At 65.5% G+C, this 115,343-nt stretch carries 94 protein-coding genes (1 of these 94 only partly in view); 71 read left to right on the forward strand and 23 right to left on the reverse strand.

The genetic code is table 11. The annotated features are described in order from the left end of the window. The 4 genes from tal to AVKW3434_RS05595 all read left to right on the forward strand — a co-directional run. On the forward strand, nt 1-831 hold the 3' portion of the coding sequence (tal, locus tag AVKW3434_RS05580) for a transaldolase (RefSeq protein WP_284405058.1). Its footprint begins 117 nt before the window's first position; the window shows 831 of its 948 coding nt (coding positions 118-948); its start codon lies off the left edge, out of view; its stop codon occupies nt 829-831. A 3-nt stretch (nt 832-834) separates the two neighbouring features. Beyond that, nucleotides 835-2,430, forward strand: a complete 1,596-nt coding sequence (gene pgi / locus AVKW3434_RS05585; RefSeq protein WP_284405059.1) for a glucose-6-phosphate isomerase — start codon at nt 835-837, stop codon at nt 2,428-2,430. A 153-nt stretch (nt 2,431-2,583) separates the two neighbouring features. After that, nucleotides 2,584-4,494, forward strand: a complete 1,911-nt coding sequence (locus AVKW3434_RS05590; protein ID WP_284405060.1) for a methyl-accepting chemotaxis protein — start codon at nt 2,584-2,586, stop codon at nt 4,492-4,494. Between the two features lie 233 nt (nt 4,495-4,727). Continuing rightward, nucleotides 4,728-6,818 (forward strand): TonB-dependent siderophore receptor, encoded by a 2,091-nt coding sequence (locus tag AVKW3434_RS05595; protein ID WP_284405061.1) that lies wholly within the window; start codon nt 4,728-4,730, stop codon nt 6,816-6,818. A 128-nt stretch (nt 6,819-6,946) separates the two neighbouring features. On the opposite strand, the gene groL is transcribed toward AVKW3434_RS05595, so the two are convergent. Then, a complete protein-coding gene (gene groL / locus AVKW3434_RS05600) occupies nt 6,947-8,599 on the reverse strand; it encodes a chaperonin GroEL (protein ID WP_284405062.1) in 1,653 nt (550 codons plus the stop codon). Between the two features lie 52 nt (nt 8,600-8,651). Then, nucleotides 8,652-8,942, reverse strand: a complete 291-nt coding sequence (locus AVKW3434_RS05605) for a co-chaperone GroES (RefSeq protein WP_011804151.1) — start codon at nt 8,940-8,942, stop codon at nt 8,652-8,654. 200 nt (nt 8,943-9,142) lie between these two features. Here AVKW3434_RS05605 and AVKW3434_RS05610 point away from each other — a divergent pair, with 200 nt between their 5' ends. From AVKW3434_RS05610 to AVKW3434_RS05635, 6 genes are all read left to right on the forward strand, one after another. Then, the gene (locus AVKW3434_RS05610; protein ID WP_284405063.1) at nt 9,143-9,529 is read left to right on the forward strand and encodes a hypothetical protein; all 387 of its coding nucleotides are present in this window, start codon (nt 9,143-9,145) and stop codon (nt 9,527-9,529) included. 110 nt (nt 9,530-9,639) lie between these two features. After that, nucleotides 9,640-10,287: a hypothetical protein gene (locus AVKW3434_RS05615; RefSeq protein WP_284405064.1), complete on the forward strand. Its 648-nt coding sequence runs from the start codon at nt 9,640-9,642 to the stop codon at nt 10,285-10,287. Continuing rightward, the gene (locus AVKW3434_RS05620) at nt 10,284-11,411 is read left to right on the forward strand and encodes a helix-turn-helix domain-containing protein (RefSeq protein WP_284405065.1); all 1,128 of its coding nucleotides are present in this window, start codon (nt 10,284-10,286) and stop codon (nt 11,409-11,411) included. Before AVKW3434_RS05615 ends, AVKW3434_RS05620 begins: the two co-directional genes overlap by 4 nt. Then, the gene (locus AVKW3434_RS05625) at nt 11,408-11,641 is read left to right on the forward strand and encodes a DUF2188 domain-containing protein (RefSeq protein WP_284405066.1); all 234 of its coding nucleotides are present in this window, start codon (nt 11,408-11,410) and stop codon (nt 11,639-11,641) included. Before AVKW3434_RS05620 ends, AVKW3434_RS05625 begins: the two co-directional genes overlap by 4 nt. Before the next feature lie 4 nt (nt 11,642-11,645). Next, nucleotides 11,646-13,358, forward strand: a complete 1,713-nt coding sequence (locus AVKW3434_RS05630) for an Eco57I restriction-modification methylase domain-containing protein (RefSeq protein ID WP_284405067.1) — start codon at nt 11,646-11,648, stop codon at nt 13,356-13,358. Next, complete coding sequence (locus AVKW3434_RS05635) at nt 13,358-14,149, forward strand: PaeR7I family type II restriction endonuclease (RefSeq protein ID WP_284405068.1); 792 nt, start codon at nt 13,358-13,360, stop codon at nt 14,147-14,149. The genes AVKW3434_RS05630 and AVKW3434_RS05635 overlap by 1 nt, the downstream gene beginning before the upstream one ends. 141 nt (nt 14,150-14,290) lie before the next feature. Here AVKW3434_RS05635 and AVKW3434_RS05640 read toward each other — a convergent pair whose 3' ends face one another. Then, on the reverse strand, nt 14,291-15,655 hold the full coding sequence (locus tag AVKW3434_RS05640; RefSeq protein WP_284405069.1) for a deoxyguanosinetriphosphate triphosphohydrolase: 1,365 nt from the start codon (nt 15,653-15,655) through the stop codon (nt 14,291-14,293). A 635-nt stretch (nt 15,656-16,290) separates the two neighbouring features. On the opposite strand from AVKW3434_RS05640, the gene AVKW3434_RS05645 reads away from it, so the two are divergent. The 17 genes from AVKW3434_RS05645 to AVKW3434_RS05725 all read left to right on the forward strand — a co-directional run bounded on the left by AVKW3434_RS05645 (nt 16,291) and on the right by AVKW3434_RS05725 (nt 39,226). Beyond that, nucleotides 16,291-16,662, forward strand: coding sequence for a DUF2304 domain-containing protein (locus AVKW3434_RS05645; protein WP_272567478.1), 372 nt, complete (start codon nt 16,291-16,293; stop codon nt 16,660-16,662). Beyond that, nucleotides 16,659-18,143, forward strand: a complete 1,485-nt coding sequence (locus tag AVKW3434_RS05650) for a mannose-1-phosphate guanylyltransferase/mannose-6-phosphate isomerase (RefSeq protein ID WP_284405070.1) — start codon at nt 16,659-16,661, stop codon at nt 18,141-18,143. The genes AVKW3434_RS05645 and AVKW3434_RS05650 overlap by 4 nt, the downstream gene beginning before the upstream one ends. Nucleotides 18,144-18,263: 120 nt before the next feature. Continuing rightward, on the forward strand, nt 18,264-19,559 hold the full coding sequence (locus AVKW3434_RS05655) for a nucleotide sugar dehydrogenase (protein WP_284405071.1): 1,296 nt from the start codon (nt 18,264-18,266) through the stop codon (nt 19,557-19,559). Between the two features lie 20 nt (nt 19,560-19,579). Beyond that, complete coding sequence (locus tag AVKW3434_RS05660) at nt 19,580-20,530, forward strand: Gfo/Idh/MocA family oxidoreductase (RefSeq protein WP_284405072.1); 951 nt, start codon at nt 19,580-19,582, stop codon at nt 20,528-20,530. After that, entirely contained in the window at nt 20,527-21,111 is a 585-nt protein-coding gene (locus AVKW3434_RS05665) for an acyltransferase (protein ID WP_284405073.1), read from the forward strand. The genes AVKW3434_RS05660 and AVKW3434_RS05665 overlap by 4 nt, the downstream gene beginning before the upstream one ends. Nucleotides 21,112-21,150: 39 nt before the next feature. Then, entirely contained in the window at nt 21,151-22,242 is a 1,092-nt protein-coding gene (locus AVKW3434_RS05670; RefSeq protein WP_284405074.1) for a DegT/DnrJ/EryC1/StrS family aminotransferase, read from the forward strand. Nucleotides 22,243-22,254: 12 nt separating this feature from the next. Further along, nucleotides 22,255-23,250, forward strand: coding sequence for a glycosyltransferase family 2 protein (locus AVKW3434_RS05675; RefSeq protein WP_284405075.1), 996 nt, complete (start codon nt 22,255-22,257; stop codon nt 23,248-23,250). Nucleotides 23,251-23,280: 30 nt separating this feature from the next. Continuing rightward, on the forward strand, nt 23,281-24,573 hold the full coding sequence (locus AVKW3434_RS05680; RefSeq protein ID WP_284405076.1) for an oligosaccharide flippase family protein: 1,293 nt from the start codon (nt 23,281-23,283) through the stop codon (nt 24,571-24,573). A 6-nt stretch (nt 24,574-24,579) separates the two neighbouring features. Further along, nucleotides 24,580-26,655: a hypothetical protein gene (locus tag AVKW3434_RS05685; RefSeq protein WP_284405077.1), complete on the forward strand. Its 2,076-nt coding sequence runs from the start codon at nt 24,580-24,582 to the stop codon at nt 26,653-26,655. Further along, a complete protein-coding gene (locus tag AVKW3434_RS05690) occupies nt 26,652-29,732 on the forward strand; it encodes a hypothetical protein (protein WP_284405078.1) in 3,081 nt (1,026 codons plus the stop codon). Before AVKW3434_RS05685 ends, AVKW3434_RS05690 begins: the two co-directional genes overlap by 4 nt. 49 nt (nt 29,733-29,781) lie before the next feature. Next, nucleotides 29,782-32,346 (forward strand): ArnT family glycosyltransferase, encoded by a 2,565-nt coding sequence (locus tag AVKW3434_RS05695; protein WP_284405079.1) that lies wholly within the window; start codon nt 29,782-29,784, stop codon nt 32,344-32,346. A 15-nt stretch (nt 32,347-32,361) separates the two neighbouring features. Then, nucleotides 32,362-33,153, forward strand: a complete 792-nt coding sequence (locus tag AVKW3434_RS05700) for an ABC transporter permease (RefSeq protein ID WP_284405080.1) — start codon at nt 32,362-32,364, stop codon at nt 33,151-33,153. 6 nt (nt 33,154-33,159) lie between these two features. Further along, nucleotides 33,160-33,939 (forward strand): ABC transporter ATP-binding protein, encoded by a 780-nt coding sequence (locus AVKW3434_RS05705; RefSeq protein ID WP_284405081.1) that lies wholly within the window; start codon nt 33,160-33,162, stop codon nt 33,937-33,939. Between the two features lie 10 nt (nt 33,940-33,949). Then, nucleotides 33,950-35,842: an asparagine synthase (glutamine-hydrolyzing) gene (gene asnB / locus AVKW3434_RS05710; RefSeq protein ID WP_284405082.1), complete on the forward strand. Its 1,893-nt coding sequence runs from the start codon at nt 33,950-33,952 to the stop codon at nt 35,840-35,842. Nucleotides 35,843-35,848: 6 nt separating this feature from the next. Next, a complete protein-coding gene (locus AVKW3434_RS05715) occupies nt 35,849-37,003 on the forward strand; it encodes a glycosyltransferase (protein ID WP_284405083.1) in 1,155 nt (384 codons plus the stop codon). A 4-nt stretch (nt 37,004-37,007) separates the two neighbouring features. Then, complete coding sequence (locus tag AVKW3434_RS05720) at nt 37,008-38,150, forward strand: glycosyltransferase family protein (protein WP_284405084.1); 1,143 nt, start codon at nt 37,008-37,010, stop codon at nt 38,148-38,150. Then, nucleotides 38,147-39,226 carry a glycosyltransferase gene (locus AVKW3434_RS05725; RefSeq protein ID WP_284405085.1) on the forward strand — a complete coding sequence of 360 codons (1,080 nt, stop codon included), beginning with the start codon at nt 38,147-38,149 and terminating at the stop codon, nt 39,224-39,226. Before AVKW3434_RS05720 ends, AVKW3434_RS05725 begins: the two co-directional genes overlap by 4 nt. Nucleotides 39,227-39,235: 9 nt before the next feature. On the opposite strand, the gene AVKW3434_RS05730 is transcribed toward AVKW3434_RS05725, so the two are convergent. The 3 genes from AVKW3434_RS05730 to AVKW3434_RS05740 form a co-directional block, all read right to left on the reverse strand. After that, a complete protein-coding gene (locus tag AVKW3434_RS05730; RefSeq protein WP_284405200.1) occupies nt 39,236-41,023 on the reverse strand; it encodes a glycosyltransferase in 1,788 nt (595 codons plus the stop codon). A 74-nt stretch (nt 41,024-41,097) separates the two neighbouring features. Next, nucleotides 41,098-43,095, reverse strand: a complete 1,998-nt coding sequence (locus AVKW3434_RS05735; RefSeq protein WP_284405086.1) for a tetratricopeptide repeat protein — start codon at nt 43,093-43,095, stop codon at nt 41,098-41,100. A 169-nt stretch (nt 43,096-43,264) separates the two neighbouring features. Then, on the reverse strand, nt 43,265-44,002 hold the full coding sequence (locus AVKW3434_RS05740; protein WP_284405087.1) for a TetR/AcrR family transcriptional regulator: 738 nt from the start codon (nt 44,000-44,002) through the stop codon (nt 43,265-43,267). Between the two features lie 307 nt (nt 44,003-44,309). Here AVKW3434_RS05740 and AVKW3434_RS05745 point away from each other — a divergent pair, with 307 nt between their 5' ends. The 6 genes from AVKW3434_RS05745 to AVKW3434_RS05770 all read left to right on the forward strand — a co-directional run bounded on the left by AVKW3434_RS05745 (nt 44,310) and on the right by AVKW3434_RS05770 (nt 52,630). Next, complete coding sequence (locus AVKW3434_RS05745) at nt 44,310-45,659, forward strand: NAD(P)-dependent oxidoreductase (protein WP_284405088.1); 1,350 nt, start codon at nt 44,310-44,312, stop codon at nt 45,657-45,659. A gap of 49 nt (nt 45,660-45,708) precedes the next feature. Next, on the forward strand, nt 45,709-47,016 hold the full coding sequence (gene preA / locus AVKW3434_RS05750; protein WP_284405089.1) for an NAD-dependent dihydropyrimidine dehydrogenase subunit PreA: 1,308 nt from the start codon (nt 45,709-45,711) through the stop codon (nt 47,014-47,016). Between the two features lie 94 nt (nt 47,017-47,110). Then, complete coding sequence (locus AVKW3434_RS05755; RefSeq protein WP_284405090.1) at nt 47,111-48,601, forward strand: NCS1 family nucleobase:cation symporter-1; 1,491 nt, start codon at nt 47,111-47,113, stop codon at nt 48,599-48,601. Nucleotides 48,602-48,639: 38 nt separating this feature from the next. Continuing rightward, nucleotides 48,640-50,109, forward strand: a complete 1,470-nt coding sequence (gene hydA / locus AVKW3434_RS05760) for a dihydropyrimidinase (protein ID WP_284405091.1) — start codon at nt 48,640-48,642, stop codon at nt 50,107-50,109. 27 nt (nt 50,110-50,136) lie between these two features. Next, nucleotides 50,137-51,393: a Zn-dependent hydrolase gene (locus tag AVKW3434_RS05765; RefSeq protein WP_284405092.1), complete on the forward strand. Its 1,257-nt coding sequence runs from the start codon at nt 50,137-50,139 to the stop codon at nt 51,391-51,393. Nucleotides 51,394-51,511: 118 nt separating this feature from the next. After that, entirely contained in the window at nt 51,512-52,630 is a 1,119-nt protein-coding gene (locus tag AVKW3434_RS05770) for a peptidoglycan-binding domain-containing protein (protein ID WP_284405093.1), read from the forward strand. Between the two features lie 55 nt (nt 52,631-52,685). Here the strand turns inward: AVKW3434_RS05770 and AVKW3434_RS05775 are convergent, their stop codons facing one another. The 4 genes from AVKW3434_RS05775 to AVKW3434_RS05790 form a co-directional block, all read right to left on the reverse strand. Beyond that, nucleotides 52,686-53,732, reverse strand: a complete 1,047-nt coding sequence (locus AVKW3434_RS05775) for a bifunctional nicotinamide-nucleotide adenylyltransferase/Nudix hydroxylase (RefSeq protein ID WP_284405094.1) — start codon at nt 53,730-53,732, stop codon at nt 52,686-52,688. A 232-nt stretch (nt 53,733-53,964) separates the two neighbouring features. Further along, nucleotides 53,965-55,668, reverse strand: a complete 1,704-nt coding sequence (locus tag AVKW3434_RS05780; RefSeq protein WP_284405095.1) for an NAD+ synthase — start codon at nt 55,666-55,668, stop codon at nt 53,965-53,967. Between the two features lie 74 nt (nt 55,669-55,742). Beyond that, entirely contained in the window at nt 55,743-56,933 is a 1,191-nt protein-coding gene (gene pncB / locus AVKW3434_RS05785; RefSeq protein ID WP_284405096.1) for a nicotinate phosphoribosyltransferase, read from the reverse strand. A gap of 46 nt (nt 56,934-56,979) precedes the next feature. Then, nucleotides 56,980-57,855: a cysteine hydrolase family protein gene (locus tag AVKW3434_RS05790; protein ID WP_284405097.1), complete on the reverse strand. Its 876-nt coding sequence runs from the start codon at nt 57,853-57,855 to the stop codon at nt 56,980-56,982. Nucleotides 57,856-58,034: 179 nt separating this feature from the next. Between AVKW3434_RS05790 and AVKW3434_RS05795 the strand changes: the two genes are divergently transcribed. Next, entirely contained in the window at nt 58,035-58,715 is a 681-nt protein-coding gene (locus AVKW3434_RS05795) for an NUDIX hydrolase (RefSeq protein WP_284405098.1), read from the forward strand. A gap of 51 nt (nt 58,716-58,766) precedes the next feature. Here the strand turns inward: AVKW3434_RS05795 and AVKW3434_RS05800 are convergent, their stop codons facing one another. The 3 genes from AVKW3434_RS05800 to metK all read right to left on the reverse strand — a co-directional run bounded on the left by AVKW3434_RS05800 (nt 58,767) and on the right by metK (nt 60,919). Continuing rightward, nucleotides 58,767-59,213, reverse strand: a complete 447-nt coding sequence (locus AVKW3434_RS05800; RefSeq protein WP_272567531.1) for a hemerythrin domain-containing protein — start codon at nt 59,211-59,213, stop codon at nt 58,767-58,769. Nucleotides 59,214-59,225: 12 nt separating this feature from the next. Beyond that, nucleotides 59,226-59,411 carry a DUF1328 family protein gene (locus AVKW3434_RS05805; RefSeq protein ID WP_272567532.1) on the reverse strand — a complete coding sequence of 62 codons (186 nt, stop codon included), beginning with the start codon at nt 59,409-59,411 and terminating at the stop codon, nt 59,226-59,228. 326 nt (nt 59,412-59,737) lie between these two features. Then, on the reverse strand, nt 59,738-60,919 hold the full coding sequence (gene metK / locus AVKW3434_RS05810) for a methionine adenosyltransferase (protein WP_272567533.1): 1,182 nt from the start codon (nt 60,917-60,919) through the stop codon (nt 59,738-59,740). Nucleotides 60,920-61,050: 131 nt separating this feature from the next. On the opposite strand from metK, the gene AVKW3434_RS05815 reads away from it, so the two are divergent. Continuing rightward, on the forward strand, nt 61,051-61,902 hold the full coding sequence (locus tag AVKW3434_RS05815; RefSeq protein ID WP_284405099.1) for a lysophospholipid acyltransferase family protein: 852 nt from the start codon (nt 61,051-61,053) through the stop codon (nt 61,900-61,902). Next, nucleotides 61,899-62,771, forward strand: coding sequence for a lysophospholipid acyltransferase family protein (locus AVKW3434_RS05820; protein ID WP_284405100.1), 873 nt, complete (start codon nt 61,899-61,901; stop codon nt 62,769-62,771). Before AVKW3434_RS05815 ends, AVKW3434_RS05820 begins: the two co-directional genes overlap by 4 nt. 53 nt (nt 62,772-62,824) lie before the next feature. On the opposite strand, the gene AVKW3434_RS05825 is transcribed toward AVKW3434_RS05820, so the two are convergent. Then, a complete protein-coding gene (locus tag AVKW3434_RS05825; RefSeq protein ID WP_284405101.1) occupies nt 62,825-63,748 on the reverse strand; it encodes an alpha/beta fold hydrolase in 924 nt (307 codons plus the stop codon). 50 nt (nt 63,749-63,798) lie between these two features. Next, the gene (gene yihA, locus AVKW3434_RS05830; RefSeq protein ID WP_284405102.1) at nt 63,799-64,539 is read right to left on the reverse strand and encodes a ribosome biogenesis GTP-binding protein YihA/YsxC; all 741 of its coding nucleotides are present in this window, start codon (nt 64,537-64,539) and stop codon (nt 63,799-63,801) included. 84 nt (nt 64,540-64,623) lie between these two features. Between yihA and AVKW3434_RS05835 the strand changes: the two genes are divergently transcribed. From AVKW3434_RS05835 to msrQ, 5 genes are all read left to right on the forward strand, one after another. Beyond that, on the forward strand, nt 64,624-65,271 hold the full coding sequence (locus tag AVKW3434_RS05835) for a c-type cytochrome (RefSeq protein WP_272567540.1): 648 nt from the start codon (nt 64,624-64,626) through the stop codon (nt 65,269-65,271). Between the two features lie 117 nt (nt 65,272-65,388). Then, entirely contained in the window at nt 65,389-67,563 is a 2,175-nt protein-coding gene (locus AVKW3434_RS05840) for a cytochrome c biogenesis protein ResB (RefSeq protein ID WP_284405103.1), read from the forward strand. Beyond that, entirely contained in the window at nt 67,560-68,930 is a 1,371-nt protein-coding gene (ccsB, locus tag AVKW3434_RS05845; protein ID WP_272567542.1) for a c-type cytochrome biogenesis protein CcsB, read from the forward strand. Before AVKW3434_RS05840 ends, ccsB begins: the two co-directional genes overlap by 4 nt. Nucleotides 68,931-69,001: 71 nt before the next feature. Continuing rightward, a complete protein-coding gene (gene msrP / locus AVKW3434_RS05850; protein WP_272567544.1) occupies nt 69,002-69,997 on the forward strand; it encodes a protein-methionine-sulfoxide reductase catalytic subunit MsrP in 996 nt (331 codons plus the stop codon). A 50-nt stretch (nt 69,998-70,047) separates the two neighbouring features. Beyond that, on the forward strand, nt 70,048-70,668 hold the full coding sequence (msrQ, locus tag AVKW3434_RS05855) for a protein-methionine-sulfoxide reductase heme-binding subunit MsrQ (protein WP_284405104.1): 621 nt from the start codon (nt 70,048-70,050) through the stop codon (nt 70,666-70,668). 57 nt (nt 70,669-70,725) lie between these two features. Here the strand turns inward: msrQ and AVKW3434_RS05860 are convergent, their stop codons facing one another. From AVKW3434_RS05860 to lptM, 3 genes are all read right to left on the reverse strand, one after another. Next, nucleotides 70,726-71,568, reverse strand: a complete 843-nt coding sequence (locus AVKW3434_RS05860) for an oxygen-binding di-iron domain-containing protein (RefSeq protein ID WP_272567546.1) — start codon at nt 71,566-71,568, stop codon at nt 70,726-70,728. 79 nt (nt 71,569-71,647) lie between these two features. Then, the gene (lysA, locus tag AVKW3434_RS05865; RefSeq protein WP_284405105.1) at nt 71,648-72,931 is read right to left on the reverse strand and encodes a diaminopimelate decarboxylase; all 1,284 of its coding nucleotides are present in this window, start codon (nt 72,929-72,931) and stop codon (nt 71,648-71,650) included. After that, the gene (gene lptM, locus AVKW3434_RS05870) at nt 72,928-73,152 is read right to left on the reverse strand and encodes an LPS translocon maturation chaperone LptM (RefSeq protein WP_272567549.1); all 225 of its coding nucleotides are present in this window, start codon (nt 73,150-73,152) and stop codon (nt 72,928-72,930) included. Before lptM ends, lysA begins: the two co-directional genes overlap by 4 nt. Before the next feature lie 12 nt (nt 73,153-73,164). On the opposite strand from lptM, the gene cyaY reads away from it, so the two are divergent. After that, entirely contained in the window at nt 73,165-73,494 is a 330-nt protein-coding gene (gene cyaY / locus AVKW3434_RS05875) for an iron donor protein CyaY (protein WP_272567550.1), read from the forward strand. An 88-nt stretch (nt 73,495-73,582) separates the two neighbouring features. On the opposite strand, the gene AVKW3434_RS05880 is transcribed toward cyaY, so the two are convergent. Next, complete coding sequence (locus tag AVKW3434_RS05880; protein WP_284405106.1) at nt 73,583-75,970, reverse strand: penicillin-binding protein 1A; 2,388 nt, start codon at nt 75,968-75,970, stop codon at nt 73,583-73,585. 261 nt (nt 75,971-76,231) lie between these two features. Here AVKW3434_RS05880 and AVKW3434_RS05885 point away from each other — a divergent pair, with 261 nt between their 5' ends. The 14 genes from AVKW3434_RS05885 to AVKW3434_RS05950 all read left to right on the forward strand — a co-directional run bounded on the left by AVKW3434_RS05885 (nt 76,232) and on the right by AVKW3434_RS05950 (nt 95,297). After that, nucleotides 76,232-77,311, forward strand: a complete 1,080-nt coding sequence (locus AVKW3434_RS05885; RefSeq protein WP_272567553.1) for a pilus assembly protein PilM — start codon at nt 76,232-76,234, stop codon at nt 77,309-77,311. Beyond that, nucleotides 77,308-77,934 carry a PilN domain-containing protein gene (locus AVKW3434_RS05890; RefSeq protein ID WP_284396661.1) on the forward strand — a complete coding sequence of 209 codons (627 nt, stop codon included), beginning with the start codon at nt 77,308-77,310 and terminating at the stop codon, nt 77,932-77,934. Before AVKW3434_RS05885 ends, AVKW3434_RS05890 begins: the two co-directional genes overlap by 4 nt. A gap of 2 nt (nt 77,935-77,936) precedes the next feature. After that, complete coding sequence (locus tag AVKW3434_RS05895; protein ID WP_284396664.1) at nt 77,937-78,611, forward strand: type IV pilus inner membrane component PilO; 675 nt, start codon at nt 77,937-77,939, stop codon at nt 78,609-78,611. Beyond that, the gene (locus tag AVKW3434_RS05900) at nt 78,608-79,147 is read left to right on the forward strand and encodes a pilus assembly protein PilP (RefSeq protein ID WP_272567557.1); all 540 of its coding nucleotides are present in this window, start codon (nt 78,608-78,610) and stop codon (nt 79,145-79,147) included. Before AVKW3434_RS05895 ends, AVKW3434_RS05900 begins: the two co-directional genes overlap by 4 nt. Then, entirely contained in the window at nt 79,144-81,285 is a 2,142-nt protein-coding gene (locus AVKW3434_RS05905) for a type IV pilus secretin PilQ (protein ID WP_272567558.1), read from the forward strand. Before AVKW3434_RS05900 ends, AVKW3434_RS05905 begins: the two co-directional genes overlap by 4 nt. Nucleotides 81,286-81,298: 13 nt before the next feature. Next, nucleotides 81,299-83,137, forward strand: a complete 1,839-nt coding sequence (locus AVKW3434_RS05910; protein WP_284405107.1) for an Ig-like domain-containing protein — start codon at nt 81,299-81,301, stop codon at nt 83,135-83,137. After that, complete coding sequence (locus AVKW3434_RS05915) at nt 83,119-83,664, forward strand: shikimate kinase (protein ID WP_284405108.1); 546 nt, start codon at nt 83,119-83,121, stop codon at nt 83,662-83,664. The genes AVKW3434_RS05910 and AVKW3434_RS05915 overlap by 19 nt, the downstream gene beginning before the upstream one ends. Before the next feature lie 242 nt (nt 83,665-83,906). Continuing rightward, the gene (gene aroB / locus AVKW3434_RS05920; RefSeq protein ID WP_284405109.1) at nt 83,907-85,070 is read left to right on the forward strand and encodes a 3-dehydroquinate synthase; all 1,164 of its coding nucleotides are present in this window, start codon (nt 83,907-83,909) and stop codon (nt 85,068-85,070) included. Between the two features lie 57 nt (nt 85,071-85,127). Next, nucleotides 85,128-86,297, forward strand: a complete 1,170-nt coding sequence (locus AVKW3434_RS05925) for a deoxyguanosinetriphosphate triphosphohydrolase (protein WP_284405110.1) — start codon at nt 85,128-85,130, stop codon at nt 86,295-86,297. A 106-nt stretch (nt 86,298-86,403) separates the two neighbouring features. Next, the gene (locus AVKW3434_RS05930) at nt 86,404-87,039 is read left to right on the forward strand and encodes a DUF1415 domain-containing protein (protein WP_284405111.1); all 636 of its coding nucleotides are present in this window, start codon (nt 86,404-86,406) and stop codon (nt 87,037-87,039) included. Next, nucleotides 87,036-87,989, forward strand: a complete 954-nt coding sequence (locus AVKW3434_RS05935; protein ID WP_284405112.1) for a class I SAM-dependent methyltransferase — start codon at nt 87,036-87,038, stop codon at nt 87,987-87,989. The genes AVKW3434_RS05930 and AVKW3434_RS05935 overlap by 4 nt, the downstream gene beginning before the upstream one ends. Before the next feature lie 139 nt (nt 87,990-88,128). Next, complete coding sequence (locus AVKW3434_RS05940) at nt 88,129-88,833, forward strand: transposase (protein WP_284405113.1); 705 nt, start codon at nt 88,129-88,131, stop codon at nt 88,831-88,833. Nucleotides 88,834-89,013: 180 nt separating this feature from the next. Then, on the forward strand, nt 89,014-93,768 hold the full coding sequence (locus AVKW3434_RS05945; protein WP_284405114.1) for a glutamate synthase-related protein: 4,755 nt from the start codon (nt 89,014-89,016) through the stop codon (nt 93,766-93,768). A 50-nt stretch (nt 93,769-93,818) separates the two neighbouring features. Next, nucleotides 93,819-95,297 carry a glutamate synthase subunit beta gene (locus tag AVKW3434_RS05950; protein ID WP_284405115.1) on the forward strand — a complete coding sequence of 493 codons (1,479 nt, stop codon included), beginning with the start codon at nt 93,819-93,821 and terminating at the stop codon, nt 95,295-95,297. 491 nt (nt 95,298-95,788) lie between these two features. Here the strand turns inward: AVKW3434_RS05950 and AVKW3434_RS05955 are convergent, their stop codons facing one another. Then, nucleotides 95,789-97,978, reverse strand: coding sequence for a TonB-dependent siderophore receptor (locus tag AVKW3434_RS05955; protein WP_284405116.1), 2,190 nt, complete (start codon nt 97,976-97,978; stop codon nt 95,789-95,791). A gap of 204 nt (nt 97,979-98,182) precedes the next feature. Here AVKW3434_RS05955 and AVKW3434_RS05960 point away from each other — a divergent pair, with 204 nt between their 5' ends. Continuing rightward, nucleotides 98,183-100,114: a DUF3592 domain-containing protein gene (locus AVKW3434_RS05960; RefSeq protein WP_284405117.1), complete on the forward strand. Its 1,932-nt coding sequence runs from the start codon at nt 98,183-98,185 to the stop codon at nt 100,112-100,114. Nucleotides 100,115-100,121: 7 nt separating this feature from the next. On the opposite strand, the gene AVKW3434_RS05965 is transcribed toward AVKW3434_RS05960, so the two are convergent. From AVKW3434_RS05965 to AVKW3434_RS05975, 3 genes are read right to left on the reverse strand one after another with little or no spacing between them, the layout of a single operon-like run. Further along, nucleotides 100,122-102,545, reverse strand: a complete 2,424-nt coding sequence (locus tag AVKW3434_RS05965) for a TonB-dependent siderophore receptor (RefSeq protein ID WP_284405118.1) — start codon at nt 102,543-102,545, stop codon at nt 100,122-100,124. A gap of 11 nt (nt 102,546-102,556) precedes the next feature. After that, complete coding sequence (locus tag AVKW3434_RS05970) at nt 102,557-103,534, reverse strand: FecR domain-containing protein (RefSeq protein WP_284405119.1); 978 nt, start codon at nt 103,532-103,534, stop codon at nt 102,557-102,559. Further along, the gene (locus AVKW3434_RS05975) at nt 103,531-104,088 is read right to left on the reverse strand and encodes a sigma-70 family RNA polymerase sigma factor (protein ID WP_284405120.1); all 558 of its coding nucleotides are present in this window, start codon (nt 104,086-104,088) and stop codon (nt 103,531-103,533) included. Before AVKW3434_RS05975 ends, AVKW3434_RS05970 begins: the two co-directional genes overlap by 4 nt. A gap of 360 nt (nt 104,089-104,448) precedes the next feature. On the opposite strand from AVKW3434_RS05975, the gene AVKW3434_RS05980 reads away from it, so the two are divergent. The 14 genes from AVKW3434_RS05980 to hisG all read left to right on the forward strand — a co-directional run bounded on the left by AVKW3434_RS05980 (nt 104,449) and on the right by hisG (nt 115,336). Then, entirely contained in the window at nt 104,449-105,249 is an 801-nt protein-coding gene (locus tag AVKW3434_RS05980) for an amino acid ABC transporter substrate-binding protein (protein WP_284405121.1), read from the forward strand. Between the two features lie 191 nt (nt 105,250-105,440). Next, on the forward strand, nt 105,441-106,094 hold the full coding sequence (locus tag AVKW3434_RS05985) for an amino acid ABC transporter permease (protein WP_284405122.1): 654 nt from the start codon (nt 105,441-105,443) through the stop codon (nt 106,092-106,094). Next, complete coding sequence (locus tag AVKW3434_RS05990; RefSeq protein WP_284405123.1) at nt 106,075-106,866, forward strand: amino acid ABC transporter ATP-binding protein; 792 nt, start codon at nt 106,075-106,077, stop codon at nt 106,864-106,866. The genes AVKW3434_RS05985 and AVKW3434_RS05990 overlap by 20 nt, the downstream gene beginning before the upstream one ends. 206 nt (nt 106,867-107,072) lie before the next feature. Then, complete coding sequence (locus tag AVKW3434_RS05995; RefSeq protein WP_284396723.1) at nt 107,073-107,891, forward strand: ABC transporter ATP-binding protein; 819 nt, start codon at nt 107,073-107,075, stop codon at nt 107,889-107,891. Beyond that, on the forward strand, nt 107,888-108,670 hold the full coding sequence (gene mlaE, locus AVKW3434_RS06000; RefSeq protein WP_272567584.1) for a lipid asymmetry maintenance ABC transporter permease subunit MlaE: 783 nt from the start codon (nt 107,888-107,890) through the stop codon (nt 108,668-108,670). The genes AVKW3434_RS05995 and mlaE overlap by 4 nt, the downstream gene beginning before the upstream one ends. Before the next feature lie 37 nt (nt 108,671-108,707). Beyond that, on the forward strand, nt 108,708-109,208 hold the full coding sequence (gene mlaD, locus AVKW3434_RS06005) for an outer membrane lipid asymmetry maintenance protein MlaD (RefSeq protein ID WP_272567587.1): 501 nt from the start codon (nt 108,708-108,710) through the stop codon (nt 109,206-109,208). Continuing rightward, nucleotides 109,205-109,969 carry an MlaA family lipoprotein gene (locus tag AVKW3434_RS06010; RefSeq protein ID WP_272567588.1) on the forward strand — a complete coding sequence of 255 codons (765 nt, stop codon included), beginning with the start codon at nt 109,205-109,207 and terminating at the stop codon, nt 109,967-109,969. The genes mlaD and AVKW3434_RS06010 overlap by 4 nt, the downstream gene beginning before the upstream one ends. 140 nt (nt 109,970-110,109) lie before the next feature. Beyond that, on the forward strand, nt 110,110-110,754 hold the full coding sequence (locus AVKW3434_RS06015; protein ID WP_284396725.1) for an MlaC/ttg2D family ABC transporter substrate-binding protein: 645 nt from the start codon (nt 110,110-110,112) through the stop codon (nt 110,752-110,754). Between the two features lie 22 nt (nt 110,755-110,776). Next, on the forward strand, nt 110,777-111,046 hold the full coding sequence (locus AVKW3434_RS06020; protein WP_284405124.1) for an STAS domain-containing protein: 270 nt from the start codon (nt 110,777-110,779) through the stop codon (nt 111,044-111,046). Nucleotides 111,047-111,221: 175 nt separating this feature from the next. Further along, nucleotides 111,222-112,211 (forward strand): ABC transporter ATP-binding protein, encoded by a 990-nt coding sequence (locus tag AVKW3434_RS06025; RefSeq protein WP_284405125.1) that lies wholly within the window; start codon nt 111,222-111,224, stop codon nt 112,209-112,211. Next, nucleotides 112,208-112,963, forward strand: coding sequence for an ABC transporter permease (locus AVKW3434_RS06030; RefSeq protein WP_272567593.1), 756 nt, complete (start codon nt 112,208-112,210; stop codon nt 112,961-112,963). Before AVKW3434_RS06025 ends, AVKW3434_RS06030 begins: the two co-directional genes overlap by 4 nt. 37 nt (nt 112,964-113,000) lie before the next feature. Then, on the forward strand, nt 113,001-113,243 hold the full coding sequence (locus AVKW3434_RS06035) for a BolA family protein (protein ID WP_272567594.1): 243 nt from the start codon (nt 113,001-113,003) through the stop codon (nt 113,241-113,243). A 94-nt stretch (nt 113,244-113,337) separates the two neighbouring features. Next, nucleotides 113,338-114,621 (forward strand): UDP-N-acetylglucosamine 1-carboxyvinyltransferase, encoded by a 1,284-nt coding sequence (gene murA, locus AVKW3434_RS06040; RefSeq protein ID WP_284405126.1) that lies wholly within the window; start codon nt 113,338-113,340, stop codon nt 114,619-114,621. Nucleotides 114,622-114,691: 70 nt separating this feature from the next. Beyond that, on the forward strand, nt 114,692-115,336 hold the full coding sequence (hisG, locus tag AVKW3434_RS06045) for an ATP phosphoribosyltransferase (RefSeq protein WP_442867359.1): 645 nt from the start codon (nt 114,692-114,694) through the stop codon (nt 115,334-115,336). The last annotated feature ends 7 nt before the right edge of the window (nt 115,337-115,343 follow it).

Genomic DNA, 115,343 nt, shown 5'->3' on the forward strand with positions numbered 1-115,343 from the left:
AAGGCGGTGCAAAAGCCCGACTACGCCCCGCTACTGCAAGAAGCCGTGACCCGCTGGAAGGGCCATCCGGTCGAAGAAATCATGGACCGGCTGATCGTGCGGTTCGGCTGCGAAATCCTCTCCCTCATTCCCGGCCGCGTCTCCACCGAAGTGGATGCGCGCCTGTCGTTCGACACCATGGCCACCGTCACGCGGGGCGAACGCATCATCGAGCTGTACCAGGCCGAGGGTGTGGACACCGCCCGCGTGCTCATCAAGATCGCCGCCACGTGGGAGGGTATCGAAGCCGCCCGCATCCTGGAAGAGCGCGGCATCCACACCAACCTCACGCTGCTGTTCTCGCCCGTGCAGGCCGTGGCCTGCGGCCGCGCCAAGGTGAAGCTGATCTCGCCCTTCGTCGGCCGCATCTACGACTGGTACAAGAAGCAGGCCGGCGCCCAGTGGGACGAGGCGGCCATGGCCGGCCCCAACGACCCCGGCGTGCAGTCGGTGCGCCAGATCTACCAGTACTACAAGCACTTTGGCATCGCCACCGAGGTCATGGGGGCGAGCTTTCGCAACGTGGGGCAGATCACCGCGCTGGCCGGCTGCGACCTGCTGACCATCGCCCCCGACCTGCTCGCGCAACTGGCGGCCAGCGATGCGCCGCTGACCCGCGCGCTCGACCCCGAGGCGGCGCGCGCGCTGGACCTGCCGGCCGTCGAATACGACGAGCCCGCCTTCCGCTACGCGTTCAATGCCGACGCCATGGCGACCGAGAAGCTCGCCGAAGGCATCCGCGCCTTCGCGGCCGATGCGGCCAAGCTCGAACACATGATGCAGGCCGCCTGACCCATGACCATGCCCCAACGCATCCGCTGCGACCACACCACCGCCTGGGCGGCGCTGCAGGCCCGCTACGACGACAGCGGCCGCACCTTCGACGTGCGCCAGGCGTTCGCCACCGACCCGCTGCGCTTCGAGGACTTCAGCCAGGAGGCGCCGCACCTGTTCGCCGACCTGTCCAAGAACCGCATCGACCGGCCGACCGAGGCGCTGCTCATGCAGCTGGCGCGCGAATGCGGTCTGGAGGCCTATCGCGACGCCATGTTCGCCGGCGAGGCGATCAACCACACCGAGCAGCGCGCGGTGATGCACTGGTTGTTGCGAAATCCGGCCGATGCCCTAGAAAACCATGCCCTTGGTGCTACTGATTTCGTAGCAAACAGCCTGCGCGACGTGCACACCACGCTCGATGCGATGCTGGCGCTGGCCGAGCGCGTGCGTGCCGACACCGCCATCACCGACATCGTGAACATCGGCATCGGCGGGTCGGACCTCGGGCCTTCCATGGTGGTGAAGGCGCTGGACGACCTGCGCCAGAGCGACAAGCGCCTGCACTTCGTCTCCAACGTCGACGGGCAGGAACTGGGGGCGCTGCTGCACACGCTGCGGCCCGAGAGCACGCTGTTCCTCATCGCCTCCAAGACGTTCACCACCGCCGAGACCATGTCCAACGCCCATGCGGCGCGCGACTGGTTCCTGTCGCACGGCGGCAGCCCACGGCAGGCCGGGCGCGTGTCGGTGTCGCGCCATTTCGTCGCGCTGACGACCAACGTCGAAGCCGCGGCGGAGTTCGGCATCGACACCACGCTTGGCTTCTGGGACTGGGTGGGCGGGCGCTATTCGCTGTGGTCGGCCATCGGCCTGCCGATCGCCATCGCCATCGGCGCGGCGCATTTCCGCGACCTGCTGGCCGGCGCCCACGCGATGGACGAGCACTTTCGCCACGCGCCGCTGGAGCGCAACCTGCCGGTGCGCCTCGGCCTGCTGGACGTGTGGTACCGCAACTTCCACCGGTTCGCGAGCCGCTGCGTGGCGCCTTACAGCCACGGTCTTCGCCGGCTGCCGGCCTACCTGCAGCAGCTGGAGATGGAGAGCAACGGCAAGGGCGTGGACTGGGAAGGCCGGCCGCTGGCGGTGCAGACCTCGCCCGTGGTGTGGGGAGAACCCGGCACCAACGGCCAGCACGCGTTCTTCCAGATGGTCCACCAGGGCCCCGACGTGATTCCGGTGGAGTTCATCGCGCTGCGCAAGGGCGCGCGCGACCTGCCGCACCACCACTCGCGCCTCGTGGCCAATGCCCTGGCCCAGGCCAAGGCGCTGATGCTGGGCCGGCCGCAGGAGTCCGGGCACCGGCACTTCACCGGCAACCGCCCCAGCACGTTCCTGGTGCTGGACCAGTTGGCACCCGCGTCGCTGGGCGCGCTCATCGCGCTCTACGAGCACCGCGTGTTCGTGAGTGGCGCGGTCTGGGGCATCAACAGCTTCGACCAGTGGGGGGTGGAACTGGGCAAGGTGCTGGCCCGGGAGCTGGAGCCCCGCCTGTCCTCGGGCGACACCGACGGACTGGACGCATCGACCGCCGGCCTGCTGCGCCAGCTGCGGTGACCTGAACATCTGGCGCTCCGGGAGGGCGCGATGGGTGTCGAGGGGCAAACGGGGTTGTAACGGCGGGCCGGCGGGCCTCAACGCCGCCGGACGGTTGCCGATAACGAAGGGAGACCGCGTGTCTCCCTTTGTTATCCCATCACCGGACTGCCCATGATCCGCACTGCTTCCACCCAAACCCGTTTCACCCTCCTGATCTGCGGCTTCTTCCTGCTCCTGCTGCTGGGAACGTTCGCCGTCATCCAACTGTCCGTCACGCCGGACCTGTCCACGCTGGAAGGCAAGGTCGTCTCCGCCAACGTGGAGCAGATCTCGGTGCGCATCAGCGAGCAGCTTCGCCAGGTCGAGGCCCAGTCCCGCAGCATCACCCAGACCGTGGCCTTGCTGGCCAGCGACCAGATCGACGTGCTGCAGCCCGGCCTGGTGGACCAGTACGGTGATCCCAACGTGTTCGGCGGCGGCATCTGGCCCCTGCCCAACAAGCGGGAGCCGGGCCGCGACAAGTTCAGCACCTTCTTCGCGCGGGACGGCAGCAACAAGCTGGTGGTCAACACCCACTGGAATTCCCCCGAGTCGCTCAAATACTGGGAGCAGCCCTGGTATGAGAACGGCAAGACGGCGCCCAAGGGCCAGTGCAAGTGGGCCAAGGCCTACCAGGACGCCGCCAGCCCGCAGCCGCGCACCAACTGCGCCATGCCCATCTACAAGGGCGACGAGCTGTATGGCGTGTCCACCATCGACGTGACGCTGGGCTTTTTCAACCGCCTCGTGGCGGACATGGAAAGCAGGATCCAGGGACAGATCCTGATCGTCGAGGGCGACGGCAAGATCGTCAGCAACAGCACGAAGATCCAGGGCAACGTCGTCTTGAAGAACGTCTCGGACATCGCGGCAAGCTCGCCCATGGCGGCGGAAATTCAGCGGCTGCTGCCCACCCTGCAGGGCGGGGCCTCGGCCCAGGGGGCGTACCAGGATGGGCAGGGCTCGCAGGTGCTGTTCCTTCAGCCCATTCCCGGCAGCCCATGGTTCATCGCCACGGCCATTCCGGCATCGCTCCTGGCGGTCAACAGCCACCGCATCCTGACCAAGCTGGCCGCCATGCAGGTGCCCATGGCCCTGGTGCTGCTGGGCCTGATGGTGATGGGCGTTCGCCTGTTCATGAAGCGCCTGGCCGTCCTGAAGGGCAACATCGACGCGCTCTCGGCCGGCGAGGCCGACCTGACGCGCCGCCTGCCCGAAACCGGCGGGGCGGAGTTCGGCGCGGTCGCGGCGAGCTTCAATGCCTTCATCGCCCGCCTGCAGGGCGTGGTGAGCCAGGTGGTCACGGGCGCATCGTCGATCGCCTCGGCCTCCGGTGAAATCTCCAGCGGCAACCACGACCTTTCCGTGCGCACGGAGGAGCAAGCCGCGTTCCTGCAGGAAACGGCGGGCTCCATGGAGCAGATCACCAGCACCGTCAAGCGCAACGCCGACAGCGCCAACCAGGCCAACCGCCTGGCCACCGATGCATTCCAGGTGGCGTCCCGGGGCGGGCAGGTCATCGGCAACGTGGTCGAGACCATGGATTCGATCAGCACGTCTTCCAAGAAGGTGGTGGACATCATCGGGGTGATCGACGGCATCGCGTTCCAGACCAATATCCTGGCGCTGAACGCCGCGGTCGAGGCGGCCCGCGCGGGCGAGCAGGGCCGCGGGTTCGCGGTGGTGGCCAGCGAGGTGCGCAGCCTGGCCCAGCGTTCGGCCGAAGCGGCCAAGGACATCAAGAACCTGATCGCGGACTCGGTCACCAAGGTGGAGTCCGGCAGCGCCCTGGTGGTGCAGGCCGGCACGACCATGAGCGAGATCATCGCCACCAACACCAGCGTGGCCTCGATCATGGGCGAGATCATGGCCGCCAGCGTGGAGCAGAGCCGGGACATCGAGCGGGTGAACCAGGCCATCGCCCAGCTCGACACCACGACGCAGCAGAACGCGGCGCTGGTGGAGGAAGTGTCCGCCGCGGCGCGCTCCATGCAGGAGCAGACCGACCTGTTGCGGCAGGTGGTGGGGGCCTTCAAGGTGTGACGGGAGGGCTTCGCTGCCGGCGCTGGCATCGCCAGCGCATCCAGACAGTCCCCGCCGGTCTCGCGACCCGCGGGGATTTTTCTTGGGGTCCACCGAGGCAGGAGGGGCTGCCGCCGGTTTGGCCGCGTCCCTGGAATGCAGCGTCGGCATGTCGCCTGATTGCAACAAATTGCCTACAGATGGGTAATCGATTTCTAGAATAGGAATCGTTATCAATACTATTTATGTTTGCCATGAAATTCATTGATCTGCGGGGCACGGCCTGCGTGGCCGCCGCCCTGGGGCTGGTGCCTTGGGCGCATGCCCAGGGCGTGGGCGCCACGCTGTCCGAAGTGCGGGTGGATGCCAACGCCGAAAAGGAATCCGCCACCGGCCCCGTGGTGGGCTACCGCGCCCGCAACGCCACCACGGCCACCAAGACCGACACGCCGCTCAGCGAAACGCCGCAATCGGTCACCGTCATCACGCGCGACCAGATGGTCGACCAGGGCGCGACGACCTTCCAGGGGGCGCTGCTCTATGCGGCGGGCGTGCGCAGCGATGCCTACGGGCTGGACAGCCGCTCCGACAGCGTGCGCGTGCGTGGCAGCTATCCGGACATCTACCTCGATGGCCTGCGCCAGAGCTACAACTACTACACCAGCACCACGCCCGCAGAGCTGTACACGCTGGAGCGCCTGGAGGTGCTGCGCGGCCCGTCGGGCATGCTGTTCGGCACCGGCACCGTGGCGGGCGTGGTCAACATGGTGAGCAAGCGCCCGCTGCAGGAGGCGCAGCGCGAAGTGGGCGTGCAGATCGGCAGCTGGAACCGCAAGCAGCTGCAGGCCGACCTGACCGGCCCGCTGACGGCCGATGGCCAGTGGTCATACCGCCTCGTGGCGCTGGCCCGCGACGCCGACACGCAGGTGGACCACGTGCCCGACGACCGCCGCCTGATCGCACCGTCGCTGATGTGGCGGCCCAATGCAGCGACGTCGCTGCTGCTTCAGGCGCACTGGCAGCAGGACCGGTCGGGCAGCACCTCGCAGTTCCTGCCCTGGTCGGGCACCTTGCTGCCCAATCCCAACGGCCAGTTGCCCACCAGCCGGTTCATCGGCGAGCCGGGCGACTACTACGACACCGATCGGCAATCCATCGGCTACCAGTTCGAACACCGTTTCAACGATGCCTGGACGGCACGCCAGAACCTGCGCTGGGCCCGCAACGAGAACCGGGGCGGCTATCACTACGCGGATTTCTTCACCAGTCCGGGCGGCTGGGGCGCCGACCCGGTCAACCAGCGCCTGATCGGCAGGCTGTACGGGCAGAACGTGACGCGCACACGCATGGCCGCGGTCGACACCAACCTGCTGGGCCGGCTCACCACGGGCGCCGTGCAGCACCAGCTGCTGCTGGGCCTCGACTGGAATCGCCAGTCGGAGGACAAGGCGGAATCCGGCGATGCCTACGATTCGCCCATCGACGCGTTCGCACCCGTGTACAGCGGGCGGACCGACCGGCCGCTCACCGCGCAGCCCCGGAACGTGCAGCGCCAGACCGGCGTTTATGTGCAGGACCAGATGAAGTGGGACCGATGGATCTTCATCGCCGGCCTGCGCCATGACCGCGTGGCGAATGCCCTGGCCGGCTCGGCCGATGACCGCACCAGCGACACCACCAAGCGCCTGGGCGTGATGTACCAACTGGCCGGTGGCTGGACGCCGTACATCAGCTACGCGGAGTCGTTCAGCCCGGTGAGCGGCACCAACACCTCGGGGGCCCGCTTCAAGCCGCTGCAAGGCGAGCAGATCGAAGTGGGCGTGAAGTACCTGCCCGAAGGCGGCCCGACCTCGTTCACCGCCTCGGTGTACGACCTGAAGGAAAAGAACCAGAAGGTCACCGATCCGACCAATCCGATGAACACGCTGCAGGCCGGCCAGACCCGCAACAAGGGGCTGGAGCTGGAACTGAAGACCCGCGTGACCACCGCGTTCGATCTGATCGCCCACTACAACTACACCGATGTGGATCCGACCCTGGAAGGCCTGCCCCGCAACCAGGCGGCGATGTGGGGCCTGTATCGCTTTTCCATCGCGGGGATTCGCGGGTTCTCGGCCGGGGCGGGGGTGCGATACCTCTCCGCGTTCCGCGATGGTTCCGGTCCGCGCATTCCGTCCTCGCTCGTCGGAGATGCGCTGCTGGCCTATGACAGCCAGGCATGGCGCTACGCGCTCAACATCAACAACGTGGCCGACAAGCAGTACATGAGCACCTGCCTGTCGCGCGGCGATTGCTGGTGGGCGCCCCGGCGCAACGTGGTGCTGAGCGCGACCTACCGTTTCTGAGCGGCCCATCGATCCTGCGGGCCGCACCCACGGCCCCGGCAAAGAAAAACCCCGCAGGCCTTGCAGCCTGCGGGGTTTTTTGATGGAGCAGCCAGGCGGGAGTGCGTCCCGTCCGGTGCGGCCGGCAATTACATGCCCATGCCGCCCATGCCGCCCATGCCACCCATGTCGGGCATGCCGCCGCCGGCCGGTGCGTCGTCCTTGGGGGCTTCAGCGATCATGCATTCCGTCGTCAGCAGCAGGGAAGCCACCGAAGCGGCGTTCTGCAGGGCCGTGCGGGTGACCTTCGTGGGGTCCAGAATGCCCAGTTCCAGCATGTCGCCATACGTGTCGTTGGCGGCATTGAAACCGTAGTTGCCCTTGCCAGCCAGCACGGCGTTCACCACGACCGAGGCTTCGCCGCCGGCGTTGTTCACGATTTCGCGCAGGGGGGCTTCGATGGCCTTCAGCACCAGCTTGATACCGGCGTCCTGATCGGCGTTGTCGCCCTTGATCGAGTCGCCCACGGCTTGCTTGGCGCGCAGCAGAGCCACGCCGCCACCGGCCACAACGCCTTCTTCCACCGCTGCGCGCGTGGCGTGCAGGGCGTCTTCCACGCGGGCCTTCTTTTCCTTCATTTCGACTTCGGTGGCGGCGCCGACCTTGATCACGGCCACACCGCCGGCCAGCTTGGCCACGCGCTCTTGCAGCTTTTCGCGGTCGTAGTCGGACGTGGCTTCCTCGATCTGCACGCGCACTTGCTTGACGCGGGCTTCGATGTCTTCAGCGGCGCCGGCGCCGTCGATGATGATCGTGTTTTCCTTGCCCACTTCGATGCGCTTGGCCTGGCCCAGGTCGGCCAGGGTCACCTTCTCGAGCGTCAGGCCCACTTCTTCGGCAATGACCTTGCCGCCCGTCAGGATGGCGATGTCTTCCAGCATGGCCTTGCGGCGGTCGCCGAAGCCAGGGGCCTTCACTGCCACGACCTTCAGGATGCCGCGGATCGTGTTGACCACCAGCGTCGCCAGGGCTTCGCCTTCGACTTCTTCGGCAATGATCAGCAGCGGACGGCCGGCCTTGGCGACTTGCTCCAGCGTGGGCAGCAGGTCACGGATGTTGCTGATCTTCTTGTCGAACAGCAGCACGAAGGGGTTGTCCAGAATCGCGGATTGCTTTTCGGGGTTGTTGATGAAGTAGGGCGACAGGTAGCCGCGGTCGAACTGCATGCCTTCCACGACGTCCAGTTCGGACTCGAGGGACTTGCCGTCTTCCACGGTAATCACGCCTTCCTTGCCGACCTTGTCCATGGCGTCAGCGATCAGCTTGCCGATGGTTTCGTCGGAGTTGGCGGAGATCGAGCCCACCTGGGCGATTTCCTTGGAGGTCGTGGTGGCCTTGGACGCCTTCTTCAGCTCTTCCACCAGGGCCGTCACGGCCTTGTCGATACCGCGCTTGAGGTCCATGGGGTTGATGCCCGCGGCCACGTACTTGAAGCCTTCGCGCACGATGGCCTGTGCCAGCACGGTGGCGGTCGTGGTGCCGTCACCGGCGTTGTCGGACGTCTTCGAAGCCACTTCCTTCACGAGCTGGGCGCCCATGTTCTGCAGCTTGTCCTTGAGTTCGATTTCCTTGGCCACGGACACACCGTCCTTGGTCACGGTGGGGGCGCCGAACGAGCGCTCCAGCACCACGTTGCGACCCTTGGGGCCCAGGGTGACCTTGACCGCATTGGCCAGGATGTTCACGCCTTCGACCATGCGGGCGCGGGCTTCGCCGCCGAAAACTACGTCTTTTGCTGCCATTTGATTTCTCCGGATTCAGTAAACAGGATGTTCGGGAAAAGGGCCGAAAGGCTTACTTCTCGACGACTGCGAACAGGTCGTCTTCCTTCATCACCAGCAACTCGTCGCCGTTGACCTTGACGGTCTGGCCAGAGTACTTGCCGAACAGAACGCGGTCGCCGACCTTCACGTTCAGGGCGATCAGCTCGCCCTTGTCGTTCTTCTTGCCGGGACCGACGGCCAGCACTTCACCTTGATCGGGCTTTTCAGCGGCGTTGTCGGGGATCACGATGCCGGAAGCGGTCGTGGTTTCGCTTTCAATGCGCTTGACGATCACGCGATCGTGCAGGGGGCGAAGGTTCATTGCATCTCTCCTGGTTCAAAAAAGGATTGCGACATCAACAACACGCCCGCAGGGTGCGGGCGCTTTCTGACTTCAGCGGCTTGGCGCCAGCGTTGCTAGCACTCGGTCGCGTCGAGTGCTAATGATACGGGCATTCTTTCGCATTTCAAGAGGGGGACTGGCAGTGGGAGGGCGGCGCGCCCACAGGAGCCCTCACGGCCATGGGTTGGTTGCGGCTGTTCGAGAACCGGCCGCTTTCCACCCTCGACCTGGCCTTCGTGATGTTCGTGGTGGGTATTGGGTGGGTCACGTGGGACTTCATCCGGACTACGTGGTGGTTGCTTGCTGATCGAATCATTCCTGCCTCCGAAATGCTGATCAGCTGGGGTGAGCCTCCAGCTCAATTGGAGAGCTTTAAAGAAAGCGGTACCCGCTTGATTGGCCTGGTGCGGTACAGCGCCACTTGCCCGGAGTGCGCCGCCGCGATTGAACTACGGTATGGACAAGCGCATCAGCGGCGCAGACTCTTCGGATGCTGTGTCGAGGCGCCACATGAACACGTCTTCACGTTCGACCGGGTCAAGCGACAAGGTTGGAGGATTCACTAGCAATCCTAGCCCATCACAATACCAGGCGGCCCTACAAAGGTGACTTCTTGTTTTTTCCCCTTGAATAAGGTATAAAAACCGGAAGTCACTGCTTAGGCAAGGAGAAAATCATGACTCAGGTATATATGGGCGCTGGAGCTATCGATGACCGGTTGGCGCAGCTGGGTCTTGAAGAGTCAAAGCTAGCGGAGATTGTGCGCAGGGGTTACGTCGCATTCGCCTCCTGCACGCCCAACGACCCGCCACTGTATCCCGGTTTCAGTGCCTGGGCGACCATGGTCCGTGGACTCCGGGAATACCTGCTTCCTGATTGGTCCCGGTGCGATGACAACAACTACTCACTGGTCATCAACCCGAGCGGTACGGTGGCGATCGCGGTAGCGACTGGTGACGATGCGACCGGTCGTATGGAAACCAGCCCAACCACGAAATCGTCGAAGGGGCCCAGCACGATCGATGCAGTGGCCTCCAACCAGCAGCAGCTGGAACTTCCGTACATCTTCGATGCCGCACCACCTCCTGCGAAAGAGGATCTTGAAGAAAAGCGGATGACCTGGATCTTGCTGGTGCACCGTGCGCCTGGTGAAGTGCGGTGCGAAATGTCCTTGCCAACGTCCATGGGCACCGATGGTCGTGTTGACGGTTGGCGTGAGCGGATCATTCTGAAATCGATTCCCACCGACCCTGACTTCGTTGAGATCACGCCTCCACAGTCGGTGCAGCCGGACATCTCCGTCGACGTCAAGCGTCGGGCATGACTGCAAACCGCCACTTCAACCCGACCAGACTCACCCTAGCGCGCAAACGCCGCGGCATGACGATGACCAAACTGGCCTCTGCCCTTGGGGTGGAGCCACGGTCAGTCTCGGCTTACGAAAAAGGGGAGTTTGGTCCAGATACCGAGCGCCTCATGGGCATGGCTTCGGTGCTGAAGTTCCCTGAGTCGTTTTTCTTTGGCGATGACCTGGATGAGCCGACACCGGACATCGCCAGTTTCCGTGCTCTCTCCAAAATGACCGCGGGCCAGCGCGACACTGCGCTCGGCGCTGGAGCCATTGCATTGATGCTCAATGGGTGGATAGAAGCCCGATTCGAATTGCCCAGTGCGGAACTCCCAGATCTCAGCAGAGAGGCCACCCCTGAAGCGGCCGCTCGCGCGTTGCGTGACCAGTGGGCAATGGGAGAGCATCCGGTCAAGAACATGATCCATCTGATGGAGGCCAAGGGCATCAGGGTGTTTTCACTGTCCGTTGATGCGGCCGAAGTCGACGCATTCTCGATGTGGCGGCAAAGTACCCCTTTTGTGTTCCTCAACACCAAAAAATCTGCTGAGCACAGCCGATTTGACGCGGCCCACGAATTGGGGCACCTGGTGCTTCATCGGCATGGATCGCCTCAGGGCCGAGAGGCGGAGCGTGAAGCGAACACCTTTGCGTCAGCCTTCCTGATGCCCAAGGCCAGTGTTCTTGCTTACGCTCCTAGGCTGGCCACGATGGAGCATCTGATCAAGCTCAAGAAGATCTGGAGTGTCTCTCTCGCAGCGCTCATCTATAGATTGCACACGGTCGGTGCCCTGAGTGATTGGCACTACCAGTCCTTGTATATAGAGCTCTCGACAAAGGGTTATCGCAAGAAGGAGCCTGATGAGGGCGCCCGCGAGACATCACAAGTCCTTCAGAAAGTCTTCGCGACACTTCGTGACGAGAAGATCTCGCGTGGCGACATCGCTCAGGAACTCTGCGTACCAGTTGAGGAATTGGATCAGTTGGTGTTCGGTCTCGCAATGACCGGATTGGCCGGGGGAAGTAACGGTAGGACTGCAAAAGCAGGACAGGCTCCGGCACTTCGGGTGGTAGGTTCACAAAAGGAGATCTTCAAATGAGCAAGAAAGACATCCATGTCGTGCCGCACGAAAACGGCTGGGCCACAAAGAAGGAAGGCGCTAGCCGCGCCGGCGTTGTTGTCGATACGCAAAAGGAAGCGATCGGCAGAGCGAAAGGCCAGGCGACACGCGAGAAGGTGGAGGTCGTGATCCACAAGCGCGACGGTTCAATACGAGACAGCGACAGCTACGGTAACGATCCCTCAAAGATCAAAGACAAGAAGCACTGACGAAATGCCCCCTGTATTTGCACTCCGCCAAAGCGAGTTCGAAGAATTTGGTCCTATCGCTGCAGCGGTGCAGGAGCTTTCCAACGGTGGCAGCACTGATGAGCGCGGCGCCATCTACACACGTCGAGAGGTCGTGGATTTCATCCTGGACCTCTCGGGATATCGCAGCGATCAGCCGCTCCATGAGCAGCGGTTGTTGGAGCCGTCGTTCGGTGGTGGAGACTTTCTCTTGCCTGCGATAGACCGACTTCTCGCCTCTTGGAAAGCGGCGAGACTAAAGTCGACCCCACTCGAAGCGCTGAGCTCATGCATCCGCGCCGTGGAGCTACATCGAGATAGCTATGCGCAAACATGCGCGGCCGTCGTTGCCAGGCTGACAGGGGCGGGCATTGCTGCGAGTTCGGCGGTGGCGTTGGCGGACCGGTGGCTTATCCACGGCGACTTTCTGCTTTCCGAGTTGCCGGGTGAATTTGACGTTGTGATCGGCAATCCACCCTACGTCCGACAGGAGATGATTCCCAGTGTCCTTTTGGTGGAGTACCGCAGTCGCTACACCACGATGTTTGACCGCGCCGATCTGTACATTCCCTTCATTGAGCGCTCTCTGCGGCTGCTGAAGAGTGGCGGAACGCTCGGGTTTATCTGCGCCGACCGATGGATGAAGAATCGTTACGGCGGGTCCTTGAGAGCATTGGTTGCTCGCGACTTCCATCTGAAAATCCATGTGGACATGACCGGTGTCCCTGCGTTCCATTCCGACGTAATCGCCTACCCAGCGATCACTATCATCACCAGGGAAAAGCCCGCCAAAACACGCCTTGCGCATCAACCGAGAGTCGATGCGCAGGTGCTTTCCGAACTCGCGGAGGAGCTGCTTGCAGCCAGTGCTCCAGCGGAAGGAAGCTCCGTTCGCGAACTGGCCGGGGTGACATCCGGTTCAAACCCTTGGCTCCTGGAATCAGCAGACCAACTCACACTGGTGCGGCGCTTGGAGCGGGACTTCCCCGCGATTGAAGATGCAGGCTGCAAGATCGGGATAGGAGTGGCTACCGGCGCTGATCAGGTTTTCATTGGCCCCTATGAATCACTAGATGTGGAAGACAGCCGCAAGCTGCCGCTTGCTACGACAAAAGACATTTTGTCCGGAAGGGTGGAATGGCGAGGCCTTGGAGTGATCAATCCGGCGGCAGACGAGGGTGGCTTGGTAGACCTGAATAGCTACCCTCGGCTCAAGCGCTACTTCGAGGGGCATCGGGAAGCGCTCAGCCGGCGGCACTGTGCCAGAAACGGTGTGAGTTGGTATAAAACCATTGATCGCATCACGCCCGCGCTGCTCACAAAGCCCAAGCTCCTTGTCCCAGACATCAAAGGCGAGGCGCATATCGTTTACGAGGAAGGCAAGCTCTACCCGCACCACAATCTCTACTTCATCACTTCCGATGAGTGGGATCTGAGGGCGCTGCAGGCGTTGCTGCTATCCGGTATTGCGCGCCTTTTTGTGGCCACCTACTCGACCAAGATGCGAGGTGGGTTCCTTCGGTTCCAAGCGCAGTACCTCCGGCGAATTCGGATCCCGCACTGGAACGATGTGCCTGCGAAGCTGCGCAAAGAATTGATTGCCGCCGCCAAGTCGCTAGACGTGGCCGCATGCAATGGGTGTGCGTTTGAGTTGTATGGGCTTACAGAAGAAGAACGATCAACCTTGGGAGGAAACTGATGGCTGAAAAGATCGATGTGGAAGGGCGTCTGCAGGAGGCTGTGCAAAGCTACTGGAACGCCCGTGCAGCCAACAAAGACAAGCAGGTGGAATCGGGAAAGATCGACGCCGGAACGCGAGGGGAGGTCACCGGAGGCACGCAAATGGGCGCTTTGGAAGTGCTCGTCGCCGACATTCTTTGCGAAGCAGGACTTAAGCGTCTTGATGTGCGCACTCGCACAGGTCTTGAACTGCCCGGCTACTACCGAGCAACGAAGAAGTGGGATTTGATCGTCATTTCGGAGGGGCAGCTGGTCATGGCCATGGAGTTCAAGTCACAGGCTGGGGCGTCGATAGGGAACAACGTCAACAACCGTTCAGAAGAAGCCGTGGGAAGTGCACAAGACATTTGGACGGCCTACCGCGAAGGTCGGTTCGGCCAGAAAGCCCCCCCACCATTTCTCGGTTACTTGTTCCTCCTAGAGGACCGCGACAGCGTGAAGGTGCCCGTTGGAAACAAGGAACCATACTTCAAGGTGGATCCGGTGTTCCGGGGAGAGCCGGTGGAGGCGGAGGGTCTGCCAACCCGGTTCAAGGGCGTGACCTATGCACAGCGTTACGAGTGGCTTTGCCGCCGGCTGGTACTGGAGCGCGTATATAGTGCGGCGTGCTTCATGACTGCCACAAACTCACCAGCCACCGTCATCACGCAACCTGCTGACGACCTCACTTTTGCACGTTTTGCAGCGGCATTGCGTGGACACGCAACGACATTTGTGGGAAGTCAAGTCGTAAGTTCGCGGGGAAACTAATGATCTGAAAGAAGGGTTAATTTCGCATCACCAACCTTACCCACCTGGGGCGGCGAGTAAGGCTTAGGCGTAAATTAAATGTCTATTTTGGCCGCATAGGTTCGTATAACGTGTGGTACGCCCCAGGTTTGGATTGCGCTGTCAGCGAGTTTCCCCCATTCCATTGAATTGCTTGGCCAAATATGTCGCATACTGGTCTGTGCAGCCACTGATGAAATCAATCGCTCGCATCATGGCCAGATATTCCGGGCTACTATTCTTGTGCAGTTTTATATAGTCATTGGTTGGGAGGGTGTTTTCTCCTATCAGATCAATGACTCGACTTGTTTTAAAAGTATGATTTTTGGATGCTGTGTAGTCTAATACGGCTGTTCCTATGACGTTGAGCAACGTAGCCATAACGGAATAAGAGCCAATTTCTAGCTCAACCTTTCTCGGGTGAGTAAATATTTTCTCTTTAGCCAAAGTTTTGGCATCTTTAACGGCCTTTGATACTTTGGGATCGCAAAGACTTACCAGGTCAACGTCTTCGCCTGCCAAAAATCGGCTTTCATTCTCTAGAAAAGCTTTCGCGGCAGAATTAACATACGCGTCGATAACTGCACCACGAATGACTGGCGGCTTGCGCCCCGGTCGGTTTTTGTTTAACTCATTTTCAAGATAGTTTTTGTCATCGTCGCAGATAACTGAAGACAAGATGGAGTAAATTTGATCCCATTGGAGTATTCCCATCTCCAAACCGTCTTCAAGATCGAGGATTCCGTAGCAAAAGTCGTCAGCTGCCTCCATCATCGCGACAAATGGATGTCGACAGTACCAATCTTTCTCCTTCTTTATTAGGCCGACTGCCGACGCCACTTCGTCAAATAGGGATGCTTCCGATTGAAAAATGCCATATTTTGCTTTCTTGGGTCTTTTATTTTCCGTTGTCGGCAATGATGTCCACGGATACTTCATGAACGAAGCGAGAGTTGCGTATGTGAGCCTCATTCCCCCATCATAAGGGTGGTATTCGGCGGACGTCAGAATGCGAAAGCCTTGAGCATTACCCTCAAACATTTGAAGATCAGTTTTTTCTTCATCTTTCATGTTTTTAAGCAATTCTCCCCCATCATTAGTAAACCAGTTCCGGATTGCCGATTCTCCGGTATGTCCGAATGGCGGATTGCCTATATCGTGAGCGAGGCAAGTGGCGTGAACAATGTCACCTACATCTGTTGCCTCCACATTTTCCGGAAGTTTACCGGCTGATTTCAATTCCTGGCCTACCCGAATGCCGAGACTGCGGCCAACGCAAGCGACTTCCAGACTGTGCGTAAGTCTATTGTGAATGTGGTCATTCGTTGCGAGTGGATGAACTTGTGTTTTTTTTGCAAGCCGGCGAAATGCTCCGGAGAATACTATCTTGTCGTGATCCGAGTTGAACGGAGAGCGCCCATCTTCAGCTTTTGGAGCGCGGTGTCCGATTCTTTCGGCAGTTACTAATTTATCCCATTTCATCGTCATTTCAATTTGCCTCCGTTAGGTTTAAATTGAGAAATACTTAAATAATTATTGGAAAATTGGTTAATTTTCCGCAGCCGCATTGCCATGAATTGACTTTTAGGTTTGGGCCAATAACACGTCACAAAAACAAGTAGAAACAAATCTATCAGAAAATTTCGCATCGAGAAAGCAAAAAATGCCGCGGTGACTTCGGATCACCGCAAGGCATGTACGTCCCAGCGTCCCCTGAGCGTTTGTAGTTCGAGACGCATTCGAGGCCGCTTTAGCGGCGCGTTTGGCTGCCATGGCTGTCATCTTCCGGCTCCGCAAAAACAGATGTTCAGTGGCGCGAAATAGGAAAAAACATATGTGCAGTGACGCGCTCTGTCTAACTCCAATGGCGCGTTTTTTAAGAACTTCAGTGTTTTCAACGACTTAGCGAGTTGACTTCGTAGCAGTTAACAGTCGTTCCGCAACAGGAAGGACGGCGGCTGAGGGATGGATGAGGCGTGCACCTACAATACCGACCTCCTTGAGGCCGGAGGTGATTCGGCGCCCGCAGTCCGCTTGGTCCCCAAGCAGGGATGGGCGCTGTTCCCGGCGGTGCTCTCAATCAAACGCCCGATGCGGGTCAGATCCATAGATTCGGGAGTCCAATGGCGTCTTTGCAAGCAACCACCGCGCTGATGGGCATCGGCCTGGCGGTGCTGATCCTTTACCTGATCCGCAGGGATCACCTGTATCTGATGCACGGCCTGTTCTGGGTGGTGGTGGCTGGGGCCGCTGCCTTGCTGGGGGCCTGGCCGGGACTGATCGATCGTTTGGCCAAGCTGCTGGGCATCAGCTATCCCCCTGCGCTGCTGCTGCTGCTGGCCAGCATGGTGCTGCTGGTGAAGTCGTTGCACACCGACATGGTGAACACCCGCATTGAGAGGGATGTCCGCCGGTTGAACCAGCGGCTGGCCCTGTTGCAGGCCGACAATGAAAGCCTGCGCGCGCGCGTGATGGGCGATGGAACGCAGCCATGACCTTGGCGCAACCGTTGTTGCCGGTCATCCTGTGCGGCGGGTCGGGCACGCGTTTGTGGCCCCTGTCGCGGGAGGCCTATCCCAAGCAGTTTCTGGCGTTGGCCGGCGCCAGCACCATGCTTCAGGACACGGCACTGAGGCTGCAGGGGTGGGCGCCGGAAATCGGCGTCGCGCCTGATCCCATCCTCGTCTGCAACACCGAGCACCGGTTCATCGCTGCCAGCCAGTTGCTGGCCGTCGGTATTCGCAAGGCACGTGTGCTGCTGGAGCCAGAGGGCCGCAACACCGCGCCCGCCCTGACGCTGGCCGCCTTGCAGGCGTGCGCCGGGAGCGACGATCCCATCATGCTGGCCATGCCGGCCGATCACGTGGTCAAGGATTTGCCCGCGTTTCACGCTGCGGTCCGGCAGGCCCATTCCATGGCCCTGTCGGGCGGACTGGTGACATTCGGCGTCGTGCCGGACCGGCCGGAAACCGGCTACGGCTACATCCAGTGCCATGCGGCAGGCCCGGAGGGGGCGGGCATCCACCGTATCGCCAGCTTTGCCGAGAAGCCGGATGCCGCGACCGCGCAGCGCTATCTGGACTCGGGCGATTATTTCTGGAACAGCGGCCTTTTCATGGTGCGCGCCAGCCAGTGGTTGGCCGCCATCCGCGCTTGCCGCCCCGACATCCTCCAGGCTTGCGAGGCCGCGATGGAGGGGGCGCAGCGCGATCTCGATTTCATCCGGCCTGACGCGGCCGCCTTCCAGGCCTGCCCTTCGGATTCCATCGACTACGCCGTGATGGAACGGCTGCCGCTGATGCCGGAGATCGGCATCCCCACGTTCGCGGTCGCGCTGCAGGCCGGCTGGTCCGACCTGGGTGCCTGGGATGCCCTGTGGGGCGTGCTGCCGCGCGATGGCCAAGGCAACGCCACCGTGGGCGATGTCCTGCTGGAAGACAGCCAGGACACCCTGTTGATGTCCACCCACCGGCTCGTGGCCGGCGTGGGGCTCGACCACATCGTGGTCGTCGAAACACCCGATGCGGTCCTCGTGGCCGACAAGCGCCGCACCCAGGACGTCAAGCACATCGTGGCCGGGCTGAAGCAGGCAGGGCATGCGCTGGCCCACCACCACCGGAAGGTGCATCGGCCGTGGGGCTGGTACGACGCCGTCGACAGCGGCGAACGCTTTCAGGTCAAGCGCATCGTGGTGAATCCGGGTGCGCGCCTGAGCATGCAGATGCACTACCACCGCGCCGAGCATTGGGTGGTGGTGCGGGGCACCGCCGAGATCACCAATGGCGACGACACCTATCTGCTGGCGCAGAACGAATCCACTTTCATTCCGGTGGGCCGCCGCCATCGGCTGGCCAATCCGGGCAAGACGCCCCTCGAAATCATCGAGGTCCAGTCGGGCGACTACCTGGGCGAGGACGACATCGTCCGGTTCGACGACATCTACGGGCGCTCTACAGGTGCCGAAGGCGTTTCATGATGGATTGGATTGCCTTCGCGACCGGCGTGACGATTGCCGGGCCCGCGCGCGCATTTCCCGGCATGCGAGCAGTGCGGCGCCCGCACTTGACCCTCTCCACCATTCTTCCAACATAAAAACATGAATCTAGAACAAGCAAGGATTGCCGTGATCGGGCTCGGCTACGTGGGCCTGCCCCTGGCGGTGGAGTTCGGCCGCCAGCGGCCGGTCCTCGGCTTTGACATCAATGCCGCACGCATCGCCGAGTTGCAATCGGGCCAGGATGGCACCCTCGAGGTGACCCCCGAGAACCTGCAAGCCGCCAGCCACTTGCAATACAGCGCCGACCCGGAGGATCTGCGCGATTGCAAGGTCTTCATCGTGACGGTGCCCACCCCGGTGGACAAGGCCAACCGCCCCGACATGACGCCCCTGGTCAAGGCGAGTGAAACGGTGGGCAGGGTCATGCCGGACGGCGCCGTGGTGATCTACGAATCCACCGTCTACCCTGGCGCGACCGAAGAAATATGCGTGCCGGTGCTCGAGAGGCTCAGCGGCAAGACCTTCAACACAGACTTCTTCTGCGGCTACAGCCCGGAGCGCATCAATCCGGGCGACCGGGTCAACACCCTCACGAAGATCAAGAAGATCACCAGCGGCAGCACGCCGGAGGTCGCAGACGCGGTGGATGCCCTGTACGGCAGCATCATCACGGCCGGCACCCACAAGGCCAGCAGCCTGAAAGTGGCCGAAGCGGCCAAGGTCATCGAAAACACCCAGCGCGACTTGAACATCGCCCTGGTCAATGAACTGTCCGTCATCTTCGAGCGGCTGGGCATCGACACCCTCGACGTGCTGGAAGCGGCTGGCAGCAAATGGAACTTCCTGCCGTTCCGTCCCGGCCTGGTGGGCGGGCACTGCATCGGCGTCGATCCTTACTACCTGACGCACAAGGCCGAGGAAGTGGGCTACCACCCGCAGGTCATCCTGGCCGGGCGGCGCATCAACGACAACATGGCGCGCTACGTGGCGCGCAACACGATCCGCCTCATGCTGAAGAACGGCATGGACGTGCCCCGCTGCCGCATCGGCATCCTGGGTATCACGTTCAAGGAAAACTGCCCGGACATCCGCAACAGCAAGGTCGTGGACATGGTGCGCGAGTTTCTGGAGTGGGGCGCGGACGTGGTGATCGCCGATCCCTGGGCCAACGCGCGAGAGGTGGACCACGAGTACGGCCTGGCGCTGGGCCGTATCGATGCCGACCATCCGGTCGATGCCCTGGTGGTAGCGGTCGGCCATAACGAATACCGTCAGGCCACGCCCGCGGAGCTTCGCTCGTACTGCCGTGGCGCACAACCTGTGCTGGCCGACGTCAAGAGCCTCTACCACCGCGAACTGGCCGCCGAGGCCGGCTTCACCGTCTTTCGCCTGTAATTCCCTCCCTCGGATCCGACATGAAAAACTTCGCCCTCATCGGCGCCGCCGGCTACATCGCGCCGCGCCACATGCGTGCCATCAAGGACACCGGCAACCATCTGGCCGTGGCTTACGACATCAATGACTCGGTCGGCATCATCGACAGCATTTCGCCGCAGAGCGACTTCTTTACCGAGTTCGAGCGGTTTGCGGAGCATGCCCACCAGCTCAAGCGCGATCCGGCCACCGCACTCGACTACGTGTCGATCTGCTCGCCCAACTACCTGCACCATGCCCACATCGCCGCAGGCCTGCGCCTGGGGTGTGATGTCATCTGTGAAAAGCCGCTCGTTCCCACGCCGCAATTGATGGACGAACTGGTGCGCATCGAGCAGGAGACGGGCCGGCGGGTGTTCAATATTCTCCAGTTGCGCCACCATGAAGCGATCCTGAAGCTGCGCGACAAAGTGGCTGCGGCCCCGAAAGATACCAAGTTCGATGTCGAACTGACCTACATCACTTCGCGCGGCAAGTGGTACCTGGAGAGTTGGAAGGGCGACCCGCGCAAATCGTTCGGCGTGGCCACCAACATCGGGGTGCATTTCTTCGACATGCTGCACTTCATCTTCGGCAAGCTACAGGACAATCGCATTCACTTGAGCGAAGAAACCAAGGCGGCCGGCTATCTGGAATACGAGCGGGCCCGGGTGCGGTGGTTTCTGTCGATCGACGCGAATGATCTTCCGGACGAAGTCAAGGGCAAGAAGCCCACGTACCGGAACATCGATGTCAGCGGCGAGCAACTCGAGTTTTCCGAAGGCTTTACCGATCTGCACGTGACCAGCTACCGCGAGATCCTGGCGGGACGTGGCTATGGGCTGAAAGACGCGCGCCACTGCGTCGAGACCGTAGATGTGATTCGGCAGGCACGAGTCGAGATGGAGAACGGGGACCGGTTGCATCCTTTTGTGCGAAAGCGCGGCGCATGACCTGTACGATCCATCCCAGCGCGATCGTGGATGCTGAGGCTCGCATCGGCGACGGAACGCGCATCTGGCATTGGGTCCACGTTAGCGCAGGAGCCTCCATCGGCGACAAATGCTCGCTAGGGCAAGGCGTTTATGTAGGCAACGATGTGCAGATCGGCCATAACGTCAAGATTCAGAATAATGTCAGTGTGTATGACGCTGTCACGCTGGAAGATGATGTCTTTTGCGGGCCGAGCATGGTGTTCACCAATGTCTATAACCCGCGTGCAGCCGTCGTGCGCAAGGACGAGTATCGGCGTACCGTCGTGAAGCGCGGAGCCACTCTCGGCGCAAACTGCACTGTGGTGTGCGGGGTGACAATCGGAAGTTATGCCTTTGTGGGTGCCGGTGCGGTCGTCCAGCGCGATGTCGCAGCGTTCGCCCTCGTCGTCGGCGTGCCTGCCAGGCAGATTGGCTGGATGAGCCGCCATGGAGAGCGTCTGCCGCTTCCGCTTACGGGCGATGCGACTGCCATATGCCCCCATACGGGAGATCGCTACAGGCTGCAGGGCGGTGTTTGCATGCTGGAGCAGGAGGGCTGAATTTTGAACAAGAACCCATCCAACGAAGCGAGCGCGCCAATGCAATTCATCGACCTCAAAAGCCAGTACCAGGCAGTTAAGAACGATATCGATGCCCGTATCCACAAAGTGCTGGACCATGGTCAGTACATCATGGGGCCGGAGGTCGCAGAGATGGAGCAGGCGCTTGCCGCCTATACGGGCGCTCTCCACTGCATCAGCTGTGCCTCCGGCACCGAAGCGCTTTTGATGTCATTGCTGGCGCTGGGAGTTGGCCCTGGTGATGAGGTCATCACAACGCCTTTCACCTTTGCCGCTACGGCCGAAACGATCGTGCTAGCGGGCGCCACGCCCATCTACGTCGATATCGAAGCGGACACCTGCCTCATCGATGCCACCGCCATCGAATCGAAGATAACGCCGCGCACAAAGGCAATCATGCCCGTGTCCCTGTATGGTCAAGTGGCCGATATGGATGCGATCAACGCCATCGCAGCCGCCCATGGCATTGCTGTGATCGAGGATGCAGCTCAGAGCTTCGGTGCTACGTACAAGGGGCGAAAAAGCTGCAATCTGTCGACCATTGGCTGTACCAGTTTTTTCCCCAGCAAGCCTCTTGGTTGCTATGGCGACGGCGGTGCGCTGTTCACCAACGACGATGCTCTGGCCAAAATACTGAGGGAAATACGGGTGCATGGCCAGGAGCGGCGTTACCACCACGTGCGCGTGGGGGTCGGCGGCCGGATGGACACCATCCAATGTGCTGTGGTGTTGGGAAAGCTGCAGCGCTTCGAGTGGGAAATCGAACGTCGGCTCAAGCTGGGTGAGATGTATCGCGAGGGCCTGACCTCAGCTGGTTGCAACGCCCGGCTTCTGGTCGTTCGGCCGGACCGCGACTGCGTCTGGGCGCAGTACACCCTCTTCGTGGAAGAGCGTGAAAAGGTGCAGCAGCAGCTGTTGGCCCAGGGCGTTCCCACTGCGGTGCACTATCCGCTCTCGCTCAACAGACAACCTGCCTTTCGCAACGACGTTTCGGCTGCGGAGACGATTAAGAGTCACTGGGCCGCCGCTCATGTCATGAGCCTGCCGATGAGCGCAGATCTGCAGGACTCCGACATCGACCGAGTCGTGGCTGCAATGGCGCGCATTTGAAAGAACTAGAACATGTATAGAAACAAACGCATAGCCGTCGTAGTCCCGGCATACAACGAAGAAACCCAGGTTGCCCGGGTGATCGACACCATGCCCGACATCGTCGACATGATCGTGATCACTAACGACTGCAGCAGGGACCGCACGTCGGAAGTGATCCGCGAGCATCCGGGTTACCAATCAGGCAGGGTTACCTTGCTGGAGCATGGAGTCAACCAGGGTGTAGGCGGAGCGATCGCGACAGGCTACAAGTGGGCTCGCGACGCCGAGTACGACATAGCCGTTGTCATGGCAGGTGATGGCCAGATGGACCCCGCTGACCTGCCTGCTATCTTGGACCCCGTGGTCGACGACGAGGCCGATTACACCAAAGGCAATCGATTGGTCACGGGTGAGGCGTTCAAGAAGATTCCGAAGATTCGATTCTTCGGTAATTCGGCGCTTTCGCTGTTCACCAAGATCGCGTCTGGGTACTGGCATGTAGCGGATTCGCAAACTGGTTATACGGCCATCAATTTGACGGCCTTGCAGGCGATCGATTGGGATCGGATGTACAAGCGCTACGGTCAGCCTAACGATCTGCTTGTGAAGCTGAATGTCGCAGGCATGCGAGTGGTCGATGTCCCGATCGAGCCGGTCTACAACGTGGGCGAAAAGTCCGGTATCAAGGTACGCAAGGTCATCTTCACCATAGGTTCCCTGCTGGTGCGGCTGTTCTTCTGGCGACTCAAAGAGAAATACATCATCCGGAATTTTCATCCCCTTGTATTTTTCTATGCGTTCGGCTTTTTCAGCATAGGCGTGAGCTGCCTCATGTTCATTCGGCTACTGAGCCTCTGGATCGACAGCGGGACTGTGCCTGAAATTACTTTCCTGAGTTGGCTTTTCTCGTTCTCGCTGGGATTTAATTCGCTATTTTTCGCGATGTGGTTCGACTATGAAGAGAACAAGCACCTGAATCCTCCGCTGCGCACGAGAGACGTTCGAGGCCGCCGGACCCCGCGCTGAACGTTTATGGTCGTATCGATACTCCACACCGTGGCGCAGAGTTTGAGGCGGCACAAGCTGTCTCAAGATATTGCATTCAGCCTGGGCAGTTTTGCCGTGTTGGCATCGAGCGGCATCTTGATCAATATAGCTGTCGCCATGCTGCGCGATGCGGCTGCGTTGGGGATATTCAACCTCGCGTATGCGGTCTATATCGTCGCTTCGCAGATCGCCAGTTGGGGTATGCACTATTCCGTGTTGCGTCATAGCGCGTTTCATTCCGACAGTGCGCCTGACCGGGCCGTCATGCTTGGCAGTGCGGGTAGCCTGGTGTTGTTGTTCGGGACGTTTGCAGCCGCGGGACTTTGGCTGGCTCAACCGGTGTTCGCCCTGATTTTCAAAAGTGATGCCACGGCGGCAGCCATCGCTTTCAGTGCAGGCGGACTGGTGCTTTTTCCGTTCAACAAGGTGCTGCTGGCTTACCTAAACGGCCTGCGGCATATGCGGGCGCATGCGGTTCTGCAGGCCCTGCGCTACATCGTGGTCATGGCAGGCGTTGTGGGCATTGCGGCGTCAGGGCTTTCAATGGCCACCAGCACGCTTGCGTTCCTGTTGGCTGAGATCGTCACATGCTTGGCCGCTTTGATTTTCATCGCGCGCGCCAAGCTAAGCCTTCGTCCAAGGGTCAGCGCAACTTGGTGCCGATTGCACTTGGCATTCGGTAGCAAAAGCCTTCCCGCAGGAATGTTCACGGAGATCAACTCCCGCATCGATGTGTTGATGATCGGCTTCTTCCTCACCGACCGGGCTGTGGGAATCTACAGTTTTGCAGCGATGCTTGTCGATGGTGCATATCACGTGCTGGCCATGGTGCGGCTCAACTTCAATCCGGTTCTGGTGGCTGCGCTCCGGCTGAACGACGTAGCCCAGTTGCGGACGCTTCGTGCTCAAGCCGTACGGTATGCACTGCCTGCGTCGCTGATTCTTTCTTTGGGTTTGGTGGTTGCTTACATGTTCGCAAGCGCCTGGATCATTCCGGGCAAGGGCCTGGACGAAGGTTTGCCGTCGCTGATCATTCTCCTGATCGGCCTGAACCTTATCTGTCCATGGATTCCCTTCGACAACCTCATGCTGGTGTCTGGCAGACCGGGTTATCAGGCGATGCAGCAATTGGTGGCCGTCGGCGCGAATGTGCTTGGCTCCTGCCTTTTGTTGCCATACCTGGGCCTGGAAGGCGCTGCTCTGGGCACGGCGATCAGCTATGTAGCGAGCACCGCAGCGTTATTCGTGCTTTCCCGACAACTCATCGGTTGGCAACTCTTTACCAATACTTGGCGTAGCTGATTATCTATGTGCGGAATTTTCGGTCTTCTTTTTCAGGGGCAGGCTTCTGTCGGCCGCAATTCGGTCAAGGCGATGCTGGAGCGGCTCTACCTTTTGTCCGAGAGTCGGGGCAAGGAATCCGCTGGATTCCATGCGTATCTGCCAGTGCAACGCGAAGCTTGGACGGTCAAGGGCGCGCAGTCTGCATCGCTGTTCATGCGCAGCGATGAATACCGCGAAGCGCTGGCGCGGGTCCTGAGCACCGGATTCGAAGTCGAGGCCTCCTCGGGCAGTCAGCCGATGGCCATACTGGCTCACTCCAGGTTGGTGACCAACGGCACTGCAGCGCTGCCGCAGAACAACCAGCCTGTCCGCTCGGGTCATGTCAGCATCATTCACAACGGCATCGTGGTGAACGTCGAAGAACTGTGGGCCTCGCACAGCACCCTGCCGCGAACGGCCGAGGTCGATACAGAGGTGCTTGCAGCGCAACTGGATGCTCCCATGCGTCTGTCCAAGGATCCGTTGGCCGCCACCCGTGCTGTCTACGCGGGTCTCGAAGGCGCAGCCTCCATCGCCTGGACGCACAGCGAAACCGGCTTGGTAACGCTGGCAACGAATACGGGCGATCTCTACGTAGCGCTGGATGCCCGGCAACAGGTATTGGTCTTCGCTTCCGAGCGTTACATCCTCGAAAACGTTTTGAACAGCCAAACCGGTGCGTCCGGTTTTCCGCCCTCGACTGCAATCGAATGGATCGAAGCCGGCAACGGATGGGTCTTCGACGTGACGGGGCGGCAACCCGCATCTCGGTTCAAGATTGCGATGTCGGAAGACGGGCAGGAGCCCTCTCTGCAGGAGGCGGGCCATGCGAACGGTCAAGCTGCGTTGGCACCCCTGCAGCATTTCGAACGCCATGTAGGCCATGCCGGGGCACCCTCGGTACTCCGGCGCTCTGCTGACGAGTCGTTGGTGAAGTTCGGCGAAGCGCGAGTCAAAGGGCTGCGCCGATGCACCTGTTGTGTGCTCCCGGAGACGTTTCCGTACATCCACTTCGACGCTGCAGGTGTCTGCAATTACTGCCGCTCATACCGCCGCCGGTACGCTGGAATGCACTCCGAGAAAACGCGTGCGGATTTCATTGCTTCGCTTGAGCGCTACCGACGAAGCACGCCGGGACCCGACGTCATCGTGCCCTTCAGTGGTGGCCGTGACAGCAGCTATGGGCTTCATCTCATTAAGAAGGAGTTCGGCCTCAAGCCGGTGACCTTCACCTATGACTGGGGCATGGTGACAGACCTCGCGCGCCGCAACGTCGCGCGGCTCTGTGGCCAGCTGGGCATACAGAACATTTTGGTTTCTGCAGACATCAAGACGAAGCGTGACAATATTCGCAAGAATGTTGCGGCATGGCTGCGAAAGCCCGACCTGGGCATGGTCCCGCTCTTCATGGCCGGCGACAAGCACTTCTTCCGGGTCGTGAACGTGCTAAAAAAGCAAACGGGCATATCGCTTGACCTCTGGTGCGCCAACCCGCTCGAGAATACTGACTTCAAATCCGGCTTCTGCAACGTTCCGCCCGACTTCGAGAAGCGGCGGGTGGACTATCTCTCGATGGGCCGCAAGGCGAAACTGGCAAGCCACTATGCTTTTCAGTTTCTCAAGAATCCTGGGTATCTGAACAGCTCCTTGGCAGATACGTTCGGAGCGTTCCTTGCGTACTACGTCGAGCCTCGCAAAGATTTTTATTTCATCTTCGACCATTTCATCTGGAACGAAGATGAGGTCAACCAGACACTGATCGGCGAATACGACTGGGAGCTTTCTCCCGATTCCCCGAGTACATGGCGTATCGGCGATGGAACGGCGCCCTTCTACAACTACATATACATGACGGCGCGAGGTTTCACTGAGTTCGATACTTTCCGCAGCAACCAGATTCGCGAGGGGCAGATCACCAGGGAGCAGGCCATGCTCGCCATCATGGAAGAGAATCGGCCGCGCGTTCCTTCCCTGCGCTGGTATCTAGACACCATCGGTCTGGACTTCAACGACACGATCCGCCGTATCAATTCCCTCGACACTCTGGGTTTGCACGCATGACCTGGCCCATCGTGGCAAAGGGATTGCGTTGGTGCAGCGCCTTTGGGGCGCTGCTTCTGACGGCTGGTCAAATCGCTTTTGCACAGTCGAGCCAACATGCCGAAAGCGATTGGTCGACAGCGGCCCGGAGCCTCTACGCCAATATCGACCACGCTCAGCCAGGAAGAGGCACCACCGACTATCCGGGCAACACCGTTGACAGTATTCCAAAGGCAACCGCCATGGTGCTGCTGGCCGAGTTGGACCGGGCGGATCTGGGGTTCGATCCGCAGAAGAAGTCGCTCGCCCGCTCCGCTGGACGCTGGTTGCTTGAACACGCGGATGAAAACCACGATGGGGTCATAGGCTGGGGTGTGCCTGTCGCCTGGGACGCCTATGGCGACGGTTCGGTCAACCCCGCGCACACCGAATACACGATTTCGACGGCCATCGTGGTCGACGCACTGATGACATGGCGTGCACGCGATCCTGCCGCTCCCGGTAAGGAAATTCTCGACAAGGTCGGACGTGCCTTCGATCCCTATTTGAACCGTGCGATGCGAAGCCCGAGCGGGCTGGTCCCCTATTCGCTGAGGGAGTCCGACCGTCCTTACGACACGTTCAATCCGGCTGCCTACATGGCAGGGCAGTTGCAACGTTACAGCGGGATGGTGCGGGATGCACCACGGCAGGCTGCGTTGCGAGCCGTGGCTGACGCGACGATGGAATCGCTGCTGCGTCATCGGCAGGTCTCGGCCCGCAAGAATTGGTACTGGAATTATTCGGTGCAGGAAAACGTACCGAACGATCTGCCACACGCGAGCTACGTCATCGACGGAATCCGAACCTATATGGCCTATGGGGGCCGCTTGTCAGGGCAGTTTGATCGGTATGCCGTACTGGGCCACATGCGTGACTTCCCCGTCGAGGGCGGTACTGTCCGCGGCTGGCCTGGGTTTCGCGACGACGTCAAGACGCCAGCTCGGTCATATGACCTCGGTTTTGCCCTTTACCTGGCGTGTTCGGAGGAAGGCATGGCAGACGTGCGCGCCTCGCTGTCCGGTTCCCTGTACCGATACCGTACGTTAGACGGCCGCTATGCCAAGTATCCGCTCGGCACCGACAATGCCAGGCCGCTGGTCGTTGCTGAATATGAAGCGTACCTCTATCGGGGCGTGCTGGCATGCATGCGCGCCCAGCGTGACGCCTCCCGTGCGGGTTCGGAGTCCGCAAGGACGATGGCGATTTCAGGGCCTTCGGAGCAAGTCGCACGCGCGTCTGCGGGCGAAGCCTTTGCGCAAGGTGCCGCTGTGCCGCTGCTGGACCCAGCGCTCGGTTCGGTTGTGGTGGACAAGAACACGAAGGCGGTCGTGCATCGGGCCGGCGCGACGCTGAAGTTCGAAGACGCAGGCTTTCCCCTCGCGATACTCGAAGGGCGTATGGACCGCTATGTGGTCTTCAGGAGATTTCCATCCGATGCCCTCTGGTTGCAAAAGCTGGATGCCGACTCCAAGGTTCTTTGTGCCGTGCCCATCACGCACGGTGACGCGAATCCGCTTTTTCGGACGGCCACCCTGCATGGTGACAGCATTTACGTCGCGTATTTCGACAATCCCACGTCGGCCAACTGGCTGGCTCGGTGGCCGGCTGACAGGCTCTGCGCAGAGGCATCCGGTGTGCGGACGAAAATCCCTTCGCTTGAGGACCCGGCAGGCGCCACCTACGAAATGATTCCCGCCTTGCGGTTCCTGGTCGCTCAGCAGGAGCGCCTCTATCTGGTGGGTGGCACATTGGAAGCGGCGATCGCATCCGACGGCTCACTTCAAGTGCGTCGAGTGCCAGGATGCCGTCACGTGGTGGAGTCCGCTTCTACACCGAGCGGGCTGGCGCATCTCTGCGTCGCTCCCTCTCCTCGCGACAGCGGGCCGCGAGAGCTGATCATCGCGGCACCTCCCGGTGTCGTTGCGCCGGCGGTGAACTCCGAACAAGGCGTTGCCTGGGGCCTGGCATGGTCGCAAGGGCGATTGCAGATCGAGTACGCACGCTCGGCCGACCAATTGCGCAATGTTTTCCTGCGGGACTTTTTGTCAGCTCAGCATTCGGGCTGGCTGGAAACTGGCATCAGCAACGAGGAAGGGCGTATTCCTTGGTCTCAGATCTATTACCTCAACGGGCTGCTTGATATGCTGGAGGTGTCACGCCGCAGCGAAGCCGCCTTCAGGATATTCGGGCCACTGCTGCCTGCCGCGCGGCAGCGTCTGGATCTCGAGATCGGCCTGATCGAGCAGCACTATGCCAAGGGCCGCTTCCAGACGCGCGCGTTCACGGTAGATCGCAGCCGAGCACTCTTCGCTGTGCAGACTGCACGGCTGCTGCTCCTCTTTGAACGCTACATGAAAGAGGTCCCCACACCGCGGCAACTCGCATTCCTTCCTGTCCTCAAAAGGGATGTCTTGGAGTTGCGCAACCATATCGACGTGTTGGCCCGCACGGGTGAAAAGCCTGAATGGATCAGCCCCGGTCAGGCGCACCTGCGGTGGCCAAAAGGAAGCAAGTTCTATTTCGACGGGGTTTCCGTCCCTTATAACCATCAAAACGAATGGGCATATGCGGTCGCGATGGCGGCGGACCCCCGCAAGGACGCCTCGCCATACCGTGCAGCACGCGAGATCGCGCAATTGTTCATCAGTCGTGTGGCGTCCGAAGGCAATCTGCCGGAAGACGGGGAATGGAATTACTGGTGGGGCCAGGCATTCGACGGATGGAGCCGCCTCGACAATGTGTCGGAGAACAAGCCGGAATATCCCGGTGACAAGGGCAAGGCCTGGATATCGTTTCGCACAATCGACGCGATGTCCCTGATGGCCGTCACGCGACAGGGAAACCCTTTGCTGCACAAGAATGCCGTGAACAGTGCTGCTTCACTGGCCGGAAGGGGTTTGCTCTATCCGCTGGCCAATCAAAGCCTGGTTTCTGAGACTGGCGCGCTCCATTTGAGCCCAAAAGTCGCAAACGGGTATTCCCGTTTAACTTCGCCGTGGGAATTGGCCAATGTGATATGGAGCTTGTCGCGCCTTGCGCCCGAGGTCGGGCCTTGACGGAGAAACGTGTGATTGAGCCGAAGTTATACGGCGAAGGAGATACGAAATGATGTCCAACCCTGCCGCTGCGTGGGGAGGGCTGGTCTGTCTGATTGCGCTCTCCACGGTCCTGGCTTTCTTGATAGCGCGCGCATTACCTTGGCAAGCACTGCGGCATGGCAAGGTTTTGGTGGTTCCCACCGCTCTCGCTCTCGGTCCTTTTATCCTGGGTATTTTCAGCGTTCTGGTCGGCATGGTGCCTGGAGGAGCCTCCCTGCAAGCCCAAGTCTGGATCATCGCAGCGGCCATGGTGAGCGCGTGTTGGCTATTCTTGAAATTCGGGAGGGCGTCACAGAACGTCGTAATTCCTGACTTGCGGTGGTTGCCCGCCTCGCGATGGGAATGGGTTCTCCTTTTGGTGCTACTCCTCTGTGCGGCTGACATCCTTTACCTCGCCATACGGTTGCCCCTGACCGAGAACGACGCACTGGAATACGGCTTGGTGGGGCGCGCTATATACGAAGCACACACGCTGAGGGTTTATCCACTCCTGGACTCCGATGCTGCGGCATCCGGATTCTTCGCGCCGTGGACGCACCCGCCGCTGTATCCCAGCCTGGTCGCACTGACCTATGGGCTCCAGGGAACCGCCTCGCAGGCGGATCTGATGAAAGCGGTTGCTCCATGGTTCACCTTGGGGTCGGCCTGCGGGCTGATCGGTTTGGGGCGTCTGCACTCGCCACGAATGGGTTGGCTTGCAGCCATTCTTTTTTTGACGATGCCACTACTGGCAGTGGGTGCCCAGACCTCCGCCATCGATGCGCTCCCTGTGGCAGGCATGGTAATGCTGCTGATAGCTCTTGTGGGAATCGACCGCGGTCGCCGAGGCGCGGCCCTGGCGATCGGCGGTCTGCTGGGACTGGCGTTATGGACGCATTCGCAGGCAATCCTGTACGCACCCATCCTGCTGGTGGTCTTGGTTGCTTCGGGAGGTGTGTCCGAGTGGCGTGCGTCGACAGGGCTGGCAGTCAAGAGCCTGCTGATCGCGGCGGTGTTCGCGTCGTATCCCTACCTGCGCAACATCGCCATCTACGGCACGCCGATTTCCGATAACCCAGCGGTCTTTGCGCTGAGCAGCATGGATTGGAACGGTTTTTTCCGCTATGCCAGGTCAATTTACGACTGGAGTACGCGTCTGCAGTACGGATTGCTGAAAGGCTTTCTCGCAGTGCACAGCTACGGCTTCGCATTCTGGGTCGCGGCTGTCAGTGCCCTCTACCTGCTGGCCGCATCTCTCACGCCAGGCAGGAACTGGCGAGCCTTGTTCAATCCTTCTTCGCTGCCGATTGGTGCTGCCGTCCCGTTGATCGCCTTCCATGTCCTGGCGGTGTACTTCGGAGGGATCGTGGCATCCATGGTCGTGGGAACGGATTTGATGATCAAGAATGATCGCTATCTGCTGGTGATTGCGCCCGCCGTGGGGCTTTTGGGTGCGTGGGGCTGCGTCGAATTGCTGGGGGCGCGACCGATCGATGGTGCGCCAGCGCGCCAGCGCGCCGGGATGCGGGTGGTCGCGCGGCTGGGACTGTGCGTCCTCCTCGTCGGGCAGGCAGGCGCGTTCCTGCTCTACGGCAACCTGATGCAGTGGCTGCAACTGGTCGACGTCACCTGGCACAAGCCCAATCCGGCACAGCCACAGCCACAGCCACAGCCACAGCCACAGCCACAGCCACAGCCAGGTAGGCGACTGCCTATCCTGTCCATGAAGGCGGATCCATTACTCGGCTGGAGCAGCATTCAGGTGGCCCGGCAGTTGTCTGCGCTAGTGCCTGCACAGGCCCGGGTGCTCGCTATCCGGCCCGCCGACTTCTACTACACGGACCGCAGGATGCTCAGCTATCTGGACCCGCGAATGCTGCCTCTCTATCAAGAGCAGGATCCCGCAAAGTTGGCCGACCTCCTGAGAGGGCTTGGAGTGGAGTACGTGCAGATGCCCGACTATCTCATTCCGCCTGCCTCCCATACCAGCTTGATGCCTTTGCTCAGCGATCCCGGATTGGCCGACTTGGTGGTGGATGCGAACTTCAGCCAACTCTATCGACTGCGGCCACCCGCCAATAGAGCCACGCGCCCACACAGCGCCGCATCCGTGCGGAACCTCTTTGATTGGGCTTGGATAGAGTATCCGCGTGTCGGCGTGGGCGGCCCGGCATTCGCCTTGCGGGTGTTGGGCAAAGGGGTCGTGACCATGCCTGGTTCGTCCTCTTCCACTAATGCGTTGCTTCCGCGCAGCTATAGCCACATGCTCGAGGTCGGCTCGACCGAGAGCGACGGCCGCGCGGTGGGACCAATACCGGTAAAGAGTGGCAGGGAATACGTGTTGAAGCTGGAAGTGGAAGGCGAGGGATACGTTCGCATCTGGGTCTGGAAGGGAAAAGTGACCGATCCGGATTCTTGGCGGCAGACGTTGGCCGGTGATTTCGCGCTGTCTTCTCAAACCCCGCGCGTGGAATTTTCCAGGCGCATGCGGATTGACGGCGAGGCCTCAGGTGTGCGGATCGGCATTGAGCGCTACGGCATTTCCCGGTTGGCAGTGAAAAGTGCTTCCCTGGTCGAATTGGATTCTGAATAAATGACAAGTGCAAGCATGAAGCAATTTGGATTGTTGCTGCAGGATCTCAAGCGGTCGTGTCAGATCTGGCGCTTCTGGATGCATCTGGGCTGGGAAGACATCGCCCGGCAATACCGCCGCTCCTTTCTCGGCCCGGTATGGATCACGCTCAATACCGGCATCTTCATCGTGGTGTTCGGCTTGATCGGTGCGCAGCTCTTCAAGACCAGTGCGAGCGACTACCTGCCTTATCTCTGCGTTGGCCACATTCTCTTCACCTCGCTGTCGATGCTGGCCAATGAGGGCTGCCAAGTGTTCGTCCAGGCAGAGCCCTATCTCAAACAGGCGCCTTTTCCGAAATTTGCCTTCATCTTCCGCGCCATCTGGCGCAACCTCATTCTTCTTGCCCACAACATACCCATCTTGCTTTTGGTGCTGGGATTCACGTCGGGACTGATGTCCGTGAAACCGCTGTGGCTCTTGCTTGGACTGGCGATTTTCGTCACTTGCGCCACCTTGGCCGTGGCCATTCTTGGCCTCATCGCGGCGCGTTTCCGGGATGTGCCGATGATCGTGACCAGCTTGATGCAGATCGCATTCTTCGTGACCCCGGTGATGTGGAAACCCGAACAACTGACCGAACGCGCCCAATGGGCCGTGCACCTCAATCCGCTGGCGGCCCTGCTGGACCTGGTACGGGCACCGCTGATCGGTACCTACCCGTCTTCCGCATCGGTTGTCCTCGGTTGCGCGACCATGGTGGCGCTCTTTGCCGTTTCATTCGTGCTCTACACCTTCGCTCGGCGCCGTATCGTGTATTGGATCTGACGTTTCATGGCCCATCTTCAACTCTCCCACGTGAGCGTGGATTTCCCGATTTTTTCCTCGCAGGCGCGCGGCCTCGTCAACTCGATCCTGCGCTTTGACCGGGCGCTGCAGCAGCGCATCGAGAGCAAGGGTGGGGCAGGTGTCACTGTGCATGCGCTGCGCGATATAGACATTCATCTTCGGACAGGCGACCGAGTGGCATTGATCGGCCGCAACGGGGCGGGAAAAACGACGCTGCTGCGAGTGATGTCTGGCATCTACGAGCCGGAGCAGGGTGAAATCCTGAGCAGCGGCAAACTCACTGCGCTCACAGACCTGATGCTGGGCGTGGATCCCGAGGCCAGCGGATATGACTTCGTCATCACGCGCGGCATCGTCATGGGCCTCACGAGGGCACAGGCAAAAGGCCTGTTTTCCGATGTGGAGGAATTCACCGAACTGGGCGATTACCTGTATCTACCCGTTCGGTCGTACTCCACTGGCATGCTCCTGCGCCTCGCGTTCGCCGTTTCTACGGCCATCGTGCCGGACATCCTGCTGATGGACGAGATGATCGGAGTAGGGGACTCGCGGTTCCTCGAGCGGGCCCATCGACGACTCGGCAAGCTCATGAGCCAGGTGGAAATCATGGTGCTGGCCTCGCACAATGAGGAAATCCTTCGCGCGTTCTGCACGAAAGGTATCGTGATGACCGAAGGTCGGGTAGTGCACCAAGGATCGCTCGAGGAATGCCTCGAACTCCATAACGCGTCCGATCCAATGGCCGCATCCGCTTCGGCTGTCTGAGGAACGCAAGATGTGTGGAATCGCTGGCGGAGTGTGGGCCGCAGCAGATGCGGCAGGAGTCGACAGCCGCATGGCTGCTTCATTGGCCTTGATGGCGCGGCGTGGTCCGGATGACATCGGGTCTGAAACCATGCGCCACGGAGAAGCCATCGTCGCGCTGGGTCAACGGCGGCTGGCGGTGATCGATCTCACCTCTGCTGCACACCAACCCATGTCCAGCCACGACGGGCGGTTTTTGCTGGTTTTCAACGGCGAGATATACAACTACCGTGAACTCCGTGAAGAGCTGCAAGCCCTGGGCCGGTCATTCCACTCCACATCCGACACGGAGGTCCTTCTTCAGGCCTGGGGCCATTGGGGCGAGGCGTCGCTCGATCGCCTCGTCGGAATGTTTGCATTCGTGATCTTTGATCGCGCTGCCAACGCCTTGTACGGCGCCCGAGATGCCTTCGGCATCAAGCCGCTTTACTACCATCACGCAGAAGACCGGGGGCTGTGTTTCGCTTCCGAGATCCCGGCAGTGCAGGCCTTGCGGACTTCGGCTTCTGCGCTTGACTGGCAGGTGGCGTATGACTACCTGACACACGGCAGCTACGATGCGCGAGCGAGTACTTTTCTTGCCGACGTGCTTGGGCTGCCGCCCGGGCACCGCTTCACATACCAACTGGATACACGGCGATTCGCTGTGCACTCTTGGTGGAAGCCTCGGATCGAACCCATTCAGCGCTTAACCATAGACGAGGCCGCCGAAGCATTGCGAGCCCATTTGCTGGACAGCGTGCGGCTCCATCTGCGCAGCGACGTGCCACTGGGCGCGGCCTTGTCGGGTGGGTTGGATTCGTCCGCGATCGTCGGGTGCATACGGCATTTGGAACCTGACGTTCCCATCCATACGTTCAGCTTCATTGCATCGGGTAGTTCGGTGTCGGAAGAGCAATGGGTCGACCGGATGACTGCGCACGTTGGTGCGGTGTCGCACAAGCTGAGCATCATGCCGCAGGAGCTTGCAGCTGACTTGGACGACATGATTGTGACGCAGGGCGAGCCCTTCGGCAGCACCAGCATTTATGCCCAATACCGGGTGTTTCAATTGGCACGAGAGCATGGTGTGACCGTGACACTCGATGGTCAAGGTGCCGATGAACTGTGCGGCGGCTATGTCGGCTATCCGGGGCCGCGTGTGCGCAGCCTGCTGGACGAAGGCCAGTGGGCAAGTGCCGTCGCGTTTTTGCGCGAGTGGGGGCGCTGGCCGGGCAGGGCTGGGCTCGAAGGTTTCAAAGCGGCAGTGGCTGAATACACCAGCGATTCCGCCTATCAGACGCTGCGCCGAATGAATGGTGCCGATGCTTGTCCGCCCTGGCTGGACGCGCGCATATTGGCCGACGCGGGCGTGGCGCTGCGTTTTCCACGTGAAGTACCGACCCAGACAGCCCCAGGTCGCCGGCTGGTGGCAGAGTTGGCCCGCTCGCTGCATGGCGTCGGCCTGCCTGGACTGCTTCGCCATGGCGACCGCAATTCCATGCGTTTCTCGGTAGAAAGCCGCGTGCCTTTTCTGACGACGGAGCTGGCCGACTTTTTACTGACGCTGCCTGAGGAATATTTGGTGTCGCCCCAGGGCGAAACCAAGCACCTGCTGCGACGAGCCATGCGTGGCCTTGTGCCGGACGAGATTCTGGATCGTCGCGACAAGATCGGCTTTGCCACGCCCGAGCAAGCATGGCTTTTGCAGATGGCGCCGCAGGTGCGTGAGTGGCTGCGGTATCCGCTGAATTTGCCTTTCTTCCGCCAAGACGAGGTGCTGAAGGCTTTCGATCAGGTCGTTGCGGGACAGCGCCCCTTCAGTTGGCAGGTTTGGCGCTGGATCAACTTCACACGTTGGCACGCACAGCATTTCGCGGGTTGAGTTGCCGTGGCCCGCCTGCTGCTGTTGTCCCTTTCACCCATTGCCTCCGATCCCCGCGTGATGCGCCAGTACGGGGCGCTGAAGGACGAGCATGAAGTCCATGTGCTGGGGTTCGGAGAACGTCCACCTGGAGTGCTGCATTTCACTTCCGTGGAACAGACGCGTGCGGATCGCAAAGGGGTTTTGCGCAATGCGCTGCGTCTGGCCTTTCGACGCTACGACGCCTATTACTGGCAACACCCTCAGATCCGCGCGCTGGAGAAGTCCGCAGCGCAGTTGCCAGCGGGTTTCGACATGGTATTGGCCAACGATGTGATGGCTCTGCCGATGGCGTTGCGGTTGGCCGGCAATGCGCCCGTGTGGCTGGACGCGCACGAATACGCGCCGCGGGAATTCGAAGACCTTTGGGCGTGGCGCACGTTGCTGGGGCCTTTCTTCGATGCCACCTGCCGCGATGCGTTGCCGCGGGTCGCGCGCATGAGTACCGTGTGCACAGGCATCGCGCGCGAGTACGAGCGGTGCTACGGCGTTCCGGTATCCGTCATGCCCAATTGCCCCGAGCCAGAGCGCTTGCCCGTTCGGCCAACGCATGCCGAACGTATTCGGCTGATCCACCATGGCGCAGCCATCGCCTCGCGCAAGATCGAGGTGATGATCGACCTCATGGACCATCTGGATGATCGCTTCAGCCTCGACCTGATGCTGATGGAGCAAGACCCGGCGTACCTCGCCACCCTGAAGCAACGGGCCGCACGGCATTCGCGCATCCGGTTCATTCCGCCAGTACCCATGCGCGATATCGCCGCGCACACCAATGGCTATGACATCGGATTGTTCCTGCTGCCCCCCACCAATTTCAATTACCTGCATGCACTGCCCAACAAGTTCTTCGAATTCATGCAGGCACGCCTGGCCATCGCCATCGGTCCGTCGCCTGAGATGCAGGCGCTGGTGACCGAACTGGGTTGTGGCGTGGTGAGCGGCAGTTTCGAAGCAGCAGACCTGGCCGCGCATCTCGCGCGCCTCACGCCCCAGGACATCGATGCCATGAAGCGCGCTTCGGACTCGGCCAGCCAGCGGTTCAATGCGGCGGCCACCCGCCAATGGCTTCGTGACGAGGTGCGCGGCTTGCTGGCCGACCGTGCCTGCCCGGTGCATTGACACCATGCGCGCGCTTGTTCTCGGAACCCAGTCGTTCATCGACGGCGGCACCAAGGTGGGTTCCCAGCATCTGGCGCAAGCGTTGGCGGCGGCGGGTTGGTCGGTCGACTATGTGCCCACGCTCTCCTCCCCGCTGGACGTCGTGGGCCGCCAGCGCCATGCCCGGCTGGCGAGGGCATGGGGACATGGGATGCCGCGGCGAGCAGTGGGCATTTCGCAAGGTCTCACCGAGTGGAGTCTTCAATCGGTGTTTCCCGCGCATCGGCTTTTTCTGCGGTGGCCTTGGCAATTGGAGGCGTATGGCCGACGCTGCCCGTCGCCATTGCGCGACGTGCCGTTCGACGCGTGCATCGCCGAAGTCGCACCCAACATGTTGCTGCTGCACCAGATCACGGCCCGCGCCAAGATCTGCCGGCTCAACGATTGGCCGCAGGGGTTCGCCCGCGACCTGCACCCCGTGCTCATCGACGCGCTCGAGTCCATGGTGGGTGGCCCCGATTTCGATGAAGTCTGGGCCGTCTCTGAACCCCTGGCGGAATATGCCCGTGCGCTGCACCCGCGAGGTGAGGTAGTGCACATTCCCAATGGGGTGGAGGCCCGCCTTTTGATGCCTGCCACGCAAAGCCCGGTGGCGCGGCAGCCGCGCAGCGCGGTCTATGTCGGCGGGCTCACGGCTTGGCTGGACATGGGCTTGCTCGCCCAGGCCGCGCGGTTGCTTCCCGATTGGACCTTTGCGGTGTACGCCCCTGGTACGCCCCCGCAGCACGGATGGCCTGTCAACCTCCAATGGCGCGGCATTGTCGGCCGTGCGGAACTGCCGGCGGTTCTTCAGAGCCATGAGGTCGGCCTCATTCCTTTTTGCGACGCCGATGGGCGCATGCGCTATGTCGAGCGTCCCTTGAAGTTCTATGAGTACATCGCCACGGGATTGGGTGTGGCCAGCACGGATCTGGGCGCGATGCGCCATGGGATGGGTGACCTGGCCTGCTACGGCAACGATGCGCGGACATTTGCCGATGCCATCGTGCAGGCCCGGGAGCAGGCGCAGGGTCGCCCTGCGAGCTTCGCGAAAGACTTCGTGCAAGCCCACGACTGGAGTGCGCGCGCCCAGGCCATGCTGGCCCGTCTGGAGATGTTGCTGGCATGAAAAACTACCTTCTCTACGACTTCATGCAGGTGGCCGGAGGCGCGGAGCGGGTCACGCTCACGTTGGCCGAGGCCTTTCCGGACTTTCAGACCCTGGTCAGCCGGTGCTACCCGGACGCCCAACCCTTGCTGGATGCCTCCACCGCCCAAGTGCAGGAGTTGCGGGGTGGCTGGTCTGCGCGCTTGCCGCGCATTCTGGAAAGCATGTGGTGCTTCCGGTTTCGGGCCGGACGGTTGCACGATGCCCACACCGTGCTCTATAGCGGCTTCTATGCCCCGCTGGCGGTCTACCAGCAGCGGTCTGGCCGGCGCTTTTACTATTGCCACACCATTCCCCGATTCGCCTATGACCTGTACGACAGCACGTTGGCGGGTTTTCCGTGGTGGCTTCGGCCGTTCTACGCCATCTTCGTGCGCTGGTTCCGCAAACAGTACGAAGCGGCCATCCGCCGGATGGATCGCATTTTCGTGAACTCGGAGAACGTTCGCGCACGGCTCCAGCGGTATACCGGGCTGGATGCCGAGGTGGTCTACCCCCCTGTGGCCACACAGCACTTCCGGTTTTTGGCCGATGAAGGCTACTACCTCTCTACCGCACGACTGGTGCCCAACAAGCGGGTGGATGTGATCGTGCGGGCTTTCCTTCAGATGCCCGAGCGCTCGCTGGTCGTGCTCTCTGGCGGGCCGGAGCTGGGGCGATTGAAAGCGATCGCCGGCGAGGCTTCCAACATCCGGTTCACCGGCTGGCAGACGGATGAGGCGCTGCGGCGCTGGGTGGGCAACGCCCGGTGCGTGATCTACCTGCCGGTGGACGAGGACTTTGGCATGTCGCCGGTGGAGGCCATGGCTGCGGGCAAACCGATAATCGGCGTCGCCGAAGGAGGGCTGCTGGAAACGGTGCTGCCCGGCGAAACGGGTGTGCTCATCGCGCCCGATCCCGCGCCCCAGGCGGTGGTGGGCGCCGTGGCACAGATCGAGCAGATCCATGGCGAGAGACTTTCTGCACAATGCCGGCAACGCGCCCGGCGATTCACCGAAGCCGCCTTCATCGCCCGAATGAAGGCGATCCTGCGATAGTTCCCGGACTCAGTCGGCCGATCCGCGGGTTCGCCAATGCGCAATGCATAGCAGGGACGACACCGCCACATACCGCAGCGCATTGGCCCAGGACTGGAAGATCTTCGACCGGTCCACCTTGGCGGTGTGCATCGGCAAGGCGACTTCCTTGATGCGCAGGCCCTGACGCCGCATCAGCAGCAAGGTGCCGATGTCCTGGTAGTCGAGCAGCGTGGCCTCGGTGGATGCCGCCACTTCCAACGCCTTGCGGTTGTAGAGGCGAAAGCCAGACACGAAGTCGTGCAGCGCAAACCCCGTCAGGAACCGGAACCATCCCCACGCCAGTCGGCGGGCCCAACTGGTCCGGGCCGAGAAATGGCTCACCACCACATCGCCTTCTTCGCGCCGGGACAGCAGGCTGGAAATTTCTTCCACCTCATAGCGGCCTTCCGCATCGATGGTGATCACCGCGTCGTAGCCTCGGGCCAGTCCATAGCGAAGCCCCGTTTGCAAGCTGCCCCAGGTGGTCATCGCCAGCAGGGGGCGCAGCACCCGCGCTCCTGTGCTTTCGGCCAGATGGCAGGTGCCATCCGTGCTGCGGTTGTCCACCACGAGTACGTCGGCCCCTACCAGCGCGCGAACGCGCTGGATGAGGTGCTGGATGCTCGCCGCATGGTTGCGGGTGGAGATCACCACGAGCACGCGTGGATTGGGCGCGGCCGGCGTGCTGCCCAGGGCCAGGTACTGGTATTGGTGCGCCAGTGCGCGTTCGCACTGGGCAATGTCGAAATGCTGGAGCAGCGCCTGGTAGCCCGCCTCGCCGAACTGGATGCGCAGCCGCGTGTCGTGCTGCAGGCGCGCCAGGGTACTGCGCCAGCTCTCCACGTCTTCGATGGGCACATGCAGCCCGGCACGGGCGTAGGCCACCACCCAGGGCATGCCGGAGCCGGGCAGGTCCGTCACCACGCAGGGGCGCTTGTGCATCATGGCCTCCAGCAGCACGATGCCGAACGCCTCGGTGCGCTCGCGCGACGCCAGGCAAAAGACGTCGCAGCCTTCCAGCAAGGCGTGTTTTTCCGCATCGAGCACCGAGCCGACCAGGCGCACTGCAGGTTCACGGCCGGCGGGCGTGGTATCCCGGATCAGGGCCTCCAGCGACACCCGCAACTCGCCTTCGCCGGCGATCAAAAGTTCAACCCCCGGCATGGCCTGCACGGCCTGGATCAGTGTCTCGAACCCCTTGTAGTAGGTGAGCCGACCGATGGACAGAAGCCGCAGCTGGGTTTCGGGTCTCCATTGCAGTCCACTGCGCAAGGCGGTGGGCGGGGGAGGGCGGTGCAGGTTGATGCCCAGCGGAATGACCTCGCACTTGCTGCGCCACGGCTGCAGCGCCCGGCTGGCCTCCAGGTAGGGGGGCGACGTGGCGAAAATCAACTGCGCCCGGTCCAGCACCGCGTGCTCGAACGGGCGGTACAGAAAATACGCCATCGCCACGGACAACTTGATGTCCGAGACGACGATGTCGGAATGCCAGTGCACCACGCACGGCACCTTGCGGGCCGCAGGCAGTGTCAGGGCCCACAGCGCAGAGTTGTTGGGCAAGTGCAGGTGCAGCACATCGGGCTGAAAGTGCCGGATGGCCTTTCCCAGCGCCGAGCGAAAGCCCAGGGCGATGGGGGCATAGACCAGGTTGAACTGCACCGGCACCCGCACCAGCCAGGGCGGGTCGTCCGGCAAGGGCGTTCCGTGCACCAGCGCGAACGCCTCGATGCCCTGGGCCCGCTGGGCCTCGATGAGGTCGGCCAGAAACACTTCCATGCCGCCCAGATAGGGCGGAAAGAACTTGCCGATGTGCAGGACGCGCAGTGCCACAGGGGTCTCGCTGCCTCAGGCTATTTCTTCAGGGCCGCCACCTGGGCACGCACCTGCGGGTACTGCGGATTGCGCGGATCGATCGCGATGGCGCGGTCCAGGTCCTTGAGGCTGTCGTCCAGGCGGCCGGCCGCGCGGTGGGCCATGGCCCGCCCGTAGTACGCCGGCGCTGCGTTGGGGGTGCGCGCGATGATCTGGTCGAACAGCGCGATCGCCGCCTTCGCATCGCCCTTGCCCACCTGCGCCATGCCCAGGCCCAGCATCAGGCGCTGGTTGTTGGGGCTGGCCTTCATCAACGCGGTGAAATCGCTGATGGCATCGTCGTACCGTTGCGCGCCGATGGCGGCTTCGGCACGGCGCATGCGCATGGATTCGCGCATGCGCTCGACCTCCTTGTCGGTGATGCCTTCGGCTGCGCGGGTCATGCCCTGGGTGAAGGCGTCGTACGCTGCGGCGAATTGCCCCAGCGCGAAGGCGGACTCGCCCCGGTGGTAGTACAGCGGCAGGTCGGTGAATCCCTGCTTTTCCGCTTCTGCGAAGGCCGCCAAGGCTTCGGTGTGCTTCTTTTGCTGCTGCAGCGCGACGCCGATATTGAAGCGGGCGGAGCCCTGCAGCGATCCCAGCGCCTCGGCGGTGGCAAAGCTCTTCTGGGCCTCGGCCACCGAACCGCGATCAAGGTGGTAGGCCCCAAGGTTCAGGAACGGACGCCAGCGGCCCACGGCGCTCGGCGATGCCTGCAGGTCGATCTTTTCGGCCGCATCGCCCCAGGCCGCGTAGTCGTCCCGCAGGGATTCCACCCGCTCGAACGCCAGCAGGCTGAACACCAGGCCCACCATGCAGCCCAGCACGTAAATGGTTTTCGGCTTGAAGCCGGTCAGCACGATGGCGACCAGCACCGGCACGGCGATGGCCCAGAGATAGCTGCGGTAGAGCACGAACGGGTCCTGCACCCACACGGTCGCGAACTCGGTCACGTACAGCAGCAGCGGGAACATCAGCGCCACGCCCACGAGGCTCAACGCCCCGCGGCGGCGCAGCACGGCCCAGAGCGCGGCGGCCCACAGCGCCAAATAGCCGAAGATGCCCAGGATCTGCGGGAATGCGGCATACGACAGCGGGAACGCGGGCCGCAGGTCCACCGACATCCACATCACGTTGGGGAAGAACCACAGGAACCCGTAGGCAAAGAAGAGCGCCGCCTCGTTCAGGATGCTGAGCGGGTACATGCGCTGCGTGATCCCCGGGCTCAGGCGCTCCAGCTGCTGGGCGAAGTCCAGCGAGCGCTGGTCGAAGAGCTTGCCGATGAATTCGCCGTAGATGCCGAAAAAGACCACCGCTGCCACCGCGATCAGCGCGGCGGATGCGCCAGCCAGCGTGGCGACCGTCTTCCAGCTCGGGCGGCGGACATGGATGTACAGCGGCACGCTCATCGCGGCGACCATGACCGCATGCTCCTTGGACAGCACCGCCGCCACGTAGCTCAGCAGGGCCAGGCCATACCAGAGCACGCCCCGGCCGGACAGGCCCCGCACGAAGCACCAGCACGCCAGCACCGAGAACAGCGTGGCCATGACGATCGAGCGCTGCACCAGGTACGCCACGGCATACACCGCCATGGGATTGACCGCGAACAGTGCCACGCCCACCCGCACCGCCGCCTGTTGCGACAGGCCGAAATGCGGCTGCGATTCGAATTCCTCCGGGAAGCGCGTGCGGGCCAGCAGATCGCGCACCAGCGCATACAGCGCGCCCACCGTGGCCAGGTGCAGTGCAATGTTCACGAGCCGCTGCTTGCCCCAGCCGGGGCCAGCCAAGGAGTCCACCCAGATGAAGCTGCCATATGACAGCATCCGCTGCTTGAAGGTGAGCAGGCTGCCGTAGCTACCGAAGATCGCGCCGTCGGAAAGCCGCAGATCGTCGAACAGCAACGCATGGTTCCAGCCGGGCAGGTAGATGGCCAGCACGGCCGCCAGAACGGCGATGCCAAATACAGCAAGGGAAATGGACGGTTTGGCCATGGGCGGATAGAAAGCAGGTGGACGGGCGCAGCGGTGCGTGGCAGTGCGCGCAGGCAGCCGGGAAGTCTAAGCGATGGAATTTTCGCACCCGCTTGGCACCGCCGGATGCGGGGTGCCTCCAGGCCCGACCATTTTCCAGCCGCACGCAGGGGCTCGCAGCGGCCCGGTTTCAGTCCTGGACGGGCGCCGCCGGCCCGGGTTCCAGGCCCCGCAGCACCAGGTGGCAGAGCAATTCCTCCGCCTTGTCGTAGTCGCGCTCGGTCAGCGCGGGCTTGCCCAGCAGCAGCGCGAACTGGGCCTGCTGGTCGGCGTAGGCCTGGGTCACGGACCAGATGATGAACATGAGGTGGGTGAAATTCACCTTGGCGATGCGGCCCTCGCGCGCCCAGCGCTCGAAGGTGCGCACATCGTTCTTGAGCACAGGGCCCACGCGTTCGGCGATCACGCCCGCGTAGCGTGGCGCACCGGCGATGACCTCCTTGGCGAACACCTTGGCGGCGTTCGGCCGCTCCAGCGACGAGCGCAGCTTGGCGCGGATGTAGCGGCGCAGCGCCTCGTGCGGGTCGTCGCCGTGGGACATCTCTTCCATGCCGGCCAGCCACTGGTTGAGCACGTCGTCCAGCACGCGCAGGTACAGCGCCTCCTTGTTCGGAAAGTAGTACAGCAGGTTGTGGCGACTCAGCCCGATGGCCGCGGCAATGCTCTCCAGCGATGCGCCCTCGAAGCCGAACTGCGCAAATTGCGTTTCCGCCTCGGTGAGGATGGCCTGTTCCTTTTTGAGCCGCGAGGCGGTGGGCGGGCGCCCCGGGTCGGCGGGCGCCCCATCGGGCGTAGGGGGCTGCAGGGCGGTGCGCGTTCGCACAGGTGCGGGGCGGGAGGGCTTGGGCGAAGGGCTCATTTGCACCATTGTGGAACGACTGCGGGGTGTTTTCGCTGGCACGGTGTTTGCACTAGGGGATTTTACCGATTGGTAAATTTTTACTGATTGGTAAATTGAAAACCAGCAGGGCACGGCACCGCCGAAGACACCTGCACCACGACAGCGAGGCCCCCCGATGAAACCTCTGCAGACTGTTCCGATGTGCGGCCGCCCGGCCGCCTGCGCCTGGCCCCGCCAACGCCGCAAGCGCCACGCCCACGCGCCCCGCCGCGTTCGCGCGCCCCTCTCCCGTCCCTGATCTCCCGTCCCTGACCCTTCGCCCCGAGGACTACCGATGGAAACGACCGCAAGCCGCGCGTGCGGCATTCATGCCGCACGCCTGAACCTGGCCGACTACGCCGTGAACTTCGGCGACGCGCATCCGCCGCTCACCAAGGCGCAGGCTCTGGTGGAGGCCGAGCGCTGCTACTACTGCTTCGATGCGCCGTGCGCCACGGCGTGCCCGACCGGCATCGACATTCCCGCATTCATCCACCGCGTCGCCCAGGGCAACGACCGCGGCGCGGCCCGCGCCATTCTCGAGGCCAACCCGCTCGGCGGCATGTGCGCCCGCGTCTGCCCGACCGAGGTGCTGTGCGAGCAGGCCTGCGTGCGCAACTCGCATGACGACAAGCCGGTGGAGATCGGCGCGCTGCAGCGCCACGCCACCGATGCGTACTTTGCCGACCCGGGCGCGCCCCTGTTCACCCGTGCCGCGCCCACGGGCCGCCGGGTGGCCGTGGTGGGCGCGGGGCCCGCAGGGCTGGCCTGCGCCCATGGCCTGGCGGTGCGCGGGCACGACGTGGTGCTGTTCGAGGCACGCCCCAAGCTGGGCGGCTTGAACGAATACGGCCTGGCCAGCTACAAGACCACGGGCGGCTTCGCACAAAAGGAAATCGAATGGCTGCTGTCCATCGGCGGCATCGATGTGCGCTGCAACCAGGTTCTGGGCCGCGATGCCACCGTGGACAGCCTGCTTCAGGCCTACGACGCCGTGTTCCTGGGTTTGGGACTGGCGGGCGTCAATGCGCTGGGCATCGCCGAGCCGCAGGTCGAGGGGCTGTGCAATGCGGTCGACTTCATTGCCGACGTGCGCCAGGCGCAGGACCTTTCGACCGTCCCCGTGGGCCGCCGCGTGGTCGTGATCGGCGGCGGCATGACGGCTGTGGACGCTGCCGTGCAGGCGCGCAAGCTGGGCGCCGAAGAGGTGACGATCGCCTATCGCCGCGGTGCCGACGGCATGTCCGCCTCCGCCGTGGAGCAGCGCTGGGCGCAGACGAACGGCGTGGCCATCCGCCACTGGGCGGCGCCCAAGGAATTGCTCAGTGAAGGCGGGGTGGTGCGTGGCATGCGGTTCGCGGCGACGGCCCTTGCGGACGGGCGGCTCGTGGACACGGGCGAAGCCTTCACGCTGGAAGCCGACATGGTACTCAAGGCCATCGGCCAGAGCTACCTGCCCGAACACGCAGGTCCCACGGTGGCCCTGCAGGGCGGGCGCATCGCCACCGACGACATGGGCCGCACCAGCGTGGCGCGGCTGTGGGCCGGTGGGGACTGCCGTGCTGGCGGGCGCGACCTCACGGTCGAGGCGGTCGAGCACGGCAAGGTGGCCGCCCTCTCCATCAGCGAGGCGCTGCGCGGCTGACGGCCGGCGCCTTCTCCCTCCAATACCCCGCATCCCCGGAGCATTTCCCATGGCAGACATCCGCAGCCGCTTTCTCGGCATCGAGAGCCCCAACCCGTTCTGGCTGGCCTCCGCACCGCCCACCGACAAGGAAATCAACGTCACCCGCGCCTTCGAGGCGGGCTGGGGCGGCGTGGTCTGGAAGACGCTGGGCGAAGACCCGCACGTGGTCAACGTCAACGGCCCGCGCTATGCCACGCTGATGTCGCAGGACCGCCGCGTGATCGGGCTCAACAACATCGAGCTCATCACCGACCGCCCGCTGCAGACCAACCTGGACGAGATCCGCCGCGTCAAACGCAACTGGCCCGACCGCGCAATGATCGTCTCGCTCATGGTGCCCTGCGTGGAAGAAAGCTGGAAGCGCATCCTGCCCATGGTGGAGGATGTCGGGGCCGACGGCATCGAGCTGAACTTCGGCTGCCCGCACGGCATGAGCGAGCGCGGCATGGGCGCCGCCGTGGGCCAGGTGCCCGAATACATCCAGATGGTGACGGCCTGGTGCAAGCACTACAGCCGGCTGCCGGTGATCGTGAAGCTCACGCCCAACATCACCGACGTGCGCCAGCCCGCCCGCGCTGCCAAGGCCGGCGGGGCCGATGCGGTGTCGCTCATCAACACCATCAACTCCATCATGGGCGTGGACCTGGAGCGCATGGCCATGAGTCCCAGCACCGGCGGCCTGGGCTCGCACGGCGGCTACTGCGGCCCGGCGGTCAAGCCCATCGCGCTCAACATGGTGGCCGAGATCGCGCGCGACGCGCAGACCGCCGGCCTGCCCATCAGCGGCATCGGCGGCATCTCCACCTGGCGCGATGCGGCCGAGTACATCGCCCTGGGCTGCGGCACCGTGCAGGTGTGCACGGCGGCCATGGTGTACGGCTTCAAGATCGTGCAGGACATGTGCGACGGGCTGTCCAACTTCATGGATGCGCACGGCTACCACACCCTCGACGACTTCCGCGGCCAGGCCGTGCCGACGGTCAAGGACTGGAAGCAGCTCGACCTGAACCACATCGACAAGGCGGTGATCGATCAGGATTCGTGCATCCAGTGCGGCCGTTGTCACGTGGTGTGCGAAGACACCTCGCACCAGGCCATCACCTTCACCAAGGACGGCGGCGTGCGCCGGTTCGAGGTGAACGAGGCCGAATGCGTGGGCTGCAATCTGTGCGTGTCGATCTGCCCCGTGCCCGAATGCATCACGCTGCGCAGCCTCGCGCCCGGCGAGGTCGATGCGCGCACCGGCAAGGTGGTGACGGGTGAGTACGCCAACTGGACCATGCACCCCAACAACCCGCAGCGCGTGGCCGCCTGAGCCGCGCTGCCGCGGCCCATTGCCCGCGCTGGTGCCCACCTTCGCGCCCGCTTCCCGCCTGCCAGCCTGTCTGCAACGTCTCGGAGACCGCCCCATGAAGACCCTGCATGCCCCCGGTGCCAGCAACGAACTGTGGAACGACGACCTGGCGCCCACCCAGCCGCACCAGCGCACCTGGCGCTGGTACCACTTCGCGGCCTTGTGGGTGGGCATGGTGATGTGCATCCCCGCCTACACGCTGGCCGCCAGCCTGATCGACAGCGGCATGTCGTGGGGACAGGCGGTGGGCACGGTGTTCCTGGGCAACCTGATCGTGCTGGTGCCCATGCTGCTCATCGGCCACGCAGGGGCCAAGTACGGCATTCCCTACGCGGTGCTGGCGCGTGCCTCGTTCGGCACGCGCGGCGCCAAGCTGCCGGCGCTGCTGCGCGCACTGGTGGCCTGTGGCTGGTACGGCATCCAGACCTGGTTCGGCGGCATGATGATCTACACGCTGGCCGGCGTGCTCCTCGGACACCCCCTGGAGGGCGACAAGATCGCGGGGCTGGGCATCAACCTGGGCCAGCTGGTGTGCTTCCTGGTGTTCTGGGCCATCCAGTTCTATTTCGTGGTGCACGGCATCGAGTCCATCCGCAAGCTCGAAACGTGGACGGCGCCGATCAAGATCGTTATCTGCTTTCTTCTGCTGTGGTGGGCGTATGACAAGGCGGGCGGTTTCGGACCCATCCTGGACCAGCCCTCGCAGTTCGCGCCCGGCGGCAAGAAGGCGGGGCAGTTCAGCGCCGTGTTCTGGCCGTCGCTGACGGCCATGGTGGGCTTCTGGGCCACGCTGGCGCTCAACATTCCCGACTTCACGCGGTTCGCCCGGTCACAGCGCGATCAGGTGGTGGGCCAGGCCATCGGCCTGCCCGTGCCCATGGGACTGCTGGCCGCGCTGGCGGTGTTCGTCACCTCGGCCACGGTGGTCATTTACGGCAAGGCGCTGTGGGACCCGGTGGACCTGGCCAGCCGCATGACGGGCGCGGCCGTGCTGATCGCGCTCATCATCCTGCTGATCGATACCGTCAGCGTGAACCTCGCGGCCAACCTCGTGGGGCCGGCCTATGACTTCTCCGCGCTGAGCCCGTCGCGCATCAGCTACCGCGTGGGCGGCTACATCACCGTGGGCATCGCCATCGCGATGATGCCGTGGAAGATCCTGGAATCGACCCAGGGCTACATCTTCACCTGGCTCATCGGCTACTCGGCGCTGCTGGGGCCGGTGGCCGGCATCCTGATGGTGGACTACTACCTGGTGCGCCGCACCGAGCTGGACGTGGCCGCGCTGTACGAAGAGCGCGGCGCCTACCGTTACCGCGGCGGCTGGAATGCGGTGGCCGTGGTGGCCTTCGTGCTGGGCGTGGCGCCCAACATTCCCGGCTTTCTGAACGCGGCATTCCCCGCCACCTTCCCCGGCGTGGGCGAGGTGTTCAAGCAGATCTATGCCTATGCCTGGTTCATCGGCCTGGCGATTGCCGCCGTGGTGTACCGCCTCGGCATGACCGGCCGGACACACCCGGCGCCCACTCCGCTGCGCCGCGCCTGAGCACGGCGGCCACCCCTTCATCATTCAGGAGATCTGCCATGAGCCCGACCCCTTCCAACGCCGTGCTGATCCGCGGCGGCACCGTGGTGCATGCCGACCGCGAAGAGCGCGCCGACGTGCTGTGCGTGGACGGCCGCATCGCCGCCGTGGGCCCCGATGTGGCGGGCGAGGCGCCTGCCGGTGCCGAGACGCTGGACGCGAGCGGCCAGTACGTGCTGCCCGGCGGCATCGATCCGCACACGCACATGCAGCTCCCCTTCATGGGTACCGTCACCATGGACGATTTCTTCACCGGCACGGCGGCGGGCCTGGCGGGCGGCACCACCAGCATCATCGACTTCGTGATCCCCGACCCGCAGGAGCCCATGATGGAGGCCTACCGCAAGTGGCGCGGCTGGGCCGAGAAATCGGCGGCCGACTACGGCTTTCACGTGGCCGTCACCTGGTGGAGCGAGCAGGTGCGGGCCGACATGGGCACGCTGGTGCAGGAAGAGGGCGTCAACAGCTTCAAGCACTTCATGGCCTACAAGAACGCCATCATGTGCGACGATGAAACGCTGGTGAACAGCTTCCGGCGCGCGCTGGAGCTGGGCGCCATGCCCACCGTGCACGCAGAGAACGGCGAACTCGTCTACCTGCTGCAGCAGGAGGTGGCCAAGATGGGCATCACCGGTCCCGAGGGCCATCCACTGGCCCGCCCGCCCATGGTGGAGGCCGAGGCGGCCAACCGCGCCATCGCCATCGCCGACGTGCTGGGCGTGCCCATCTACGTGGTCCATGTGAGCTGCGCGGAGGCGGCCGAGGCCATCGCGCGGGCCCGGGCGCGCGGCCAGCGCGTGTTCGGCGAGGTGCTGGCCGGCCACCTGCTGATCGACGACAGCGTATACCGCGACCCGGACTTCGCCACCGCCGCCGCCCACGTGATGAGCCCGCCGTTCCGTCCCCGCTCGGGCGGCCACCAGGAGGCGCTGTGGCGCGGCCTGCAATCGGGCCAGCTGCACACCACCGCCACCGACCACTGCACCTTCTGCGCCGCGCAGAAAGCCATGGGCCGCGACAACTTCGCCAAGATACCCAACGGCACGGGCGGCGTGGAAGAGCGCATGGCCGCCATCTGGGACGGCGGCGTGAACACCGGGCGGCTCACGCCCTCGGAGTTCGTCGCCATCACCTCCACCAATGCGGCCAGACTCTTCAACATTTACCCGCGCAAAGGCTTCGTCGGCGCCGGGGCCGATGCCGACCTGGTGCTGTGGGACCCGCAAGGCACGAAGACGTTTTCCGCGAAGACGCAGCACAGCAAAGGCGACTTCAACATCTTCGAGGGCCGCACCGTGCGCGGCATTCCCAGCCACACCATCAGCCAGGGGCGGGTGGTGTTCGCCAACGGCGACCTGCGCGCTGAGCCGGGCCAGGGCCGCTACGTCAAGCGCCCCGCGTTCGGCCCCCAGTTCCAGGCCGTGCAAAAGCGCGCGCAGGACCTCGCCCCCACTGCGGTCGCCCGCTGACGGCCGCCCACGCATCCGGAGAACACCATGGACACGACCACCCGCACCGACATCAGCCACCTGCGCGTCAACGGCGAGCGCCTGTGGGATTCGCTCATGGAGCTGGCGCAGATCGGCGCCACGCCCAAGGGCGGCGTCTGCCGCCTCACCCTCACCGACCTGGACAAGCAGGGCCGCGACCTTGTCACCCGCTGGGCGCGCGAGGCCGGCATGACCGTCACCATCGACCAGATCGGCAACGGCTTCATGCGCCGCCCGGGGCGCAATAACAACCTTCCGCCCATCATGACCGGCAGCCATATCGACACCCAGCCCACGGGCGGCAAGTTCGACGGCAACTACGGCGTGCTGGCCGGCATCGAGGTGGTGCGCACGCTGAACGACCACGGCATCGAGACCGAGGCGCCGATCGAGGTGGCCTTCTGGACCAACGAGGAAGGCAGCCGCTTCGTGCCCGTGATGATGGGCTCGGGCGTATTCGCCAAGGCCTTCACCCTGGAGCATGCCTACGCCGCCACCGATACCGAAGGCAAGACGGTGAAGGGCGAGCTCGAGCGCATCGGCTACGTGGGCGATCAGGTGCCCGGGGACCACCCCATCGGTGCGTATTTCGAGACCCACATCGAGCAGGGACCGGTGCTGGAGGACCACGACAAGACCATCGGCGTGGTGACGGGCGTGCTCGGTATCCGCTGGTACGACTGCACCGTGACCGGCATGGAGGCCCATGCCGGCCCCACGCCCATGGCGTTGCGCAAGGATGCGCTGCAGGTCGCCACGCGCCTCATGCAGGAGGTGGTGGCCTGCGCGCACCGCCACCCGCCGCATGGTCGCGGCACGGTGGGCATGGTGCAGGTGCACCCCAACAGCCGCAACGTGATCCCCGGCCAGGTCAAGTTCAGCATCGACCTGCGCAACGCCACCGACGCCGATTGCGAAAGCATGGACCGGGACATCCGCGACGTGGCCGCCTGCATCAGCGCCGAAACCGGCCTGCCGATCCAGATCGACCTGGTGTCCAGCTACCCCGCGCAGGTGTTTCACCCCGACTGCGTGGACGCGGTGGGCCGCGCCGCTGCCAGCCTGGGCTACAGCCACATGCCGGCCGTGTCGGGCGCGGGGCACGACGCGGTCTACATGGCACGCCTGGCGCCTGCAGGCATGGTCTTCATTCCGTGCAAGGACGGCATCAGCCACAACGAGATCGAAGACGCCCAACCCGAGCACATCACCGCCGGCTGCAACGTGCTGCTGCATGCCATGCTGGAACGCGCCGGCACCTGAATGGTGCGGGACCGGGGCGGCGGCCTGCCGCCGTGTTACAGCAACCCTCCCCCGGTGGGGTTGTGGCAGGCCCCTTCAGCGCATAACGTTCAACGCTTTGCTTGAAGCCATGCCTTCCATGACGACACCGAACCGGCCCGATGGGCGCGCTGCCTCCGCCTTCTTCCCTTCCACCCCCGCCCGCGCGACCCTCGTGGCCGCCACCGTGGTGGCCGCGCTGGCCCTGGCCGGCTGCGAGACCACCAACATGCGCATGGGCAGCCCCGATGCCAAGACCGTGGCCACGGGCAGCGCGGCCGGTGGCGCCACCGAAGGCGCCAGCAGCGAGCTGGAGCGCTGCGAATCGCCGCTGGGCACCGTCTCGCTGATCGAGAACCAGCAGGCCGGCTGGTACACCATCCTGCGCAACGAATACCGCCTGCCGCCCACGGCCAACCTGCTGCGCCTGCTGGTGCAGCAGTCCAACTGCTTCGTTGTGATCGAGCGCGGCGCGGCCGGCATGACGGCCATGGACCGCGAGCGCGCCATCATGCAGTCCGGAGAGATGCGCGGCGGCAGCAACTTCGGCAAGGGCCAGATGGTCGCCTCCGACTACGGCCTGTCGCCGGAAATCGTGTTCAACAACGACAACGCCGGCGGGGCCTCCGCATCGCTGGGCGGCCTGGTGGGCGGACGCGCGGGCGGCTTGCTGGCCGCGCTGGGCGGCAGCCTGAACACCAAGGAAGCGAGCGCATTGCTCACCCTCATCGACCACCGCTCCGGCGTGCAGGTCGCCGCCTCGGAAGGCAGCGCCTCCAAGACCGATTTCGGCGCCGTGGGCCAGCTGTTCGGCGGCTCGGGCGGCGCGCGCCTGGGCGGCTACAGCAACACGGCCGAAGGCAAGGTGATCGCCGCGGCCTTCATGGATGCCTTCAACCAGATGGTGCGTTCGCTGCGCAGCTACAAGGCCCAGTCGGTCAAGGGCCAGGGCCTGGGTGGCGGCGGTCGCCTGGGGGTGGATGGCGGCGCCGCGCCATCGCAGACCTCGGCACCGCGCGCGCAGCCCGTGTCGGCCACCGGTGGCCTGTCGCTGCGCGATGCGCAGGCCAAGCTGAACGCCCTGGGGCATGACACCGGCACGCCCGACGGTGCCATGGGCGCCAAGACGGCGGCCGCCCTGCGTGCCTTCCAGAAGGAGCGAGGCCTGCCCATCACCGGTCGGCTCGACGCCGCCACCGCGGCCCAGTTGAGCCAGTAACGGCTGCCGGCTTCGAGGCGGTCGTCCGTGCCCAATGGGGGCGGGCGGCCAGCCCCTAACCGGCGCTGTGCGCGCCGGTCAGGTTCAAAAAGTGGTCCAGCATGTGGAAGTGGTCCTCGAAGAAGGCCTCTTCCTTGGCCGCCAGGTCCGCGACCGGTATCCACTGCACCTGCATGGCGTCGTCGTCGGCCTGCACGGCAGGGAAGGGCGCATCGCCCAGGTCGAAGTAGTGGGCGTGCGTGATGGTGCGCCCGCGCTGGCTGCGGTCGGGGTGGTCGAAGACGGCCGTGGCGCGCAGTGCGCGGCGCAGGGTGGCGTCGGGCACGTCGCAGTGCGTCTCTTCGGCCAGCTCGCGCAGGCACGACTGCCACAGCGTCTCGCGCTGCTCGATGAAGCCGCCCGGCATGGCCAGCTGGCCCTTGCCCGGGGCGTGCGCGCGGCGGATGACGAGCACGTGGTCCTGGCAGCGCAGCACCGCGTCCACCGTCACGAACACCGGCGGGTACGGCGCCTGCGCCCACGATTCGCGGTAGCTGCGCAGCACGCGCCATTCTTCCTGCAGCGCCGCGTAGTGCGGCTGCCGGGCGAACACGTCCAAGAATTCGAGCGTGCTGGCCGGCATCTGGTCGGCCAGGGGGCCGAGCGCCGTCAGCACGCCCTGCGGCGCCGCGCCGAAATACGCGTCGCGGATGGCGGTGGCATCGATGGTGCCCTGCCGGTCCATGGGGATCAGCGACCAGCCGGGGAAGGCGTCCAGGTAGCTGCTGGTCGCGTCCTTGAAATGGCCGACCAGGCCGATGCGCGCATCGGGCAGCACGTGCGTGGACACGGCGCGCAACACCGCCGCCACCCACAGGGCCTCGTTGTAGTGATCGCGCACGGGCAGCACGGTCAGCCGGGCCCGGTCGGCCTCGGGCAGGGCATTGCGCAGCATGGCTTCGCGCTCGGCCCAGGTGAACGGGTTCTTGGGCGATCGGGCCTGCCAGGCCGAGCCCATGACCACGATCACGTTGTTGGCGCTGTCCAGCGCGCGCTGCAAAAGGGCCAGGTGGCCGTTGTGGACGGGCTCGAAGCGGCCGATGTAGATGGCGGTGTCGTACATGTGTGTTCCGGTTGGGCGCCCCGCGCCGTGAGCGGCGCCGTCGGGGCTGCTGGGAATGTAGCCGGGCGGGCCGGGGCGGGCGGCGGGCGCGGCGAATGCACCGACCGATCCGCATGGGTCACCGCGCGGCCGGATTCATCGATTTGCTATAAAAATAGCAGCGATATGCCCTAGTAATGATTGTGCTGGAGGCATTTTTGATGCAAACCTCTCCGTGGCGCAGGCCACCGCCTCACACATACCGGGCGGCGATCGGCATCTGCCGCCCAGTGCCGAAGGCCTTGGCCCGCACGCGCACGATGGGCGGGGCCTGGCGCCGCTTGTATTCGCTGCGCGCCACCAGCATGCGCACGCGGTGCGCCAGGGCCTGGCCGTCCGCGCTGGCCTGCAACTGGCGCGCGAAGTCCTGCGCGTTGGCGTACTCGGCGCGCGACAGGCCCTCGCCTTCGATGAGCAGCTTGAGGATCTCGTCCAGCACGGGGTAGGGCGGCAGGCTGTCGTCGTCCTTCTGGCCGGGCGCGAGCTCGGCCGAGGGCGGCTTGTCGATGATGGCCTGGGGAATGATCTCGCGCCCCGCGTTCTCGTTCACGTGGCGCGACAGCTCGAACACCTCGGTCTTGTACAGGTCGCCCAGCAGGCCCAGGCCGCCGTTGGTGTCGCCGTACAGCGTGCAGTAGCCCACCGAGATTTCCGATTTGTTGCCGGTGGTGAGCAGCAGGTGGCCGAAGGCGTTGGAAAACTCCATCAGCGTCGTGCCGCGGATGCGCGCCTGCACGTTCTCCAGCGGCAGGCCGCGCAGCGGCTGCCCGAAGCTCGCCTCGAACTGCGCGGAAAAGCCGGCCACCAGGTCCGCGATGGGGTGGGTGTGCAGCACCACGCCCAGGTTGCGGCACAGCTGCACCGAATCGTCCACCGAGCCGCTGGACGAAAACCGCGAGGGCATGGTGATGCCCACCACGTTCTCCGGCCCCAGCGCCTCGACCGCCAGCGCCAGCGTGAGTGCGCTGTCGATGCCGCCCGAGCTGCCCACCACCGCCTGCGTGAACCCGCAGCGGCGTGCGTAGTCCCTCAGGCCCAGCACGATCTGCTGGCGGTAGAACGCCATGGTGGGCAGGCCCTCGCGCGGCACGGGCGGCAGGTCGGTGCCGTCCAGCCGGGCGAAGTGGCCGTTGTCCAGCAACTGCACGGTGGACACGTCCTCCTCGAAGCGGCGCGACTCGAAGACCACGCCGTCCTCGGGCTCGACCGCGAAGGAGGCGCCGTCATAGACCAGCTGGTCGTGCCCGCCGACCTGGTTCACGTAGACGATGGGCAGGCCGTGCCGCCGCGCCGCATCGCCGAACACCTGGTGGCGCAGCTCTCGCTTGCCGATGTGGCTGGGGCTGGCGTTGATGCTCACCACCAGGTCGGGCGCGGCATCGGCCATGCGCTGGAAGGGGTTGGTCTGGTAGTCGGCGCCGCTGTCGTTCCAGCCGTCCTCGCACACGATGAACCCCACCTGCGAGGTGCCGATGCGCAGCACCTTGGCCACGTCCGGGCCGGGCTCGAAATGGCGGCGCTCGTCGAAGACGTTGTAGGTGGGCAGCAGCTGCTTGGCATACGATAGCCGCACCTCGCCCGCCCGCAGCACCCGCAGCGCGTTCAGCAGCCGCTTGCCCGGCCCCGGCGTGCGCACCGGCATGCCGACCACCCAGTGCAGCGCGGGCAGGCCGGCCGATGCCTCGCACAGCCGGGCCAGGCCCGCGTCCAGGCGTTCGAGAAAGGCGGGCTCCTCCAGCAGGTCGCCCGGGTAGTAGCCGCACAGCGACAGCTCGGAGAACACCACGAGGTCGGACTGCGCGGCCGCGGCCTCCTGCGCGGCGGCGATCATGCGATCGACGTTGCCTTCGATGTCGCCCACGGTGAGGTTGAGTTGGGCCAGGGTGATGCGGAGCATGGGGTCTTTCCTTTCTGTCTTTCTTCTTCAAGCGGCGATGGTTCGGTGGCGGGGCGGCAGCGTGCCGCGGCGCCTCATGGCGGTGGCACGTTGAACACCTGCCGCAGGTAGGCCAGGTAGGTCTCGTCGTCGCACAGCGTCTTGCCGGGGCTGTCCGAGAGCTTGGCCACCGGCTGGCCGTTGGCGTGGGTGATCTTCATCACGATGTTGAGCGGGGCCACGCCCATGTCGTTGGTCAGTTGCGTGCCGATGCCGAAGCCCAGTTGCACCCGGTCGCTGAAATGGCGGTGCAGCGACAGCGCCTTGTCCACGTTCAGCCCGTCCGAGAACACGAGCCGCTTGGTGTGCGCGTCGATGCGCAGGCGGGCGTAGTGCGCCAGCGCCTTCTCGCCCCAGGCCACCGGGTCGCCCGAATCGTGGCGCAGGCCGTCGAACAGCTTGGCGAAGTACAGGTCGAAGTCGGCCAGGAAGGCGTCCATGCCCACCGTGTCGGTCAGCGCGATCCCGAGGTCGCCCCGGTACTCCTGCACCCAGTCCTCCAGCGCCGCTTTTTGAAAGTCGCGCAGCCGCACGCCCAGGGCCTGGTAGGTCTGCAAATACTCGTGCGCCATGGTGCCGATGGGCACCAGGTTCAGGTCGCGCGCCAGCATCACGTTAGAGGTGCCCTTGAACCACTGCGGCGCCTGCTGTGCGAAGGCTTGCACCACCTCGCGCTGCCACCCGCCGCTGTAGCGCCGGCGCAGCCCGAAGTCGAACATCTCGAACGGGTGCGTGCGCTCGGGCTCGCCCGAGAGTGCCTGCACGTGCGCGATCTTGTCCGCCAGCCGGCGGCGCCCCTCGGCCAGCGCCGCGGCCGGATCGAAGCGGCGGAAATACAGCTCGTTCACGATCGCCAGCACGAAGATCTCGAACCCCATCACATGCACCTGCGGGCCGCGCGCCACGATGTGCAGTTCGCCGCCCTCGGCCCGTGCCTCGATGAACGCGCGCTGGAACTGGAACAGGCGCAGGAAGTCCACGAAGTCGCTTTTGATGAAGCGCAGGCCGGCCAGGTAATCCAGCTCGCCCCGGGAAAACCGCAGCGTGCACAGCGCGTCCAGCGCCGCGTTCACTTCGCCGAGCAGCTCGGCCAGCGGATAGGCCGGCCGGTTGCGGCAGACGAAGCGGTATTCGGCCTGCGTCTGCGGGTGGCCGTGCAGCAGCGCCTGCCACATCGTGAATTTGTAGAGGTCGGTATCGAGCAGGCTGGTGATGACGGGTTGCATGGCGTTTGCTATTGTTTTAGGAGTGGATACCAGGATGGAATATGCGCTAGAGGCCGATTTCATCGCTGCGCGCCAGTTGCGCCCCCTGGCCCCGCAGCGCGTCCAGAAAGTCCTGCTGCTGCGCACCGAAGCCGGCCACGGGCGCCATGCAGTCGGTCAGCAGCACGATGCGGTCCGCCCGCCAGCCCGGCTGCAGCCGGGGCAGGTGCTGCACGATGTGCTCGGTGGTGGCGCGCACGCAGTGGCTGCCGGCCTCGCCCGCAATGACGAGGCGGTCCGCCGTCCCCAGCGCGTGGAGCAGCCGGGTGTTGAGCAACGTGGCGGGGTCGTCGGCATCGGGCACCTCGGCCTCGATGGCGCTGTAGTGCTCGGTCCAGGGGTTGGTGCCCTTGAACACGGGGTGCACCGCGCGCTGGCGCTGTGCCTGCCACGCACCGCAGGCGGCCAGCACGTCGGCATGCACGCCGTGACCCCAGCTGCCGATCTCACAGTGCACGGGCCACACCATCAGCGTGTAGCGCCCTTGAGACTCCAGCGCGTCCAGGTAGGCCAGCACGCGGGGCAGGGCCGCGGCATCGCGCGGGGCAAACGCGCCGGCGCGCACCTGCGCCGCGGTGATGGTCGTGAACGGGGCGACCTCGCCGCCATCGCCCTGGCGCCAGAACGGGGGATGCGCCACGTCGTAGCGCTGGTGCGAGTCGAGCGTGACGGTGATCGCCTCCAGCGCCGGGCCATGGCGCCGGATGAAGGCGGCCAGGCGCTGCATGTCGGCATGGGCGCCGGGCACGGGCAAGGCGGGGGCGATGGGCTGGCCGGTGAGCGGGTGCGCCGGCTGCCAATCGGTGGGCAGGTCGCAGAAATCGTTCTGGGGGTCGATCACCAGCAACTGGGTCGTCATGGAGCGGTTCATGGATCGGGTCATGGTGCAAGGTCCTCGGTGCGATGGGTGCAGTCTATTCCTGTTAGTTTTATTTTGCAACTAAGTAGATCGCAAGGCATTGTCACGAAATGAAAAGCCGGCTGAAGTGGCTTGATGGGTGGCATCGGCATTCCGGGAGTGGTAGGCTCGTTCGTCCAATCCTGTACATAACCACCCCCTCGATGTCCTCCGCCGCTTCGCCCGCCGTCATCTGCACCGTGGATACCGTGCTGCTCACGCTGCAGGGCGGCGCCCTCCACGCACTGCTCGTGCGCCGCGACAAGGCCCCCTATGCCGGCGCGTGGGCTTTGCCAGGGGGCTACATCCATGCGCAGGACGATGCCGATGCCCAGGCCAGCGCCGCGCGCGTGCTGCGCGAGAAGGCCGGCCTGCAAAGCCCTTATCTGGAGCAGCTCGCCACGTTCTCGGGCCTGGCGCGCGATCCGCGGGGCTGGTCGCTGGCGGTGGCCTATTGCGCGCTGGTGCCTGGCGAGGCGCTCCAGGGCATCCCGCCCCGGCAGGGCGTGAAGCTGGTGCCGGCCGATGCCTTGCCGCCCCTGCCGTTCGACCACCGCGCCATGGTGGATGCGGCGCTGGCGCGCGTGCGCAGCAAGAGCCTGTATTCCTCGTTGCCCGTGCATCTGTGCGGCGACGCCTTCACCCTGCCGCAGCTGCAGGCGGTGTACGAGGCGGTGCTGGGCGAGCCGCTCAACAAGGTGAGCTTTCGCCGCAAGATGGACGAGCTGGACATGCTCGAACCCGTGCCCGGCCTGGTGCAGGGCGGCGCCCACCGGCCCGCGCAGATGTACCGCCTGCGCCCCGCGTTCCGAAAGGCCCTGGCGCTGTCGTCCCGCGCGCTCTGAACAGAAAAAAGCCCCTTGCGGGGCTTGGGGGGCAACGGAGCAAGACGCATCTCAGGCGGCGACCGCCTTGGCTTCGTCGTAGGTTTGCAGGTACTGCTGCGCCAGTTCGGTCTTCTGCTTTTCGGTCAGCAGCTTGCCGGCCATCTGGAAGAAACGGTGTTCCTCTTCCTCCAGATGGTGGCGCACCTTCTCGCCCAGCTTTTTGGCCACTGCCAGCCACGCGGAACTGCCGGGGTCGGCGGCTTCCAAATCTTCGACCAGTTCGTCGAGGGCATGGTGCTCCGCGATGGCGTGGCGCGACAGGTCGATGCCGGCATCGTGCTCCATGAGCGGTCGGTAGAAGTGGCGGTCTTCCGCCAGTTCATGGGCCGCCAGTTCGCGCTTGAGCTCGATGAACCGCTCGTGCCGCTCCGGGGTGTCGCCGCTGGTGGCCTCCACCTGGCGGACCATGTCGCGCTGCCGCTCGTGGCTTTCGCGCAGGGCTTCGAAGATGTTCATGCGCGGTGCCCCTTACTTGAGGGCCTTGCGCGCCGCGCCGATGCCCAGCACGGCCAGCACGACGAACACCACGGCGATCACCAGGAAGATGAAGAACAGGATCTTCGCGATGCCGGCAGCGCCCGCGGCGACCCCGGTGAACCCCAGCGCGCCGGCGATGAGGGAAATGATGGCGAAAACGATGGCGTACTTCAGCATGGCAGAACTCCTAGAAAAGTCAGTGCATGCACTGGATGGTGGATGCAAGGACGATAAGTGCCATGGAAGCGCCCCACCCGTCGGCCGGGGCGGGGCATGGGCGTAGGAGGGGGCCGATGCGGTGGGCGCCTGCCGTTCGCGCGGCGGCATTGCCCGCCGGCAGGGCGCCGCCCTGGCGCCCTCAGGGGCTCAGCGCCCGGCGGCCGACCGCAGTGCCGCGGCCTTGTCGGTCTTTTGGCTCCGGCCGGCCCGGTGGGCCTTCGCATCGCTGTGCGATACGAGCCTTTGCCGAAGCCCGGCCCAACCACGCTGGTCGCGTGGCGGGCTTACAGCCCGGCAGCGGCACGCAGTGCCGCTGCTTTGTCCGTCTTCTCCCAGGTGAACTCGGGCTCTTCGCGGCCGAAGTGGCCGTAGGCGGCGGTCTTTTCGTAGATGGGGCGCAGCAGGTCGAGCATCTGGATGATGCCCTTGGGGCGCAGGTCGAAGTGCTCCTGCACCAGCTTGGCGATCTGGTCGTCCGGGATCACGCCCGTGCCTTCGGTGTACACCGTCACGTTCATGGGGCGGGCCACGCCGATGGCGTAGGCCACCTGGATCTGGCACTGGCGCGCCAGGCCTGCGGCGACGATGTTCTTGGCCACGTAGCGCGCGGCGTAGGCGGCCGAGCGGTCCACCTTCGTCGGGTCCTTGCCGCTGAACGCGCCGCCGCCGTGGGGGCAGGCACCACCGTAGGTGTCCACGATGATCTTGCGGCCGGTCAGGCCGCAATCGCCCTGCGGGCCGCCGATGACGAATCGGCCGGTGGGGTTGATCAGGTACTTGGTGTCCTGAAGCCACTCGCTGGGCAGCACGGGCTTGATGATTTCCTCGATGATGGCTTCGGTGAAGCTGGCCTTCATCTTGGTGGACGTTTCGCTCTGGTCGGGGTGGTGCTGGGTAGAGAGCACCACGGTGTCGATGCTGTGGGGCTTGCCGTCCACGTAGCGCATCGTGACCTGGCTCTTGGCGTCGGGCCGCAGGAAGGGCAGGCGCCCGTCCTTGCGCAACTGGGCCTGGCGCTCGACCAGGCGGTGGGCGTAGTAGATGGGCGCGGGCATCAGCTCGGGCGTCTCGTCGCAGGCGTAGCCGAACATCAGGCCCTGGTCGCCGGCGCCGGTGTTCAGGTGGTCGTCGCTCGCCTGGTCCACGCCCTGGGCGATGTCGTTGCTCTGCTTGTCGTAGGCCACCAGCACCGCACAGCCCTTGTAGTCGATGCCGTAGTCGGTGTTGTCGTAGCCGATGCGCTTGATGGTGTCGCGCGCGATCTGGATGTAGTCCACGTGCGCGTTGGTGGTGATCTCGCCCGCCAGCACCACGAGCCCGGTGTTGGTGAGGGTCTCGGCCGCCACGCGGCTGCGGGGGTCCTGCTTGAAGATCGCGTCGAGAATCGCGTCGGAAATCTGGTCGGCGACCTTGTCGGGGTGGCCTTCCGAGACGGATTCGGAGGTGAAAAGGAAATCGTTCGCCATTTGAATAAACTCCTGTGTTCCGGCATTTTGGGCGTTGCCCTCAGCCTTGGGAGCTTTGGCGAACGCTTTAGCAGATTTGTTTTACGTCGCCCTGCAAGTTGCTCATTTAACTCAGCGACCGCGCCATTTTAATGCCAACCCTTTTCCGTTTCCTTTCCCGGCTTCCGCTCTGGCTCGCCCATGCCCTCGGCGCGGCCGCGGGCTGGCTGGTTTTCTGCCTCTCGCCCACCTACCGGCGGCGCTTTCGCGAGAACGCGGCGCGGGCCGGCTATTCGTTCGGCCAGGTGCGTGCGGCCGTGGGCCACGCCGGCCGCATGGCGGCCGAACTGCCCCGCCTGTGGCTGCGCGAGCAGACCCCGTGCCGCATCGAGAACGCCGCCGCGGTCGAGCGGGCCTGGGAAGCGGGCAAGGGCATCGTCTTTCTCACGCCGCACCTGGGCTGCTTCGAGCTGTCGGTACAGGCCGCGGCCCAGCGCTGGGCCGCCGAGCGCGGACCCATCACCATCCTGTACCGCCCCGCGCGCCAGCCCTGGCTGGCCAGCGTGATGGCCACCGCGCGCAACCGCCCCGGCATCCGCGCGGTGCCCACGGCGCTGACGGGCGTGCGCCAGATGATCAAGGCGCTGCGCCGCGGCGAGGCCGTGGGCCTGCTGCCCGACCAGGTCCCGCCGCAAGGCCAGGGCGTGTGGTCGCCGTTCTTCGGCCGCGAGGCCTACACCATGACCCTGGCCGCGCGGCTGGCACAGCAGACGGGCGCGGCCGTGGTGCTGGCGCGCTGCGAGCGGCTGGGCGCCGGCCGCGGCTATGTCTTGCATTTCGAGGAGTTGTCCGTGCCCCTGTCCGAAGACCTTGACGCGGCCGTGCTGCAGATCAACCAGGCGATGGAGCGCACCATCCGCCAGAGCCCCGACCAGTACCTGTGGGGCTATGCCCGCTACAAGCAGCCGCGGGCCGAAGCGCACGCCGCAGGGGCCGCGGCATGACGGGCCGCATGAACGTGTGGCTGATGGGCGTGCTGGCCCGCCTGCCGCTGCCGGTGCTGCGCGGCCTGGGCTGGGCGATCGGCCAGGTGCTGTATCGGCTGGCCGCGCCGCGCCGCAAGGTGGCGCTGCGCAATCTGGAGCTGTGCTTTCCCGATGCGTCCCCCGCCCAGCGGCGCGCCTGGGCCCGCGAGACCTTCGTGCGCTTTTGCCAGACCTGGCTGGACCGCAGCTGGCTGTGGATGGCGCCGCGCGCGGTGGTCGAAAAGCGGCTCACCATCCACGGGGCGCTGCACGAGCTGGACGGCGATGCGCCCACGATCATCTTCGCGCCGCATTTCCTCGGCATGGATGCGGCGGGCACGGCGCTCACCCTGCAGACCGACCGGGCCTTCACCTCGATCTTCACGCCGCACCCGGACCCGGCCGTGGACGCCTGGCTGTTCGCGGGCCGCCAGCGCTTCGGCAACGTGCGTATGCTCAACCGGGGCGACGGCGTCAAGCCCATCCTGAGTGGGCTGCGCAAGGGCGGGCTGCTGTATTTGCTGCCGGACATGGACTTCGGCCCGAGCGAGTCGGTTTTCGTGCCTTTCTACGGCGTGCGCGCGGCGACGATCCCCTCGCTGTCGCGCTTCGCCCGCCTGGGTCGCGCCAAGGTCGTGCCGCTGGTGGGCCGCCTGACCCCCACCGGCTACAGCGCCGAGATGATGCCGGCGTGGGAGAACTTCCCTACCGAGGATGCCGAAGCCGACACGGCCCGCATGAACCGCGAACTGCAGCAGTGGATCGACACCATGCCGGGCCAGTACTACTGGGTGCACAAGCGCTTCAAGTCGCGCCCGGACGGCGAGCCTTCGGTGTACCAAAAATAAAAGCAATTTCTAGCCGAATCGGTGCCATGCCGGCGTTTTGATTTCCTGTAATGCTATTGATTCTGTAGCGTTTGGGGCGTCAGGCTTTCGGTGATGGCCTGGATCACCGCCGCCGGCTGCTCGTGCACGATCCAGTGCGAGGCGCCCGGCACCTCGGTGCGGGTGAGCGAAGGCACCCATTGCGCGAGCCCCTGCAGCAGCCCGGGCAGCAGGGCCGGGTCGTCCAGGCCCCAGACCACGCGGGTGGGCACGTTCACGGTGAGCATCGAATCCGGCAGGGTGAGCGCGCCGGCGGCGGGATCGCCCTCGCGCGGCGGGCGCAGCGGGCTGGCGCGGTAGTAGTTGCACGGGCCCGTCAGGCCGGCGCCCCAGGTGGCGCGGTACTGGTCGCGCACCTCGGGGGTGAGCCATGCGGGCGCCGTGCCGTCGGCCCGGTCGAAAAAGCCGAACAGGCGCCGGAAGTCGTCGGCCGCGAGTAGCGCCTCGGCGTCCGGCCGGCAGAGAAAGTGCATGTACTGGCTGGCCGCCTGCTGGGCCGGGTTGCTCTGCAGCTCGCGCAGGAACGTGCCCGGATGCGGCGAATTGACGATCACCAGCCGCTGCATCAACTCAGGCCGCTGGTTGGCCAGGTTCCAGGCCACTGCGCCGCCCCAGTCGTGCGCGATCAGCGCGGCCAGGGGCTGCGAGTCGCCGCATTCGGCCGCGATCAGGGCCGTGATGTCCTGCACCAGGTGCTTGGCGCGGTAGGCGGCCACGTCCGGCGGGGCGCTCGACGGCGCGAAGCCGCGCAGCCAGGGCGCCACGCAGCGGTACCTGCCGTGGGCCGGGTCGGCGAAGTGCTCCAGCAGCGCATCCCAGATGAAGGCGCCTTCGGGAAACCCGTGCAGGAACAGCAGCACCGGGCGGCCGCGCTCACCCGCGGTGCGGCAGTGCAGGGTGGTGCCGTGGGGCAGGGCGTGCGCAAGGGTGTCGATCATGGTGCTCTGCTTTGGATCGCAGCCCGCGCATGACCTGTCTGCGCGGGCGCCTAGTTGTCTTCCGAATCCTCGTCCAGGGGTGTCTCTTCGGTGCCGTCCTGCGCCTCGGGCGACGGGCCGGCCACCGGGTGGGACCACTGCCACAGCAGTTGCGCCACCTCGTCCACCCCTTGCTTCTTGAGGGCCGAGAACATCTTGACCTCGCCGCCGCCGGCCTGCAGTCGCGTGATGGACAGCACCTTGGCCTGCTCGGCGCGGGTGAGCTTGTCGGCCTTGGTGAGCAGCACTAGGAATTTCAGGCCCGACTCGACGCGCGGGCGCACGGCCTCCAGCAGCGCTTCGTCCAGCTCGGTCAGGCCCAGGCGCGGGTCGCACAGCAGCACGATGCCGGTCAGGCTCTGGCGGGTGACCAGGTAGCTCAGCATCACCTGCTGCCAGCGGATCTTGTCCGAGCGCGACACGGCGGCGTAGCCGTAGCCGGGCAGGTCGGCCAGCACGGCGTCGGTCACGCCCTGCTTGCCCAGCGAGAACAGATTGATGTGCTGCGTGCGCCCGGGCTTCTTGGAGGCGAAGGCCAGCTGCTTTTGCTGCGTGAGCGTGTTGATGCAGGTGGACTTGCCGGCATTGGAGCGGCCGACGAAGGCGATCTCGGGCACCTCGATGGGGGGCAGGTGGTGCAGTTGCGCCGCCGTCGTCAGGAACCGCGTGGTGTGCATCCACCCCATGGCGACTTTGGCGTCTGGTGCGGGCGGGAGGGAGCCAGCAACTGGCGCATGTGATGTAGTCGTCATAACGGGGGTTACCAAGGATAGAGGGCCAGGGGGTCGCATTGTAGAATCGCGCCGTTTTGCGCCCATAACACAAGAACCCTCGATATGAAGAAATTGCTTGCTCCCATGCTGATGGCTGCCGTGCTGGCAGTTGCTGCTTTCCCGGCTTTTTCTCAGGCGGCCGCCCCCGCTGCCGCGGCGCAAAAACCCGCCAAGCCGGACCTGGCCAAGGGAGAGGCCACCTTCACGGCCGTGTGCGTGGCCTGCCACGCGGCCGATGGCAACTCCGCCATCGCCATCAACCCCAAGCTGGCCCAGCAGCACCCCGAATACCTCGTCAAGCAGTTGCAGGAGTTCAAGTCCGGCAAGCGCAACAACCCCGTCATGAAGGGCTTCGCCTCGGCCCTGTCCGATGACGACATGCGCAACATCGCCTGGTGGGTGGCGTCCAAGCAGGCCAAGCCCGGCTTCGCCAAGGACAAGGAACTCGTCGCCCTAGGCGAGCGCATCTACCGCGGCGGCATCGCCGACCGCAACATCGCCGCCTGCGCCGGCTGCCACAGCCCCAACGGCGCGGGCATTCCGGTGCAGTACCCCCGCCTGTCGGGCCAGCACGCCGACTACACCGCCGCGCAGCTCGTCGCCTTCCGCGACGGCGTGCGCAGCAACAGCCTGCAGATGACGCAGGTCGCCGCCAAGCTCAACGACCGCGAGATCAAGGCCGTCGCCGACTACATCGCTGGCCTGCGTTGACCTGGGTCAATCCCCCGGGCCGGCCACCGTGCCGCGCCCCTGAACCAACCGCCGATAATCACACCCAAGACGGGCGGGTCCATCTGAACGGATGGCCCGCCCTTTTGTCTTTCGTCCATGTCTGAAACCACCCACGGCATCCGCATCCACACCCGCTCGCAGGCCATGCGCGCGGCGGTGGAACTGCTGTCGTCCATGCGCTTCGCGATCTCGCTGCTGACGGTGATCTGCATCGCCTCGGTGATCGGCACGGTGCTCAAGCAGCACGAGCCCGCCGCCAACTACGTGAACCAGTTCGGGCCGTTCTGGGCCGAGCTGTTCATGGCGCTCAAGCTCAACGCGGTATACAGCGCCTGGTGGTTCCTGCTGATCCTGGCGTTCCTGGTGGCGAGCACCTCGCTGTGCATCGCGCGCAACGGCCCGCGCTACCTGGCCGACGTGCGAAATTACAAGGAAAACGTGCGCGAGCAAAGCCTGGAGGCCTTCGGTCTGCGGGCCAAAGGGCCGCTGCCCGGCGAAACCCCCGAGGCCGCGGCGCGCCGCATCGGCGACATGCTGGCCGGCGGCGGCTGGAAGGTGCGGCTGCAGCAGCGCACCACGCCGGCCGGGCCCGGAACGGGCTGGATGGTGGCGGCCAAGGCGGGTGCGGCCAACAAGATCGGCTACATCGCGGCGCACAGCGCCATCGTGCTGGTGTGCGTGGGCGGCCTGCTGGACGGCGACCTGGTCGTGCGCGCGCAGATGTGGCTGGGCGGCAAGACGCCGTACAACGGCGGCGGATTGATCTCCGAGGTCCGGCCCGAGCACCGCCTGTCCGAGCGCAACCCGACCTTCCGCGGCAACCTGCTGGTGGCCGAGGGCACGCAGTCGAGCACCGCCATCCTGAACCAGTCCGACGGCGTGCTGCTGCAGGAGCTGCCCTTCGCCATCGAGCTCAAGAAGTTCATCGTCGAGCACTACTCCACTGGCATGCCCAAGCTCTTCGCGAGCGAGATCGTCATCCACGACAAGGCCACCGGAGAGGCCACGCCCGCGCGCGTGGAGGTCAACCACCCGGCGAGCTACCGCGGCATCGAGATTTACCAGTCGAGCTTCGACGACGGCGGCTCGCGCCTGCAGCTGCGCGCGGTGCCGCTCGCGCCCGGCATAGCGCCCTTCGACGTGGAGGGCGTGGTGGGCAGCTCCACGCCGCTCACCGCCAGCGCCGCGGGCCAGCCGTTCACGCTGGAGTTCACCGCGCTGCGCACCATCAACGTCGAGAACTTCACCGACACCGGCGCCGTCACCTCCGGCGCGGACGTGCGCAAGGTGGACCTGCGCCAGGCCATCGAGGCGCGCCTGGGCGCGGGCAACAAGACGGTGACCCGCAAGGAGCTGCGCAACATCGGCCCCAGTGTGAGCTACAAGCTGCGCGACGCGGCGGGCCAGGCGCGCGAGTTCCACAACTACATGCTGCCGCTGGACGCGGGCGACGGGCAGCCCGCCTTCCTGCTCGGCGTGCGCGACACGCCTTCCGAGCCGTTTCGCTTCCTGCGCATTCCGGTGGACGACCAGGGCAGCATGCAGGGCTTCGTGCGCATGCGCGTGGCGCTGGCCGATCCGGCGCTGCGCGAGCAGGCGGTGCGCCGGTACGTGGCCAAGGCGGTGGACCCCGCGCGCCCCGAGCTGGCCGAGCAGCTGGCGCAGTCGACCGTGCGCGCCCTGTCGCTCTTTGCCGGGGCGGACGCCGGCGCGGCAGGTGCCACCACGGGCAAGGGTGGCACGCCGGGCCGCGGCGGGTTGCAGGCGATCTCGGACTTCATGGAGGCCAACGTGCCGCCGGCCGAACGCGAGCGCGCGGGCGAGGTGCTGATCCGCATCCTGAACGGCGCGCTGTTCGAGCTGGCCCAGCTGACGCGCGAGCGTGCGGGCCTGAAACCCCTGGCGCAGAGCGATGCCACCCAGGCGTTCATGACGCAGGCGGTGCTGTCGCTCAGCGACGCGCAGGCCTACCCAGTGCCCCTGGCGTTCGAACTCAAGGACTTCACCCAGGTGCAGGCCAGCGTCTTCCAGGTGGCGCGCGCGCCGGGCAAGAACATCGTGTACCTTGGCTGCGCGCTGCTGATCATCGGCGTGTTTTCGATGCTGTACGTGCGCGAACGGCGCCTGTGGGTGTGGCTGGTGCCCAAGGACGGGGGCGCCCAGGCCACCATGGCGCTGTCGAGCAACCGCAAGACGCTGGACGGCGACCGCGAGTTCGCCCGGCTCACCGACAAACTCATCGGGGCGCGGCCCCACGGAGACACCGCATGAACACCGCCGCCACGGACGCTGCCCGCGATCGCACGAATCGCGCCGACCGCACCATCACCCTGAACGAAGGGTTCCTGGCCCGGCGCAATGCCTTCGACTGGGTCTTCGCAGCGCTGGTCGCGGCGGGCGGGTTGTTCGCGCTGCAGCGCTACGGCGCGTTCATGGATGTTTACGAAAAAGGCATCCTGCTCGGCGCCATTCCCTGCACCGTGTGGCTGGGCTGGTTCTGGCGGCCGCTGAGGGTGCTGATGGTGGTGGTGGCCGCCTTCGCGCTGGCGGCCATCGGCCTGTACCAGCAGGACGGCGCCGGCAGCCTGGCGCGCGCCGACACGGTGTTCGGCCTCAAGTATTTCCTGTCCAGCCAGTCCGCCATCCTGTGGATGAGCATGCTGTTCTTCATGAGCACGGCGTTCTACTGGATCGGCATGTTCTCCCGCGGCGAGGGCCGCACCCTGTCGCTGCTGGGCTCGCGCCTGGCGTGGGTGGGCATCGGCATGGCGCTCATCGGCACGCTGGTGCGCTGGTACGAGAGCTACCTCATTGGCGCCGACGTGGGCCACATCCCGGTCAGCAACCTGTACGAGGTGTTCGTGCTGTTTTGCTGGATGACGGCGGCCTTCTACCTCTATTACGAAGCGCAGTACGAGACCCGCGCACTGGGCGGCTTCGTCATGCTGGTGGTCAGCGCCGCCGTGGGCTTTCTGCTCTGGTACACCGTGGTGCGCGAGGCGCACGAGATCCAGCCCCTGGTGCCGGCCCTGAAGAGCTGGTGGATGAAGCTGCACGTGCCCGCCAACTTCATCGGCTACGGCACCTTCGCGCTGTCGGCCATGGTGGCGTTCGCCTACCTCATCAAGCAGCAGGCCGGCGAGACGCGCTGGTACAAGCTCGCGCCCCTGTGGCTGCTGGGCGTGGTGCTGTGCTTCGAGCCCATCGTGTTCCGCCAGGGCGCCACCGAGAACGGCGGCGGCTACTGGATGGTGTATTTCGGCGTGTCGGCGTTCATCGTGGCGGGCATCCTGCTGGGCCGCCGGCGCATCGCGGCCCGGCTGCCGTCCTTCGAGGTGCTGGACGATGTCATGTACAAGGCCATCGCCGTGGGCTTCGCCTTCTTCACCATCGCCACGGTGCTGGGCGCGCTCTGGGCGGCCGAGGCCTGGGGCGGCTACTGGAGCTGGGACCCCAAGGAGACCTGGGCGCTGATCGTGTGGCTCAACTACGCGGCCTGGCTGCACATGCGCCTGATGAAGGGCCTGCGCGGCACCGTGTCCGCCTGGTGGGCGCTGGTGGGGCTGGGCGTGACCACTTTCGCCTTCCTGGGCGTGAACATGTGGCTGTCGGGGCTGCACAGCTACGGAACGTTGTAGCCCACAATGAATCCTTTCGGGGCCGGTGCGCGTATAACCGGCATCGTCCCCCCGAACCACAAGGATTCCCCATGCCGATTCCCCGCAGAGACAACGGCTTCATCCACGCCGCCAGCAGCGAAATCACTCCCCGCGCCGTCTACGAAGGTCGGCGAGACCTCATCAAGCTCATGGCCGGCGGCGCTGCCGGGGCGGCCCTGGCCACCTGGGCCGCGCGCGATGCCGGCGCCCAGGCCGCGCGCCCGGGCAAGCTGGCGGCGCTGGCCGGCGGCAAATCGGCGGTGGCGGGCGCCAACACCATGGAAAAGGTGACCGACTACAAGGACGCCAGCACCTACAACAACTACTACGAGTTCGGCGTGGACAAGGCCGACCCGGCCCGCAACGCCCACACCCTGAAGACCACGCCCTGGACGGTCGAGGTGGAGGGGCTGGTCAACAAGCCGGGCAAGTTCGGCATCGAGGACCTCATCAAGCTCAGCGCCCAGGAAGAGCGCATCTACCGCCTGCGCTGCGTCGAGGGCTGGTCCATGGTGATTCCGTGGGTAGGCTATTCGCTGGCCGAACTGCTCAAGCGCGTGGAGCCGCAGGGCAGCGCCAAGTACGTGGAGTTCGTCACGCTGGCCGACAAGAAGACCATGCCCTTCGTTGGCTCCGCCGTGCTCGACTGGCCCTACACCGAGGGTCTGCGCATGGACGAGGCCATGCACCCGCTCACGCTGCTCACCTTCGGCATGTACGGCGAAGTGCTGCCCAACCAGAACGGCGCGCCGGTGCGGCTGGTGGTGCCCTGGAAGTACGGCTTCAAGAGTGCCAAGAGCATCGTCAAGATCCGCCTGACCGACAAGGAGCCGGGCACGGCCTGGAACAAGGCCGCCAAGCAGGAATACGGCTTTTATTCCAACGTGAACCCGAACGTGGACCACCCGCGCTGGAGCCAGGCCACCGAGCGGCGCATCGGCGAGGACGGCCTGTTCGCCAAGAAGCGCAAGACGCTGATGTTCAACGGCTACGAGGCCCAGGTGGCCTCGCTGTACGCCGGCATGGACCTGAAGAAGTTCTACTGACCCGTTCCGCGTCCGACATCCCGCCTCCAGCGCCTTCGAGGGCTGCCGCCATGAAAAAACTGCTGATGCATCCCGCCGCCAAGCCGGTGGTGTTCGCCCTGTGCCTGCTGCCGCTAGCGTGGCTGGTGTTCGGCGCCGCCACCGACCGGCTCGGCCCCAACCCGGCCGAGACGCTCATCCGGTCCAGTGGCGACTGGACGCTGCGGGCCCTGTGCCTGGCGCTGGCGGTCACGCCGCTGCGCGTCATCACGGGCACGCCGGCCCTGGCGCGCTTTCGGCGCATGCTGGGGCTGTTCGTGTATTTCTATGCGGTGTTGCACCTCATGGCCTACGCCTGGCTGGACATGGGCTTCGACTGGCCGGAGATCGTGTACGACATCGGCAAGCGGCCTTTCATCCTGGTGGGCACGCTGGCCATCGTGCTGCTCACGCTGCTGGCGGCCACGTCGTTCAATCGCGCCATCCGCTGGCTGGGCGCCAAGCGCTGGCAGGCGCTGCATCGGATCGTCTATGCGGTCGCGGGGCTGGCGCTGCTGCACTTTTTCTGGATGCGCGCGGGCAAGAACAACTTCGCCGAGGTGGCGGTGTACGCGGCCATCCTGGGCACGCTGCTGGGCTGGCGCGTGTGGAAGCGCTACGCCCGGCGCCCGGTGGCCGCCCGCACGGCATGATGCTATTGAAATAATAGCAATATGCCCTAGTGTTGATTGCGCTGGCGGCCCTTTTGGCTAGGATCGCCCCTGCACGGCGTGCAGCGCCGGCCGCACCTGCCGGGTGGCCGGGTCGATGAAGGCCGTGGGGAACTGGTAGGCCCGGTCGTCGAACAGGTCGATGCCGCACATCAGGTTCTCGATCCAGTCGAAGAAATCGCCGATGGCCTTCGGGCCCATGATCGGCGCGCCGTGCTGGGGCACCAGCATGGCGATGTCCATCTGCCGCACCATGCGCACCCACAGCCGCAGGATCTTGTTGGACACCATGTAGCGGCGGTGGAACCCTTCCATGCGCGGAATGTGCGGCGCCAGATCGGTCACGGGCTCGCGCGCCTCGGTGCCCGAGGTCATCGACACGCCCAGGTCCCCCGTGAAGAGGATGCGGCTGACCGGGTCGTAGAAGTGGAAGTTGCCCTCGGAGTGCATGAAGTGCGCTGGCAGCAGCACCAGCTCGTGCCGCCCCAGCGGCAGGTGGCCGCCGCCGTCTGGCACGCCGATCACCCGGTTCTCCGTCTTGCCGACCTTGGTGAAATGCGGCGCGAAGCGCTCCCACACGCGCGAGATCACCAGCGTGGCTTTGGTGCTGGTCATCCAGCGGTCGAGCGAGGCGATGATGTCCGGGTCGGCATGCGAGGCGATCAGGTACGACAGCTTGTGCGGCGGGAAATGCTTGGACATTCCCATGAACAGTTCGTTGAAGGCGAGGTTGCCGCCCGGGTCGATGATGGCGCCCGTGTCGCCGTCCACGATCAGGAATTGATTGGCCTGAACGGCCTGCCCGTCCTCCTCGATGAGGTCGGAGAACATCAGGCAGGCGTGGTGCTTGTCTCGGTACAGTTCCAGCGGTTCCAGGGCCATGGCATGCAGCATTCTTGAAAAATGCCAATGTAGGCCGCCCCCCGTGCCCAGGGCTTGATGCGAATCAAGCGTTGGCCAGTCAGCCCACCAGTTTCTCGTGGCGGAAGGTGTCGGCCGCCGATTCGCGCGCGCGGATCAGGTGGGCCTGCGTGCCATCCACCAGCACTTCGGCCGGGCGGGCGCGCGTGTTGTAGTTGCTGCCCATCGAACTGCAGTACGCGCCGGCCGACAGCACGGCCAGGTGGTCGCCCGGCTGCACCGCCAGCGTGCGGTCGCGGCCGATCCAGTCGCCGCTCTCGCACACCGGGCCCACTACGTCGTACACCCCGGCCGCTGCGCCGGCCGCGGCCGCCTGCACCGGCACGATGGCGTGGAACGCCTGGTACATCGCGGGGCGCGGCAGGTCGTTCATCGCCGCATCGACGATGCAGAAGTTCTTCTGCTCGCCGGGCTTCACGTACAGCACCTCGGTCACGCACACCCCGGCATTGCCCACCAGCGAGCGGCCGGGCTCGATCATGAAATGGCGGTCGCCGAAGCCGCGCGCATCCAGCTTGGCCAGCAGCTTGGCCCACAGCGCATCGGCGGCCGGTGGCGTGTCGCCGTTGTAATCGATGCCCAGGCCGCCGCCGAAGTCGATGTGGTGGATCGGAATGCCTGCGGCCTCGATCTCCTCGATCAGGTCGAGCAGTCGATCGGTCGCGTCGAGGTAGGGTGTCTCGTCGGTGATCTGCGAGCCGATGTGGAAGTCGATGCCGGCCACCGTCAGCCCCGGCAGCGACGCGGCGTGCTGGTAGGCCGCGACGATGCGCTCGTGTGCCACGCCGAACTTGTTGCCCTTGAGCCCGGTGGAAATGTAGGGATGCGTCTTCGGGTCCACGTTGGGATTGACGCGGATGCTGATCGGCGCCTTCGTGCCGAAGGCCACGGCCACTTCGCTCAGCACGGCCAGTTCGGACTCGCTCTCGACGTTGAAGCAGCCGATGCCGGCCTGCAGGGCCTGCCGCATCTCGGCCCGCGTCTTGCCGACGCCCGAGAAGATGATCTTGCGCGGATCGCCGCCGGCGGTCAGCACGCGTTCCAGCTCGCCACCGGACACGATGTCGAAACCGCAGCCCTGGCGCGCGAAAAGCTGCAGTACCGCCAGCGACGAGTTTGCCTTCATGGCGTAGCAGATCTGCACCTGGCGGCCGGCAAAGCCGCGCTGGTAGGCGGCCAGCGCGTCCAGCATGGACGCTTGCGAATAGACGTACAGCGGCGTGCCGTGCTGCCGCGCCAAGTCGGCCAGGGGGAGTTGTTCGATGAACAGTGCGTCGCCGCGGTAGGCGATGTGGGGATGGCCGGGCAGGGCAGGCAAGGTCATGGAGTCGGGGAGGAAGCGGAACGGGAGGGGGCGGTGGGGACGATCGGCGCCGGCGTGGGCGTGTCGCGCATCGGGTCCAGCGTCTGGGGCAGGGTGGCCCGCTGGCTGGCAGCGGGGTCGGTGGGCAGGTACAGCGGGCCGCGCTGGCCGCAGCCCGACAGGGCCGCCGCACTCGCAGCAAGGGCAAGCGTCCTGACTAGAATTTGCGATGCTCTCAACATCCGCCGATTCTAATGACTGACCTCGAATTCCTGGACCACGCGGAAAAGCTCCTGCTCGCTGTCGAGCAAGGCTGCGATCGCATCAACGACACCTCGGACGCCGACCTGGACGCGCAACGCTCCGGAGGCATGGTGACCATCGCGTTCCAGAACGGCAGCCAGATCGTCATCAACCTGCAAAAGCCGCTGCACGAAATCTGGCTGGCCGCGCAGTCCGGCGGCTACCACTACCGGTTCGACGGCCAGCGCTGGATGGACACCAAGGGGGCGGGCGAGTTCTTCGAAGCCCTGGACCGCAGCGCCAGCGAGCAGTCGGGACTGGCGCTGTCTTTCGCGCCCTGAGCGCCTTCGGCCTGTAACAAAAAAGCCCTTGCGCGATGGCCGCGCAAGGGCTTTTCTTTGAGGGGCCGCGTGGCGGCGGCACATGGGGTCAATTGCGGAACAGATCCAGGATCCGGTTGCGCTCCTCGGTCGGCGGGGGCGCCTGCGGCGGCGATCCTGGCACGGCGGCGGAGGCGTCTTCCATGCCCACGCTGGCGACACCCGCGTTGCGGGCGAACTCCTCATAGAACCATTCTCCGCCCACGTTCACCACGCCGGGCGGCACGGTGGGCTCGGCCACCGGGACGCCCTTGAGCGCGCGCTCCATGAAGCTGATCCAGATCGGCAGGCTCAGCCCGCCGCCGGTTTCGCGGCTGCCCAGGTTGCGGGGCGTGTCGTAGCCGATCCAGGTCACCGCGGCCACCGTGGGCTGGAAACCAGCGAACCAGGCATCGACGGCATCGTTGGTCGTGCCGGTCTTGCCGTACAGGTCGGGGCGCTTGAGCGTGGCCTGTGCACGCGCCGCCGTGCCGGAGCGGGTGACTTCCTGCAGCAGGCTGTCCATCACGAAGGCGTTGCGCGCATCGATTGCACGGGGGTTGTCGGAGGTGGCCGGCGGCTGGAAGTCCGACAGGATGCGGCCCTTGTGGTCGGTGACGCGGCTGATCAGGTAGGGGTTCACGCGGTAGCCGCCGTTGGCGAACACCGAATAGGCCGACACCATCTGCATGGGCGTGACCGACCCCGCGCCCAGCGCCATGGTCAGGTAGGGCGGGTGCTTTTCGGCGTCGAAGCCGAATTTGGATACCCATTCCTGGCCGTTCTTGGGGCCGACCGCCTGCAGGACGCGGATGGACACCACGTTCTTGGAGCGCGCCAGCGCAGTGCGCAGGGTCATCGGGCCGTCGTACTTGCCGTCGTAGTTCTTGGGTTCCCAGGGCTGGCCGCCCGTGACGCCGGCGCTGAAGAACAGCGGGGCATCGTTCACCACGGTGGCCGGCGTGAAGCCTTTTTCCAGCGCGGCCGAGTAGATGAACGGCTTGAAGCTCGACCCTGGCTGGCGCCATGCCTGCGTCACATGATTGAACTTGTTCTTGTCGAAATCGAAGCCGCCCACCAGGGCCTTGATGGCGCCGGTGCGCGGATCGACCGCCACCAGGGCGCCCTCGACTTCCGGCAGCTGGGTGATGTCCCAGGTCTTCTTGGGGGTCTGGATCACGCGGATCACGGCGCCGCGGCGAATCTTGACATTCGGCGGCGCCTTGTCGCTCAGGCCCGACTGGGCGGGCTTCAGGCCGTCGCCGGTGATCTCGATCGGCTCCCCGCTGGCGCGCGCTGCCACGATCTTCTTGGGCGTAGCCTCCAGCACCACCGCCGACATCACGTCGCCGTTGTCGGGATGCAGGGCGAGGGTATCGTCGATCACGTCCTCGGCTTCCTGGGCGTTGGTGGGCAAGGCCACGAACTTCTCGGGCCCGCGGTAGTGCTGGCGGCGTTCGTAATCCATGATGCCCTTGCGCAGGGCGACATAGGCCGCTTCCTGGTCACCGGCATTGAGGGTGGTGTAGACGTTCAGGCCGCGGGTATAGGCCTCGTTGCCGTACTGGGCGAAGATGAGCTGGCGGGCCATTTCGGCCACGTACTCGGCGTGGATGCGGGTGGAATCCGGGCCGGAGCGGATCTTCAGGTCCTCTTCCTTGGCGGCGGCGGCCTCCTGCGCGGTGATGAAGCCGTTCTCCTGCATGCGGTCGATGATGTACAGCTGGCGGATGCGGGCGCGCTTGGGGTTGCTGATGGGGTTGTAGGCCGAAGGGGCCTTGGGTAGCCCGGCCAACATGGCGGCCTCCGCGATGGAAATGCTCTGCAGCGGCTTGCCGAAATAAGCCTCCGAAGCCGCTGCAAAACCGTATGCCCTGTTTCCGAGATAAATCTGATTCATGTAGATCTCGAGAATCTGGTTCTTGGTCAGCAGGTGCTCCAATTTGAAGGTTAGTAATATTTCGTAAATTTTCCGGGTAAATGTTTTTTCGGACGACAAATAAACGTTCCGGGCCACCTGCATCGTGATCGTCGAGGCGCCCTGGCTCTTCACGCGGCCCAGGTTGGCCAGCGCTGCGCGCACCACGCCCTTGTAGTCCACGCCGCCGTGCTGGAAGAAGCGCGCGTCTTCGATCGCCAGCACCGCATTGGTCATGACCTTGGGGATGTCCTGGATGGGGGTGAGGTTGCGCCGTTCCTCGCCGAACTCCCCCAGCAATGCGCCTTCGACCGAGTACACCCGCATCGGCAGCTTGGGCCGATAGTCCGCCAAGTCCGAAATGTCCGGCAGATTGGGATAGGCCACCGCCAACGCGACGGCGATCGTGAGCGCCACGCCCACGGCGCCGGCTGCCGCCAGTCCCAGCAACCACGCTGCACTGCGGACGATCCAGCGCCACCATGCCGGCCGTTTCGGCGGATTCGGGTTGGGGGTCTTGTCGGTAGGTGATGACGGCATAGCGTTCCAGGAGAGAGCAACCGGCCATTATAAAAATATGGGCCTCGGCCGTCTGCCAAATCGCTCGCGAGAGTGGCGCACCTATACCACAGGCGCATGAATATCGGTATCGGAAGAGGCGGCAAATGAGCGTGTGCTTTTGACAACGTTCGCCCCGTAACAGCGCCGTAAAACTCTTGGCTGGCCTGCAACCTTACTGATAGCATTCATGTGAAGTGTTAAGTTTTGTTGCGTCAAATTGGCAAGTTACGGGGGCTAATCTTGATCTCTTTGGGGTCTTTGTTCAGTCGCCAGTCCGCGCCACTGCTGGGTATCGACATCAGTTCCTCGAGCGTCAAGCTGGTGGAGTTGGGGCGCGACAAGGCGGGAGGGCTGGTACTGGAGCGATGTGCGATCGAGCAGTTGGAGCGCGGTTGGATCACCGACGGCAACATCGAAAAATTCGATGAGGTCGCCGAGGCCCTGCGCCGGCTGGTCAAAAAGAGCGGCACCCGCACGAAAAACGTGGCATTGGCCTTGCCGCCATCGGCCGTCATCACCAAGCGCATCACCTTGCCCGGCGGCATGTCCGAGCAGGAGCTGGAAGTGCAGGTGGAATCCGAAGCCAACCAGTACATCCCGTTCTCGCTCGATGAAGTGAGCCTGGACTTCTGCGTGGTCGGCCCAAGCAAGAGCTCGCCCGGCGATGTCGATGTGCTAATCGCGGCGTCTCGCCGTGAAAAGGTGCAGGACCGCCAGGGCCTGGCCGAAGCGGCGGGCCTCAAGCCCGTGATCGTCGACATCGAATCGCATGCCTCCCGGCTGGCTGCGGGGCGTCTGATCGAAGCGCTGCCCAACCACGGCAACGATGCCTTGGTCGCGCTGTTCGAAGTCGGCGCCTTGACCACCAGCATGCAGGTGCTTCGCAACGACGAAGTGCTGTACGACCGCGACCAGGCCTTCGGCGGCGCGCAGCTGACGCAACTGATCGTGCGGCAATACGGGTTCTCGCTGGAAGAGGCCGAAGGCAAGAAGCGCAGCGGCGATCTGCCGGAAGACTATCAGTCGGCCGTGCTGCGTCCCTTCGTGGAAAGCATGGCACAGGAAATCGGCCGTGCCCTGCAGTTCTTCTTCACCAGCACGCCATACAACCGAGTCGATCACATCATGCTCGCGGGCGGCTCAGCGCCCCTGCCAGGCTTGACCGAGGCCGTGACCCAGCATTCAGGCTGCGCCTGCACTGCCATCAATCCGTTCGACGGCATGGAGATCGGAAGCGCCGTACGATTGAAGAAGATGGTTCGCGAGGCGCCTTCCTACCTCACGTCATGTGGTCTGGCCATGCGGAGGTTTCTGCAGTGATTCTCATCAACCTGCTTCCCCATCGCGAGGCGGCCCGAAAACGCCGCAAGGAATCGTTCCAGGCAACGATGTTCGCGTCCTTTCTGGTGGGGCTCGCCATTGCCGGCGGTATCTATTGGTGGTACCAGATGGTCATCACCGCCCAGCAGGACAAGAACACGTTCCTGCAAAGCGAGATCAAGGTTCTGGAAGGCCAGATCAAGGAAATCGCGACCATCGAAGAAGAAATCGCGGCCCTTCGCGCGCGCCAGAAGGCCGTGGAGGACCTGCAGTCGGATCGTAATCTGCCGGTGCACTTGCTCAATGAGTTGGTTCAACAGCTGCCAGATGGGGTTTACGTTACCAATCTCAAGCAAGTCGACCAGGTGATCACGATGCAGGGGATGGCGCAATCGAACGAGCGTGTGTCGGAGATGCTGCGCAATCTGGCGGACAACACACCGTGGTTCTCCAAGCCCGAATTGTTAGAGATCGTTGCGGCCAACATCGCGCTGAACCCGAGGGAACAGCGCCGCGTGGCCTCCTTCAACCTCCGGTTTCGGCTGATGCGCACGAGCGAGGCGCAAAAAGCCATTGGCGCTGCAAGTACCCCTGCCACTGCGCCCAAAGCGGTTGGAAAGTGATCATGGCAACGAAAAAAGCGTCTTCCGTGGACTTTGTGGCGCTGCAATCCAGCTTGCAGCGGCAGTTCCGCAACCTCGATCCCAAAGATCCTTCTCTGTGGCCGGTGCTGCCGAGAATCCTGCTTTGCATCGCCATCGCGGCGGGCATCGCTACCTTCCTGTGGTTCTTCAAGCTGAATGAGTACGAGGCGGAGCTGGAAGCCGAGCAGGCCAAGGAACTCACCTTGCGCGCCGATTATGAAAAGAAGCTCGTAAAGGCCGTGAGTCTGGACGCGCTCAAGAAGCAGCGCGAGCAGGTGCAGCAGTATGTGATCCAGCTGGAAAAGCAGTTGCCGAGCAAGGCGGAGATGGCGGCTCTTTTGTCTGATATCAATCAGGCAGGCCTGGGTCGCAGTTTACAGTTCGAATCGTTCAAGCCGGGCCAGATCGTGGTCAGGGATTATTATGCGGAGTTGCCGATTTCTATTAGAGTGACCGGCCGATACCATGATATCGGTGCATTTGCCGCTGATATTGCCAATCTTTCTCGGATCGTGACGCTGAATAATATTTCCATCCTCCCTGCAGGCAAGGATGGCGGCACCCTCACGATGGAAGCCACGGCGAGAACGTTCCGCTATCTGGACCCTGAAGAAATTCAGGCGCAGCGCCAGGCGGCGGGTGGAGCGAAGAAATGAGAATGTGGCACATCGCTTTGCTGGCAGTCTGCGCGGCGTTGATGGGTTGCGAATCTTCGGGACAGGACGAGCTTCGCCAGTGGATGACGGATTTGCGTGCCAACACCAAGCCGCGCATTACCCCCCTCACCGAACCCAAGCAATTCCAGCCGCAAAACTATCAGGCGGATGGAGCAACGGACCCTTTCAATTCCATCAAATTGACGCAGGCCCTGAGGCGTGACTCGACCCAATTGGCGGCCAATGCCACCTTGATTGCCCCAGAAATGGCGCGACGCAAGGAGCCTTTGGAAGCTTATCCCCTGGATACCATGTCCATGGTCGGCAGTTTGAATAAAACCGGCACGCCGACAGCCTTGCTCAAGGTGGATAACTTGTTGTACCAGGTTCGAGTTGGTAATTACCTTGGACAGAATTATGGAAGGATTACCCAAATCACTGAAACAGCCATTCAGCTGCGGGAAATCGTTCAGGATGCAACGGGTGACTGGATAGAGCGTCAGACCACGCTCGATCTCCAAGAGGGGAAGAAATGATTCAGAAAAACAGTTTTGGTACACGCTATCGGGCGTTGTTGTTGGCTGCTGTGGCATCGCTGGGCAGCACCTGGGCCTATGCTCAGACCGCCATCGAGGCCGTCCAGGGGGTCATGCAGGGCGGTACCGAATTGGTGCGCATCGATTTGTCGCAACCCCTTTCCACCCTGCCGACTGGTTTTGCCATTCAGGCCCCGGCCAGGATCGCGCTTGATTTCCCGGCGACGACCAATGCGACGGGCAAGTCGCTGGTGGAAGTCAACCAGGGCAATCTGAAGTCCGTGAACATCGTGCAGGCAGGCGACCGGTCCCGCGTCGTCCTGAACCTCAAGCAACCCACGTCGTACCGTGCTGAAATCCAGGGCAAGTCCTTGATGGTGGCGCTGGAGCCCGTGTCGAACACGGCGGCGGCGCAACCGGCGCCGGTGGCAGTTTTCGCGGAAGACCGCAACAGCGATGTCCTGCCCCTGCGTGACCTCGACTTCCGCCGCGGCAGCGATGGCGCGGGCCGCGTGATCGTGGGCCTGGCCAACAACCAGGTCGGCGTGGACCTGCGTCAGCAAGGCAAGGGCCTGGTGGTCGAATTCCTGAAATCGTCGCTGCCGGAAGGCTTGCGCCGCCGCCTGGATGTGACGGACTTCGGCACCCCGGTGCAGATCGTCACGACATCGCAGCAAGGTGAGCGCGTTCGGATGACCATCGATCCCATCGGCGAGTGGGAGCACAGCGCCTACCAGAGCGACAACCAGTTCGTGGTGGAAATCCGCCAGAAGAAGGTGGACCTGAGCAAGCTGACGCAGGGCCCCGGGTTCAGCGGCGAAAAGCTGTCGCTCAATTTCCAGAACATCGAAGTGCGTTCATTGCTGCAGGTGATTGCGGACTTCACGAACTTCAACATCGTCACTTCTGACACCGTCACCGGCGCGCTCACGCTGCGTCTGAAGGACGTGCCATGGGATCAGGCCCTGCAGATCATCATGGACGCCAAGGGACTCGGCATGCGCAAGTCCGGCACGGTGCTCTGGATCGCGCCCAAGGACGAAATCGATGCCCGCACCAAGAAGGACTACGAGGCGGCGCTCGCGATCCAGAAGCTCGAGCCGCTGCGCACGCAAGCCTTCCAGTTGAACTATGCCAAGGCGGCAGACATGGTGACCCAACTGGCGACCAGCACGAACAGCGGCGGTACCAGCGGCACGTCCACGCGCTTTCTTTCCGAGCGTGGCAGTGCCATTTCCGAGCCTCGGACCAATCAGCTTTTCGTGACGGACACGCCGAGCAAGCTGGAAGAGGTGCGGCAACTGTTGTCGACGCTGGATGTGGCGGTGCGCCAGGTCATGATCGAAGCCCGGATTGTCGAAGCGCGCGACACCTTCGGACGATCGCTCGGCGTCAAGCTGGGTGCGTCTGACCTGAGGGCCAGCCGCGGCGGCGACGGTGGCTACGGCATCGGTGGCAACAACCGTGTCGCCTTCGGCACGAGTTACAGCAACGCCGTGTCCACGAGCGGCGCCAGTTCCTCGGCCACCGATCCTGGAGGCACGTTCGTCAATCTGCCGGCGCAGCTGTCCACGACGAGTGCGGTGGGCTCGTTTGCCCTATCCATCTTCAATTCGGCGGCCAACCGTTTCCTGACCCTGGAGCTGTCGGCGATGGAGGCCGACGGCCAAGGCAAGATCGTGTCCAGCCCGCGTTTGATCACGGCAGACCAGACGAAGGCCTTGATCGAGCAGGGCACGGAGTACCCTTACTCCGTCACGGCTCCCAACGGCGCCACCACCATCGCCTTCAAGAAGGCGGTGCTGAAGCTGGAAGTGACGCCGCAGATCACCCCGGAGGGCAACATCATTCTTGATTTGGATGTCAACAAGGACAGCCGTGGCGAGAGCACGACGCAGGGCGTGGCCATCGACACCAAGCACATCAAGACCCAGGTGTTGATCGAAAATGGCGGGACCGTGGTGATCGGGGGTATCTTCGAGATGGAAGAAACCAACCAGGAAAATAAAATTCCCGTGCTGGGTGATGTGCCGGTGGTGGGCAACCTCTTCAAGAGCCGGACCAAAGAATCCACGAAGCGGGAAATGCTGGTATTCATCACACCCAAGGTCATTTCCGATCGCGGACCAGTTCGTTAACTATAGGTAAATAATGAAGTCATTCATCAAAATCATTGCCCTATCGCTGGCTGCCACTCTGGTCGCTTGCGGTGGCGGCGGGGGGAGCGCTGGCACCACGCCCGGAGGAACGACTCCGGTCAGCACGGCAGCCTCTGTGGAAATCTTGACGTCTGCCACGGGCCTGGCGTCGGCCGACAAGACCGGCCTGACGTTGACCGCCGTGGTGAAGGACGCCGCCAACAACGCGCTGTCCGCACAGGCGGTGTCGTTCACGGCATCCAGCGGCACGCTGGCAAGCATCGTGGGCACCACGGCTGCAGACGGCAAGGCGACGGCGGTGTTGACCGCCGGCACGGACCGTTCCAACCGCAACATCGCCGTCACGGTGAAGTCGGGATCGATCACGAAATCCATCACCATTCCGGTGACGGGTACCACGTTGACCGCATCGGGTTCGTCGTCGCTCCTGACCGGCGCCACGACCAATTTCGCAGTGAGCGTGAAGGACAGCGGCGGTGCGGCCATTGCCGCCAGCACGGTGGCCGTCACGTCGTCCCTGGGCAATGCCATCACCATGGCCAGCACTTCGACGGACGCCAATGGCGCCGTGACGTTCGCTTACGCGGCAACGCGCAGCGGTACGGACACCGTGACCATCCAGAGCGCCGGTGCACAGACCCAGATTTCCATCAACGTCACCAGCGTGGATTTCGCGTTCTCGGCGCCCACGGCCAACACCGAAGTCGAGGTCAACACGGCGCGGACGGTCTCTGTGCGCTACGCATCCGGCGGCGCCGGTGTGGCGGGCAAGGTCATCTCGTTCAGCACCACCCGCGGCTCGGTGTCTCCCAGCCAGGCGACGACCGATGCCAATGGCATTGCGTCTACCCAGGCTTCGGCCGCATCCGTGGGGGTGGCGACGATCAGCGCGGTGGTGGACAACGGTGCCGTGACCACGCTGCCGTTGAATTTCATCGCTTCGACGCCAGCCTCGCTGGTGCTGCAGACGTCTTCCGCCGCTTTGCCCCCGAACGTGGCAGGCAGCTCCGCCAACCAGGTCCAGTTGCGCGCCACGGTGCGTGATGCCGCCGGCAACGCCGTCAAGGGCAAGACCGTTTTCTTCACGGCAGTGCAGGATCTGAGCGGTGGCAGCATCAAGACGGGCTCCGCCGTCACGGATGCCAACGGCTTGGCGACGGATGTCTTCATCTCCGGTGCCACGTCCACGGCCGCCAACGGCGTGCAGATTCGTGCGACCGTTGCCAACACCAATGTGACGGCCACGTCTTCGCTCACGATCAGCAGCCAGGCGCTCTTCATCTCCATCGCTGCCAACAACACGATCGAGAAGCTGAACACGACGTATCGCAAGACGTTCTCGGTGCAAGTGAACGATGCCAATGGCGCACCGGTCGCAAATCAGAACCTGACGCTTTCCTACTGGCCGCCTTACTATCGCAAGGGTCGTTTGGTCTACAGCGATGCGGATAACCAGTGGATAGAAAATGCCGGTAGCATCATTTCCTGCCTGAATGAAGATGCCAACAACCGCAACGGCATTCTGGACGCCGGTGAAGATGTCAACGGCAATGGTCAACTCACTCCAGGTCTTCCAGGGGTGATCGCACCGGCGTCGGTCACGACGGATGCCGCTGGTTCTGCCGAATTCACTTTGACCTATGGACAGCAATACGCGTTCTGGGTGAATTTCGAGTTGGCCGCCAAAGCCATTGTGTCCGGTACGGAATCCAGTTCGTTCTTTGCTTTCCTGGCATCGGCTGCAGCGTCTGACCTGACGGACAAGACGGTTCCTCCAGCTTCTCGTCTGAGCCCGTTCGGGACGGCAACCAGTTGCAGCAATCCCAACTGAGTCTCCACCTCATCGGCCTACCAGGCTCCGGGAAATCCACCGTCGGGCGTCAACTCGCCCGGCGGCTGGGGATCCCCTTCATCGATTCGGACCACGTGATCGAGCAGCGCATCGGCTGCTCGATCCGTGGTTTTTTCGATCGTGAAGGGGAATCCGCCTTTCGCGACATCGAAGAGCAGGTGATCGATGAGTTGACCGCGGGCCGAGGCGCGGGCCCGGCACATGTGCTGGCCACGGGCGGCGGCGCCGTGCTGCGTGCGCCCAACCGCGACCGCCTGAGGGCGCACGGCAAGGTGGTCTATCTCGACGCGTCGCCCGAGGACATCGTTCGCCATGTGCGGCACGACACGTCCCGCCCCCTGCTGCAGGGAGCGGACCCGCTGGGCCGGTTGAAGGACCTGCACCATCAGCGGGATGCGCTGTACCGGGCCACGGCCCACTACGTGGTGTCCACGGGGCGGGGCAAGACCGTCGCGGCGTTGGTGAATCACATCGCGATGCAACTGGAACTGGCCTCCGTCGGCTGACGGCGGCGCTGCTTCCACGCTGGCTCACTGTCGCGCCGGTCATCACCGGTGCGGTGCTTCTTTTCGGCAACGCTGCGATCCGTCCGCTGGCCCCTGGCAGCGCTGGTACAGCGAGCCGCTCACCCATCTCTCCTCGAATGTCCGCATGCCTGGCAGCACGGTACGGATCGGACCTGTGCGTGCAGAGATCCGTCCGCATGGGAGCCCGGCGGCCCGCTAGACTCTCGACCATGGATCACGACATGCCCCTGGCATCCCAGGCCCCCCTTTCCCGCACCGCCCACCCATCCGCCGACGCGTTGCCGGGCGATCGCCCCGCCCAGGTGGACATCGCCCTGGGCGACCGCAGCTACCCCATCCTCATCGGCGAATCGTTGCTGGACGACCCGACCACCTACCAGGCCCTGCCGGCCGCCGCGTCGGCCCTGATCGTCACCAATTCGACCGTGGCGCCGCTCTATGCGCAGCGGCTTGAGGCTGCGCTGACGGCGCGCTACCCACGGGTGCTGCAGGTCGTCCTGCCCGATGGCGAAGAACACAAGACCTGGCAGACGCTCAACCTCGTCTTCGACGCACTGCTGGCCAACGGCTGCGACCGCAAGACCGTGCTGTTCGCCCTGGGCGGTGGCGTGGTGGGCGACATGACCGGGTTCGCCGCGGCCAGCTACATGCGCGGGGTGCCGTTCGTGCAGGTGCCCACCACGCTGTTGGCGCAGGTCGATTCGTCGGTGGGGGGCAAGACCGCCATCAACCACCCGCTGGGCAAGAACATGATCGGCGCCTTCTACCAGCCGCAGTTGGTGGTGTGCGATCTGGCCACGCTCGACACCCTGCCGCCCCGCGAATTGAGCGCGGGGCTGGCGGAAGTCCTCAAATACGGACCGATCGCCGACATGGCGTTCCTCGACTGGCTCGAGACCGCGATGGATGCCCTGCGCGCCGGCGACCATGTCGCGCTGGCCCACGCCGTGCGGCGCAGCTGCGAAATCAAGGCCTTCGTGGTGGGCCAGGACGAGCGCGAGGCCGGCCTGCGCGCCATTCTCAACTTCGGTCACACGTTCGGCCACGCCATCGAGGCGGGCATGGGCTACGGCGTCTGGCTGCATGGCGAAGGCGTGGCAGCGGGCATGGTGATGGCGGCCGAGCTGTCGTGCCGGCTGGGGCTGGTGGACGCGGCCTTCGTGCAGCGACTGCGCCAGTTGATCGAGCGCGCGGGGTTGCCCGTGCGCGGCCCGGTGATCGATGCGGCGGACAATGCGGGCCGCTATCTCGAACTGATGCGGGTGGACAAGAAATCCGAAGGGGGCGAGATCCGCTTCGTGGTGATCGACGGCCCCGGGCGTGCGGCGGTGCGTGCCGCGCCGGATGCGCTGGTGCGCGAGGTCATCGATGCCTGCTGTGTCTGAATGCTATTGTTTGGATAGCATGAAATTGAAGACAGTCGAGCGGTGAAAGCCCTTTCGATGCAGCCCCCTGGATTGGCACCGTACGCCTGCGACCCGGCCAATACCCGGGGACGCCGCCATCCCCAGTCGGCGGCGCCCACGCGCTCGGAGTACCAGCGCGACCGCGACCGCATCGTGCATTCCACCGCCTTCCGCCGGCTGGTCTACAAGACGCAGGTGTTCCTGAACCACGAGGGCGACCTGTTCCGCACGCGCTTGACGCACTCGCTCGAAGTGGCGCAATTGGGCCGTTCGATCGCCCGCTCTTTGCGCATCAACGAGGACCTGGTGGAGGCCATCTCCCTGGCGCACGACCTGGGCCATACCCCGTTCGGCCACGCCGGGCAGGATGCCTTGCATGAATGCATGGCCGCGCACGGCGGCTTCGAGCACAACCTGCAGAGCCTGCGCGTGGTGGACGAACTGGAAGAGTGCTATCCCGACTACAACGGCCTGAACCTCACGTTCGAGACGCGGGAAGGCATTCTCAAGCACTGCTCGCGCGCCAACGCCGAGCGCATGGAGGCGCTGGAGCCCGGCGGCATCGGCCAGCGCTTCCTGCAGCGCGGCCAGCCCAGCCTGGAGGCGCAACTGTGCAACCTGGCCGACGAGATCGCCTACAACGCGCACGACATCGACGACGGCGTGCGCTCCGGCCTCATCACGCTGGCGCAACTGAGCGAGGTGCCGCTGTTCGAGCGCTACCGCGCCGAGGCCGAGCGCGACCACCCGCACCTGGCGGCGCCGGCGGGCCAGCGGCGGCTTCTGAACGAAGCGATCCGGCGCATGCTCAGCGCGCAGGTGTACGACGTGATCGATGCGACCAACGCCGCCATCGCCCAGTCCGCACCGGCGCGGGTGGACGACGTGCGCCGTGCGCCGCCCCTGGTGGCGTTCAGCGCCGAAATGCGCGCGCAGTCGCAGGGGCTGAAGCGCTTTTTGTTCCAGAACCTGTACCGCCATCCTCAGGTCATGGAAACCACCGGACGGGCCCAGCAGGTGGTGCGCGATCTGTTCGCGGCCTACACGGACTCGCCCGAGGCGATGAAGCCGCGCTTCGCGGCGCGCGCTGCGGCTGGCGACGAGGTGCAGCGGATGCGCACGGTGGCGGACTTCATCGCCGGCATGACGGACCGCTTCGCGGTGCGCGAGCACGGGCGCCTCACCGGCCAGCGGCTACTGTCCTGATCGCTCGGCGGCGCGGGTTGCCCGCTGCCGCGGTCTGGCGTAACGGCCCGCCGCAAGGCCCACCCGCGCCCGGCCGATAAAATGGGCGCCCCCGAAGAAAGCCCCCATGACCGAATTGCCCACCGCCGCCCTGCACGCCTTTCCGCACGACACCGTGAAAGAGGACATGGTGCGCTGGCTGGAGCGCGCGGTGATCGGCCTGAACCTGTGCCCCTTTGCCAAGGCGGTGCACGTGAAGGCGCAGATCCACTACGTGGTGAGCGAGGCGACCGATGGCCGGGGCCTGCTGGAAGACCTGCAGCGCGAGCTGGAAGCGCTGGCCGAAATCTCCGCCGAGCGCCGCGACACCACCTTGCTCATGGCGCCGGGCTGCATGGAGGATTTTCTGGACTTCAACGACTTCCTCGCGCTGGCCGACGATCTGGTCGAGGCCATGGACCTGGGCGGCATCCTGCAGGTGGCCTCGTTCCACCCGCAGTTCCAGTTCGACGGCACCGACGTGGACGACGTCACCAACAGCACCAACCGCGCGCCGTATCCCACGCTGCACCTGCTGCGCGAGGACAGCATTGACCGTGCGGTGGAGGCCTTCCCCGAGGCCGAGGCGATCTTCGAGCGCAACATCGAAGTGCTGGAAGAACTGGGCGCCGAAGGCTGGAAGGCGCTGGACGTCGGTCCGCGCTGCCCGGTGACCGGGCGAGCCACGCCGGCAGGCGCTGCCGGCGCAGGGGAGGGCGCATGAAGCGCGCCAAAGCTGCGGCCGGGCAGGGGGGCGCTTCTTCGTCATCGGCGGGGCGGGCCGCGCCGAAGCCCTCGCCCGAAGACCAGGTGCTGCAGGAGCTGCGGCCGGGCCAGTCCATCGAACTGCTCAAGGCGCTGCACATCCTCACGCGGGAAGGGCGGCTCAACCAGGATTCGCGGCGCAAGCTCAAGCAGGTGTACCACCTGTTCCAGTTCATCGAACCGCTGCTGCAGGAGCTGTCGCAGGACGGCCACGCGGCCACGCTGGCGGACCACGGGGCGGGCAAGTCGTACCTGGGCTTCATCCTGTACGACCTGTTCTTCAAGGCCCTGGGGCGCGGGCACATCTACGGCATCGAGACGCGGGCCGAGCTGGTGGAGCACTCGCGCGCCCTGGCCCAGCGGCTGGCATTCGAGCGCATGTCGTTCCTGAACCTGTCGGTGGCCGAATCCACCGATGCCGCGGCGCTGCCGCAGCGCATCGACGTGGTGACGGCCCTGCACGCCTGCGACACGGCCACCGACGACGCCATCGCCTTCGGGCTGGCCAAGCAGGCGCGCGCGATGGTGCTGGTGCCCTGCTGCCAGGCCGAGGTGGCCGCGTGCCTGCGCCAGGGCAAGGCGCTGCAGTTGTCGCGCACGCCGCTGGCCGAACTGTGGCGCCACCCGCTGCACACGCGCGAGATGGGCAGCCAGATCACCAACGTGCTGCGCTGCCTGCACCTGGAAGCCAGCGGCTACCAGGTGACGGTGACCGAGCTGGTGGGCTGGGAGCACAGCATGAAGAACGAGCTGATCGTGGCCCGCTACACCGGCCAGAAAAAGCGCAGCGCGGCCGAGCGGCTGCGGGCGATTTTGGCGGAGTTCGGGCTGGAGCAGACTTTGGCGGCGCGGTTCGGCCTGCCGCCAGAGGCTGACACGGCGCCAGGGGCGGTTCCGGCAACGGTTTGAGGGTTTTTGGCCGCATGCCGGGGTTTTGCTTGCCTTTGATACTATAAAAATAGTAGCAATCGCGCCGAACGGATGGCGCATGCGGAATCGGGGACGGATTCCCCCTACCATGGCGCTTGGCTCCACTTCGCGCGACCCCATGGCCCGACTGCCCCGCCTGACCCTTGCCGGCTACCCACACCACGTGATCCAGCGTGGCAACAACCGCCAGGCCATCTTCGCCGACCGGCAGGACCACGAAACCATGCTGGCCCTGCTGACCGAGCAGGCTCGCCGCTGCGGCGTGGCCGTCCATGCCTACGTGCTCATGGGCAACCACTTCCACCTGCTGGCCACCCCCCAGACGGCCGACGGGCTACCGCTGATGATGCAGGCCGTGGGGCGCAGCTACGTGCGCTACTTCAACAACCGCCACGCGCGCACCGGCACGCTGTGGGAGGGGCGCTACCGCTCCACCGTGCTGCAGCCCGAGCGCTACCTGCTCGCGTGCATGGCCTACATGGATTTGAACCCGGTGCGCTCCGGCGCCACCGCGCAGGCGGTGGACTACCCCTGGTCCAGCCACGCCCACTGCCTGGGCCTGCGCAACGACCGACTCATCACGCCGCATGCGTTGTTCTGGGCGCTGGGCAACACGCCCTTCGCCCGCGAGGCGGCCTACGCCGCGCTGGTGCAGGCGGGCGTCGGCCGGCTGCAGCAGCAGGCGCTGACTGATTCCGCGCTCACCGGCTGGGCCCTGGGCGACGCCGCGTTCGTGCAGGCGTTGCAACAGCAGACGGAGCGGCGGGTGGTCAAGGGCAAGGCCGGCCGCCCGCCTGCCGTGCCGAAGCCCATTCCCGAATAATTCCTTCAGGCCATATGGTGACAAGCTTCATTGCTCCTGAATTTGATGTGTCCCCAATAAAAATAAATGCGATCTATTCTCATAAATAATGTGAATCTGACCCCATTTAAAGTGCTTGCCCGACCTTGCTGCGATGCACTAATCTTGCGCTCCCTGCGACCCATTTCCGAGGAGAGCGCCATGACGACGGCTGCCGAGATCCAATACCTGCAAGAGCACGGTCTCTATTCATCCACCCAAGAGCACGACGCGTGCGGCCTGGGCTTCGTGGCCCACATCAAGGGGGTGAAGCGCCACGACATCGTGACGCAGGCGCTCAAGATCCTCGAAAACATCGACCACCGCGGCGCCGTGGGCGCCGACAAGCTCATGGGCGATGGCGCGGGCATCCTGATCCAGATCCCCGACGCGCTCTACCGCGAAGAGATGGCCCGGGCCGGCACGGCCCCCGACGGCTCCACCGGCGTGGTGCTGCCGCCCTCCGGCGAATACGGCGTCGGCATGATCTTCCTGCCCAAGGAGCACGCTTCGCGCCTGGCCTGCGAGCAGGAGATGGAGCGCGCCATCAAGGCCGAGGGCCAGGTGCTGCTGGGCTGGCGCGACGTGCCGGTCAACCGCGACATGCCGATGTCGCCCACCGTGCGCAAGAAGGAGCCCATCCTGCGCCAGGTCTTCATCGGCCGCGGCAACGACGTGATCGTGCAGGACGCGCTGGAGCGCAAGCTGTACGTGATCCGTAAGACGGCCAGCGCCGCCATCCAGAACCTCAAGCTCAAGCACAGCAAAGAGTATTACGTGCCCAGCATGTCCAGCCGCACGGTGGTCTACAAGGGCCTGCTGCTGGCCGACCAGGTGGGCACCTATTACCTGGACCTGCAGGACGAGCGCTGCGTCTCGGCCGTGGGCCTGGTGCACCAGCGCTTTTCCACCAACACCTTCCCCGAATGGCCGCTGGCCCACCCGTACCGCTACGTGGCGCACAACGGCGAGATCAACACCGTCAAGGGCAACTACAACTGGATGAAGGCGCGCGAGGGCGTGATGGCCTCGCCCGTGCTCGCGGCCGACCTCAAGAAGCTCTACCCCATCAGCTTCGCCGACCAGTCCGACACCGCCACGTTCGACAACTGCCTCGAACTGCTGACCATGGCCGGCTACCCCATCAGCCAGGCCGTGATGATGATGATCCCCGAGCCGTGGGAGCAGCACACCACCATGGACGAGCGCCGCCGCGCGTTCTACGAGTACCACGCCGCGATGATGGAGCCGTGGGACGGCCCGGCCTCCATCGTGTTCACCGACGGCCGCCAGATCGGCGCCACGCTGGACCGCAACGGCCTGCGTCCTTCGCGCTACTGCATCACCGACGACGACCTGGTCGTGATGGCCTCCGAGTCCGGCGTGCTGCCGATCCCCGAGAACAAGATCGTGCGCAAGTGGCGCCTGCAGCCCGGCAAGATGTTCCTGATCGATCTGGAGCAGGGCCGCATGATCGACGACGAGGAGCTCAAGGCCAACGTCGTCAACACCAAGCCCTACAAGCAGTGGATCGAGAACCTGCGCATCAAGCTCGACAGCGTGGGCGGCGAGGCGCCGGCCGGCCCGCTGCCGGCCGAACTGCCCCTGCTCGACCGCCAGCAGGCCTTCGGCTACACGCAGGAAGACATCAAGTTCCTGATGGCGCCCATGGCCAAGAACGGCGAAGAGGGCATCGGCTCCATGGGCAACGACAGCCCGCTGGCCGTGCTGTCGGGCAAGAACAAGCCGCTGTACAACTACTTCAAGCAGCTCTTCGCCCAGGTGACGAACCCGCCGATCGACCCGATCCGCGAGGCCATCGTGATGTCGCTCAACAGCTTCATCGGCCCCAAGCCCAATCTGCTGGACATCAACCAGGTCAACCCGCCGATGCGGCTCGAAGTGAGCCAGCCCATCCTGGACTTCGCCGGCATGGCCAAGCTGCATGCCATCGAAAAGCACACGCAGGGCAAGTTCAAGAGCGCGACCATCGACATCACCTACCCGCTGGACTGGGGGCGCGAGGGCGTGGAGGCCAAGCTGGCTTCGCTGTGCGCGCAAGCGGTCGATGCCATCAAGGGCGGCGCCAACATCCTCATCATCAGCGACCGCGCCGTGAACGCCACGCAGGTGGCCATCCCCGCGCTGCTGGCGCTGTCGGCCATCCACCAGCACCTCGTGCGCGAAGGGCTGCGCACCACGGCCGGCCTGGTGGTGGAGACCGGCACGGCGCGCGAGGTGCACCACTTCGCCGTGCTGGCCGGCTACGGCGCCGAGGCCGTGCACCCCTACCTCGCCATGGAAACCCTGGCCGAGATGCACGCCGGCATGCCGGGCGACCTGTCGCCCGAGAAAGCCATCTACAACTACGTGAAGGCCATCGGCAAGGGCCTGTCGAAGATCATGTCCAAGATGGGCGTGTCCACGTACATGAGCTACTGCGGCGCGCAGCTGTTCGAGGCCATCGGCCTGAACACCGACACCATCGTCAAGTACTTCACCGGCACCGCCAGCCGCGTGGAAGGCATCGGCGTGTTCGAGATCGCCGAGGAAGCCATCCGCATGCACAAGGCCGCGTTCGGCGACGACCCGGTGCTGGAAACCATGCTGGACGCCGGCGGCGAATACGCCTGGCGCGCGCGCGGCGAAGAGCACATGTGGAGCCCCGACGCCATTGCCAAGCTGCAGCATTCCACGCGCGCCAACAACTGGAACACGTACAAGGAATACGCCCAGCTCATCAACGACCAGAGCCGCCGCCACATGACTCTGCGCGGCCTGTTCGAATTCAAGTTCGACCCGACCAAGGCCATTGCCGTGGACGAGGTCGAGTCGGCCAAGGAGATCGTCAAGCGCTTCGCCACCGGCGCCATGTCGCTGGGATCGATCTCCACCGAGGCGCACGCCACGCTGGCCGTGGCCATGAACCGCATCGGCGGCAAGAGCAACACGGGCGAGGGCGGCGAGGATGCCGCGCGCTACCGCCAGGAACTGAAGGGCATTCCGATCAAGCAGGGCGACACGCTCAAGAGCGTGATCGGCGCCGAGAACGTCGAGGTCGACCTGACGCTGCAGGACGGCGACTCGCTGCGCAGTCGCATCAAGCAGGTGGCGTCGGGCCGCTTCGGCGTCACGGCCGAATACCTGTCGTCGGCCGACCAGATCCAGATCAAGATGGCCCAGGGCGCCAAGCCCGGCGAGGGCGGCCAGTTGCCCGGCGGCAAGGTCACCAACTACATCGGCAAGCTGCGCCACAGCGTGCCCGGCGTGGGCCTGATCTCGCCCCCGCCGCACCATGACATCTATTCGATCGAAGACCTGGCACAGCTCATCCACGACCTGAAGAACGTGGCGCCGCACGCCAGCATCAGCACCAAGCTGGTGTCCGAAGTGGGCGTGGGCACCATCGCCGCGGGCGTGACCAAGTGCAAGAGCGACCACCTGGTGATCGCCGGGCACGACGGCGGCACGGGCGCATCGCCCTGGTCGTCCATCAAGCACGCGGGCGGCCCGTGGGAGATCGGCCTGGCCGAAACCCAGCAGACCCTGGTGCTCAACCGCCTGCGCGGCCGCGTGCGCGTGCAGGCCGACGGCCAGATGAAGACCGGCCGCGACGTCGCCATCGGCGCGCTGCTGGGGGCCGACGAGTTCGGCTTCGCCACCGCGCCGCTGGTGGTCGAGGGCTGCATCATGATGCGCAAGTGCCACCTGAACACCTGCCCCGTGGGCGTGGCCACGCAGGACCCCGAGCTGCGCAAGAAGTTCTCGGGCAAGCCCGAGCACGTGGTGAACTACTTCTTCTTCATCGCCGAAGAAGTGCGCCAGATCATGGCCCAGCTGGGCATCCGCAAGTTCGACGATCTCATCGGCCGCACCGACCTGCTCGACATGCGGGCCGGCATCGCCCACTGGAAGGCGCGCGGCCTGGATTTCGGCCGCCTGTTCGCCCAGCCGAACGTGCCGGCCGACGTGCCGCGCTTTCATGTCGACGTGCAGGACCACAACATCGAGAAGACCCTGGACCGCAAGCTCATCGAGCGCAGCCAGCCCGCCATCGAAAAAGGCGAGCGCGTGCAGTTCATCGAAGTGGCGCGCAACGTGAACCGCTCGGTGGGCGCCATGCTCTCGGGCGCCGTCACGCGCGCCCACCCTGAAGGCCTGCCGGACGACACCATCCGCATCCAGCTGGAAGGCACGGGCGGGCAGTCGTTCGGCGCGTTCCTCACGCGCGGCATCACGCTGTACCTGATCGGCGATGCCAACGACTACACCGGCAAGGGCCTGTCGGGCGGCCGCGTCATCGTGCGCCCCAGCATTGACTTCCGCGGCGACACCACGCGCAACACCATCGTTGGCAACACGGTGATGTACGGCGCCACCAGCGGCGAATCGTTCTTCGGCGGCGTGGCGGGCGAACGCTTCGCGGTGCGCCTGTCCGGGGCGTCCACCGTGGTGGAAGGCACCGGCGACCATGGCTGCGAATACATGACGGGCGGCACCGTGGTGGTGCTCGGCAAGACGGGCCGCAACTTCGCGGCCGGTATGAGCGGCGGCGTGGCCTACGTGTACGACGAGGACGGCCTGTTCGACACCCGTTGCAACCTGTCCATGGTGACGCTGGAGCGCATCCTGCCCGGCGACGAGCAGACCGCCAGCATCTCGCGCGGCATCTGGCACCGAGACCAGACCGACGAAGCCCAGCTCAAGAAGATGCTGGAGGACCACAACCGCTGGACCGGCAGCAAGCGTGCGCGCGAACTGCTGGACAACTGGGCGGCTTCGCGCGCCAAGTTCGTGAAGGTGTTCCCGACCGAATACAAGCGCGCGCTGTCCGAAATCCATGAACGCAAGGTGCTGGAGGAGCCCGCGACCCCCGCGGTCGCCAACCCTCCGAAGGAAACGGTGCCCGCCAAGTAAGGCCCGCCCGATCCACCCGCACCGCATTCAACGATTCAAGGACAGACATCATGGGAAAGACCACCGGCTTCATGGAATACGAGCGCATCGAAGAGGGCTACAAGCCTGTCGGCGAGCGCCTGAAGCACTACAAGGAATTCGTCATCGGCCTGGATGACGCGCAGGCCAAGATCCAGGGCGCGCGCTGCATGGACTGCGGCACGCCGTTCTGCAACAACGGCTGCCCGGTCAACAACATCATTCCGGACTTCAACGACCTGGTGTACCAGCAGGACTGGAAGAGCGCCATCGCGGTGCTGCACAGCACCAACAACTTCCCCGAGTTCACCGGCCGCATCTGCCCCGCGCCCTGCGAGGCCGCCTGCGTGCTCAACGTGAACGACGACCCGGTGGGCATCAAGTCGATCGAGCACGCCATCATCGACCGCGCCTGGGCCGAGGGCTGGGTCAAGCCCCTGCCCCCGAAGCACAAGACCGGCAAAAAGGTCGCTGTGGTCGGCTCCGGCCCGGCCGGCATGGCGGCGGCCCAGCAACTGGCGCGCGCGGGCCACGACGTGACCCTGTTCGAGAAGAACGACCGCATCGGCGGCCTGCTGCGCTACGGCATTCCCGACTTCAAGATGGAGAAGTCGCACATCGACCGCCGTGCCGAGCAGATGGCCGCCGAAGGCGTCACCATCCGCACCGGCGTGTTCATCGGCGCCGCCAAGGACGGCCTGGGCAAAGGCTCCAAGGTCACCAACTGGGCCAAGGAAACCATCACGCCCGAGCAGCTGCAAAAGGACTTCGACGCCGTGCTGCTGACCGGCGGCGCCGAGCAGTCGCGCGACCTTCCCGTGCCGGGCCGTGACCTGGACGGCGTGCACTTCGCGATGGAGTTCCTGCCCCAGCAGAACAAGGTCAACGCGGGCGACAAGCTCAAGGGCCAGTTGCGCGCCGACGGCAAGCACGTCATCGTCATTGGCGGCGGCGACACCGGCAGCGACTGCGTGGGCACCAGCAACCGCCACGGCGCCGTGAGCGTCACGCAGTTCGAGCTGATGCCCCAGCCGCCCGAGGTCGAGAACCGCCCCATGACCTGGCCCTACTGGCCGATCAAGCTGCGCACCAGTTCCAGCCATGAAGAGGGTTGCGAGCGCGAGTTCGCCATCTCCACCAAGGAACTGCTGGGCGAGAAGGGCAAGGTCACCGGCCTCAAGACCGTCCGCGTCGAATGGAAGGAAGGCAAGATGGTCGAGGTGGCCGGCAGCGAGCAGGTCCTCAAGGCCGACCTCGTGCTGCTGGCCATGGGCTTCGTGAGCCCCGTCGCGCAGGTGCTGGACGCCTTCGGCGTGGACAAGGACGCCCGCGGCAACGCGAAGGCCACCACCGACTTCGACGGCGGCTACGCCACCAACGTGCCCAAGGTGTTCGCCGCGGGCGACATGCGCCGGGGCCAGTCCCTGGTGGTGTGGGCCATCCGGGAAGGCCGCCAGGCCGCGCGCTCGGTGGACGAGTTCCTGATGGGCTACTCCGACTTGCCGCGCTGAGTCCCGTCAAAAGCGGCAGGCTTTGAAGCACCACGGCGCTCTTCGGAGCGCCGTTTTCCTTGGAGCGGTGCGATGGCCCGAACGGCCCAAAAAAAAGCCCCTGCCGAACGGCAGGGGCTTTCGTGGAAAGGCCAGCGTTCGCGGCGCAGCGCCGGTTGCCCTTTCCTTCCTCTTTTCCTCTTACCTCCCTCTCCTACCGAAATCTGGCTGTCCATTCGTCACCGGAGAGCGGTTTTCGAATTCCTGATGATTCTTCGATCGCGTCGTTCAGCCCACGGATTCTGGCGACGGGCCTCCTTTCTGCCCTTAACGGGGGCTGAGAAGTCCTGAAACGTTCTGAAATTTGTCGAAGCCCGGCGATCGGCGCGCGGTGCGGCTGTCCGCCTTGGAGCCAAGAGCGGCGCCTTCCGGCGCCGTTCTCGAATGCTATGAAAAAATGAGCGTCATGCCGGCGCATTCATTGCGCTGAAGGCTGTTTTGGCCCTGAATCCTCAGAACTTGTATTGGACCCCCACCGTCACCTGCCGCGGGCTGCCCGGCATGACCCAGACGCGGTTGTAGGCGCTGTGGTAGTAGGTCTTGTCGAACAGGTTGTCCACGTCCAGCGATACGCGCAGGCGCTTGTCCAGGTTCCAGTAGGTGGTCAGCTTGGCCACGGTGTAGGCAGGCAGGCGCGGCTCGCCCGTGTCGCCGTGGCGCTCGCCCACGTGGGTGAAGCCGCCGCCCACGCCCAGCAGGCCGCCGCCGGCCAGCGCCATTTCGTGCGTCACGAAGGCGCTGGCGCTCTGGCGTGCGAACTGGGTGATGAGCGGGTCGGCGTCCAGGTAGGTGTAGCTCAGCGCCACGCGCCAGCCGGGCGCGACCCAGCCGGCCAGTTCGGCCTCCAGGCCCCGGTTGCGGACCTTGCCGGGCACCGGCACCAGGTACACGCCGTCGTCGTCCCAGGTGGCCGTGTTGCGCTTGCTGATGTCGAACAGCGCCACGCTGCCGCCCAGGCGCGCATCGGCGCTCTGCCACTTCATGCCCAGCTCGCGCGCGGTGCCGATCTCGGGCTGGATCTGCTGGCCGGACGCGGTGGTCTGGGCCTGCGCGCGGAACGATCGGCCGGCGCTGGCGTACACCGACACCTCGGGCGTGGCCAGCCAGGTCAGGCCCAGGCGCGGCGAGGTGGCGCTCGGGTCCTGGGTGGTGACGCGGCCCGTGCTGCGCTCGTCGATCTCGCCGCGGTAGCGGTCGTGGCGCACGCCGGCCAGGAGCTTCCACTGGGGAGTGAGGCTGATCTGGTCCTGCACGTAGAAGGCGGTGGTGCGGTCTTCCACCGTGCGGTCGATGGCGCGGGCCGTGAGCGCGGGCCGCGCGGCGGCGCCGTATACCGGGTTGGCCACGCTGATGCCGTAGCCGAAGCGGCCGCCGCCGGCCTGGGTGAGCATGGTCTGGTCCATGTCGAAGCGCGACACCTCGGCGCCGACCAGCAGTTCGTGCTGGAAGGCACCGGTCGTGAGGCGCCCGTTCAGGTCGAGCTGCACCGTGGTGTCCTCGGACCGGAAGTCGCGGCGGATGAGCCGGCGGCACAGCCAGCCGCTGGCCTCGACCGAGGTCTGGCAGGGCGACGGGCCGTACTGGTGGGATTCACTGGCCAGGCCGGCCAGCGTGTTGCGCTTGTACTGCAGGCCGGCGCGCAGGCTCCAGTCGGCCGACAGCGCCTGCTCCAGGAAGAACTGGTGCGTCTGGTTGTCCACGGTGATGTCGCCGTCGCCGGGTTCGCCGTAAAAGCGCGAGGTGGGCACCGCGCCCAATTGGCCGTTGACCGAGACCACGCCCCGGTCGAGCGGCGCGCGCTGGCGCAGCCACTCGCCGTCGTAGCGCAGCACGGTGTCGGGGCCGAGCTTCCAGGTGATGGCCGGGGCGATCAGCTCGCGGCGGCTGTGCACGAAGTCGCGGAAGCTGTCCTTGTCCTCCACCGACACGTTGAGGCGGTAGGCCAGCGTGGCGGGCTCGGTGGCGCTGCCGTTCAGCGGGCCGGTGCTGTCCAGCGCCATGCGCTTGGCGTCGTGCGTGCCGTAGTAGGCCTCGACCGAATGCGCGGCCTTGAACAGGGGCGGCTTGGTCACGACGTTCACCGTGCCGCCCGGCTCGCTGTTGCCGTACAGCGCGCCCATGGTGCCCTTGAGGAATTCGAAGCGCTCCACGTTGGCGGTGTCGCGCGGCGCGTTGAAGCCGCGGTTGGCCGGCATGCCGTTGCGCAGCAGGCCCATGCCCATGTCCTCGTGGCCCACGAAGCCGCGCATGGCCACGTTGTCCCAGATGCCGCCGAAGTTGTTCTGCCGCGAAACGCCGGCCACGTAGTCCAGCACGTCATCGAGGCGCTGGGCGCCCAGGTCGTCGACCAGCTGGCGCGTGACCACGCGCACGGCCTGGGGCACTTCGCGCAGCGGCGTGTCGGTCTTGGTCGCGCCCTCGGATTCCTGGGCGTGGTACTGGCCGGACTGCTGGCGGCCGACGACCTCGGTGGCGGGCAGTTGCGGCTCGGCAGCCGTGGGCGCCTGGGCGAAGGCGGGCAGGGCGGTGCCCTGCACCAGGGCCGCGAGGCTGGCAGCGGCCAGCAGCGAGCGGCGCGGGCCGCGGGCGGCGGCGGACGGGGGGATCGGAAATCGCTGGTCAGGGGTCGGGTGGCGGTGCATCGGCGCTTCTCTCGTTGGTGGTTATCGAGAAGAAGACACGCAGCCCCCCGGAAAGGGGACAGCCCTTTTGCTTTGTTTCGATCGATGTTTGCAAAGTGTTGCGCGCGCGCCGCGCCGGGGCGTTTCGCTCCCAGCCATGCGGCCCTTGGCGGCGCGGGGCTTGATATTCTTCAGCCATAAAAACGACATTGACGAGGAGAACCCGTGGCCAGAGAGCGGACGAGGGCAGGCAGCATCGGCACCCGACTGGCAATGCTGGCGTTCAGCGCCGTCTTCGCCATGGGATTTGGCGTGGTTGGCTACACCTTCGGGCTCCGGCCCCTGGTCAGCACCCTGCGCCTGGCGTGGGAGGTGCACCACCGCTGGCAGCCGGTGCCGGCCGAGGTCCTCGCCGCGGAGCTTCGGCGGGACGAGCGCCGTCCGGACAGCGGCGCAGGGCCCGCGTTCGAAGTGCAGGCCCGATACCGCTACGCCGTGGACGGCAAGTCCCATGAAGGCACCCGCGTGGGCCTGGACCCGACAGGCCACGGCGAATCGATGGACTTCGACGGCTGGCATCGCGGGTGGCTCGCGCGGCTGCAAAACGCCCAGGCCAGCGGGCACACCGTCACCGCGTGGGTGAACCCGGCCGAACCGTCGCAATCGCTGATCGACCCCGCCATCCGCTGGCGCCTGCAGCTGTTTCGCCTGCCCTTTGCCCTGGTGTTCACCGGCGTGGGCCTGGTGGCGGCCTGGGTGTTCGTCTTCGTCCTGCTGCGCTGGCGCAGGATCTCGCGCGAAGAGGCCGATGCCGCGTCCCTGTCGGACGGGCCAGCGCCCCCGCCGGGGAACACGGCACGCCGATCCCTCGGCATCCTGTGGCTCATCGCCTTGTTCTGGTGCGGCTTCAGTGTCCCGATGGCCGCCTTGCTGTGGGCCGATCCCCATATTCCGTGGCTCGCCAAGGGGGTCGTCGGCCTGTGCGCTCTGGTGGGCATCGGGCTGCTGTGGTACTCGGGGCATGTCACGTACCTGGTCTGGCGGTATGCGGGCACCTGGCTCGCCTTGCAGCCCGCGCGGCCGCTGGCAGGGCATCCGGTCGAGGTGGCGCTGGTGGTGCCGGCCCGTGCAGCGCCCCGCATGCAGGGGCACAGCTTTCAGTTGCGACTGGCCCAGTATCGGGTGGACGAGGCGAGTTCGGGCTCACCCGAGCGGTGCGTGGAGTCTTTCGCCGAGCCCGTGGCGATGCAGCCGGCCAGCGGCGGCCGGCTGCGGCTGGCGGCGCATTTCCTGGTTCCGCCCGATGCGCCGACCAGTGGCGCCCGGCGCTCGGGCGAGCGCGTGGAATGGCGGCTGGACCTGCTGCGCACGCCGGAAGGTGCGCCGGAGTGGACGTGCGACGTGCCGGTCCAGGCGGCGGCGCAGCCCCTGTCAGGGGAGCCGCCGGACCGCTTCGACCGCCGGGCGGCCTGGAAGGGCACGCCCGTTCCCGTCAGCGCCCGCCCGGCGGGGCTGGGCGCGGAGCAGGATGACGAGGCCCCCATGTTCCTGCCGCCCGCCGTCACGCTGCAGGAAACCCGGCACGCTTGGCACTTCGTCTTTCGCCCGGGCGGCTGGACCTGGGTGGCCGGCATCGTGCTGGTGACTCTGGCGCTCGGCGCGGTGGCCCTGGACGGGCTTGGCGTGTCCCTGGCCGCCGCCGGGTGGCGCACTCCGGCGGCCGCAGGCGCCGGATGGGCCCTGGCGGTGGCGTTGCTGCATGCCGCCTCCCGGCGCTGGACGCTGGCGGTGCAGGACGCCGGCCTGATCGTGCAGCGCCGCTCCTGGCTGTGGTCGCACGCGCGGGTGGTGCCGGGCGAGGCCACCCAGGCGCTGGTCCGCGCGCTGCAACGGGTCACGGGCAGCGGCCCCAGCGAAAAAGCCTACTTCGCGCTGTACGCGCCGGTGCCCGAAGGGGGCCGCGTGCGCCTCACGCCCGGCATCGCCGGCACCGAGGCCGCCACGGCCGTGGGCCAGGCGATCGCCCAGGCCTGGCGGGTCCGGCAGGGCCATTTCACCCCCGGATCGCAGCGGCCCGCGTCGACGGGCCACTCGCGCCCGACCTGGGGTGCCCTGGCCGCGCTGGCTGTGCTGGCGTGGTGCCTGTGGGGCGTTTAGTCCGCGGTCAGAACGTGTGCCTGGCCGTCAGCGTGACGTGGCGCGGCGCGCCGGGCACTACCCACACGCGGTTGTAGGCGCTGGCGTAATAGCGTTTGTCGAACGCGTTGTCCACCTGCAGCGACAGGCGCAGCGCGGGCCCTGCCTGCCAGTGCGCCAGCAGCCGCGTGGTGGTGTAGGCGGGCAGCCGGGGCGATCCGGCATCGCCCGTGCGCTCGCCCACGTGCGTGAGCCCACCCCCGAGGCCGACGGTGTGCCCGCCCGCTCCGCCGCCGTTGCCGTCCAGCGCCCATTCGCGCACCAGCAGCAGGCTGCCGCTCGCGCGCGGAAACTGCGGCAGCGACCGCTGCAGCCAGGCGCCGCCGGCCACCACGCTCCAGCCGGCCGCAGGCCGGCCCGCCAGCTCGAACTCCGCGCCCCGGCTGCGCACGCGGGCGGCCGCCACGCTGTGGTCCGGGTGCTGCGGGTCGGTGACGAGCACATTGCGCTTGGCGATGTCGTAGAGCGCGAGCGATGCCGACAGCGGGCCTTCGGGCGGCTGCCACTTCACGCCGATCTCGCGCGCCAGGCCTTTCTCGGGCGCGAAGGCGCCGCCCTGCACGTCCACGCCCACGTTCGGGCGGAACGAGGCGCCGAGGCTGGCATACACCGCCCAGCCCGGCACGGGCAACCAGGTCAGCCCCGCGCGCGGCGACAGGGCGCCCTGCGACTGGCGCCGCGTGCCGCCGGCCAGCCGGTCGTCCACGGCCTGCCGGAAGCGGTCGTGGCGCAGGCCCAGCAGCGCCTGCCACTGCGGCGCCAGTTCGATCTGGTCCTGCAGGTACAGGCCCAGGCCGCGCTGGTGCTCGTCGGTGGACAGAAAATCCTGCGTCGCCGGCCGCTCGTCGCCGTACATGGGCTGGCGCACGTCGATGCCATCGGCCTGCCAGGTGCCGGCCGGCGACTGCTGCATGACCTGCGAGAGCCGGAAGCGAAACACCTCCATCCCCGCCAGCAGCGTGTGCCGCAGGCCGCCCGTCTCCCACTGCCCCTGCAGATCGAGCTGGCCCGATCGGTCGCTGGAGGCGAAATCGCGCCAGCGCCGCTGGCGCCACAGCCAGCCGCGTGCCTCCAGGTCGGCCAGCGCCTCGCCGTAGCCGTGGCCGTAGGTGGTGAAGCCCACCATGGTGCCGCGCCGCGCCATCAGGCCCGCATGCAGGCGCCAGCCGGGGGCCAGGGCGTGGTCCAGCAGCCACTGGTGCGTCTGGTTGACCATGGCCAGGTCGCCGTCGCCGGGATCGCCGTAGAAGCGCGTGACCGGCACGGTGCCCACCTGCGCGCCGAGCGCCACCACGCCCCGGTCCAGCGGCGCGCGCTGGCGCAGCCATTCGCCGTCGTAGCGCAGCGTGGTGGCCTCGGCGAGGCGCCAGGTGAGTGCCGGCGCCAGCATTTCGCGGCGCGTGCGCACGTGCTCGCGAAAACTGCCCTTGTCCTCGCCCACGGCGGTGAGGCGGTAGGCGATGCGCGCGGGTTCACCCGACTCCGGCGCGGTGCCTGCCGAAGCATCCAGCGGGCCGCCCAGCGTGAGCACGGCGCGCCTTGTGTTCCAGCGGCCCAGGCTCGCCTCGATCGTGCGCAGCGGCTCCCACGGCGCGGGCTGCGTCACCACGTTGAGTGTGCCGCCGGGCTCGGACACGCCGTACAGCGCCGCCACAGGCCCGCGCAGGAACTCGAAGCGCTCCACGTTGGCCGTGTCGCGCGGCGCGTTGTAGCCCCGGTTGCCGGCCATGCCGTTGCGCAGCAGGCTCATGCCGGTGTCCTCGTGGCCGGCGAAGCCGCGCAGGGCGATGTTGTCCCAGGTGCCGCCGAAGTCGTTCTGGCGCGACACGCCGGGCACGTAGTCGAGCGCGTCGTCCAGGCGCGTGGCGCCCAGGGCGTCCAAGGTCGGGCGCGGCAGGGTGGACAGGGCCTGCGGCACCGCGAGCGCGGGCGTGGCCGTGCGCGTGGCGGCGCCGGCCCCGCGCCCGTTGCCGCTCCAGAGAGCGGCGTCGGTGCCCCCGGCCTCGCGCAGGGCGGTCACGCGCACCACGGGCAGCACGGCGGCGTCCGGCCCGGGCAGGGCCGACGCGGCGGTCATTGCGCCTGCGGGCCGCAGCACGAAGACGCCCGGCGCCTCCTCGGCCGCCGCGAGCCCCGTGCCCGCCAGCAGCCGCGCCAGCGCCTCGGCCGGCGTGAACCGCCCCGCCACGCCGGGCGCCTGCAGGCCGCGCAGCAGCGCCGCATCGGCCTGCACCGAAGCCCCCGTCTGCGCCGCCAGGGCCGGCAGCCGGTCGGCCAGCGGGCCCGGGGGCAGTTCGACCGCCCGCGGCGCGGGGGCCACGGATTGCGCCGCGGCCGCGCCCGCCAGCAGGCACAGCGCCAGGCAGCCCGCCCGCGTGCGCAGCCCGGCCATTCGCCCTGCCATCAGTCCTGCACGGTGGCCGGCAGCACCCGCGCCCAGTAGCGCGTGCGCCAGGCCACGCGCACCGGCAGGGTGCGGGGCAGGGCGTCGAGCACGGCGTCGCTGCGGTCGATCTGGAAGGCGCCGGTGATGCGCAGCGCGGCCACGGCCGGGTCGCACTGCACCACGCCGGCGCGGTAGCGGGCGAGGTCTTCGAGGAACTCCCCCAGCGGCTGGTTGCGCGCCACCAGCAGGCCCTCGGTCCAGCGCCCGGCGAACGGGTCGGCGGGCGCGATGGGCGCCATCCGGCCGGCGGTGAAGCGCAGCGCCTGCCCCGCCGGCACGGTCTGCGCCAGCCCCTGTGCAGTGCGCACGGCCACGGCGCCTTCGTGCACCGTGAGCCGGCAGCCGTCCGACGCGTCGCGCGCCACGAAGCGCGTGCCCAGCGGGCGCAGCTCGCCCTCGCGCGTGGCGAGCACGAAGGTGCGGTGGCCGGGCGCGCCGGCGTCCGCGCCGGTCTGCACCAGCACCTCGCCGTGCAGCAGCCGCACGGTGCGCTGCGTGGGCGAATAGGCCACGTCGATGGCCGTGGCGGTGTTGAGCCACAGGCGCGTGCCGTCGGGCAACACGAGGTCGCGGCGCTCGCCCCGCGCCGTGCGGTGGTCGGCCGTGAAGGCCTCGCCCCACTGGCGCCAGGCCAGGTGCGCGGTGGGCAGCGCCACGGCCAGGCCGCCGAGCGCGCGCAGCGCACGGCGCCGCCCATTACCGCGCGCCCGGCCCAGCACGGCCTGCGCGAGCGGCGGGCTGATGAGGCCCAGCTGCGCCTGCATGCGCTGCGCGCGCTGCCAGGCGCGTTCGTGCTCGGGGTGCTCGGTGCGCCAGCGCTCGCAGGCTGCGTGGTCCTGCGCCGTGGCGTCGCCGGCATGCAGCCGGGCCAGCCATTGCGCCGCCGCGCGCACGGCGGCGCGGTCCGGGGGCAGGGGTGCGGCGGCGGGGCTCAATCCACCGCCAGGATGCAGGCTTCGAAGGCCTGCGCCATGTAGCGCTTGACGCTGCGCTCGGTCACGCCCAGCGTGGCGGCGATGCGGGCGTAGTCCTGCCCCTCGATCTGCGACAACAGGAAGGCGCGCCGTGCGCGCTCGGGCAGGCCGGCCAGGGCCGCATCCAGCCGGTGCAGCGCCTGGCGGGCCATGGCGTGCTGTTCGGCCGAGGGCCACTGCGCTTCGGGCAGCGTGGCCAGCGCGTCGAGCCAGGCGCGCTCCAGCGACAGCCGGCGAAAGTGATTGGCCACGAGCCGGCCCGCCACGGTGACCAGGTAGGCCCGGGGCTCGCGCGGCGTGGCGGCGTGTGCGTCGGCTTCGGTGCCGGCTTCGGCGCCCAGCCGGTGGGCGAGCAGCCGCACGAAGGTGTCCTGCGCCAGGTCCGCCGCCTGGTCGGGGCAGCCCAGCCGTGCGCGCAGCCAGCCCAGCAGCCAGCGGTGGTGCGCGCCGTACAGGCGGCCGATTTCTTCGGCCGGCCCGGGGGCGGGCGCGGCGGCGTGGTGGGCGGCGGACACGGGAGCCACGGGCGGGAATCCGATGGGTAAACGCCCGGTGGGCGGTCAATGAGAATGTGTCGCATTATCTCATCCGTGGGCGGTGGCCCGACCACGGGCCCGTTGCCCGTGCCGGGATGCCTTCTGGTGCACTCTTCGGGTTTTGGTTTGCTATTTAAATGATAGCGGTATGCCCTAGTGATGATTGCGCTGCAGGCCATTTTGGTTCTCATCTGCTGGCGCGCGCTGCACCGCCTTGGGGCGCGTTTCGCGCGGTCGGAGACAATACCGGCCTGGTCCCACCCCCTTCGCGCGTGGCCGCCCGCTGTCCCGGGCCGCCGCGCGCATTGCTTTTCGTCTCTCTGGAACACCCGATACGCCATGAAAAAGATTGCAGCCGTTTTATTGATGTCCCTGGGCGCCCTGCTGGCCGGTTGCGGCAAGAACGACAGCGCGCAGCCCGCTGCGGCCGCCGCCCCCGCACCGGCCGCCGCCACCAAGATCGTGGTGGGCCTGGACGACAACTTCCCGCCCATGGGCTTTCGCGACGAGAAGAACGAACTGGTGGGCTTTGACATCGACATGGCGCGCGAAGCCGCCAGGCGCATGGGCGTGGCGGTGGAGTTCAAGCCGATCGACTGGAGCGCCAAGGAGGCCGAGCTGTCCGGCCAGCGCGTGGATGCGCTGTGGAACGGGCTGACCATCACGCCCGAGCGCAAGCAGAACATCGCCTTCACCGCGCCGTACATGGAGAACCACCAGATCGTCGTGGTGTCGGCCCAGTCCCCCATCAAGGCCAAGGCCGATCTGGCCGGCAAGGTGGTGGGCGCGCAGGAGGGCAGCAGCGCGGTCGATGCGGTCAAGAAGGAAGACGCCGTGTTCAAGTCGTTCAAGGAGTTCAAGACCTTCGGCGACAACGTGACGGCGCTGATGGACCTGTCCACCGGCCGCCTGGAAGCCGTGGTGGTCGATGAAGTGGTGGGCCGCTACTACGTGGCCAAGAAGCCCGGCGCCTACGCCGTGCTGGACGAGCACTTCGGCACCGAAGACTACGGCGTGGGCGTGCGCAAGGACGACACCGCGCTGCAGGGCCGCCTGGACAAGGCCCTGGCCGACATGAAGCAGGACGGCACGGCCGGAAAGATCGCCACGCAGTGGTTCGGCAAGAACATCGTCAAATAAAGAACAACCCCCTGAGGCGCTGCGCGCCTTCCCCCTTCTCTCGCCTCACTGCGTGATGCGGGAAGGGGGACGCAGCCGGCGCGGCGGGGCGGCCCTTGCGCGGCTGCCGCTGGTATCGGGCCGCGCCAGTTGCCCAGGTTGCAGGCCTTGCCGGCCGCAGTCGTTTAGCCATGGACTCTCGTAGCTCATAGATGGATTACGTTCTCTCCCTTCTGGGGCCGATGGCGCAGGGCGCTGCGGTCACGCTGAAGCTCTTCGCCATCACGCTGGTGCTGGCCGTGCCGCTCGGGCTCGCACTGGCGCTGGCACGGGTGTCGCGCCTGGCGCCGCTGTCGGCGCTGGTCAACGGCTACATCTGGCTCATGCGCGGCACGCCGCTCATGCTGCAGATGCTGTTCATCTATTTCGCGCTACCGTTCGTGCCGGTCATCGGCGTGCGGCTGCCGGACTTTCCCGCCGCCGTGGTGGCCTTCGCGCTCAACTACGCGGCGTACTTCGCGGAGATCTTCCGCTCCGGCATCCAGTCGGTGGACCGGGGCCAGTACGAGGCCGCCCGCGTGCTGGGCATGACCTACGGCCAGACCATGCGCCGCATCGTGCTGCCGCAGATGGTGCGCCGCATCCTGCCGCCCATGAGCAACGAGACCATCACCCTGGTCAAGGACACCTCCCTCATCTACGTGCTGGCCCTGAACGACCTGCTGCGCGCCGCGCGCGGCATCGTGCAGCGCGACTTCACCACCACGCCGTTCATCGTGGCGGCGGCTTTTTATCTGACCATGACCCTGGTGCTCACCTGGGGCTTCCAGCGCCTGGAGAAACGCTATGCCAGACACGACGATTGACGCGGCGGGCGCGGTGCCCATGATCGAAGCGCGCGGCCTGCACAAGGCCTTCGGCGGCACGCCGGTGCTGCGCGACGTGTCGCTCACCCTCGGGCGCGGCGAGGTGGTGGCGGTGATCGGGCCCTCGGGCTCGGGCAAGAGCACCTTTCTGCGCTGCCTGAACCACCTGGAGACCATCGACAGCGGCCACATCGCCATCGAAGGCGAGGCGCTGGCGACCACCGACGCGTCGGGCCGCTGCACCTACGTGTCCGAGGCCCGCGTGCGCGGCATCTGCCGCAAGATGGGCATGGTGTTCCAGTCGTTCAACCTGTTCCCGCACCTGACCGTGCTGCAGAACCTGATCGAGGCGCCCATAGTGGTGCGCGGCATGCCGCGCGAGGCCGCGGTGGCCCGCGCCGAGGCGCTGCTGGCCAAGGTGGGCCTGTCGGACAAGCGCGACCACTTTCCGGGCCGGCTGTCGGGCGGGCAAAAGCAGCGCGTGGCCATCGCCCGCGCACTGGCCATGGAGCCCGACATCCTGCTGTTCGACGAGCCCACTTCCGCCCTCGACCCCGAACTGACCGGCGAGGTGCTGCGCACCATGCGCGAGCTGGCCAGCGACCGCATGACCATGCTGGTCGTCACCCACGAGATGGGCTTTGCGCGCGAGGTGGCCCACCGCGTGGTGTTCATGGACCGGGGGGAGCTGATCGAATCGGCCCCGGCGGCGGCGTTTTTCGCAAATCCGCAACATGCGCGCACCCAGGCATTTCTTCGCAGCATGCTTTGACCGGCATTCGGTGGTCGGTAAAATCTAAGTCAAATCGGCTTCCAAGGCAATCATGACTAGGGCATGGCGCTATCGAAAAATGAGCATTCGCACCCCCTGGATTTTTGCAAACATCCATGCATGTATGTTTGCGTTACCATCGCATGCCCGGGGTTTGCCCTGACCCGCGACAATCACCGGTTGGTCCCCTTCTTCATCCCCTCTGAATGCCTGAGCACCCACTTCTGGTCGAACTGCGCAACGTGACGTTCTCGTACGGCGAGCGCGACATCCTGCGCGACGTTTCGCTGTCCGTGCCGCGCGGCAAGGTCACGGCGCTCATGGGCGCCTCCGGCGGCGGCAAGACCACGGTGCTGCGCCTCATCGGCGGCCAGCAGCGGGCGCAGCAGGGCGAGGTGCTGGTCGGCGGCCAGGACGTGGGCCGCATGGATGCCGCCACGCTCTACGCCGCGCGGCGCCGCATGGGCATGCTGTTCCAGTTCGGCGCGCTGTTCACCGACATGAGCGTGTTCGAGAACGTGGCCTTTCCGCTGCGCGAGCACACCGACCTGCCCGAGGAACTGATCCGCGACATCGTGCTGATGAAGCTCAACGCCGTGGGCCTGCGCGGCGCGCGCGACCTCATGCCCAGCCAGGTCTCGGGCGGCATGGCCCGGCGCGTGGCGCTGGCCCGGGCGATCGCCCTGGACCCCGAACTCATCATGTACGACGAGCCCTTCGCCGGGCTCGACCCCATTTCCCTCGGCACGGCAGCCCAGCTCATCCGGCAACTGAACGACGCCATGGGCCTGACCACCCTCATCGTCTCGCACGACGTGGAAGAGACCTTCCGCGTGGCCGATCACGTGATCGTGCTCGGCCCCGGCACCGTGGCCGCGCAGGGCACGCCCGACGAGGTGCGCGCCAGCCGCGACCCGCTGGTGCACCAGTTCGTGCACGCGCTGCCCACCGGCCCCGTGCCGTTCCATTACCCCGGCCCCGACGTGGCGCAGGATTTCGGCCCGACCCCCGGAGGTGCGCGATGAGCTGGTGGCGTCCTTCCGATGTGGGCTTCGCGGTGCGCAGCCACCTGGCCGGCGTGGGGCGCGCGGCGCGCCTGTTCGGCCGGCTGGTGGCCCTGATCGGCCCCACGCTGCAGCGCCCGGGGCTGGTGCGCGACCAGATCCATTTCCTGGGCAACTATTCGCTGTCCATCATCGCCGTGTCGGGCCTGTTCGTGGGCTTCGTGCTCGGCCTGCAGGGCTACTACACGCTGCAGCGCTACGGCTCGGCCGAATCGCTGGGCCTTCTGGTGGCGCTGTCGCTGGTGCGCGAGCTGGGCCCGGTGGTCACGGCGCTGCTGTTCGCTGGCCGCGCGGGCACCTCGCTCACGGCCGAGATCGGCCTCATGCGCGCGGGCGAGCAACTCTCGGCCATGGAGATGATGGCCGTCGATCCGGTGCGCCGCATCCTCGCGCCGCGTTTCTGGGCCGGCGTGTTCACCATGCCGCTGCTGGCCGCGGTGTTCAGCGCGGTGGGCGTGATCGGCGGCTGGATCGTGGGCGTGCTCATGATCGGCGTGGACGGCGGCGCCTTCTGGGGCCAGATGCAGGGCGGCGTGGACGTGTGGAAGGACGTGGGCAACGGGGTGCTCAAGAGCCTCGTGTTCGGCGTCACCGTCACGTTCATCGCGCTGCTGCAGGGCTACCTGGCCAAGCCCACGCCCGAAGGCGTGTCGCGGGCCACCACGCGCACGGTGGTGATGGCGTCGCTCGCCGTGCTGGGGCTGGACTTCGTCCTCACCGCCCTGATGTTCAGTATTTGACGGGGCCGCACGCCCGCAACCCCTAGGAAACATACACATGCAGCATTCCAAAAACGATATCTGGGTCGGCCTGTTCGTCCTGCTGGGCGGCGCGGCGCTGGTCTTTCTGGCCTTGCAGTCCGCCAACCTGCTCAAGTTGAACTTCCAGACCGGCTACCAGGTCACCGCGCTGTTCGACAACATCGGCGGCTTGAAGCCCCAGGCGGCGGTGCGCAGCGCCGGCGTGGTGGTGGGCCGCGTGCAGTCCATCACCTTCGACGACAAGAGCTTCCAGGCCAAGGTGACGCTGGAGCTGCAAAAACGCTATGCGTTCCCCAAGGACAGCTCGCTCAAGATCCTCACGAGCGGCCTGCTGGGCGACCAGTACATCGGCATCCAGGCCGGTGCCGACGAGGCCAACCTGGCGGAAGGCGACAAGATCTCCTCCACCCAGTCGGCCGTGGTGCTGGAAAACCTGATCGGACAATTTCTCTATGGCAAGGCAGAGGGCGGCGGCAACAGCAGCGCGCCTTCCTCCAGCACAGGTGGCAAAAAATGACGACAACAACGACCATGAAACGGGCCCTGGCCCACGGCAGCGCACTGGCATTGGGCGCGCTCTTCCTGACGGGCTGCGCCAGCGGCCCCGGGGCCAACCCGCGTGACCCGCTGGAGCCCTACAACCGCAGCATGACGAACTTCAACGACAACGTCGATTCGATCATCCTGCGGCCGGTCGCCACGGCCTACCGCGACATCACGCCCGCGCCCGTGCGCACCGGCGTGAGCAACTTCTTCTCCAACCTGGGCGATGCCTGGTCGTTCGTGAACAACCTGCTGCAGCTGCGCGGCGAGGGCGCGCTCAACAGCCTGGTGCGCTTCAACGTGAACACGGTGTTCGGCCTAGGGGGCGTGTTCGACGTGGCCAGCGAAATGGGCGTGGACCGCGCCAAGCAGGACTTCGGTCTCACGCTCGGCCACTGGGGCATCCCCACCGGCCCGTATCTCGTGCTGCCGCTGCTGGGCCCGTCCACCGTGCGCGACACGCTGGCGCTGCCGGTCGATGCCAAGGGCGACCTCGTCTCGTATGTGGACCCGGTGTCGGCGCGCAATTCGCTGTATGCCCTGCGCGTGGTGAACATCCGCTCCAACCTGCTGCGCGCCAGCTCGGTGCTGGACACGGCCGCGCTCGACAAGTACAGCTTCACGCGCGATGTGTTCCTACAGGTTCGCAGCCAAGAAGGCGGTGCGCCGGCCACCAGCGGCGAGCAAGAATACGACGACGGCGGCGGCAAGCTGCCCGAAGAGCCGGCGCGCTGACGGGCCTCGGCCTTGGCGCGGCGCGGTTGCAGTTGCTTGCATCCGTGCACCGGGCCGACGCATCTGGGCTCCGGCCCGACCCGAGAATGAACGAATCGAAGGGACGCCGTCTGGGCGTGCCCGAGAAAGGAACGACACTGATGATGAATCGACGCACCCTGGGCCACGCCGCCCTCTGCACCGCCGCCGTGCTCTGGCTGGGCGCTCCGCTGGCCGCCCTGGCCGCCGAAGAAGCCCCCGATGCGCTGGTCAAGCGCCTGTCGGCCGACGTGCTGGAAACCGTCCGCAACGACAAGAGCATCAAGGCCGGCGACGTGAACAAGATCATGGCGCTGGTCGACAAGACCATCCTGCCGCACGTCAATTTCCGCCGCATGACCGCCGCGGCCGTGGGACCGGGCTGGCGCCAGGCCACGCCCGAGCAGCAAAAGCGGCTGCAGGACGAGTTCAAGACGCTGCTGGTGCGCACCTATTCGGGCGCATTGAGCCAGGTGAACGACCAGACCATCACCGTCAAGCCCCTGCGCATGGCCGCGGACGACAAGGACGTGCTGGTGCGCACCGAGATCCAGGGCCGTGGCGACCCGATCCAGCTCGACTACCGCCTGGAGAAGACGCCCGGCGACGGCGCCGGCTGGAAGATCTACAACCTGAACGTGCTCGGTGTGTGGCTGGTGGAAACCTACCGCGGCCAGTTCGCGCAGGAGATCAACGCCAAGGGCGTGGACGGCCTGATCGAGTCGCTGGTGGCCCGCAACAAGGCCAACGCCGCCAAGGGCGGCTGACCGTTCGCCGGAGCCGATCGCGATGCTGGTGCTTCCTTCGGAACTGACCCATGCGCAGGCCAATGCGAGCTTGCGCATGCTGCTGCAGGGGCTCCAGGCCAACCGCGACGAGCTGCTGGTGGTGGATGCCAGCGCGCTGACCACGTTCGACTCTTCGGCGCTGGCGGTGCTGCTGGGCTGCCGCCGCGCCGCGCTGCTGGAAGGCAAGCGGTTCGAGGTGAAGTCGCTGCCGGACGGGCTGCAAAAGCTCGCCGGCCTGTACGGCGTGGGCGAGCTGCTGCCGGCCGCCTGAGCCCTCCGGGCGTGGCGCCTGCACGGGGTGCCCGGCCCGTCCGGTGCCTGGCTGTCGCACCGCCCGGTGCGCCCTTTGCCCCGTGCGGGCGCGAGTCGCCGGTCATCGCTCTTTTTCTTTCCCATCGCCTTGCGCGGGCACCGGTTGCCGGCACGCCGTAAAATCACCGGCTCCCATGCCCGCAGTCTCCTTCCAGTCCGTCTCCAAAACCTATTCCACGCCCAAAGGCCCTTTCCAGGCGCTCGACAACGTCAGCCTGGACATCGAGGAGGGCGAGTTCTTCGGCCTGCTCGGGCCGAACGGCGCGGGCAAGACCACCCTCATCAGCATCCTGGCCGGCCTCGCCCGTGCCACCAGCGGCCACGTGCGCGTGCAGGGCAGCGATGTGCAGGCCGATTTCGCCGCCGCCCGCCGCAAGCTGGGCGTGGTGCCGCAGGAGCTGGTGTTCGACCCGTTCTTCAACGTGCGCGAGGCGCTGCGCATCCAGTCCGGCTACTTCGGCGTGAAGAACAACGAGGCCTGGATCGACGAGCTGCTGGAAAACCTGGGCCTGGCCGACAAGGCCGGCTCCAACATGCGCCAGCTCTCGGGCGGCATGAAGCGCCGCGTGCTGGTGGCCCAGGCCCTGGTGCACAAGCCGCCGATCATCGTGCTCGACGAGCCCACGGCGGGCGTGGACGTCGAGCTGCGCCAGACGCTGTGGCACTTCGTCGCCCGCCTGAACAAGGAAGGCCACACGGTGCTGCTCACCACCCATTACCTGGAAGAGGCCGAGGCGCTGTGCAACCGCATCGCCATGCTCAAGCGCGGCCCACAAGGCGGAAAGGTGGTGGCGCTGTCCACCACCTCCGACCTGCTGCACGGGGCCTCGACCAACGTGATGCGCTTCAAGACCGATGACGCGCTGCCGCCCGCCCTGGCGGCCATCGCCCGGGTGACCGGCCGCGTGGTGCAGCTGCCCGCGCAGGACGCGCAGGACATCGAGCGCCACCTGGCCGTGCTGCGCGCCGCGGGCGTGGCCGTGCACGACGTGGAGATCCGCAAGGCCGATCTGGAGGACGTGTTCCTCAACGTGATGGCGCAAAGCAGCTACCCCGACCCGGCCCGCGAGCCCGCGCCGCCCGAAGGACCCGAGGCCACGGCCGAAGGCGGGGTGCGCCTATGACCGGCTGGCAGACCCTGTTCTACAAAGAGGTGCTGCGTTTCTGGAAGGTGAGCTTCCAGACCGTGGCCGCGCCCGTGCTCACGGCCGTGCTGTACCTGCTGATCTTCGGCCACGTGCTGGAAGACCACGTGAAGGTGTACGACCGCATCAGCTACACCGCCTTCCTGATTCCCGGTCTGGTGATGATGAGCATCCTGCAGAACGCCTTCGCCAACAGCTCCTCCAGCCTGGTGCAGAGCAAGATCATGGGCAGCCTGGTGTTCGTGCTGCTCACGCCGCTGTCGCACTGGGCCTGGTTCGTGGCCTACGTGGGCTCGTCCATCGTGCGCGGGCTGGTCGTGGGGCTGGGCGTGTTCGTGGTGACGCTGGCGTTCGCACGGCCCGATTTCGCCGCGCCGCTGTGGATCCTGGCGTTCGCCCTGCTGGGCGCGGCGCTACTGTCCACGCTGGGGCTGATCGCCGGGCTGTGGGCCGACAAGTTCGACCAGATGGCGGCGTTCCAGAACTTCGTGATCGTACCCATGACGTTCCTGTCCGGCGTGTTCTATTCCATCCAGTCGCTGCCGCCGTTCTGGCAGACGGTGAGCCACCTGAACCCGTTCTTCTACATGATCGACGGCTTTCGCTACGGCTTCTTCGGCCAGAGCGACACGTCGCCGTGGCTGAGCCTGGGCATCGTGGGCATCGCCTGGCTGCTGGTCAGCGCGCTGGCGGTGCACCTGCTGCGCACCGGCTACAAGATTCGCAATTGACGACGCGACGACGCACCCACGACCCCCGAGCCCATCCATGACCGCCGACCAACTCAAAGACCTCATCGCCGCCGGCCTGCCTTGCGAGCACCTCGCGCTGGAAGGCGACGGACGGCACTGGTACGCCACCATCGTCTCGGCCGAGTTCGAGGGCAAGCGTGCCATCCAGCGCCACCAGCGCGTCTATGCCACGCTGGGCACCCGCATGCAGACCGACGAGGTGCATGCGCTGTCCATGAAGACCTTCACGCCCGCCGAGTGGGCCGCGCAGGGCGCCTGACGGCCTGCGGGTGGGTGCTCACTTTTTGATAGCTATATGCCCTAGTGTTGATTGCGCTGGCGGCACTTTTGACTGAAACACCGGGCTCGATGCCATGGACAAACTCCTGATTCGCGGCGGCCGCGCGCTGCATGGCGAGGTGCTGGTTTCCGGCGCCAAGAACGCCGCCCTGCCCGAGCTGTGCGCGGCGCTGCTCACGGCCGAGCCCGTCACGCTGCTGAACGTGCCCCAGTTGCAGGACGTGGCGACCATGCTCAAGCTCATCCGCAACATGGGCGTGGCGGCCGAGCGCTCGCCGGACGGCACGGTGCGCATCGATGCGGGCGCGCTCTCCACGCCCGAGGCGCCCTACGAACTGGTCAAGACCATGCGCGCCTCGGTGCTGGTCCTGGGGCCGCTGCTGGCGCGCTTCGGCGAGGCGACCGTGTCGCTGCCGGGCGGCTGCGCCATTGGCTCGCGCCCGGTGGACCAGCACATCAAGGGCCTGACCGCCATGGGCGCCGAGATCCTGGTGGAGCACGGCTACATGATCGCCAGGCTGCCGGCGGGCGCCACGCGCCTGAAGGGCGCGCGCATCACCACCGACATGGTCACCGTCACCGGCACCGAAAACTTCCTCATGGCCGCCACGCTGGCCGAGGGCGAGACGGTGCTGGAGAACGCCGCGCAGGAGCCCGAGATTTCCGACCTGGCCGAGATGCTGATCGCCATGGGCGCCCGGATTGAAGGCCACGGCACCAGCCGCATCCGCATCCAGGGCGTGGAGCGCCTGCACGGCGCCACGCACCGCGTGGTGGCCGACCGCATCGAGGCCGGCACCTTCCTGTGCGCCGTGGCGGCCACGGGCGGCGAGGCCCTGCTGCGCCACGGCCGCGCCGACCACCTGGACGCCGTGATCGAGAAGCTGCGCGAAGCCGGCGTGCAGGTGCAGGCCGAGCCGGACGGCATCCGCGTCAAGAGCCCGGGCGCCGCGCAATTGCGCGCGCAGGGCTTTCGCACCACCGAGTACCCCGGCTTTCCCACCGACATGCAGGCGCAGTTCATGGCGCTGAACGTGGTGGCGCAGGGCACGTCCACGGTCACCGAGACCATCTTCGAGAACCGCTTCATGCACGTGGACGAACTCGCGCGCCTGGGCGCCAGGATCCAGACCGACGGCAAGGTCGCGGTGATCGAGGGCCTGGGCAGCACGGCCGCGCGCCTGTCCGGCGCCACGGTGATGGCCACCGACCTGCGCGCCTCGGCCAGCCTCGTCATCGCCGGGCTGGTGGCGGACGGCGCGACCGTGGTGGACCGCATCTACCACCTGGACCGCGGCTACGACTGCATGGAAGCCAAGCTGCGCGGCCTCGGGGCCGACATCGAAAGGGCGGTGTGAGCCGCCTTCGCCGCCCCCCGGTTCCCTGGCGCGCGGCGGCCGGGTTCCTTTTTTCTTCACCCCTATGACCATGATCACTCTTGCCCTGTCCAAGGGCCGCATCTTCGACGAAGCCCTGCCCATGCTGGCCGCCGCCGGCATCGCGGTGCTGGACGACCCCGAGAAGTCGCGCAAGCTCATCCTGACCACCAACCAGCCCGACGTGCGCGTGGTGCTGGTGCGCGCCTCCGATGTGCCGACCTACGTGCAGTACGGCGGCGCCGACCTGGGCGTGACGGGCAAGGACACGCTCATCGAGCACGGCGGCCAGGGGCTGTACCAGCCGCTGGATCTGCAGATCGCCAAGTGCCGGGTGAGCGTGGCGGTGCGGGACGACTTCGACTACGTCCGCGCGGTGCAGCAGGGCTCGCGCCTGCGGGTGGCGACCAAGTACACCGCCATCGCGCGCGATTTCTTCGCGACCAAGGGCGTGCACGTGGACATGATCAAGCTCTACGGCAGCATGGAACTGGCGCCGCTCACGGGGCTGGCCGATGCCATCGTCGATCTGGTGTCCACGGGCAACACGCTGCGGGCCAACCACCTGGTGGAGGTGGAGCGGATCATGGACATCAGCTCGCACCTGGTGGTGAACCAGGCGGCGCTCAAGCTCAAGCAGGCGCCGCTGCGCCGCATCATCGACGCCTTCGCGTCGGTCATCCCCGCCGGCGGCTGACGTTGCG

Source organism: Acidovorax sp. SUPP3434 (assembly GCF_030159015.1).
Taxonomy (GTDB): domain Bacteria; phylum Pseudomonadota; class Gammaproteobacteria; order Burkholderiales; family Burkholderiaceae_C; genus Paracidovorax.

Excerpts from the sequence above, each read along its gene's own strand:
- pgi (WP_284405059.1), top strand. The coding sequence starts at position 835 with ATGACCATGCCCCAACGCATCCGCTGCGACCACACCACCGCCTGGGCG.
- AVKW3434_RS05590 (WP_284405060.1), top strand. The coding sequence starts at position 2,584 with ATGATCCGCACTGCTTCCACCCAAACCCGTTTCACCCTCCTGATCTGC.
- AVKW3434_RS05595 (WP_284405061.1), top strand. The coding sequence starts at position 4,728 with ATGAAATTCATTGATCTGCGGGGCACGGCCTGCGTGGCCGCCGCCCTG.
- groL (WP_284405062.1), bottom strand. The coding sequence starts at position 8,599 with ATGGCAGCAAAAGACGTAGTTTTCGGCGGCGAAGCCCGCGCCCGCATG.
- AVKW3434_RS05605 (WP_011804151.1), bottom strand. The coding sequence starts at position 8,942 with ATGAACCTTCGCCCCCTGCACGATCGCGTGATCGTCAAGCGCATTGAA.
- AVKW3434_RS05610 (WP_284405063.1), top strand. The coding sequence starts at position 9,143 with ATGGGTTGGTTGCGGCTGTTCGAGAACCGGCCGCTTTCCACCCTCGAC.
- AVKW3434_RS05615 (WP_284405064.1), top strand. The coding sequence starts at position 9,640 with ATGACTCAGGTATATATGGGCGCTGGAGCTATCGATGACCGGTTGGCG.
- AVKW3434_RS05620 (WP_284405065.1), top strand. The coding sequence starts at position 10,284 with ATGACTGCAAACCGCCACTTCAACCCGACCAGACTCACCCTAGCGCGC.
- AVKW3434_RS05625 (WP_284405066.1), top strand. The coding sequence starts at position 11,408 with ATGAGCAAGAAAGACATCCATGTCGTGCCGCACGAAAACGGCTGGGCC.
- AVKW3434_RS05630 (WP_284405067.1), top strand. The coding sequence starts at position 11,646 with ATGCCCCCTGTATTTGCACTCCGCCAAAGCGAGTTCGAAGAATTTGGT.
- AVKW3434_RS05635 (WP_284405068.1), top strand. The coding sequence starts at position 13,358 with ATGGCTGAAAAGATCGATGTGGAAGGGCGTCTGCAGGAGGCTGTGCAA.
- AVKW3434_RS05640 (WP_284405069.1), bottom strand. The coding sequence starts at position 15,655 with ATGACGATGAAATGGGATAAATTAGTAACTGCCGAAAGAATCGGACAC.
- AVKW3434_RS05645 (WP_272567478.1), top strand. The coding sequence starts at position 16,291 with ATGGCGTCTTTGCAAGCAACCACCGCGCTGATGGGCATCGGCCTGGCG.
- AVKW3434_RS05650 (WP_284405070.1), top strand. The coding sequence starts at position 16,659 with ATGACCTTGGCGCAACCGTTGTTGCCGGTCATCCTGTGCGGCGGGTCG.
- AVKW3434_RS05655 (WP_284405071.1), top strand. The coding sequence starts at position 18,264 with ATGAATCTAGAACAAGCAAGGATTGCCGTGATCGGGCTCGGCTACGTG.
- AVKW3434_RS05660 (WP_284405072.1), top strand. The coding sequence starts at position 19,580 with ATGAAAAACTTCGCCCTCATCGGCGCCGCCGGCTACATCGCGCCGCGC.
- AVKW3434_RS05665 (WP_284405073.1), top strand. The coding sequence starts at position 20,527 with ATGACCTGTACGATCCATCCCAGCGCGATCGTGGATGCTGAGGCTCGC.
- AVKW3434_RS05670 (WP_284405074.1), top strand. The coding sequence starts at position 21,151 with ATGCAATTCATCGACCTCAAAAGCCAGTACCAGGCAGTTAAGAACGAT.
- AVKW3434_RS05675 (WP_284405075.1), top strand. The coding sequence starts at position 22,255 with ATGTATAGAAACAAACGCATAGCCGTCGTAGTCCCGGCATACAACGAA.
- AVKW3434_RS05685 (WP_284405077.1), top strand. The coding sequence starts at position 24,580 with ATGTGCGGAATTTTCGGTCTTCTTTTTCAGGGGCAGGCTTCTGTCGGC.
- AVKW3434_RS05690 (WP_284405078.1), top strand. The coding sequence starts at position 26,652 with ATGACCTGGCCCATCGTGGCAAAGGGATTGCGTTGGTGCAGCGCCTTT.
- AVKW3434_RS05695 (WP_284405079.1), top strand. The coding sequence starts at position 29,782 with ATGATGTCCAACCCTGCCGCTGCGTGGGGAGGGCTGGTCTGTCTGATT.
- AVKW3434_RS05700 (WP_284405080.1), top strand. The coding sequence starts at position 32,362 with ATGAAGCAATTTGGATTGTTGCTGCAGGATCTCAAGCGGTCGTGTCAG.
- AVKW3434_RS05705 (WP_284405081.1), top strand. The coding sequence starts at position 33,160 with ATGGCCCATCTTCAACTCTCCCACGTGAGCGTGGATTTCCCGATTTTT.
- asnB (WP_284405082.1), top strand. The coding sequence starts at position 33,950 with ATGTGTGGAATCGCTGGCGGAGTGTGGGCCGCAGCAGATGCGGCAGGA.
- AVKW3434_RS05720 (WP_284405084.1), top strand. The coding sequence starts at position 37,008 with ATGCGCGCGCTTGTTCTCGGAACCCAGTCGTTCATCGACGGCGGCACC.
- AVKW3434_RS05725 (WP_284405085.1), top strand. The coding sequence starts at position 38,147 with ATGAAAAACTACCTTCTCTACGACTTCATGCAGGTGGCCGGAGGCGCG.
- AVKW3434_RS05730 (WP_284405200.1), bottom strand. The coding sequence starts at position 41,023 with ATGGAAGTGTTTCTGGCCGACCTCATCGAGGCCCAGCGGGCCCAGGGC.
- AVKW3434_RS05735 (WP_284405086.1), bottom strand. The coding sequence starts at position 43,095 with ATGGCCAAACCGTCCATTTCCCTTGCTGTATTTGGCATCGCCGTTCTG.
- AVKW3434_RS05740 (WP_284405087.1), bottom strand. The coding sequence starts at position 44,002 with ATGGTGCAAATGAGCCCTTCGCCCAAGCCCTCCCGCCCCGCACCTGTG.
- AVKW3434_RS05745 (WP_284405088.1), top strand. The coding sequence starts at position 44,310 with ATGGAAACGACCGCAAGCCGCGCGTGCGGCATTCATGCCGCACGCCTG.
- preA (WP_284405089.1), top strand. The coding sequence starts at position 45,709 with ATGGCAGACATCCGCAGCCGCTTTCTCGGCATCGAGAGCCCCAACCCG.
- AVKW3434_RS05755 (WP_284405090.1), top strand. The coding sequence starts at position 47,111 with ATGAAGACCCTGCATGCCCCCGGTGCCAGCAACGAACTGTGGAACGAC.
- hydA (WP_284405091.1), top strand. The coding sequence starts at position 48,640 with ATGAGCCCGACCCCTTCCAACGCCGTGCTGATCCGCGGCGGCACCGTG.
- AVKW3434_RS05765 (WP_284405092.1), top strand. The coding sequence starts at position 50,137 with ATGGACACGACCACCCGCACCGACATCAGCCACCTGCGCGTCAACGGC.
- AVKW3434_RS05770 (WP_284405093.1), top strand. The coding sequence starts at position 51,512 with ATGACGACACCGAACCGGCCCGATGGGCGCGCTGCCTCCGCCTTCTTC.
- AVKW3434_RS05775 (WP_284405094.1), bottom strand. The coding sequence starts at position 53,732 with ATGTACGACACCGCCATCTACATCGGCCGCTTCGAGCCCGTCCACAAC.
- AVKW3434_RS05780 (WP_284405095.1), bottom strand. The coding sequence starts at position 55,668 with ATGCTCCGCATCACCCTGGCCCAACTCAACCTCACCGTGGGCGACATC.
- pncB (WP_284405096.1), bottom strand. The coding sequence starts at position 56,933 with ATGCAACCCGTCATCACCAGCCTGCTCGATACCGACCTCTACAAATTC.
- AVKW3434_RS05790 (WP_284405097.1), bottom strand. The coding sequence starts at position 57,855 with ATGACCCGATCCATGAACCGCTCCATGACGACCCAGTTGCTGGTGATC.
- AVKW3434_RS05795 (WP_284405098.1), top strand. The coding sequence starts at position 58,035 with ATGTCCTCCGCCGCTTCGCCCGCCGTCATCTGCACCGTGGATACCGTG.
- AVKW3434_RS05800 (WP_272567531.1), bottom strand. The coding sequence starts at position 59,213 with ATGAACATCTTCGAAGCCCTGCGCGAAAGCCACGAGCGGCAGCGCGAC.
- AVKW3434_RS05805 (WP_272567532.1), bottom strand. The coding sequence starts at position 59,411 with ATGCTGAAGTACGCCATCGTTTTCGCCATCATTTCCCTCATCGCCGGC.
- metK (WP_272567533.1), bottom strand. The coding sequence starts at position 60,919 with ATGGCGAACGATTTCCTTTTCACCTCCGAATCCGTCTCGGAAGGCCAC.
- AVKW3434_RS05815 (WP_284405099.1), top strand. The coding sequence starts at position 61,051 with ATGCCAACCCTTTTCCGTTTCCTTTCCCGGCTTCCGCTCTGGCTCGCC.
- AVKW3434_RS05820 (WP_284405100.1), top strand. The coding sequence starts at position 61,899 with ATGACGGGCCGCATGAACGTGTGGCTGATGGGCGTGCTGGCCCGCCTG.
- AVKW3434_RS05825 (WP_284405101.1), bottom strand. The coding sequence starts at position 63,748 with ATGATCGACACCCTTGCGCACGCCCTGCCCCACGGCACCACCCTGCAC.
- yihA (WP_284405102.1), bottom strand. The coding sequence starts at position 64,539 with ATGACGACTACATCACATGCGCCAGTTGCTGGCTCCCTCCCGCCCGCA.
- AVKW3434_RS05835 (WP_272567540.1), top strand. The coding sequence starts at position 64,624 with ATGAAGAAATTGCTTGCTCCCATGCTGATGGCTGCCGTGCTGGCAGTT.
- AVKW3434_RS05840 (WP_284405103.1), top strand. The coding sequence starts at position 65,389 with ATGTCTGAAACCACCCACGGCATCCGCATCCACACCCGCTCGCAGGCC.
- ccsB (WP_272567542.1), top strand. The coding sequence starts at position 67,560 with ATGAACACCGCCGCCACGGACGCTGCCCGCGATCGCACGAATCGCGCC.
- msrP (WP_272567544.1), top strand. The coding sequence starts at position 69,002 with ATGCCGATTCCCCGCAGAGACAACGGCTTCATCCACGCCGCCAGCAGC.
- msrQ (WP_284405104.1), top strand. The coding sequence starts at position 70,048 with ATGAAAAAACTGCTGATGCATCCCGCCGCCAAGCCGGTGGTGTTCGCC.
- AVKW3434_RS05860 (WP_272567546.1), bottom strand. The coding sequence starts at position 71,568 with ATGGCCCTGGAACCGCTGGAACTGTACCGAGACAAGCACCACGCCTGC.
- lysA (WP_284405105.1), bottom strand. The coding sequence starts at position 72,931 with ATGACCTTGCCTGCCCTGCCCGGCCATCCCCACATCGCCTACCGCGGC.
- lptM (WP_272567549.1), bottom strand. The coding sequence starts at position 73,152 with ATGTTGAGAGCATCGCAAATTCTAGTCAGGACGCTTGCCCTTGCTGCG.
- cyaY (WP_272567550.1), top strand. The coding sequence starts at position 73,165 with ATGACTGACCTCGAATTCCTGGACCACGCGGAAAAGCTCCTGCTCGCT.
- AVKW3434_RS05880 (WP_284405106.1), bottom strand. The coding sequence starts at position 75,970 with ATGCCGTCATCACCTACCGACAAGACCCCCAACCCGAATCCGCCGAAA.
- AVKW3434_RS05895 (WP_284396664.1), top strand. The coding sequence starts at position 77,937 with ATGGCAACGAAAAAAGCGTCTTCCGTGGACTTTGTGGCGCTGCAATCC.
- AVKW3434_RS05900 (WP_272567557.1), top strand. The coding sequence starts at position 78,608 with ATGAGAATGTGGCACATCGCTTTGCTGGCAGTCTGCGCGGCGTTGATG.
- AVKW3434_RS05905 (WP_272567558.1), top strand. The coding sequence starts at position 79,144 with ATGATTCAGAAAAACAGTTTTGGTACACGCTATCGGGCGTTGTTGTTG.
- AVKW3434_RS05910 (WP_284405107.1), top strand. The coding sequence starts at position 81,299 with ATGAAGTCATTCATCAAAATCATTGCCCTATCGCTGGCTGCCACTCTG.
- aroB (WP_284405109.1), top strand. The coding sequence starts at position 83,907 with ATGCCCCTGGCATCCCAGGCCCCCCTTTCCCGCACCGCCCACCCATCC.
- AVKW3434_RS05925 (WP_284405110.1), top strand. The coding sequence starts at position 85,128 with ATGCAGCCCCCTGGATTGGCACCGTACGCCTGCGACCCGGCCAATACC.
- AVKW3434_RS05930 (WP_284405111.1), top strand. The coding sequence starts at position 86,404 with ATGACCGAATTGCCCACCGCCGCCCTGCACGCCTTTCCGCACGACACC.
- AVKW3434_RS05935 (WP_284405112.1), top strand. The coding sequence starts at position 87,036 with ATGAAGCGCGCCAAAGCTGCGGCCGGGCAGGGGGGCGCTTCTTCGTCA.
- AVKW3434_RS05940 (WP_284405113.1), top strand. The coding sequence starts at position 88,129 with ATGGCCCGACTGCCCCGCCTGACCCTTGCCGGCTACCCACACCACGTG.
- AVKW3434_RS05945 (WP_284405114.1), top strand. The coding sequence starts at position 89,014 with ATGACGACGGCTGCCGAGATCCAATACCTGCAAGAGCACGGTCTCTAT.
- AVKW3434_RS05950 (WP_284405115.1), top strand. The coding sequence starts at position 93,819 with ATGGGAAAGACCACCGGCTTCATGGAATACGAGCGCATCGAAGAGGGC.
- AVKW3434_RS05955 (WP_284405116.1), bottom strand. The coding sequence starts at position 97,978 with ATGCACCGCCACCCGACCCCTGACCAGCGATTTCCGATCCCCCCGTCC.
- AVKW3434_RS05965 (WP_284405118.1), bottom strand. The coding sequence starts at position 102,545 with ATGGCCGGGCTGCGCACGCGGGCGGGCTGCCTGGCGCTGTGCCTGCTG.
- AVKW3434_RS05980 (WP_284405121.1), top strand. The coding sequence starts at position 104,449 with ATGAAAAAGATTGCAGCCGTTTTATTGATGTCCCTGGGCGCCCTGCTG.
- AVKW3434_RS05985 (WP_284405122.1), top strand. The coding sequence starts at position 105,441 with ATGGATTACGTTCTCTCCCTTCTGGGGCCGATGGCGCAGGGCGCTGCG.
- AVKW3434_RS05990 (WP_284405123.1), top strand. The coding sequence starts at position 106,075 with ATGCCAGACACGACGATTGACGCGGCGGGCGCGGTGCCCATGATCGAA.
- AVKW3434_RS05995 (WP_284396723.1), top strand. The coding sequence starts at position 107,073 with ATGCCTGAGCACCCACTTCTGGTCGAACTGCGCAACGTGACGTTCTCG.
- mlaE (WP_272567584.1), top strand. The coding sequence starts at position 107,888 with ATGAGCTGGTGGCGTCCTTCCGATGTGGGCTTCGCGGTGCGCAGCCAC.
- mlaD (WP_272567587.1), top strand. The coding sequence starts at position 108,708 with ATGCAGCATTCCAAAAACGATATCTGGGTCGGCCTGTTCGTCCTGCTG.
- AVKW3434_RS06010 (WP_272567588.1), top strand. The coding sequence starts at position 109,205 with ATGACGACAACAACGACCATGAAACGGGCCCTGGCCCACGGCAGCGCA.
- AVKW3434_RS06015 (WP_284396725.1), top strand. The coding sequence starts at position 110,110 with ATGATGAATCGACGCACCCTGGGCCACGCCGCCCTCTGCACCGCCGCC.
- AVKW3434_RS06020 (WP_284405124.1), top strand. The coding sequence starts at position 110,777 with ATGCTGGTGCTTCCTTCGGAACTGACCCATGCGCAGGCCAATGCGAGC.
- AVKW3434_RS06025 (WP_284405125.1), top strand. The coding sequence starts at position 111,222 with ATGCCCGCAGTCTCCTTCCAGTCCGTCTCCAAAACCTATTCCACGCCC.
- AVKW3434_RS06030 (WP_272567593.1), top strand. The coding sequence starts at position 112,208 with ATGACCGGCTGGCAGACCCTGTTCTACAAAGAGGTGCTGCGTTTCTGG.
- AVKW3434_RS06035 (WP_272567594.1), top strand. The coding sequence starts at position 113,001 with ATGACCGCCGACCAACTCAAAGACCTCATCGCCGCCGGCCTGCCTTGC.
- murA (WP_284405126.1), top strand. The coding sequence starts at position 113,338 with ATGGACAAACTCCTGATTCGCGGCGGCCGCGCGCTGCATGGCGAGGTG.
- hisG (WP_442867359.1), top strand. The coding sequence starts at position 114,692 with ATGATCACTCTTGCCCTGTCCAAGGGCCGCATCTTCGACGAAGCCCTG.